The sequence below is a fragment of the Peribacillus suis genome, assembly GCF_059384845.1.
In genome coordinates, this window is the sequence record NZ_CM182019.1 from 3,747,377 (window position 1) to 3,862,719 (window position 115,343).

Below are 115,343 nucleotides of genomic sequence, written 5' to 3' on the forward strand. Positions count from 1 at the left end.
GTCCTATATATGAAAACCCGGACGCTAACGCCCTTTACTATTATATTCACGTTTGTCGACACTGCGGTTTTTCCTATTCTGAAGATTTCTCACGATATTTCCCACCTACCACAAAAGAAGTCATCGAAGAGAAAATCTGTTCTAAATGGAATCCCCATCATTTCAGTGATGTACGTTCCGTTGAAGATGCAATCAAAACCTATAAACTGGCCAGTTATTGCGGTTCCTTGAAAAAGGAGAAACATATCATCCTGGCCGGTATTCATTTACGGATTGCCTGGCTGTATAGATTTCAAAATAAACAGGAGCAGGAAAATAGGTTCCTACGACTTGCTCTTCAGGAATATGAAGCATCTTATTCATCAGGGGACTTCAGCGGCACGCAAGTATCGGAAGTCAGGATTTTATACCTTGCCGGCGATATATCCAAAAGAATCGGAAATACACAGGCAGCCATTAAATTTCTTTTCATGGTACTTGAAAGGCAAAAACACGCCAGGGAATCGTCCATTATCCAAATGGCCAGAGACCGGTGGCATGAAATCAAGGAAGAATCGGAAATGGGTGGTATCGCGGCAAATGCCTGAGGAAATGTATCCTCCACCAAAAAGGAGGCGGCCCAACATGTTATTCGGCTGCCTCCTTTATTTATGTCGATTAAAACATTTGATATTCATCAATAAATTTATATATATTTTTCACAAGTTCATCCGTTGTATCCCCAGAAACTACTTCACCATTAACAAGGGCATACAAAGAACTGGAACATTTCCCACAATATCCTAGGCAACCATATTCAATAATATCTAAATTAGGATCCTTCTCTAATCTTTCGAAAGCTTCCTGTGCCCCACTGGCCAGATTGCTTACACAGAACTCAATGATTGGATACATCGTTTCACCTCGCTGTCATTAACAGTTTATCCTAAACCTTTTCACATTAACAGTCAATAAATACGCACAAAAATACGCCGTTTTTAAGATATCGGTTGTGATTTACAGTTATATTCGTTATACTTTTGTCGGGGTATGTAAACAAGAAATCATATAATATTTTTATTATTCTACAAATTAGGCATATATTTATTCACATAATTCCATAGGATACAAATGGGGAATCCTATAGTAGGATAATTTATTTTCACAAGTGAAATACTTAACATTATTTCTAGAGATCAAACAAAGGGGAAAAAACATATGAAGAATTTAGTCATACTTGGTGGTGGGTATGGTGGTATGCGCATGTTACAAAGATTGCTGCCTAATCAGCTTCCTGAAAACGTGAGCATCACACTAATCGACCGCAATCCTTATCACTGCTTAAAAACCGAATATTATGCACTAGCAGCAGGTACTATTCCTGATCAGCACATCCGTGTTGCATTTCCAGAACACCCTCGCTTAAAGAACGTATACGGAGAAGTACTTTCCATTGATATGGAGAACAAACAAGTCATTATCGAGAACCAAGAGCCCGTTGCTTACGACGATTTAGTTATCGGCCTTGGATGTGAAGATAAATATCACAATATTCCTGGTGCTGATACACACACATATAGCATCCAAACCATCGATAAATCACGTCGCACTTATTCAGCTTTGAATAATTTGGGCGCTGGTGCAACCGTATCAATCGTTGGCGGAGGCCTTAGCGGTGTCGAGTTAGCCAGTGAATTAATTGAAAGTCGTTCTGATTTGAACGTAAAGCTTTTCGACCGTGGACCACATATTCTATCTGCTTTCCCAGAAAGACTAAGTACGTTTGTCGAATCATGGTTTGATAAACATACCATCGAAATCGTTCATCATTCTAATATCACTAAAGTTGAACCTAACCTGCTTTATAATGGGGATGAAGCGGTTCATAGTGATGTTATTGTCTGGACAGCCGGCATACAACCAAGCAAGATCATTCGTGACATGGATATCGAAAAAGACCGTCAAGGAAGAGCCGTTCTTACACCACAGCATTTCCTTCCTACCAATGACAGCATTTTTGTAGTCGGCGACTGCGCTAGTTTGCCACATGCACCGAGTGCTCAATTAGCGGAATCTCAAGCCGAACAGATTGTTCAAGTTCTCTTGAAAAAATGGGCCAATGAACCACTTCCTGAAAGTTTCCCTCCCGTAAAATTAAAAGGGACATTAGGTTCTCTTGGGAAGAAACAAGGTTTTGGACTTGTCGCTAACCGTCCTATCACAGGAAGAGTGGCACGCCTAATGAAATCCGGGATACTTTGGATGTATAAATACCATAACGGTTAATCTAAAATTTCATGAACCTATTCTTGAACTGACTCAAAAAGCTGCTATAAAGCTTCCTCCTGGGTCAGTTTTTTCATTTCCCTTTATATCCGTAGTTCTCCATTAATTGCACAATTTTTTTCAGGTGAACGTTCCCTTCGGCCACAATCTCATCTTCAATGAGGACAAGTGGATAAAATAAATCTTCTTCGACCATCTTCGCCGCCATGTTTTTTTGCCTATTAACATCAGGCGGATTCAACATATCAATATAAGTAATAGAAAATGGTTGCTCTGGAAACTTTCGTGTCAATGCGGCTTGAAGCCATTCATATGTATCCTTCGAAGAGGGAAGATTAACACAACTCGCACATATTTGCGTCGCCCCATATACCTCTATTTCAATTTTTTTCTTTATCATCTGTTACCTCCACCATGTATTTTCTCTGTGCTTTTTGGAATCTTTTCCCTATTAATGACAGATTCGAAAAGAATAGATTTAATTTCCGCAAAGTTACAGTTGGATTTTTTACTATGTTCGCATTATAATATGATTAGGAAAGGAGTCGATTGCAATGTCTGACCAACAAATGGAAACACAAGTTCAAGATGTTCTAGATAAACTTCGTCCGTTTCTACTTCGTGATGGCGGTGACTGTGAACTAGTTGACGTAGAAGATGGAATTGTAAAATTACGATTACTAGGAGCATGCGGAAGCTGCCCAAGTTCGACCATTACTCTAAAAGCTGGGATTGAGCGCGCACTTCTTGAAGAAGTTCCCGGGGTAGTGGAAGTTGAGCAAGTTTTCTAATTAGCCTTTAATAACGGGTTGAGCATTCAACCATATTAGATACAACACATACAGACTAAATATATTTAGTCTGCTATAGAAATAAAGCTGACTCCGCTTTATCAGTCCTATCAATCCTTGATTGATACGGCTTAAAGGGAATCAGCTTTTTTACTGTTGCAATGAACATCTATGATTTATTAAAGCTCCATTCCTTCTTCTCTTCCTCTGATAGGATCGCCGTCTGGCTTCCATCATTGTCGACCCTCAGCTCTTTCACCTGAAAGTCAGGAAATGCTTCCTTCAAACTTCTTAGCAGTTGTGCTGTTTTTTCTCCAGACACTAGGCTGAGGACGGTCGGACCTGCTCCACTTAGAGAGGCACCATAGCCGCCTTCCCGACGTACAATTTCTTCGATTTCCGCTAAATGCGGCACTAAGCCAGCGCGAAAGGGTTGGTGAAACCGATCGTTCTGCATCATTTGACCGACAAGATCCCAGTTATTCGTCAAGATTCCCGCAAGTAGCACATTAGCTGCCGCACTTCCGCTTATTGCTTCTTTATACGGAAGTGTTTCGGGAAGGACATTCCTTGAATCCTCTGTAAGCAATTCAAAGTTAGGAATCACGGCAATGACATTTACCCCTTCTATCGGAAATGAAAGAACATCCGTTTTTTCATCCGTATGCATACCGACGACCAAACCACCATGAACAGATGCCCCTGCATTGTCCGGGTGTCCCTCAAAAGTAGAGGCATGTCTGTTTTTTTCCTCAGCGGATAAGTTCAGTTTAGCGACTAGATTCGCTAATTCAATCCCGGCTACGATGGCTGAAGCACTGCTTCCAAGTCCCCTGGCAAGCGGGATTTCACTAGAAACGGAAATCCGGCACGGTGACAGGTCTTTCCCATAATATGCCGCCGTTTTCTTTGCGATTTGAATGATGTAATTCGTGTCATCTTTCGGGAAAACGGACATTTCCTCAGAAAGCGGAATGACTTCCCAATGATTCGATAGGGATCCGTGTATCTCCAAGTACAATCCAAGGGCAAGACCGATTGAATCGAACCCGGGCCCAAGATTAGCCGTACTTGCTGGCACACGGATCAAAAACATCTCCGATTCCGCACTCATGCCTGGTTCACACCTTGTAAATGTTCTAAAATGATTTTTTCATCCATTGGTAGTAATGTCGGATGAATCGTGCTTGTATCGACAGCCACGTTCGGATCCTTCAATCCATTTCCAGTAAGGACAGCCACAACTTTGCTTCCTTTTTTGATTTCGCCGCTTTTTAATTGTTTATACACGCCGGCAATGGAAGCACATGATGCCGGTTCAGCAAATACGCCTTCCTTTTTAGCCAGGAAGTGATAGGCTTCAAGGATTTCCTCATCCGTTACCTCATCAATTTTACCATTTGATTCGCTTGCCGCTTCCACAGCAAACTTCCAGCTGGCAGGATTACCAATTCGTATCGCGGTTGCGATCGTTTCAGGGTTTTCAATGACCGCATCACGGACAATCGCTGCTGCCCCTTCGGCTTCGAACCCTCTCATTTCAGGTAGCCCTGTCTGTTTTCCTTCATTGTACTCCTTAAACCCTTTCCAGTACGCGGTGATATTCCCCGCATTCCCGACTGGCAATGCCAAAATATCAGGCGCAGATCCAAGCGCATCACAAATTTCGAACGCAGCCGTCTTCTGGCCTTCAATCCGATATGGGTTAACTGAGTTTACTAGAGTGATAGGTGAATGTTCGCTAAGGGACCGGACGATCTTTAAAGCTTGGTCGAAATTGCCTTCAATCGAAATGATCTCTGCTCCATACATAACCGCTTGAGCCAATTTACCCATGGCAATCTTTCCTTCTGGAATGACAACAATGCAACGGATATTGGCACGCGCCGCATAAGCAGCAGCCGCAGCTGATGTATTCCCCGTGGATGCACAGATGATCGTATCACTTCCAGCCTCGATCGCTTTGGCAACGGCCATGACCATTCCACGGTCCTTAAATGATCCCGTTGGATTGGCTCCTTCGTATTTTACATGGAGCTCAATTTCCCACTCTTCTGATAAACGGTCCAATTTAATCAAAGGTGTATTTCCTTCTAAAAGGGATAATGCCGGTGTATCTTCATTTACAGGTAAAAATTCTCTATATTCGCTAATTAGTCCTTGCCAACTCATTTGTTGTCCTCTCCTTCTACACGGTATGTGCTTTTCACTTCTTTTACCATATTGTAATCATTCAATTCGTATTTAATTTGATCGAAAGCCGCCATTGGGGCTTTATGGGTAACCAATACAATTTCCGAGGACTCTTTTTCATCCAGCGGCAATTGTAGGATCTTATCGAAACCGACCCCATGCTCCGCGAATAAATTCGTGATCCTAGCTAGGACACCCACTTCATCCTGTACATGGAGTCGAATGAAGAACTTAGCCAGAATCTCCGTATGATCTTTTAATTGTTTCGGGTATTGAGGAGAAACGGCACTTCTCCCGTTCACGCCCAATCTCATATTCTTGATGACCGTTACCATATCCGAAACGACAGCCGTTGCTGTTGGCAGGCTACCTGCCCCAGGGCCGTAAAACATCGTTTCCCCCACTGCTTCACCATAAACGTACACTGCATTATACTCATTGTTTACAGAAGCTAGTGGATGTTCCTCCGGAAGCAAAGTCGGCTGCACGCTAACTTCGACCCTATCCCCCGTTCTAGTCGCTACGCCAATCAGCTTCATGGTATAGCCAAGCTTTTGGCTGTATCTCAGATCCTCTTCGGTTATTTCTGTGATCCCCTGCACTTCGACATCATGCAAGCCGATATTCATGGAAAAACCGAGAGTCGATAGGATGGCCATTTTCCGTGCGGCATCCAGTCCACCTACATCCGCGGTCGGATCGGACTCGGCAAAACCCAGTTCCTGAGCTTCTTTCAGCACGTCTTCATAAGCCCTTCCTTCTTTGCTCATCTTCGTTAGGATGAAATTTGTCGTTCCATTAACGATCCCCATCATTTTTGTGATCCGGTCCGAAGATAGCCCATCAACTAAACCGCGCAATATCGGGATGCCCCCGGCCACGCTTGCTTCATAGAATAAATCACATTGGTTTTCCGTGGCTAACTCCAAAAGTTCCGGACCATACAGGGCCATCAGGTCCTTATTGGCCGTTACGATATTTTTTTTATTTTTCAAGGCTTTGATTAAGTATTCACGCGTTTCTTCAATTCCGCCCATCACTTCAATAACTAAATCGATTTCAGGGTTTGAAAGAATATCCTCCGGATTGGAAGTTAGCATACTGTTATCCACCGATACGAGTCGTTCCTTTGACGTATCTTTGACCAGTATCTTCTTAATGGTGATTGAGCAACCTACTTGGTGCATGAGCTTGTCTTGATGTCTCTCAATGATTTGTACGACTCCGGACCCGACAGTGCCCAGCCCCAATAATCCGATCGAGATGGCTTTCATTTTGGTTCCCCCTTAAAGTATCTGTTTTCCCCAAGAAAACATTTGTATTTGTATAGTAGACATTATATGTTTTATTCGTTCAATTATCAATAGTTAGAATATACAGTTTTCAATTCTTTTTCGAAGTCCTTGCTAGGTATGACAGGAAAAACCGACGTTTAAGGGCGAACCTCGTATTTATTTCACAGAGTTCAACGAATCATACGTCCCCATGATTATGTGCGGATTCTTCTCGGGATCCATCCACTTCAGCAAGCTAAGGACATTCTTCTCGGAAGTAGCTGTACAACCCGCTGTTGGCTTGTTTTCCCCTCTCTATATATGAAGGAAGATTGCACTGCCCTTTCCCTTGATGATCGGATTCCTATTATAATTGATGACGGCTCCATATTTATAAAGTTCATGGTTCATCCTTTCGAAAGATTTCCATTTCTCATACGGATTCTTTCCTTTATACGTGACCCACTTGTTATAGTCCTTGGACGCCGGATCATCGATCCAATAATCATACTTGGTTGTTTTCCGGTAATCCATCTTCACTTTATCTGGCTTGGATGTGCTTCCAAAGGCCGTTCCGAATGAATACATCCCGACAGGTGCTTTCCCGTCGCCCTCTTTCTTATTCTTCGTGAATCCATTCTTTCCGGTAACGCCCTTCATATCGCCTAAGGCTCGCCGCCATTCACCCTTCTTCTTCTCATAGGTTCGGATTGTCACCTTCATCCCACCCATGGTTTCGCCTGTGGCGGCTATGAGTTGGCTGATATCTTTCCGCTTATCCAATTTCTTGAGGATGGTCTTCTCGCCTGAGCTAAATACTTCCCTGGCATTTTTCATGGCAATATAACCAGTATGGTTGGAATGGCAAACCTTATACCAATTACCCGTCTTCCCAATGACCGATAACTCTTTATTTTTCCGATATGTCTCTAGTGTTTTACTGTCCGTCGATGCCGACTCTTTCAAATCCGTTGTCGTTTTAAGTACAATTTTGAACTGCGTCGCATCACAGCTGGTTTTGATTGTTGTCTTGGCAGAAACCGTAGCTGGAAAAACGAATAGGACAATCAATAAAGCCAGCATTGTACGTTTCATTGCATGCATCCTTTCTCCACTTGAACAAGTTTCGAAAACACTTATCGAACTATTCTAAAAAATCATATTATTATCATAACATAGTAAATGAGGTGGTATCATATTTCTTCCAGTTTTTTTTAAATCCAATCAATCTTCGGAAGGTTAAAATGGTTAACTGGAATTTCGGCCAAATCGTAAAACTGCTTGAGAAACGTCTCATACTTCTCCGATGTATTCGTGATGGAGGACAGCTTATCTTCCAATTCATTCGATCTTGCTTCTGATACTTTTGAGAAATACTCTTCAACTGCCTCAAAGTAATGAATGGGAAACAGCATTCTTGAATACAGTAAGCGTGCCGAGAAACTGGAGAATGGTTCAATGCCTTGATATTCACGAAAAAAGGTGTTGATGCCCCGTTGATGCGTATGCACATTTTGAAAATAATGCTCCCTCACCCATTCCGCGGCATCCCGTGTCCCATGGTCAAATACCCAATCAAACGGATTCTTCATCCACTTATTGTTCTTCCAGGTATCATTTAAAAACCGCTCATAACACACCGTACCGCTGTCTATAGGTTGTGGTGTATCATCGATTTCCGTGTCGACTAAATATTGAATCGCATTCTCACCTAGTACCATATAATAGGGAAAGGTTTCTACAAACATTTTTTCGAATGGGTTATCCGGATGGGCTTTTAATTTGTCCCTCCAAATGTTCTCCAGCTGATCGATTCTTTGCTCCCAAAGTTCTTTCCATTGGCCAATCCGTGAACAGGATCGAATCGTCTCCGTTATGGCTCTTCCACGTTGGTGGAACCTTGCTATGTGACGTCCCGGATTGAAATTTTTCGGCCCTTCCAAGTCCTCATTGGCAAGGAGGATAAATAATTGGTCCTCCGCTTCCGAAACAAAACTGCCGTGATTGGCAAGGACGAACGCTGAAACATGACGATCTCCTAGGGCAATCATGTGCTCAGCCATTCTATGGCGCTCTGCCAATTCCTCTTGTTCCCTGTCTTCTAATGGCACGATGCTGTAAATGAAAGGCCCGGAACGAAAGCTAGGAAACCGGCTATTGGCTTCCTCCCGCTCCACCTCGATTCCGTAATTATTAAAAATGATTTCTTCTATCATAGCGTTTTCCTCCCTTATCAAATGGATACAAACAAATTGGGCATCATATACTTATATATATGAGGAATACGCTCTTTTCTGAATAACTATCGATACCGAAAATTCACGCATGAAAAATTTATCCTATAACTATGGAGATTGGATGATGAAATGACTAATATAAAACAATCAATGTCTGAACAAACAGCTCGAAAATGGCTTGGTGAACGAGGAGTGAAAGTGGAGGATATCGCAGAGCTGGTCATGTATCTACAATCAAGCTACCATGAAGACTTACAAATGGCAGACTGCCTCCACAATGTTGAACGGGTCATTTCGAAACGCGAAGTGCAGAATGCGATCCTTACCGGCATCCAACTGGATATGTTAGCCGAAAAAAAACTGCTTGAAGAACCCCTTCAAAGCATCATTGAGATCGATGAAGGACTATATGGTGTGGATGAAATATTGGCTTTATCCATAGTCAATGTATACGGGTCGATTGGCTTCACCAATTATGGATTTATCGACAAGCAAAAACCGGGTATCCTAAAATATTTAAACGATAAAAGCACCGGCAAGGTCCATACCTTCTTGGATGATATCGTCGGTGCCATAGCCGCTGCTGCATCCAGCCGGCTCGCACATAGGGTCGAAAACGTGGAATGACGCCATAATGGTAAGCGGGGAGGAGCACGTAGGTTAAAACAAAAAAGATCCAGGTCTGCATCTGCAAACCTGGATCATTTTTTATTCAAACTGCCATAAATCAAGGGTATCCACCACATAAGTCGGTTGTTTTTCGTATTCCTTTAACCGTTCCTTTGTCGTGACGCCCGTATGTACAAGTAAGGTATCAATCCCTGCATTAAGCCCTGCCAAAATATCCGTATCGTAATTATCGCCGACCATGATTGTCTGTTCTTTAGGCACACCTAATACCCTAAGGGCCTGCTCAACGATGACAGATTCCGGTTTACCGATGAAAATCGGCTGAACTTGCGTAGAAACGGAAACGACAGAAGTCAACGCCCCGTTCCCTGGTAAAAGACCCTGTTCGGTAGGAATGGCGATGTCGCCATTCGTCGAAATGAAAACGGCTCCATTTCTGACAGCAAGGCATGCTTTAGATAACTTTTCATAATTCACGCCACGATCAATGCCCATGACCAGGAAATCAGGATGTTCATCAACAAGTTTCATACCCTTTTCTCTCAACGCCTCGGTAATGCCTTCTTCACCCACGACATAGACGGACGCATTTTCCTTTTGTTCAGCAATGTAGTTTGCCGTCGCCATGCTTGTCGTGAATACCTGGGCATCGTCAGTCGCAATTCCGATACTGCGCAGCTTTTGGGCCACTTGCTCAGGTGTCCTGGATGAATTATTGGTCACGAATAAATAAGGGATGTCCCTTTTTCTTAACTCATTTATAAAACCGGCCGCTTCCGCTATTTGCTCGGTGCCACGGTACATTGTGCCATCTAAGTCAATTAAATATCCTTTATACGCCTTCATGCACATTCCCCCTATTTAACCAAATTAGTTTTTGAATGCTGAAACTGGGCCCAATTCGTTTAATAAATAGTTCCTTATTAACTCAGGGAATTGCTTGAATGCTTCAATGTTTTCCTTGAAAACGGTTAGGAGCACTGTATGATCCACTTCAATGAAGTCCTGAACGAGCATCTTTCTTAATGGCAATGCCTTTTTAAATTGTAAGGAAATCGGTTCGGTAATGACCTTTTCGTCTAGCAGGATATCGACAATATCTTCATAGCTACCTGGGTCACGCATAATGAAACCATCGATCATGGCATTCCCCGCATCCAATACGGAATCAATGGAGGTTTGAATGATTCTCTCGACACTATGTTCCATAAGTTTCCCGTTCCAGCTTTCCTGTCCTTCAAAAAGCTCCAATTGTTTTTCCAGATACTCTAAAATCCGTCCGATTTTTTGTCGGTCTACAAAGTACATACTCCCAGATCCTTTCTGATTCTTAAGATGATATAGAAATTTTATCTACAGTTGAAGGTCTAGCGTAGTAATACCCCTGCGCCAAATCAACCCTATTCCTTGATAATACCATAGCTTCTCCTATACTCTCAATTCCTTCTGCCACGACAACGGATCCTGTCTCCTTGGCAATCAGTAAAAGTCCTTTTAACATCGTTTCTTTCACGGCATTATGATCGATATTCTCGATGACCGATCGATCGATTTTAATGATCTCCGGCATGATTTCTATGATCGCGTAGAGACTTGAGTATCCTACTCCCGTATCATCCACCGCTAGACGGAACCCCAATTCACGTAACCCTCTAATGCTTTCAATGAATTCTTCTATATTTAGAATCGGGTCTCTTTCGGTAATTTCCATGACGATCTGATTAGCATGCACACCTTTGTATTTCTTGAGCATATCCTTTACTTCATTTACGAACCGGGGATCACTGAGCGTTACCGGGGTGAAATTGATAAACACATTCTGGGGGGACTCATTCTCGGAAATCTGTCTGAAGGACTTTTCCAAAACGATTTTCTCCAAATCATATAACCGTCCCGTCTGCCTGGCCACTGCGAAAAGCGCCAATGGGTTCTCGAGCTCTGTACCACGCGGGCCACGGGTCAGCACTTCATATGCCTTGATTTGATTGGTCGCCACATCAAAAATGGGTTGTGCCAGTAAGTTAATATTCCCATTCTCGATAATTTGATTAATCGATTCCCGCATTTCATTCATCGGTGATTCAGCTTCTGCCATGGTGACCGCTTGCCTATGCGCTTTATCAAGGGCTCCCTCAATCGAATAATGCTTATGCTCCACGAACATGTATCCTGTGTTTAAAGTGACCGCTTGTTCAGGGTTAACACTAAGCAACCTTTCTTTCACTTCCCTGGAAATGGAACGGATCAATTCATCCATATAGATCAATGATTTCGACGACCCTTTTATGTTCATTAGGAGAGTAATGCCGTCTGAATAATAGTCATGTATCGTCAATAGGTTTTCTTCCCGTACTTGATCTATTACAACCTTTTTAAATGCCTGTTTCAAACTGGTAATGAACTGGGGAAGTTCTTCGTGCTGGCCCTTTTCTTTAAGTTCGAGTAATTCTTTTACGTTAAAAACTATGACTGCCACTTCATAATCATGGGAAATAGCCGCTTCCACCGCGCGAACCACTGGCTTTCTTAGGGCGAACTGTGGCGGGTAGAACCGAAGTTTGGCTGATGAGGAAAATACCTTGAACCATTTTCCTAGTAATATATACCCTTTACCCTTTAACGATGTCATAGAATCTTCCTCTATTCCGGGTTATTTTTCCTATATTCTAACATAAATAGGGATTTTTTTAGCTTAAAACAGAAAAATTTTGTCGTTTTATCAGAAACTTCATACTAAATACTCATTTCTTGAAGAAACGGCAACTTGGCAGGCGACAAAAATGTCTGTTTCCCTATGGCAGCCGTTTTGTTATGATGATGGTACTACCAATTGCAGGCAAGGGGAAAGGTGTGATACTGTGGAAGATCGTTTTTATTTATACAATGATTTAGTTGATACGAAAACCAGGTTCATTAGTTTTATGGGAGAGGAATCCAGATATGATTTTGCCATTACGATGACCGACCGTTTTTATGGAAAAAAACTTGTGCTGAATATGCAGAGCAATCGTTTTGCCATTATCGGGCCGGATGATTTGGAAGAGGAAGGCTATCTTGAACATGCATTTTCACTGACAGAAGCGGAAGCGGAGGAACTTACCCACTTTTTAATGGAAATCATCTAAGTGCGCCGTTTTTTCTTAAAAGAGGGTAACCTACTGAATGTATGGAGTACATGAGGAGGGATTGCCTTGGATAAAAAAGAGGAAACATACCACGATTTTTCAACCGTGCAAAAACAACAGGACTTTCTAATTCCAGAAGAGTTTCCAGAGGGACCGTTCGGATCGCCCATTAATCAGGATGCTCCCGTTGAAAATAAAACCACGCCGTGGCTAGAAGGACAACGTTATCAGAGTGCATTCAATTATGAAAATAAATCGCTTCATGAAAACCTACAGCGGAAGTATCCCGGTGCTCATCCAACCCATGATGACCCGGAAAAACATATTCAACCTCCATATAAAGGGTACGGAAACTCATGATCGAGAGAAATGAAAAAGGCCAGAATCCATTCTGGCTCTTTTTACTTTTTAATTTTCTTTACGACGAAATACGGGCAACCAAAATTACAGTATTCATATAGATATTCACTGAGCGTGCTAATTTTCGTGTCAAAGGTGGCTTTCTGATTAGTGTCGTCGAAAAAACCGCGGAGTCTCAATTGACCGTAACCCCAATCCCCGACAATATAATCATACTTCGTTAATATCTCACTGTATCTTGCTTTAAATGCTTCTTCATTATAGCCTTCTCTTTCGTCTTCAATGATTTCATACGTCAGGTTATTGATGTTGATCATACGTTTCACCTCTTTAAAATGCATTCCTTCTTTAAATTATAACTGATTCCCCATTAATTACTAAGCGAAAAATCAAGAAATATGTTCACCCTATTAGACAAGGGGGTGTTTCCGTTGAAAAAAATGATCCTAACGGTAGGTTTAAGCTCAATTATTGCTCTAACGGGCTGCTCGGGCAATCAAGATCAAAGCAACGGTTTGATGAATAATGACAGGGGTGCAGGTGACCCACAAAATGTAAATAACCCGTCGAAGTATTATGACGAGGATAATCGTAATCAAGACACCAATCGTGACGATTTCGGCTTTACCCGTACGAATAAAACGACCGTTGATGGAAGAAACATCGACAATAAAACGGCCTCCATCGATCGCGAACAGCTAGCTGATATGATTTCAACACTAAGCGTTCAGCTACCAAATGTCAATGACGTCGCTACACTCGTCACGGATGAGGAAGTACTAGTCGTTTATGATACGGATTCAAAAAACCGGACTGAAACGGCTGACCAGGTGAAACGTACTGCCATGGGCGTCGTACCCCGTTACTATCATGTATATGTAAGTGACGACCAAACACACGCACAGGATATCGAGAATTTCGCCACACTGGGTTCTGGCAGTCAAGGAATGGATTATACAATTGAACAAACCATCAAAAATATGCTCAAGTCCCCTCAAGGCTACAAGATGAGTAATGTAGAAAATGAAAATGGCGAAATGATGAATGACAAAAGAGATCGTCATGATAACATTCGTCAAAAGACCATGGATTAACTAGCATGAACCTAAGAAAGGACCGAATAAGAATCGGTCCTTTCCTTTTTATTTCAGTAACTCTTCACCTTTACTATGTTTATGCTTGGCCGCAGCATTCACCTGTTCATCTGCATGGTAGGAAGAACGGACGAGCGGACCGGATTCACAATGGCTGAACCCCTTTTCCAATGCCCTTTCCTTTAATTCCGCAAACTCTTCCGGTGTATAGTATTTCAACACCCTTAAATGCTTTTTCGTCGGTTGTAAATATTGGCCGATCGTCATGATATCCACATGATGTGCTCTAAGGTCATCCATGGTTTCAAGGATTTCTTCACGCGTCTCCCCTAGCCCTACCATTAAACTGGATTTTGTCGGTATTTCCGGCTGTAATTCTTTTGCCCTTTTTAATAGCTCCAATGATCGCTCATATTTCGCTTTAGCCCGTACTTTATCGGAAAGGCTTCTTACCGTCTCGATATTATGGTTCAGGATATCAGGCTTAGCATCCATCAACATCTTAATATTGTCGTATTCGCCACCCATGTCAGAAGGTAGGACTTCAATGGATGTAAACGGATTCTTACGCCGGATCGCCCGGACTGTTTCAGCAAAAACAGCGGCGCCCCCATCCTTTAAATCATCACGGGCCACGGCCGTAATCACCACATGCTTTAGATTCATTAACACGACGGAATCCGCTACACGTTCAGGTTCGGCCCAATCCAATTCATTGGGAAGGCCTGTCTGGACTGCACAAAACCGGCAAGCCCTCGTGCAAATTTCACCTAAAATCATGAATGTGGCTGTCCGTCTAACCGCCCAGCATTCATGTATATTCGGACATTTTGCCTCTTCACAAACGGTATGAAGATTTTTTTCCCTCATCATATTTTTCAGACCCATATAATTTTCATTTGTATTTAATTTAATTTTCAGCCAGTCTGGTTTACGAAGAATTTCTTTATTAGTAGTAGACAAGAAAGTCACTCCATTCTGAGAAATTATGACACCCTACTTTAACAATAATAACGCAAATATACAAGTTATAGGAGGTTTACCATTATTTATTTTTCATGTTTAAAGCTAAATCAGTAAAACTATAGAAGAAGCAGAAAGAAAAGCATTTAGCTCGATGTCCAGCTACACGAAAGGATGAATACGAATTGTCTACGAAAGGAGCTGCCTCTTTGAAAAAGGGATTACTTTTCTTCATCGCCTGTTTGTTTTGTTTGAATACCCATATTCCATCAGTATCGGCAGCCGAAACCCCGGATCCCTATCAAGGGAGGATGGAACTATATAAAAACATGGAGGCCACCTTGCAGATTCCTTGGTATTACCTTGCAGGAGCCGACCAATACGAACATAGCCTGCGACTTTCCCGGAACGATTTGGAACCGGCCAAGGGCCTGATAGGGATCCACATGGAGCCTTCGAGGTGGAGAGGGGCCCTTAATCCTAACCTCACCGACTCAAACCCGCTTTCCATCTCTTTCTTCGATGGATTGGGGCAGGATGGCAACGGGGACGGAAAAGCGGAACTGGAAAACGACACCGACCGTTTATATGCCTTTGCCAAGCATCTCCTGTATTACGGCACAGATGAAGATAATATCCGGATTGGACTATTTGATTATTATAAAAGGGACAAGACAGTCAGCATCATCATTGGCCACGCCCATATCTATAAAAAGTATGGCAGGCTAGATTTACAGGAAAAAGCCTTCCCTGTACCCGTACGGACTCATTATACGTATTTAAATACATGGGGGAGTGCTCGAGGATGGGGAGGCCGAAGGATTCATGAAGGAACGGATATATTCGCGGACTATAGCCTTCCCGTCCGTTCTACGTGTTATGGGATCATTGAAATGAAGGGGTGGAATAAATATGGAGGGTGGCGGATTGGCATACGTGACCTAAACAATACGTACCATTACTTCGCCCATTTAAGCGGTTTTTCTGAAGGTTTGAAGGTGGGACAAATCGTCGAGCCTGGTCAGGTCATCGGCGGTGTGGGCAGTACGGGTTACGGACCGCCCGGGACATCCGGAAAATTCCCGCCTCATCTCCATTATGGGATGTATAAAGATAATGGAATCACCGAGTGGAGTTTTGATCCCTATCCTTATTTGAAAATGTGGGAACGAAAGGATTTAGCAAAAAAAACAAGATGAGCGGCGTTGGGTTCCTTCGCTGCTTTTTGTTATATAACGAACATAAACCCCCGAACTTTATGCATAAGTATTAGTAAAGGGGGCTAAAGTGTGTTTCGAAAAAGATTCCGCCCAAAAAAGTTCCGCAAAAAAGGACCTCTTCCTACCAGAAAGGTTTTTCTTTATTCATTCATCCTTTTTATCCTATCAAGCATCCTGACGCTTCGTTACGTTGATAAGGAAATTGAACCGGTCATCATGAAAGTGGCAGAAAATGAAATCAAGCGGATTGCAACCGAGACCATTCACGAAGCTGTTGATGACAATATCTCTAAAGTCGATATGGAAAAGATCATCGTCACCAACAAAAATGACGATGCCAACCCCTCCTACAGCTTTAACCCTGGGATCTATAATGAATTACGTTCCAACATCACAAAGGACATTCAAAATAATCTCGGAATTAAAAAGGGAAATCCCTTCAACAAAAAGGAACCAGCCAAACTTAATGATGAACAATATAAAACGGTGGTGTATTATGTCCCCTTAGGGGTGGTAACCGGAAATAGCCTTCTTTCCAATTATGGACCCAAGATTCCCGTGAAAATGTCCGTCATCGGGAATGTCCAGTCGGATTTAAAAACCAAACTCACAAACGCCGGCATCAATAATGTGTATTACGAAATGGCCGTCGATTTCAATGTCAATATCCAGATTGTCATCCCCTCATTCACAAAAGAAACCAAAGTCAGCCAGGAAGTGAAGGTTGGCAGCATTTTGATGCAGGGGGATGTCCCAAGTTATTATAGCAACGGAAGCGGCACGGTCGCTCCTGCCATCATGAAGGACGAGAAGGAAGATAAGAAGTAAAAAACAGCTTGCCCTTTATAAGGTTAAGCTGTTTTCTTGTATATTCAGGCACTCCTTTATCAGCAAATGGAGGTCTGTCCGTAAATCCACCTCATATGGATGCACTACTTTATGGTTAGGTTCCTCAAGGATACGTACAACGGGTCGATCCCCTATTCCCTCGTTTTGGGAAGAGACGATTCCTTTTCTCCCATCATTCAGTTCCACAGTTAATCCGTTAGGATAAATGGCCACCGCCCGGCGAAAAGCCTCGATTATCTGTTTGTCGAACTTTTTCCCTGCACCTGCATATAAGATTTCCAAGCCCTCATGGGGAAGCATCGCCTTGCGGTAAACGCGATTAGATGTAACCGCATCGAATACATCGGCGACCGCAATGATTTTACCGTAATAATGAATTTCGTCCCCCCTGACCCCACGGGGATATCCAGACCCATCCAGCCTTTCATGGTGTTGATAGGCGCAATTCGCGACGATGAGTGAAACCGTATATACGTTTTTAATTAAATGAAATCCATACTCGGGATGCTTTTGAATTTGCTCAAACTCTTCCTCGGTTAGCTTACCCGGCTTTCTCAAGATATCCACTGGTACAAGCATCTTGCCGACATCGTGTAGAATGGCGCCCAGCCCAAGAACTTCTAACTGTTTTTTTTCTAGCTTCAATTCCATACCTAAAGCAAGTGTGTATAGCGTCACATTAAAGGAATGAGTAAAAATATAATCATCATATGTATAGACGTCAGCCAGTAAAGTCAGCAATTCGTTGCTGTTTTTCAACTCTTCCATGATACTTCGTACGAGATGGGTGAATTTCAACGCGGCCTTCTCGATGGTAAATGCACTATTCACCTTGACGCCATTTTTGATTTCCAGAAAAGTGGCTTCTATCGTTTGAAGGGCCTCTCGCCTTAGTTCCCCAGAAATCGGTGGCTTTGGCATGATGTCATCCGTTCTAGAATCTTGAATATAAACAAAGGGAATATTAAGGGCAACCAATCGATTGATCATTTTTTGTGTCAATGTTAGCCCCTCGCTCAAAAGGATGGTGCCCTGCTCATTATAGATGTTCATACCGAGCCGCTCTCCCGGATTAAGCGACGCTGTAATGGATAGCCTCATACTAATACTCCGTTTCAGATTCAAAATTTTAAATAGTTCCTTATAGAAAATATCGGCTATATTTGTGGAAATTCAACCTGAAACCTATTTATTTTTTTCAATTAAAAATAAGGCCCCCTCTATTTAAAGGAAAGCCTTTATAATTAAATCATTTTCATTAATGCCTTCCTTCCAATCATTCCCCGGTAAATGCCCTTTTCTTCAGCCTCCCACGTAACGGTTTCGAGAGGTGCATCCAGTAACTCTTCTATCGTTTTAACGCCTATAGCCCTTCCTGCAAGGATTTTCCGGTCCTTTAACGTTTCATTCAAAAGACCGACGTCTAATGCTCCGCACATGATATATCCCTTTTCGGATGCTACGGCAAGCAGATTGGTTTTGGGCAGTTGGACGGAGATGGCTAAGAATGTTTTGCTATCGATCATTATTGGCATCATGTTAATCAATTGGTTTCGCCCCCTCTTTCTCATATATTATGAAAAGGAGGGAGGAACCGTGATATATACCTAGTTGTCGGGATACATTTTTTTCAACTTCCATAAAAGGATATCACGTAAAAATTCTGGCATTAAGTACTCCTTTTGTTTGGAGCGCTGAATGCTTGGGAAGAAGTGCCCGAACGTAAACATATCTGGTAGGGCCAGTTTATAGGTTTGATCCGGTTGAATCTTTGTACCTTTCACGCTGATTTCTTTAACGATTCCGTTTTTCGTCCGTTTAAATTCTATTTGATCATAGTGCATGACTCCCATGATCTTTCCTCGGAATCCGAAGCCCTTCACCTGGATATGGGGCCACTCCTCATTTCGGGAAAGCATGAGGATTTCCTTCAATTCCCGGCCATTCACTTCAACGATGCACGGATTGATCGGATGGGGACAGATCTGGTGAATATCCCCTTTGGAGACGGGACCTTGTGGCAAGCCTTCCAATAACAGCCCAGCATTCACAAAGGAACAGTCCGCTTCGCTCCACTCTCGTAACGCTTCACCTAGAATCTTCGTAAGCGGCGACACTTTAAACCAATCATTCTCCAAAGGTTCAGGTAAGGATAGGACAACTTGTTTGAGAGCATCCCTCCCGACTTGGTTCATATCTTCAATCCAGCTCCGCTCGCCCTCCAATTCGGGAAGGTCGTTGGTATCGTAGAGCATGGCCGTCTTCTTGATTACTTCTTTTTTGTCATTAAGGGTCAATTCCACTTGACCAATATAAAACCCATATTTTCCCGCACCACAAAGTAATGCTTGGTTGACGAGTTTTCCTTGATGAAGAATATGATGGGTGTGAGCACCAAGAATGATATCTATTTCCGGAAAGTCTTCTGCCATTCTTTCGTCATCATGTATGCCCAGATGAGAAAGAACGATCACTACATCTGCCATTTCCTTGATCTTTTCTATCTGTTTTTGTAATTCCGCAAATGGATCGGCAATATGCCAATCCAATGCACGATAAAACTTTTGGAAAAAGGCGGTCAGCCCGATCATGCCAAGCTTTGTACCTTTTTTCGTGGTATGTATCCAGTAAGGAAGCGCCCATTGGGGCCTAGTATCGTTCAGGTAATAGATATTCGCTGCCAATACCTTGAAATGAGCTTTATTATACAAAGTATCCAACGCTTCATGAGGCAATGTAATGCCTTCGTTATTGCCGATTGTTACATATTGATAACCCGCTTCGTTCAGAAGGTCAATATTCCCCTTACCCATCGTACCTTCTGAGAATGGGTGCCAGCGGTCGACATGGTCTCCTATATCTAGTATGACCGCTTCCTCTCCCGTTTCTTGATGAAGTTGTCTTCTTTCTTTAAGAAACTTATCAATACGAGGCCAATTTTCAAAATGACTGTGAAAATCATTGGTGTGATATAGATGTATGATTTCTGACATCATTTTTCCCCCTCGTTATCCTGTTATACCTTGGTAAATAAGACGTAGCCCAATAATGATCAGAACCAATTTCAGCATGTTCTCAAGTGCTGAGCTGTTCAGGCGTGTATTCACAAAAGCTCCAAGTTTCGCACCAAGCCAAGCCCCTGGAATCAAGGCAATCACATATGGCCAATGAACATTCCCCAGAGAGATATGCGTGATGGAATTCGTAATGGAAGATAAAAATACCATGAACATCGATGTCGCCACAGCCACATGGGGCGGGAAGAAAAATACCAGCATCATGACCGGGACCATGAGCGATCCTCCGCCAATGCCAAATAACCCGGAACTGATCCCCACGACAAATGAGATGGATATGGCCACCAAGGGCTGATATCCATAAGTGGATGCCTGTCCATTTTTGTTTATATAAGTCTTGGTGATTTTTCCGGTCCCCGGTTTGAAGGTGATCGGTCGCAATCTATCTTTCACCAATAAGACGATGGCCATCACTATCATAAAAAGGCCGAAGTACAGCGAAAATGCATCCACATTGAGAACTTTGTTCACATAAGCTCCGATGATCCCCCCTGGGGCGCTTCCAGCAAAGAAAATGAGACCGGCCTTATAATCCACTACTTTATGCTTCATATAAGATAAAGTGGAAGCCAATCCAGTGAAAATCATGATGACTGTTGAAACACCAACCGCTACTTGTGGCGTCAAGGCGCCCATCACCTCTGTGGAGCTACCTAGAAATAAGAGCGAAGGCACTATGATGATTCCGCCCCCTAATCCTACAAGGGCCCCGATTGTACCCGCCAATAAACCCACACTAATTAATAATACCCATATCATGAAGAAATCCGCCTTTATCGATTTGTGAGCTAAAGCTCTTCTTCTAGTTTGCCCACCCAGTCTTTATTCATTATATAGTCCAAATTAAAACAAACCAAGTTGCTTAGGAGCCAATCCTTCATATGTAAGGCCTAGCAAATCGATAAATTGTTTGGCATTATCCGCCGCGTCCCCACCAGAGTTATTGTTGAACAATACATATACATCCTTACTCTGCTTTTCTAATAGGCGAAGTTTTCCCACCCAGTCGGTTAATTCCTGTTGGTTATAGCGATATAAATAGCGCACTTCCCGCCAGTTTGCTCCAGAAGCTGGTTTCTGCCAACCGTGGATATTGCGTCCATGAAAGCGTACTAACGTTTTATCTGGATGCGTAGCCTTGAGGACAAGGGGGATGGAACCTTCTCCTGCCTTTGGTTCGTCACATACCGTGTGAATCCACCCTTCTTGCTCGATGAACTCGAGTGTCTGCTGGACCCTATTCGGTCGGTACCAACTTTGGTTCCTGAACTCAATGGCCACAGGAATATCCCCCATCTCCGCCCTACACCATCGGAGATACTGAACATTCTCCCGTTTGCAATCAAACCATGGCGGAAACTGAAAAAGGACCATCGCGAGTTTACCCGACTTTTGAAAAGCTTCAAGAGATTCCCGGAATGCAGTGAACATCTCTTTTTTACTTTCAAAAGGAATCTCACCTCTTTGGTGACCAGTCATTCCCTGATAGGCTTTTACAACAAATTGAAAGGAATCTGGTGTCTCGGCTATCCACTTTTCTATATTCCGCCTCGGCTGAATGGCATAAAAAGATGCATCCACCTCAACCGTTGGAAAATGCGCTCCATATACCTTCAGCTTGTCACGAGTGGGAACTTTATCGAATGATAATGAATCATGGTCCCCCCAACCTGTTAAGCCAATGTATATCACTCTTCACCCCTCCTAAACCACTTATACTATACTTTTTTTACCCTTTCACTACTGACTTCAAAACGTATAAGCACTGTCACTCGATTCACTCTTCCTGCTTCTCATACGACTGGTTTCCTATTCCTTTATCATATCAAAATCTACCGGTTGTTACACATACATCCAGCAAGAATTCTTCCCTTTTAACCTATCATTTCGTGCAGATAATGAGTAAATGAAAAAGGCCCTTGGATAAGGACCTTTTTCAGACTTAATATTTTAGAACCATTCAGCCAAAACGGTTCAGTTTATTCATCATGATGCCTAATCGCACCACTATGATCCCTTCCATGACTCTTAGAACGATTTCCGGAAACCGGCTGGGAGTTCGGTTCCCCCTTTTTCAGGAATATCCCAGTCAGCCCTAAAACAAGGCTAACACCGATTCCTACGAAAACCCATTCTTTATTCTGAATCAGCCAATCCACAATATCCACCTCTACCTATATGTACTTTCTTTTAAAGACAAAAAAAGTACCTGCTTGATTGGTACTTTCCCTTCAATCGTCTAAACCCTTTAAGATGATCAACAGAAAAAAATAGAAGAAGACGAACTAAGTTCGCCTTCTTCCGGCAAAGGAAAACCGAAATGGCATGTGCACACCCGGTTTCCTTCACTTTATTCCATCTACAACGTTTGTTTAAAACATATATAGATGATTAACCAATAGAACCTTCCATTTCGAACTTGATTAAGCGGTTCATTTCTACCGCATATTCCATCGGAAGCTCTTTTGTGAATGGCTCAATGAAGCCCATGACGATCATTTCTGTTGCTTCTTGCTCAGAGATTCCACGGCTCATCAAGTAGAACAATTGCTCTTCTGATACTTTGGAAACCTTCGCTTCATGCTCAAGAGAAATATTGTCATTTAAAATTTCATTGTATGGGATTGTATCAGATGTTGACTGATTATCCATGATTAATGTATCACATTCGATATTTGAGCGGGCTCCCTCGGCTTTACGTCCGAAATGGACCATACCACGGTAAGTTACTTTCCCGCCTTGTTTAGAAATCGATTTTGATACGATTGTTGAAGAAGTGTTAGGAGCAAGGTGAATCATTTTCGCTCCTGCATCTTGATGTTGACCCTTACCAGCAATGGCAATGGATAATGTCATACCACGAGCGCCTTCACCTTTTAAGATGACGGCTGGGTATTTCATCGTCAATTTAGAACCGATGTTTCCATCAATCCATTCCATCGTTGCATTCGCATCACAAACCGCACGTTTCGTAACCAAGTTAAACACATTGTTAGCCCAGTTTTGAATTGTCGTATAACGGCAATATGCGTCTTTTTTGATGACAATTTCCACGACCGCACTATGAAGGGAATTGGTTGTATAAACTGGTGCTGTACAACCTTCAACATAATGAACGGATGCTCCTTCATCGACGATGATCAGCGTACGTTCGAATTGACCCATGTTTTCTGAGTTAATACGGAAGTATGCTTGAAGCGGTGTATCCACTTTCACGCCTTTTGGTACATAGATGAATGATCCACCGGACCATACAGCTGAATTCAAGGCAGCGAATTTATTATCCGTTGGCGGAATCGTTTTACCGAAATGCTCGCGGAAGATATCTTCATTTTCACGAAGAGCGGAATCCGTATCTTTAAATACGATACCCATGTCTTCTAATTCTACCTTCATGTTGTGGTAAACCACTTCGGATTCATATTGAGCAGAAACCCCTGCTAAATATTTTTGCTCCGCTTCAGGAATTCCTAATTTATCAAACGTTTGCTTGATTTCATCAGGCACTTCATCCCATGATTTCTCGGACTTCTCAGATGGTTTCACATAGTAAGTGATTTCGTCGAAGTTCAAGCTTTTTAGGTCTCCGCCCCACTGAGGCATCGGCATATTGTAAAAATGCTCCAATGATTTCAAACGGAAATCTAGCATCCATTGTGGTTCACTTTTCATGCGTGAAATTTCTTCCACGATTTCTTTTGTCAGGCCGCGCTTTGAACGGAAGATGGAAATATCTTTATCCGCAAAGCCATATTTATAATCGCCAATTTCAGGCATCTTTTTAGCCATAGCTTGTATTCCTCCATTTCAAATGGCTGAATCTACAACAGCTCATTTAAATTTAATTATTCCTTTAAACCTTTTTCCATGGCCTTCCAGGCTAGAGTCGCGCACTTGATTCGTGCAGGGAACTTAGAGACCCCTTGAAGTGCTTCAATGTCACCAAGGTCGATTTCATCATCATACTCTTTTCCTTGTATCATTTCTGAAAAAGTCTTGGACATCGCTAAAGCCGTATCTATATCTTTTCCTTTGATGGCTTGAGTCATCATGGAAGCCGAGCTCATTGAAATCGAACAGCCATCGCCATCGAATTTAACATCACTGACCTTATTGTTTTCGATTTTCATCGTTAAACGAATACGATCGCCGCATGTGGGATTATTCATATCGATGGTCAAACTTCCATCTTCAAGCATACCCTTGTTACGGGGTTTCTTATAGTGATCCATGATGACCTGACGGTAAAGTGTATCTAAGTTATCAAAAGACATTACTGAAATACTCCTTCGTTTTGACAAGCCCGGACACTAGCTTATCGATCTCTTCTTCCGTGTTATATAGATAGAAACTTGCTCTTGCTGTCGATGATACGTCCAGCCATTTCATTAAAGGCTGAGCGCAATGATGACCGGCACGGACAGCGATTCCATCTGCATCTAGGACGGTAGCGACGTCATGTGGATGGACGTCATCTATATTAAAGGTTACTACACCGGCACGTTTTTTCGGATCTTTTGTGCCATAAATCGTAAGGCCTTCCACTTCAGACAACTTATCGATCGCATAGGCAGCAAGTTTGTGTTCATGCTGTTCGATTTGATCCATGCCGATTTCTTCCAAGAAATCAATGGCAGCACCAAGACCGATGGCACCTGCGATGATTGGAGTTCCGGCTTCGAATTTCCAAGGGAGTTCTTTCCAAGTAGATTCATACAAACCTACGAAGTCGATCATCTCTCCACCAAATTCAATCGGCTCCATTTTTTCGAGAAGTTCCTTTTTACCATATAATACGCCGATTCCAGTCGGACCGACCATTTTATGGCCTGAAAGAGCAAAGAAATCACAATCTAAATCACGGACATCCACTTTCATATGCGGTGTACTTTGCGCTCCGTCCACCACCATGATTGCATGATGTTCATGCGCGATCTTTGCGATTTCCTTAACAGGATTAATCACACCAAGCACATTGGAAACCTGCATGACAGACACGATTTTCGTGGCATCCGTAATGGTAGCCCGCACATCATCAAGCGAAATCGTTCCATCCTCTTGTAGCGGAATATATTTCAGTACAGCACCCTTTTCTTTAGCGAGCTGCTGCCATGGAATGATATTACTATGATGTTCCATATAGGAGATGACAATTTCGTCACCTTCTTTAATATTTGCACCACCGTAACTCTTCGCTACGGTATTTAAGGATGTAGTCGTTCCTCTAGTGAATATGATTTCTTCAGTAGAGGATGCATTGATGAATTTACGAACTTTTTCACGTGCACCTTCATACGCATCCGTAGCTTTTGTTCCAAGTGTATGCACACCACGGTGAACATTAGAGTTGAAACCGCGGTAATAATTTTCAATCGTTTCAATGACAGCAGCCGGTTTTTGAGATGTTGCAGCGCTGTCTAAATAAACTAATGGCTGACCATTGACTTCTTGATCTAATATCGGAAAAAGCTTACGAATTTCGTATGGGTTCATTACTGTACTTTCCTTTCAATGACCTCGACTAGTTGTTTTCTAACTCCTTCGATTGGAAGTTGATTTACAACAGGGGCCAAGAATCCGTGAATGACAAGTCTTTCTGCTTCTTTTTTCGCGATACCACGACTCATCAAGTAATAAAGTTGAAGGGGATCAACACGGCCGACAGACGCAGCATGTCCTGCCGTAACATCATCCTCATCGATTAACAGGATTGGGTTAGCGTCTCCACGTGCCTTTTCACTTAACATCAATACACGTGATTCCTGTTCCGCATTGGCCTTTGTTGCACCATACTCTATTTTACCAATACCATTAAAGATGGTTGATGCACTGTCTTTCATAACACCATGCTTAAGGATGAAGCCTTCAGAGCGTTTTCCGAAATGAACAACGGCTGTCGTGAAGTTTTGTTTTTGTTCCCCGCGTCCAACCACTACGGATTTTGTATCTCCGTAAGAGCCATCACCTATTAGATTGGTTGTATTATCTGAAATCGTATTACCATCGTTCATCAATCCAAGTGCCCACTCAAGACGAGCATCGCGTGCAACTACCCCACGACGGTTCACATATGTTGTGAATCCTTTGGATAGAGTGTCAACAGCACCATATTCCACTTTCGCATTTGCATTCGCAAACACTTCCGTTACGATATTAGCGATGCCTTCATTAGACTCAACGGCCGAGAAGTAGTTCTCCACGTATGTTACAGAACTATTATCTTCCGCTACGATCAATACGTGATTGAACAGTGTAGTTTCAGGATTATCCACCAAGAATACTGCTTGGATTGGTTCTTTGATTTCTACATTTTTCGGAACATATAGGAATGCTCCCCCGTTAAGCAATGCAGCATGTAGAGCCGTTAAACGGTGTTCATTCACTTTCACGCCATCTTTCATGAAATACTTCTGTACTAACTCAGCATGATCTCGAGCCGCTGTGAAAATATCCGTGAAGATAACGCCTTGTTCTTTTATAGCTGCTGACAAATTAATATGTGCCGGCGTATTATTGCGTTGAATGTATAGATTTTCATTTTCTTCAATGATCGATTTAATCTCTTTTGGAAGTTCTTCTAAAGAAGCAAATGCTTCACTTTCAACCGTATGGGTTTTGAATGAAGTGAAATTCCATTTATCTATCTTCGTTTTATCCGGTCTAGGCATCGGAAGCTCTTCTAAATCTGAAAAAGCTTTGATTCGAAGGTCTGATAGCCAAGATGGCTCATTATTTTTTGTTGAATAAGAGCTTATGTCCTCTTTTTCAAGCGATAATTTCATTTCTGTAGTCATTGCAAATCCTCCTACTTACGCTTCTTCGCCAACAGTTTCGTCTTCAATGCCCAATTCTTGTTTAATCCAGTCATAACCTTCTGCTTCTAGTCGTGCAGCTAATTCAGGACCGCCTGATTTAACGACGCGACCTTGCATCATAACGTGTACGAAATCAGGTGTGATGTAGTTTAGTAGACGTTGGTAGTGAGTGATGATCAAGCAACCGAAGTCTTCTCCACGCATTTCATTGATTCCTTTAGAAACGACTTTAAGTGCATCGATATCAAGACCTGAGTCAATTTCATCCAAAATGGCGATTTTTGGTTGAATCATCATTAATTGAAGGATTTCATTACGTTTTTTCTCTCCGCCAGAGAATCCTTCATTCAAATAACGTTGAGCCATATCTTCATCCATTTCAAGGAATTCCATGTTTTTATCCATTTGACGGATGAATTTCATAAGTGAAACTTCGTCGCCTTCTTCACGGCGTGCATTGACAGCCGAACGCAAGAAGTCTGCATTTGTAACACCACTGATTTCACTTGGATATTGCATAGCAAGGAAAAGACCAACACGAGCACGTTCGTCAACTTCCATTTCCAATACGTCTTCACCATCAAAACTGATGCTTCCGCTTGTTACTTCATATTTAGGGTGACCCATGATTGCTGAAGATAAAGTGGATTTACCTGTTCCGTTCGGCCCCATGATTGCATGGATTTCTCCGCCTTTTACTTCCAGGTTAACCCCTTTTAAAATTTCTTTGCCTTCTATTGATACATGAAGATCTTTTACCGTTAATGTTGAACCTGACATAATAATACCTCCGTGAACTTAATTCCTATTTTATTACAGAAAGTGAAAATCACTTTCTTGTCTATAGTTTTCAAAAAATCATTCTCACTTTATTCTCATTACAATTTTATAACAAATCCAATTTAGAATCAACTAATATAGATGGAGGTTTTTACTCGCTAGGGAGTGGAAACCTGCCCTATTGTTATAAAACGACCGTATAAAGGCTTTTCACTGCAAATATGCCCTTATTTTAGTTTTCGTTAATGTTAGCTAATTATTCGGGATTCCATTCATAATAAGATATTCCCGAAAAGTTCAAGGGGAAGACGGTTGGCCCTTATCATGAAAAAAATCGATCTGCAGGAGTAATGAGCAGGATCCGGTACGTACAACAGATCACTTTTCATTTTACCTCTACAGACCGATTTTTGAAAGACTCTAATATATGCTTATCCGTGGATTTTACGTTGTAATTCCAGAACCATTTTATTGCATTGCTCATGTTCCCTATCTCTTACTTTTTCAACCTCGATACGAAGGTCTAAATTTCTGCTGTATTCACTGTACCCAACCCCATGTGATAACTGCATAGCTTTTTCCATTTCGCTCGTTACGTTTAAATCTAAAGTATTGATAGTGAACCATCCTTTCAAATTTGTGAATCATTTTGTTTCTTCGTCTATTCTATACCCTTTGCTTTCAACTTTAAACCCCAACTTAAAAACGACCTGGAAATCCAGGTCGTCTTTCGTTGCTTTATTCCTTTGCAGGTACGACTGCACCCTCATATTCCTCAAGAATGAAATCTTGAATTTCTTTGGAATGTAATACTTCCACAAGCGTCTTGATTTCTTCTTTGTCTTCGTCACCTTTATTAACAGCGATCACGTTCACATATGGTGATTCAGAATCTTCTATTGCAATGGAATCTTTAAGTGGATTCAAGCCAGCGTCGATTGCATAGTTAGAGTTGATTAGGACCGCATCTCCTTCGCCGCTTTCATAGATCTTCGGAAGTAATGCCGCTTCATAATCTGCATCGAATTTAATGTTCTTCTTATTCTCGACAATATCTTTTACTGTAGCTGTCGTTTTATCAATGCCTTCTTTAAGAGTAATCAGGCCATTCTTTTCTAAAAGTGATAAGGCACGTCCATGGTCTGCAACAGAGCTGCTTAAAATGATTGTTGCTCCTTCTGGAAGCTTATCAATGCTTTTATATTTTTGTGAATACAAAGCAATTGGTTCAATATGGATGCCGCCTGCATTAACAAAATCATATCCATTTTCCTTAATTTGAGATTCTAAATAAGGAATGTGCTGGAAGTAGTTCGCGTCCAGTTCTTTATTGTTCAAAGCCTTGTTTGGCAAGATATAGTCTTGGAATGTTTCCACTTCCAATTCAATGCCTTTTTCTTTAAGAAGAGGAATCGCTTTTTCAAGAATCTCTGCATGTGGTACATTCGATGCACCCACCACTAACTTCTTCGTATCATCGCCACTACCTGTATCTTTCTCTTTATCCGTTCCGCAAGCCGCCAATGCAATTGATAAAACTAGAACGAATGCAATCCCTAAAAACTTTTTCATCCTTTTCATCTCCCCTTATCTTTTATCCAATTTAGAAGTAATCACATCACCGATAATCTGTATGATGAAGACAATAATTAATATGACAATCGTCGCTACCAGGGTAACGTCGTTGTGATTCCGTTGATAACCGTCCAGATAGGCTAAGTTACCCAATCCACCAGCCCCGATGACACCTGCCATTGCCGTGTATCCAACCAATGCAATCGATGTTACCGTGATGCCTGATATAAGGGCCGGCATCGATTCTGGAAGGAGGACCTTATAAATGATGGTGCTGGTTTTGGCTCCCATTGATTTAGCCGCTTCAATCACGCCTTTATCAATCTCACGAAGGCCGATTTCGACCATCCGCGCATAAAATGGTGCTGCACCGATAATGAGTGCTGGTAATGCCGCATTCTCACCAATCATGCTACCGACAAGTAATTTGGTGAACGGAATTAATAATACAATCAAGATAAGGAATGGAATCGAACGGAAAATATTAACGAAAGCACTTAACACACCGTTAACGCCCCGATTCTCCCACATATTCCCCTTGCCTGTTAAAAACAGAAGCAACCCCAATAGTATCCCTATAAAAAAGGTCGCTACAACTGAAATACTTGTCATATACAGCGTTTCTTTCGTCGCTTCTATGATGTCTTCCCAATCTACATTCGGCAATAATTCTTCAAGCATGAGTAATCACCTCCACGCCTACCTGCTGTGCTTTTATGAATTCGATTGCGCGGAGCATTTCATCTTCACTGCCATCAAGGTGGATGAACAATGTTCCATATGAGCCGCTTCTCGTTTGTGATATTTTCCCCTGGACAATGTTCACATCCAACTCAAAATTACGTACCAATTTTGTGATCAACGGGCTTTCTGCATGATCCCCCACGAATGTCAGTTGAATCACTTTTCCTGCTGGATACCGTTCAAACAAATGCTCCATCGTTTCTTTTGTCTCTTCTGGTTCTGTCACCTGCTGAACAAAACGCTTAGTCATCTGTTCTTTAGGGTTTCTGAATACTTCCAGGACAGCTCCCTGTTCGACTACCCGTCCACTTTCCATCACAGCCACTCGATTGCAAATCTTCCGAATGACATGCATCTCATGTGTAATCAAGACAATGGTTAAACCAAGGCGTTGATTTATATCCACAAGCAATTCCAGGATGGAATCGGTTGTCTGGGGATCTAGAGCGGACGTGGCCTCATCACACAAAAGCACTTTCGGGTTATTGGCAAGAGCCCTCGCTATTCCCACCCTTTGCTTCTGTCCACCACTTAGCTGCGATGGATACGCTTTTTCTCTTCCTTCCAATCCAACTAACTTAATGAGTTCATTGACGCGCTTGATGCGTTCTTGCTTGGAGATGCCCGCAATTTCCAGAGGAAAGGATATATTTTCTTGAACGGTCCTTGACCACAAGAGATTAAAATGCTGAAAAATCATGCTAATCTCTTGACGGGCTTTACGAAGCTTAGACCCTTTAATTGTTGAAACTTCATTTCCCGCAACGTTCACGGAGCCCTCAGTAGGCCGTTCCAACCCATTCAGCATACGTATGAGCGTACTCTTGCCAGCCCCACTGTATCCGATGACTCCGAAAATCTCGCCTTTATTTATTTCTAAATTCACACTATTCACGGCATGAATCGTTTCGCTATTTCCTTTTCCTGTTCGAAAAAGTTTACTGACGTTTGACAATGTAATCATGTATGCTCACCTCTTTATCCAATTAAGCCTATGAATTTAGTCGATTTATTTTTATGGCCTCCTGATGAATCTATCCTCTATGATTCAAAGAAAATAGAAAAAGCCCTTCTGCATGAGCAGAAAGGCAGGGAAAAGCAGGCCTTCCTCTCATCTCCCAAAGCCTCTACGCTTTGTGTGAATTGGCACCTTTCCAAGGAAAATCCTTGTCGGTTGCCGGGTTTCAACGGGCACATCCCTCCACCTCTCTTGATAAGAGCTATATATGGACTATTCTTTTTTGTCTTAACATTCACTTTACTATGTCTGAAATTTTAACACAGATAAAAAAGGAGTGCAATGTAAAATCCTAGGGTGTACCTGTTTCTCCATTAAACTCTTTGAGAATTCACTGACACGATATTCGTCGCTTTTTCAATCGCTTGCTCTAGATCTTCAAGTAAATCGTCTACATTTTCAATACCGATTGAAAGGCGAACCTGGTCGGCGCTGACACCGGCCTTGACCAGTCCTGCATCATTCAATTGCTGGTGAGTTGTACTTGCTGGGTGGATGATTAGGCTTTTAGCATCCCCGACATTGGCGACATGCGACCATAACTCTACCGAATTGATGAGTGTGGAACCTGCTTCACGTCCACCCTTAATTCCAAACGTCACCACAGATCCGGCTCCCTTAGGCAAATATTTATCCACAAGGGCTTTATCGGGATGATCATCGTTACCCGGATAAGAAACCCATGAGACTGCCGGATGGTTCTCCAAGTATTGAATGACTGTCCTCGTATTCAACAGGTGTTCCTTCATCCTGACATGGAGCGTTTCCAGGCCAAGCGTGAACTGGAATGCACTTTGAGCACTTAACGTCGGTCCCAAATCCCGAAGCAATTGCACACGCGCTTTCGTGATAAAGGCAGCAGGCCCTACCGCTTCGGAATAGACAAGTCCATGATAACTAGGGTCAGGTTCCGTAAAGCCTGGATAATTAGGCGAATTCCAATCGAATTTACCACCGTCGATGATGACTCCCCCTAATGTCGTACCGTTACCCAATAGCCACTTTGTAGCTGAATGGATGACAATATCCGCCCCAAAGTCTATTGGTCGGCACAGATACGGCGTTGCGAAAGTGTTATCGATGATAAGAGGTATCCCTGCTTCGTGGGCTATTTCCGCCACTTTTTCGATATCAAGAACCCTTAAGCTTGGGTTGCCGATTGTTTCGGCAAATATGGCCTTCGTTCGTGGAGTGATTGCCCGTTTGAAATTTTCCGGATCATCAGGTGAGACGAATTTCACTTTGATTCCGTATTTAGGGAGTGTATTTTCAAATAAATTATAGGTCCCGCCGTACAGTGTTGAAGCAGAAACGATTTCATCCCCCATACCAGCGATATTAAGGATGGAAAGGGATATAGCGGCCATGCCGCTTGCAACTGCCAATCCACCGATTCCCCCTTCTAACAGGGCCATTCTTTCTTCAAAGACACTGACAGTGGGATTGTGAAGCCTCGTATAGATATAGCCATTCTCTTTTAATCCAAACAGATTCGCTGCATGATCTGTATCTTTGAACAAATAAGCATTACTTTGATAAATGGGCACGGCGCGGGCACCCGTTTCGTCGACTTTTAAACCGCCATGCACACTCAACGTCTCAAAGCGGTAATTTTTTTCTGTCATTATATTCTCCCCTTCTTCCATTGTTTTAGTAGGGATTAAAGCGATATTGCCTCTTCTCTTGTTATATGCAAGGAACCTTATAATATGAAGAAGTCGGAACTTCCCGCCACCGTCCATAGAAATTTCCCTATTGAACGATGTCGCCTGGATAAGCGCGTTTTGTAAATGGCAGACATTCCATCCTCGTGTATGATGCGTCTATAACGTATGTACTTCATACAAAATATAGCACTTTAGTAGCAGGTAGTCAATTAGTTATTAGAATATTCAATCATTAATACGAATGCTATTTCCCCCCCATGACTTTAACAAAAAAACCAATCCATGTAGGATCGGCTTTTAGCTTATCTCTTTCAGCAATCCATACAAATAAGGAACAGACTGAAAGGCATATATTTTTTTTGTCATCTTTCCTTTTTCAAAAAGCAAAAGACAAGGTACGCTCTCAATTTCATATCGTTCAGCCAATGTCTGGACATAATTCATGTTCATTTTTCCAGCCTTCATTTCCGGGAACAGCTCTAGTGTTATGGAAAGCATTCTTGAAGCCACCTGGCAGGTTCCACACAAAGGTGTGTATAGATATAAGCTAAAAGTGTTCCCTTGATCAACAGCTTGCTTAAAGTCTTCTTCTTTCCATTCCTCCATCAGTTACTCTTCCATCCTTTTACTTGTAAATTTAGTTTTCACTTTCATATTTGCAGTTAGTAGCACGGAAGCGATGTGATGTTCTGGGGTATCCTCGACTTCCTTGTACATCCTATCTATGTACAAATGCCTTGCTTCCGGCAGTTCCCGACGAAATTGTTTCCTTAGCTTTTCCCCTGACTCATCTGCGTCAAAAAGGATGTAAACGTCCCTGCCTATCAATTCATCCACCATTTCATCCAACTTCGTTAAAGAAATGGTGCCATTGGTACATCTGATTTCCACTTCTTCGTCCAGAACGGATGCCACTTTGCGCTTGTCTGAAAGGCCTTCAACCATAATCACTTTATCGGGTACATCCCATTCCATCTCATCACCCCGTCTCCACTCAAATTGAAAAAGAGCAGGCTTAATTAAAGCCTCCCCCCTCACCTTACTTACCCGTTTATCAGGCTATCATATTCGTTTGCACTCATCAGTTTTTCAACTTCACTGCTGTCTGATGGTTCAAGGACGATCATCCATGCTTTTTCAAACGGAGATTCATTAACGAATTCAGGATTGTCATTTAACTCTTCATTGATTTCAACGACCTTGCCGCTAATCGGAGCATAAAGTTCAGATACCGTTTTAACGGATTCTACACTGCCAAAGGGCTCGTTCGCTTTCAGTTCAGATCCAATCTCTGGAAGTTCAACAAAAACGATGTCCCCAAGTTCCGACTGAGCGAATTCAGTAATCCCTATTCGTACTGTACCCTCTTCCGTTTTGACCCATTCATGTTCTTTTGTATAACGAAGTTCTTTTGGCGTTGACATATTAATTCCCTCCATATTACAGCTTATATTTTATCTATTACATTATAAGGTAGATTCTTTGTCATGATAAGGAATTATCCAAATGTTTTGTAAAGTCTTAGCTCCAGGTCTCATCGAATTGTTCTTCTTTGAAACCTACTGTCACCTTTGAACCGTCCGTAACAATCGGCCTTTTCAAAAGCATGCCATCCGTAGCCAATATATCGAGCATCTCGTTCTCTGAAGCTTCTTTCAGTTTGTCTTTTAAACCAAGCTCGCGGTATTTTTGCCCGCTCGTATTGAAAAACTTCTTCAACTCTAATCCACTATTTTTATATAACTGTTCAATTTCTGCCCGAGAAGGGGGATTTTCCACGAGATGAATCGCTTCATATTGCAATTCATGACGGTCCAGCCACTTCTTTGCATTACGGCATGTGCCGCATTTTGGGTACCAGTATAAAGTTAAGCCCATCGTTTCACCACCTACCCTTAGAATACCCGTTTTTTTGGGGCAATACAACGAAAGACTCTCTTTGCATCTCTATGAAAATCCCACAAAAAAATAAAGGAAATACCCAAGACGGGCATTCCCTTTATTGTGGACTTTAATGCTTAAAGTGCGTATTTTTCATTTTCGATTACTTTGACGGAAGCTTCGCGTTTTTTCGCAATGACATTGATTGGGTTATGTCTAGTCAACTTGCGTAGTGAAGAAAGCATGATGCGAAGTGTATCGCCAGTTTCAACAGCAATCAACGTTTCTTTCGCATGTTGTTCGATTTCATTGAAAGCTTCTTGAACGAAGATTTCAGTGTAAAGCACTTTTTGTTGGTTCTTTTCTAGACCCGTAGTCGCGATTGCTTTTTCCGTACGTAAGACCACGGATTCAGCAGCATAGGCAAGAGATACGATATCCGCAATATTTGAAAGGATTTCTTGTTCTTGATCAAGTTTTTTACCGAATTTTTGTGCAGCAAGACCTGCAGCCAGAATGCCAATTTTCTTAGCATTTCTAACTAGCATTTTTTCTTGTGCCAATGGCTCGTCGCCTGGTTCTTCCGGCATCATCATCATTAACTCTTCTTGTAGGCCTTGAGCTTTTTGAAGAAGTGGAAGTTCACCTTTAAGGGCTTTTTTCAGGAATGTGCCTGGAACGAGCAAACGGTTAATTTCATTTGTTCCTTCAAAGATACGGTTAATACGAGAGTCACGGTACGCTTTCTCGATTTCATATTCTTGCATGAAGCCGTAACCGCCATGAAGCTGTACCCCTTCATCCGTTACATAATCCAACACTTCCGAAGCGAAGAATTTATTCAATGAACACTCGATTGCATATTCAGCAACGGCTGCTGCCATGGACTTGCCATCTTTTACTTGCTCATCAGTCAGTTTGCTTTGTCTTTGGTCATAAAGGCCGACCGTACGGTATACAGAGCTTTCTGCCGCATAAATCTTAGAAGCCATCGTCGCTAATTTTTCTTTCGTTAAGTTAAAGTCGGAAATTTTCGTTTTGAATTGTTGACGCTGATTTGTATAAGCAGCTGTCAGTTCAAGGGCGCGTTTTGAACCACCTACTGCACCGACTCCCAATTTATAACGTCCAATGTTCAAGATATTGAAGGCAATGACATGACCTTTACCAGCGACACCTAGAAGGTTCTCAACCGGAACGGCTACATCTTCAAGGATCAAAGTACGTGTAGAAGAACTCTTAATGCCCATTTTCTTTTCTTCGGCACCTGTAGAGACACCAGGATATTCACGTTCTACGATGAAAGCGGAAAACTGTTCGCCATCGATCTTAGCGTAAACACAGAATACATCTGCAAATCCTGCATTCGTGATCCATTGTTTTTCTCCATTTAAAATATAATGAGTGCCTTCTGCATTTAATTTCGCCGTCGTTTTCGCACCCAGTGCATCAGATCCCGAGCTCGGTTCAGTTAAAGCGTATGCCGCAATTTTTTCACCTGTTGCAAGTAGTGGAAGGTACTTTTGTTTTTGCTCTTCATTACCGAATAATACGATAGGTAATGAACCGATCCCTACGTGTGCACCGTGCGTAATTCCGAATCCGCCAGCTAGTGCCATTTTTTCCGTAATTAAAGCGGAGCTGATTTTATCAAGGCCAAGACCGCTATACTCTTCTGGTACGTCAGCACCTAGTAAGCCAATTTCCCCAGCATGCTTCAGCAATTTTACAGAACGGTCAAATTCATGGTTTTCAAGATGTTCAACTTGTGGAAGGACCTCATTCATTACGAAATCTTCAGAAGTTTTGGCAATCATTTTGTGCTCATCAGAATAATCCTCTGGTGTAAACACTTGATCATACGTAATATCTTCGACTAAAAATGCTCCACCTTTAATCAAGTTATCTGTTGTTTGATTGGACATGAAAATTCCTCCTATATGGTAAGTTTCATTATGGTAAGTTTCATTGAAGGCCCGGATACATGACGCACCTGCATCCGGGCAAAAGGTTCTATGCTAATAATTCGAATACTCCGGCAGCACCCATGCCGCCGCCGATACACATTGTGACGACTCCGAATTGTTGGTTCCTGCGTTTCATTTCATGAAGCAGGCTTAGGGTCAATTTGGCACCCGAACAACCAAGTGGATGACCAAGGGCAATCGCCCCTCCATTGACGTTGACAATCTCTTCGTTCAAACCAAGCTCCCGGATGATTTGAATGGATTGAGAAGCGAACGCCTCATTCAATTCGAACAAACCGATATCAGATAGCTCAAGCCCTGCAAGTTTTAATGCTTTAGGAATCGCAGCGATTGGGCCGATCCCCATGATTTCTGGCGGAACTCCCGCTACAGCAAAGGAACGGAACTTACCGATTGGCTTCATGCCTAAAGAGGAAGCTTTCTCTCCCTCCATGACCATGACGGCAGCAGCTCCATCACTTGTTTGCGATGAATTTCCTGCGGTAACGGATCCAGTTACGGAAAAGGCCGGTCTTAGCTTTTTAAGGACTTCGACCGTCGTTCCCTCACGGACACCTTCATCTTGAGTGAATTGAAATTTCTTTTCCTGTAATTTCAAATCCGGGCCTACAGAACGGAGCGTTACGTCTACCGGAACGATCTCATCAGAAAATTTTCCTTCTGCAATGGCCTTCGCCGCTCTTTGATGGCTACGTACAGCAAACGCATCTTGGTCTTCACGGGAAATCCCATATTTATTCGCTACAGCTTCTGCTGTGTGGCCCATGCCCATGTAATACTCAGGCGCCGTTTCAGCAAGATTTGCATTCGGACGGGTAACATGGCCCATCATTGGCACTAGACTCATAGATTCTGCACCACCCGCGATGACCGTATCGCTTTGGCCGAGCATGATTCTTTCCGCTCCATATGCAATGCTTTGCAAACCACTCGAACAGTAACGATTGATGGTAATGGCCGGCACCGTGTATGGCAAGCCCGCCAATGCCCCGATATTCCTTGCCATATTCAGGCCTTGCTCTGCCTCTGGCATCGCACAGCCGATGATCAAATCATCGATATTGCCTTCATAATTTCCAGCACGCTTTAACGTTTCCTTCACCACAAGAGCCCCTAAATCATCTGGACGAACGTTAGCAAGAGAACCTTTTTTTGCTCTTCCTACCGGAGTCCTTGCTCCAGCTACTATTACTGCTTCTTTCATGAGGATCCCCCTTACTTCATTTTTAAGCTATCAACCTATTGAACTTTGATTACTTGACTCTATCTTTGGACGATCAATTAGTTACGAAGTGGTTTTCCCTTAACAAGCATGTGTTGCATCCTTTGTTGTGATTTCGGTGTTGAAATCAATTTTAAGAAAGCTTGTTTTTCTAGGTCCAGGATATACTGTTCATCTACTTCTGTACCGAATGGAAGTTTCCCACCAGCCAGGACATACGCAAGCTCTTTAGCGATGACAAGGTCATGCTCGGATAGGAAGCCTGAAAGACGCATCGATTCTGCACCTAAAAGAAGTGCTGCATAACCTGTCTCACCAACCACAGGGATTTTCGTGCGGGTTGGTGCTGTGTAACCTTGGTCATACATTGAAATGACTGACTGCTTCGCATCATATAACTGATGGTCGGAATTCACACTGATTCGATCGGAAGCACCAAGGAAATTATTTTCGCGCGCCTCTTCCGCAGAAGTAGAAACCTTCGCCATGGCAACCGTTTCAAATACCCGATTCGCTACCTTCTGCAAATCAAAGTCGACGCCTTTTGGCATGCTCTTCAATGTTTTCACATAAAGCTCTTTTGTTCCGCCGCCACCAGGTATCAAGCCAACGCCAGCTTCCACTAGGCCCATATACGTTTCGGTAGTCGCCTGAATGCGCGCGGCAGGAAGGGAAACTTCTGCACCTCCGCCTAACGTCATATTGAATGGCGCTACGACGACAGGGACCGCACTATATTTAATTTTCAACATTGCTTTTTGGAATTGGCTGATTACCATATCCAATTCGAATATATTGTCATCCTGGGCTTCCATCAACATCATGGCGATATTGGCGCCTACACAGAAGTTTTTGCCTTGGTTTCCAATGACCAGGCCTTTATAATTTGCTTCGGCCTCGTCAACGGCTGCATTGATCATCTGCATGATATCAAGACCAATGGCATTGTTCGGTGACGTGAACTCCAGAAGTAAGACTCCGTCGCCAATATCAATCAAACTTGCCCCACTGTTTTTCTTGATTACGCCTTTTTGCTTCTTGATCGCTTTCAGGTTGATCACCTTTGGATTCTCAAGAAGTTCCTTGTATTCACCATTGTGGTAGTAGGAAACTACACCATTTTCTTCTTTATAGAATGAAGTGATGCCTTTATCCAGCATTTCCTTCACCCATTGAGGAACAGTGACACCTTCTTGTTCTAGGCGAGCCACTGATTTTTCGACACCAATTGCATCCCATGTTTCGAAAGGTCCAGTAGACCAACCGAAGCCCCATTTCATTGCCTGGTCAATTGCCACAATATCGTCAGCAATGTCCCCTAGCAGTTGTGCGGAATACACAAGGGCTGGATTCAACACATTCCAAAGCAGGTGGCCAGCACGGTCATCACTATAAACAAGCGCTTTCATTTTATTAGAAAGACCTTTTGCCTGTTTGGCCATTTCCATAGAAGGCGTTTTCAGTTTTTTCCGTGGTTCGTATTCAAGTGTCTCAGGATTCAGTTCAAGGATTTCCTTGCCTTTTTTCAGGAAAAATCCTTGTCCGGATTTGCTTCCAAGCCAACCGTTTTCAAGCATTTTATTCATGAAGTCAGGAATGCGGAAAACTTCCCTTTCCTCTCCTTCAACCTGGTCAAATACGTTCTTCGCAACATGTGCAAAAGTATCAAGACCCACTACATCAAGCGTACGGAATGTTGCGCTCGTCGCCCTGCCAATCAATGGACCTGTTACAGAATCCACTTCACCCACGCTGTAGCCGCCTTTTTGCATTTCACGAAGGGTAACAAGCAGCCCATACGTACCGATGCGGTTGGCGATGAAATTCGGTGTATCTTTGGCTTCGACCACGCCTTTACCAAGAACGTCTTCACCAAATTCCTTCATATATTCAAGCACTTCAGGAGCAGTGGCTTTCGTAGGAATGACTTCTAAAAGTTTCAAATAGCGTGGCGGATTGAAAAAGTGGGTTCCCAAGAAATGCTTTTGGAAATCTTCGGAACGTCCCTCGGCCATCGCCTCAATTGATATACCTGATGTATTGGAAGAAATGATGCTGCCCGGTTTACGGTATTTATCAACCTGAGCAAATACACTCTGCTTCACATCAAGTCTCTCCACGACCACTTCAATTACCCAATCCACTTCATTTAAACGGCTTATATCATCTTCCAGGTTCCCCGCTTCAATCAAGGCCAGATTGCCTTTTGCCGATAACGGAGCTGGTTTTTGTTTTAGAAGTTTAGTAATCGCAGTCTGACTTATGCGGTTACGTACTTGTTTATTTTCTAAAGTAAGACCTTTTTTCTTCTCGTCCTCCGTAAGTTCACGAGGTACAATATCCAATAATAAAGTCGGAATGCCGATGTTAGCAAGGTGTGCAGCAATCCCTGATCCCATAACTCCTGACCCTAGAACAGCAGCCTTTCGTATTTGTCGAACCAAGTTCATATCCCCCTTACACAATGTATTGAATGAATGCTCATTCATTTTTGTCTCAAAAAATTTTTGAATATTTATTCTTATTACTAATATAGAATAAAATTGGAAATTCTGCAATGATTAAACAGGAAAAATTAAATATTTTTATCGTAAAACCCCTGGTTAGTTTTCACTCTTTAGAAGAAAATAACGAACAGGAGGTGACGTATACTCATGAAGCATAAAGATAATCCTTCCAAAGGAGCCGTAAGTGCCGCAAGCGTGAAAGGGAACGCCGGTCCTGGCGGTGAACGTAACAACGGAAAGAATAAGGTGAACAGCCAGAACAATCAATATAAAAAATAGATCCCAAAGTAGGGTAGCCGTCCCTTATCCGGGCCGGCTCTTACTTCTGCTACCTTTTCCATATCCCCTTTAAGACGAATGCAACATTGGCTGGCCTCTCCGCTAGGCGGCGCATGAAGTATCCGTACCAATCCGTTCCATATGGAACATACACCCTAACCTTATACCCCTCTTTTGCTAATTCCAATTGCTTTTCATTACGGATGCCGAATAACATTTGAAATTCGAACTGATCCGTGCGGATGCCATGTTCCTTGGCGAGGTTTTTCGTATAATCAATGATTTTATCATCATGGGTCGCGACAGCCGTATAATTCCCATTCAGCAAATGCTTTTTAATGATTTTCTTGAAGTTTGCATCCACCTTCTCTTTTTCTGGAAAGGCTACTTCCCTTGGCTCTTTATAAGCTCCCTTAACCAGTCGGAGATTCGGTTGGAATGGATTCAACTCGTCAAGATCTTTCTCCGTTCGATAAAGATATGCTTGTATAACCGTTCCAAGATCATTATATTCAGCTTTTAGTTTTTTGAACACTTCTAATGTTGGCTGACAGCGCGGAAAATCTTCCATGTCCAGCGTAACGAATACCCGAGCGGCTTTCGCTTCTTCTAATATCCTTTTCATATTCTTCATGACAACATGCTCCGAGATATCCAAACCCATGGACGTCAGCTTCAAGGATAACTGGGAATCGAGACCATGCTCGGCAATGGCTCGAATCGCATCGATGCACTGGTTTGCCATCTCTTCTGCTTCCTGCTCATGATCTATGAATTCACCTAGGTAATCTATCGTCACAGATAACCCTTTTCGATTTAGTTCCGCAATGACCTTAGTCGCTTCATCCAAAGTTTCTCCGGCAACAAAGCGGGCTGCCCCAAAACGCAATCCATATCTCCGCGCAGCCTTAATTAATGGTTTATTCTTCGATAGGTAGAGAAAGAAAGTCCTCATTAGTTCCATCTGCGTTCCCTCCAAATCCGTTTGGCAAAATAGACGTCAGGGTAGGCCCTTATATCCTTCATGTATATTCAGTGTCTTGCCCTTCTCGAATATAAAATGAAAAACAGGGGAAATTAATCTCGTTCAGACCACAATGAAGGAGGTAAGATGATGGAACAACAAAACTCGATGAACAACCAGCAACAAACGACCGGCTTCATGAAACAGCCACCCGAAATGGTATCCGTAAAAGATAGCATGTACCTTACCGATATGCTTTCCTGGAACTTGATTGCGATTAAAAAGGCACACTTTTACGCGAAACAATGTAAAGATCCTCAAATCATAGATGCTTTAACCCGCTGTGGACAGATGCATCAACGTCATTACGACACCATCTTGTCCCACTTAAATCCAAGCCAACAGCAAAACCAACAACAATTCCAGTAAAGGAGGTTTCTTGATGCCTAATCAAAACAAGGTTCAAAATCCCGAATCAACCATTGCCAAGACGCCAGAAATGAATGACCGTGATTTTACAAATGACATGTTGGCAACAGAGAAGTATTTCTGTAACTCTTATTCAGTTGCCCTCCATGAGATGAGTAACCAAGCTTTATTTCAAGATATTTTCTCGGTCTCAAAAGAAACCCAGGAAATGCAACGGGAGCTTTATAACCTGATGTTCGAAAAAGGATGGTATGGCTTGGAAAAGGCACAAGCTGATAGTTTAGGCCAGTCCTACCAACAGTTCTCTGGCTATAAAGATCAATTTCCCTCTGGTTCAAAGCTTCAATAACTATAAAAAAACGCCGACCATGGTGAATGGCCGGCGTTTTTTATATATCCGTCGAAAACATGTACTTTTTATAGTGATACCTTATGCTGAATATCAAGCCCATGGCCATCATATTCCCCATGAGCGAGCTTCCCCCATAGCTGATGAACGGAAGCGGAATCCCGGTGATCGGTAATACGCCGACCGTCATTCCGATATTTTGGAACACGTGAAACGTTAACATGCTGATGATGCCCACGCAAATATATGTATAGAAATTATTTCGCGTTTCCATGCCGGTTTTTGTAATATGGTACACCAATAAGAAGAACAAGGAGATAATGATACTGGAACCGATGAAGCCGAATTCTTCCCCGATGATACTAAAGATGAAATCCGAATGACTTTCCGGTAAATATACTTCCCTTGACCCTATGCCCTTGCCCGTGGTCTGCCCCGACCCTATGGCTAGCAAGGATTTCGTCAAATGATACCCTTCCGAACTTGCATAGTTATAAGGATCCAGCCATGAATAAATACGGCCGAACTGATACGTTTTCACACCTATTTTCTCAAGCAATTCCGGATGCCAGAGTACGAAATACATGACGGTGGAAATGGCAACGATACCGGCTGTCACGATTGGAAGCAGGATCTTCCATGAAATCCCAGAAATGAAGATCATTCCGATCATGATTGACATTAAAACAAGCGATGTACCTAAATCCGGCTGTTGCATGATTAACAGCAACGGAGCTCCCGTAACAAGACCAATTTTAACAAGGAGCCAGAGATCGGTTTGAATCGTTTTCAACGTATTCTTAAGATGATGATTCGAAATGACATTCGCCAAGGCCAAAATGAGAAAAACCTTCATGAATTCCGAGGGCTGTATCGATCCAAGTGGTTTAATGATGAACCAACTTTTCGCACCATTACGGACGGGCGCGATGGAATCCGGCATGACAAGCAATAATAACAATAGCAATAATCCGAACCCATATGCATACCAAGATATCTTCTTCAACTGATCTGAATCCAGCGTAATGATTCCGAGAACAATCCCGACTCCTACCGCATACCAAAATATTTGTTTTATTAAGAAGTTTTCTTCATATTGTCCAGTAGTCTGCGCACTGTATATGGCCAAACAACTACCAATACATAACAACAATAATATCGTGACCAAAGAAAAATCTATTCGCGATGAAAATTTATTTTGTTCTTCCATAATGAACTCTCCCTTAAAAAGGTTCCTGCTTCTTTAAATTACACTTACTCATTATACTTTAAACAAAGAAAATCACAACTATATCTAAGGATAGTTTGATGGCAAAAAGGCCACATGAAGTGAAAATCATGCAGCCTCTAAGTGGAATGTACTATAAATGGGTTTCCCTTGCCCTTCTTCGTTTTATAAACCTAGTGGCCACCCCGTTGATCGGTGAAAAAAGGAAAGCCAAGCCGAATAAGAAAGCGGCTGAACCAACCATGCACCCTGAGATGGAAGCATCAAGAAAAGTTGCTGAATAATACCCAATGACCGAGCTCAAGATCCCGACCCCGATGCTGACGACAATCATCCAACTTAATCGGTCCGAAAGCAAATAGGCCGTTGCAGCAGGTATAATGAGCATCCCCACCACCAAAATCGAACCGACACTATCAAACGACGCCACAGTTGTCATCGAAACGAGACCCATCAGTAAATAGTGAAAAAATATAACCGGTATGCCCATCGCTGCAGCAAGTGCGGGATCGAAGGAAACCAGCTTAAATTGCTTGAAGAATAGGAAAAGTAAGAGAAGATTGATCATGAAACAACTTCCTACAATCCAAACGGCCCTTGGCCCTGCCTCAACCCCACCGATTGACATCATATTCCATGGGGTATATGCAATTTCGCCATACAGGACATGATCCAGATCAAAATCGATTTGCTGTGTATACAAACTGACCAATACAATCCCTACTGCGAATAGGGAAGTGAACACGATGCCTATCGCTGCGTCGGATTGAACCCCGGATGTTTGGAATAGCTGGATCAAGAATACAGTAAGTAAACCGAGTGCTGCAGCCCCAATCAGCATGGGAATCGAATCACGTGACCCCGTTATTAAAAACGCCAATACGATGCCGGGTAAAACCGAGTGACTGATGGCATCGCCAATCAAGGTCATCTTCCTTACTATTAAAAAACACCCCAGTACACTGCAGGAACTCGCTACAAGCGCCCCGACTAAGATAATCCAAAAATCGTTCATGCTGAATGGCTTCCTTTCCTTTTTTCCTGTTCATGTACATAAATCTTTTTTGCCGAAATCCTTCTCCACGTCTTGGAGATGACTCCACGTTTAGGGGCAAAAAGCATGGAGAGGAAAAACCAGACCGTGGCCGATAAAACAATCAAGGGGCCTGTTGGCAGGTTATTGACCGACGTGCTGATGACTGTTCCGGACACCCCGCTCAGCAACCCGAAAATTCCAGAGAGGATGACCATGATATGCAGGCGCTCCGTCCAGTACCTGGCAGAAACGGCGGGCGTAATCAGCAAGGATGCCATCAATACGACCCCTACCGCCTGAATGCCGATGACGACAGCCGCCACTATCAGCATCATGATGAAATAGTCGAGGAATACGACCGGTAAACCCATCCCTTTGGCAAATCCAGAATCGAAGGACAATAGCTTAAATTCCTTGAAAAATAACGTACAAGTGAAAATGAGTATAAAGGAAACGGCCATCATCATATACACATCCGACATCACCATCGATGCCGTTTGCCCGAACAGAAAAGTGTCCAGTCCACTTTGGTTTCCATATTCACTCTGCTGGATTTGGGTGAGCAATACGATTCCCAATCCAAAGAATGATGTCAATATGATGCCTAGTGCCGCATCCTGTTTGATTTTACTGTATCTCGTCAGTATGCTAATCAGGAAAACCGCCACTAAACCTGCAATGGCCGCTCCGATGAGGAAGAAGGAGGTCGATTTCACACCTGTTAGTATGAAAGCGACGCAAATCCCAGGCAATGCCGCATGAGCGAGCGTGTCACCCAGTAAGGATTGTTTTCTCAAGTAAGCAAAACTTCCAATGACACCACTGCTAAGGCCGAGGAACATGGTGCCTAGCAATATCCATCTTGTATTGGGGTCCGCCAGTATATCCAGTACGTTCATCGTGTACACCTCATTTTAATAGCAGACCTGACTCTGAATCCGATATGATCGCTAACCGTCCCCCATATGTCTCCTGCAAAAACTCAGGAATGAAGACCTCTTCTGTCGGGCCAATTTTCATCACCTTTTTATTCAGCAACATCGTCCAGTCGAAATATTCCTTCACAGTCGACAAGTCGTGATGCACAACCAGAACGGTCTTCCCTTTTTCTTTCAACTCCATCAAAAGCTGGATGATAGCCTTTTCCGTTGCGGCATCAACACCCACAAATGGTTCATCCATGAAATAGATGTCCGCTTCCTGCGCCAATGCCCGTGCCAGGAAGATCCGTTGCTGCTGTCCGCCGGAAAGCTGACTAATCTGACGGTCTGCATACTCAACCATCCCTACTTTCCCCAGGCATTCCATCGCCTTCATTCGTTCAGCCTTCCCGGGACGCTTCAACCAGCCTAGGTGCCCATACCGGCCCATCATCACGACATCGAGTGCATTTGTCGGGAAATCCCAATCTACCGATTCTCGCTGTGGTACATAACCGATACTTTTCCTCATGGACTTATAAGAAGCACCATGGATCGTGACTTTTCCGGCTAGTCTTGGAACCAATTCAAGAATCCCTTTGATCAGGGTGGATTTCCCCGCCCCATTCGGACCGATGATACCAATCAGATTCCCTTCCGGAACCTCGAATGTTACATCTTCAACCACCGGCTTTTTATGATAAGCTATCGTCAGATTCTCGACTTTCAACGCATAATTCATCCCATTTCCTCCTATTTTAATGCCTTCACGATCGTATCGGTATTATGCCGGACCATTCCGATATAGGTTCCTTCTTCCGTGCCTTTTTCCCCCATTGCATCCGAGAACAGCTCGCCGCCTATTTCCACGCTATGGCCTTGCTTTTCAGCTCCCTGAATGACCGCTTCGATAGCCTTTTTCGGTACGCTTGATTCCACGAAAATGGCTTTGATTTCATTTTCCACAAGATATTCACGCATATCCGTTACATCCTTCGAACCATATTCCGATAGAGTATTCATCCCCTGAAGCCCTCTCACTTCCAATCCATATGATTTGCCGTAATACCCAAAAGCATCATGTGCCGTGACGAGGACCCGCTGATTCTCCGGAATCTTATTTATCTCCTCATGGACATATTCATCAAGTTCCTTCAACTGGATAACATAGGCTTCATAATTTTCTAGATAACTAGCTTCATGGTCCGGGTCATTTGCAATCAGCTCTTCCTTCACGGCTTCCGCTGCCACCATCCAAAGCTTTACATCAAACCAGACATGCGGGTCATGTTCCGTTTCACTGACCTTATGAAGCTGATCCCCCGTAAAGTCTTTCGTCACCGCAATCGTCGGTTTCTCCTTACTCATCATTTCAAAGATATCCGTCATTTTCCCTTCAAGGTGCACACCGTTATAAAAAATCATGTCAGCTGAATCAAGTGTTTTCACGTCCCCCTGCGTTGCCTTATATAGGTGGGGGTCGACTCCCGGCCCCATTAAACTTGTGACCTTCACATGTTCACCGCCGATATTCTCGACTAAGTCCCCAATCATCCCCGTCGTAGCTACTACATTCAGCTTTCCTTGAACGTGATTCGATGGTTCATTGCTACATCCTGATATCATGACCACTGCCATAAGCAAGCTTCCAACCCATTTCAAAAACTTCATGTATCCCCCTCCAATTTATAGCCCTATATAAAAAAGTTTACCAAGGGCAATATTTAGGCCAAAAAAAATCCGTTATATTTTGTCCTACGCGCTAGAATGTTTCCTCTATACAACTTATTTTATACTATACACAATTATTCGTAAAAAGTGCAAATTTTTAAATGTTGGACTGAAGAAATTTAATGCAGGAAAATATATACAAAACAACTTTTGTAAAGTATACTTTACGTATAGTGAGCTTTACATTAAAGAAAGGAGCCGGAGGGGTTGAAAAACAAATTACGGGATTTGCGCAAGTCTCATCAACTTACACAAGAAAAGCTATCCGAACTAACGGGCGTATCCCGGCAGACGATTATTTCTATAGAATCCGGAAGATTCGATCCATCCATCAAGCTTGCTTACAAACTGGCAAAAGTGTTCGATTTGACCATTGAGGATATATTTCTATTTGAGGAGGAGGAAATGTAATGGATTTTAACTGGTGGGCTTTTTTAGGAAGTACCCTTGGCATCATCGGAGGGCTGGCTGGATTAAGGGGAGGTCGCCGTGCCGCTGCCAAGCGACGGGGATTGGATGAACGATTTGACCTCATCCGAACTAAAGCACGGGCAACCAGCTGGTTTTTCACCCTTTTTGGGATCTATATCTTTTTCTTCTTATTATTTTTTGGCGTAAAACTCTCTGTTGCCCCTGTTCTAGGTATTCTCTTACTTCTTCATCTCGGGTCATGGGCGATTTCCGTTTTTTATTATGAAGCAAAGCTTTAAATCATTTTTGTAATTTTACTGCTAGGTAAGCTAACCCCAACTCAATCCCACAAAGCATGATCAAACAAAGCAAAGTCGTTAACATCTTCATCCCTCCTTCAAGACTTTTATTAATCTTAAAGGATGAAACCCATACCAGAACAAGTCCCTTCATGAAGGAATTTTCCCGTTATGCTTTCGTTCTCTTGCTCTGAAATGGGTTTCATAGGGTAGACTGTAAAAAACGAAAAATGGTGATCTAATGACGAACATAAAAAAAATCGCTGAATATGCAGGTGTATCGATTACGACCGTATCTCGCGTGATGAATAACCATCCTTATGTAAGTGAGGAAAAGAGAAAGAGTGTACTAAAGGCCATCGAGCAATTGAACTATACGAGAAATATCAATGCCGTACATCTTTCGAAAGGCAAGACTCATCTGATTGGCGTCATCATTCCATACACCAACCACCCCTATTACGGAGCAATCATCCAGGGAATTAATAAACAAGCAAATGTCCTTGGGTACCATATTGTCATCTTCCAAACACAATATGAAAGAGAGAAAGAAATCCAAGCACTGAAAATGTTACAAATGAAGCAACTCGATGGTATCATCGTCTGTTCTAGAATCTCAGAAATGAAAGTGCTCTTGGAGTATCATGTCTACGGTCCGATTATCTTATGTGAAGATACAACTCAGTCTGAATTTTCTTCGATCAGCATCGACCATTATGCCGCCTTTTCCTCAGCCCTCGACTACTTGGTAAACAAGGGATATAAGAAAATAGGCTACAGTCTTGGGCGAAAAAAGAGCAGGAATAGTTCACTTCGGATAAAAGCGTTTCAAGATAGCATGAAAAAACATCATTTTATCAGTAAAGAGGAATGGCTGTTTGAAGGCAGTTACTATATCAAAGACGGAGAAAGAGCCTTTCAAGAATGGGTCGCCATGCAGGATAAGCCGGAGGCCATCATTATAACGAACGATGATACGGCAGCCGGCTTCATCATTTCCGCTCAAAAAGCGGGAGTTAAGATACCTGAAGACGTCGCCATCCTTGGTTTCAATAACGATAGTATTAGCGAAATGCTGGATATCTCGACTATATCCCTACCCTTGGATTCGATTGGGAGAATGGCTGTTGACCTTTTTGAGGATCCTGCCACGATCAAACATGTAAAGCTAGGTTTCAGCCTTATAACGCGAAAAAGTGTCTAATAATCAGAATTATTTGATTTTATTATTCACCTATATTATCCAGTTGAGCGCGAAATGGTTTGATTCATGTCTAATTAGGGAAAAAGATACTTGAAAAATAAACATTGCGCTCTCTAGAGGAATATTTTATAATTTTAATATAGCAAATTTCATTCAGTGACTCACAAACTGTATGTCACCATTTAAAATTCGCGTTATTAACAGTACGAATTGAATACTTCCTCATTTACCGATGAGTTAGAGGCTGCGACTTATAAAAGTAACACGGACGAGATTCAGGAAAGTTGACGACTCCGTTTGAAAGGATAAGTTGCCGAAGTGTAGAAATATTCCTTGTATTTCTAGGCTGGCGATGTTTTCGAAAAGGAACATCACTGTCACGTTTTCATAAAACGTGGGGAGCTATCTTCGGAAGGATTAAACGGGTATCTATATACAGCCGTCGATCTTTTTCGACTGCTGTTTTTTTTATATTCCGTCCCCTTCCCATAAAAAGGAGTGTAACATCAATTGAAAAATCAACAACAAAATTCAAATCCTACTGAACTGAAAAGGAGTCTGAAAGCTAGGCACCTTATGATGATATCTCTAGGTGGAACAATCGGCACCGGGCTATTTTTAGCGAGTGGTGGTGCCATTCATACGGCTGGCCCCGGTGGTGCATTAGTTGCTTATGCGGTAATTGGCGCCATGGTTTTTTATTTAATGACAAGCCTTGCCGAGATGGCTGCTTATATGCCAGTTGCCGGTTCGTTCCGCGTTTATGCATCCAAATTCGTCGATCCCTCTTTCGGTTTTGCGATTGGGTGGAATTATTGGTATAACTGGGCCATCACGATAGCAGCTGAATTGGCGGCCGTTGTCCTGATCATGAAATTTTGGTTCCCGGATACTCCATCATTCATTTGGAGTGCCGTTGCATTACTCATCATGTTCTTAATTAACTATATGTCCGTTAAGGGCTTTGGCGAAGCCGAATATTGGTTTGCAATGATTAAAATCGTGACCGTCATTATCTTCTTAATTACTGGTTTTTTAATCATTTTTGGTATCATGGGCGGAAATGATCCAATTGGTTTTTCTAATTTCACCATGGGTGATGGGCCATTTAATGGAGGCTTCTTTACCATTCTAGGAGTCTTCATGGCAGCTGGCTTCTCCTTCCAAGGAACGGAATTGCTTGGAGTAACCGCTGGAGAAAGTGAAGATCCTGAGAAAAACATCCCTAGGGCGATAAAATCCGTTTTTTGGCGCATTATCTTATTCTATATCCTAGCAATCTTTGTCATAGGAATGATCATTCCTTTCACGGATGCACGTTTACTAAGTGAAGATGTTGCCGTCAGTCCATTTACGCTGGTTTTTGAACGCGCAGGCCTTGCCTTTGCCGCTGCTGTCATGAACGCAGTCATTTTAACATCCGTACTTTCAGCTGGTAACTCTGGCATGTATGCATCAACCCGTATGCTATGGGATTTAGCACGTGACGGAAAAGCACCGAAGTTCCTTGGCAAGCTTGATAAAAGAGGCGTACCTGTAAATGCCCTTATCGTGACTTCTTTAGTCGGATGTCTTGCTTTCTTGGCTTCCTTCTTCGGGGATGGAGTCGTGTATATTTGGTTACTGAACGCTTCCGGTATGGCTGGTTTCGTCACATGGGTCGGGATTGCCCTTGCCCACTATCGATTCCGAAAAGCTTATATCGCTCAAGGTCTGGATTTAAATGACCTCCCATACCGTTCAAGAACCTTTCCGTTCGGTCCGGTTTTTGCGCTTGTCCTTTGCCTCTTCATCATCCTTGGACAAGGCTATCAAGCTTTCAGCACGGACGGAATTGATTGGAACTCCATGTTTGTTTCCTACATTGGTCTTCTTTTGTTCTTCGTTCTCTGGCTCGGATATAAAATTAAACATAAATCCAAAATCATTCCCCTTGAGGAATGTGATCTAAAAGTGAAATAAAAAAAAGGACCTGAATCTCTCTTCAACAGAGAAGTTCAGGTCCTTACTTATTTCAAAAGGTAGACACGGCATTCATATGGACGCAACGGTTCACTGGAGACCGTGTCGCTTTCCTCCTGCTCATAATTGCCGATCAACAGGGTAGCCTTTAATGAATGTAACGCCGTCGGTATCGTCAAAGTCGCTTCTTGTCCCTTAAAGTTGCATAGCACAAGCACCTTTTCCTCACCTAGCGTCCTCGTATAGGCAAAAATCTGTTCATCATCCGGACAAAGTAAATCAAAACGACCATATACGATAATGTCATGTTGTTTACGTAATTGAATGAGCTTTTTATAAAAATGAAAAATGGATTGATGATCATTATAGGCCTTCTCTGCATTGATTTCCGGGTAGTTGGCATTCACGCCGATCCATGGAGTTCCTGTCGTGAATCCCGCATTCCGTCCATCATTCCACTGCATGGGTGTTCGCGCATTATCTCGACTACGTGCATGAATGGCAGCCATCATCTTTTCTTTTGACCATCCATACGTATTCACTAATTCTTCATAGGAATTCATCGTTTCTATATCACGATACTCTTCTATGCTTTCAAAAGCGATATTGGTCATTCCCAGCTCTTCCCCCTGGTAGATATAGGGTGTCCCCTTTAACATATGAAGACAAGCAGCAAGCATCTTCGCACTTTCCACCCGATACTCCCCATCATCTCCGAATCTTGATACAACTCTTGGCTGGTCATGGTTATTCCAGTACAAACTGTTCCAACCTACCTCTTCCAACCCATATTGCCATTTTGAGAGAATCCCTTTTAAATCGCTCAGATCCCATTTTTCATTATTCCATTTTCCTTCCGGTCCTCCCCCTATATCCATATGTTCAAATTGGAAGACCATATGTAATTCCCCACGATCCTCCCCTGTGTAGAGTACCGCGTCATCTGGTGAAACACCGGGCATTTCTCCAACTGTCATCACATCATAATCAGAAAGGACGCGTTGATTGACTTCCTGCAAGAACTCATGGATTCTGGGTCCATTCAGGAAATAGGGACTTCCATCGCCGTGCTGTTTTCCATCCAAAATGTTTCCATCCATGTATCGCTGGTCCTTCGATAGAAAGTTAATGACATCCATCCGGAATCCATCAACCCCTTTATCCAGCCACCACTTCATCATGCTATAGATTTCCTCACGAAGTTGAGGGTTCTCCCAATTCAAATCGGGCTGTTTTTGGCTAAATAAGTGTAGATAATATTCATCCGTTCCCTCATCATATTTCCATGCCGAACCTTTGAAGACAGACTCCCAATTATTCGGTTCCTTTCCATCCTTACCAGGTCTCCAAATATAGTAATCTCGCTTCGGGTCATCCACGGAGGAACGGGAAGCCAGGAACCATGGGTGTTCATCTGACGTATGATTCACTACGAGATCCATCATGATTTTCATTCCCCGTTCATGGACCGCACTTAAAAGCCGATTAAAATCATCCATCGTCCCGAATTCCGTCATGATTGACTGATAATCACTAATATCATACCCGTTATCATCATTCGGTGATTTGTATACGGGAGAAAGCCAGATTACATCCACACCAAGCTCCTGTAAGTAATCAAGCTTGAGTAAGATTCCTCTCAAGTCACCTATTCCATCTCCATTGCTATCCATAAAACTACGAGGGTACACTTGATAAACAACCGACTCTTTCCACCACGTCTTTTCCATACCTACCACTCCCTCCTTAACCTTTACATAATTATACAATAATCTTTCTATTATAAAGAGTGAAACTTCAGAATATTACCAATAACATATTTTCTTCACCTAAAAAAAGGCTCACCCGCTTTATCTTCAAGCTCTTCAGCTGAAAATCAATCGGACAAGCCTTGATGATCATGAATGGATATATGCTAGTTTAACTAGGGAAAACCCTGTGTACAAGATTCTGAAACTCATCTGTAAACCCTTCAACCGGTTTTCCACTTTTAACATCTTTCACGTATTGATCCATCCTCTTTACAAAATCGGGGTTGGTCGATACATGAACATCATGGATGGAAGTATCACTGTTTCTTACAGCACCTTCAATTTTGTTTTTCACTTCCGTGGTAATGGAGTCTTCCCCTTTTCTGAGTACGGCACCCACATATGCATCATTATCGATCACGATAACTCTTGCTCTTTTTACTTGCTTCAATTCCTCGACCCGGTCAGCAATATTCTCAGTTACCCTCATCTGATTGTTACCTTGACCAGTGTTGTTGTTGTTGTTGTTGTCGTTGTTATTATTATTATTGTTAGTTTTAGTATCCGTTCTATCGTTCACCGTCGTAGGATTATAACCAGTTTGACTCAAATCTCTATCCTGATTGGTCCGATTCAGCCCGAGGTTTTCGTTTGCTCCTTCATTTTCATTCGCGGAACATCCTGTAATGAATAAAGCCACCATTACGCTTGTCACTATCGCTTTGTATTTTTTCATCTTTTCCCTCCTCACATATGGTTTCCCTTACTATTTGCAAGGAGGGAAGGAGTTATTCAGAAGAAGTGATTTTCAACCCGAGAATCCCCACGACAATACAACCAACGAAGACCAGGCGCATGGCATCCCTCGGTTCGTTAAACGCAATGATGCCCACCAATACGGCGCCGACTGCTCCAATTCCCGTCCATATCGCATACGCCGTTCCCATCGGTAGCGTCTTTATTGCTGAGGACAGAAAGTAAAAACTGATAATCATGCCTACAATCGTGATGACCGAAGGAAATAATTTCGTGAATCCTTCCGTATATTTCAAACTTGTAGCCCAAACCACTTCAAATAACCCAGCAATAACGAGTTGAATCCAAGCCATCTTATTTTCCTCCAATACAGAATAAGCCCGGGAGGTCACAAACATAACCTCCCGGGCTTTTATCCCTCCGTGTACGCAGAGTTTTCCCTGCGCGTCTCTCTCGGACCAGTCCGGCCTTGCACCGCGGAACCCTAGAAACATTTCAATTACCTGTACTATATCATTTCGATTTAATGGGGGTCAAACGTTTCTTACCCATTTCTTCTGCTTGTCATTGTCCCTTTATCGCCTTTAATGGTATGCCAGATATTCTTAAATGGTTGGGGTGTTTCCTTCGCGGCATCCACCGTATACTGAACCGCTTCTTTTTTATATTGAACATCCTCTGTGATTTCCTGCTGTGTCTCCGCAAGATGATCCGTCTCCGACTTAATCTGATCTGTTTTCGCCTGCATGCGCGCAACAGTTTCATTTACATTATCAATGGTTGGTTTAGAATCCTTAAATGTCTTAAAAGCAAAAAATGCTAAATAAATAATCGAACCAATAAAGAGGGCCAGACTAATATATACAATGATCACGTATCGTTTCCTCCTCCTTCTTCTTCTCTTCTTTCCACTACTATACCCATTATACCCGCTAGAAAACAGTACACATGTAATTTCTCATAAGCCTGGGATTAACAAAGCGAGGCAGAAACACCGAATGATGCAATCCCCGGTAGACCCGCTTCGTCTATTGGTCTCTTTTCAGAAAAGACTATGGGCCTCGCTTCATCCATTTATCGACCAACTCATGCTATAGATTTGATGTAAAACATGCTACTATAAGAGTAGATACCATCGGAAAGGGGCCCCATTATGGATACTCGATCACTTATTTTACTTGGATTACTTATGGCCCAGAGTCAACATGGCTACCAAATTAATGAATTCATAGAAAGAAACTTAAGTACCATTACAGATATGAAGAAGCCAACCGCTTATGCAACATTAGATAAATTAAGTAAACAAGGCTACATTGAGGTACACACTGAGCAAGAAGGCAACAGACCACCTCGTAAAGTGTATTCCATTAATGAAAAGGGAAAACAATATTTCTACGAGCTGCTCATTCAAAACCTCTCCTCTGCGGAAAGTGTAAAGTTCAGCGGGGATATCGGCCTGATGTTCATTGATCACCTCCCCTTGGAAAATGTCATTCCAGCTCTTGAAAACAAGCTCACAGAGAATGCGAAACTGATTACCGTGTTAAAAAAGACTCCCGTACACGGTTCAGGACATGGCGTCGATTTTGCCGTAGCTCATAAGATTGCCATGCTTGAAGCAGAAACGGAATTCATCAAGAACACCGTACTCACCCTTAAGGATCAGCTGAAAGAACTGAAAAGTACATGATAGTCTAAACCCTTGCCAAGTAGCCTGCACTTCCTACTCGGTGGGGTTTTTTGTTTGCATGGAATTTCTATTTGACTATTAATACAGACGGTACTATACTTTAGGAGTAATAGTCATAACTGACTAATCACTATAAAACTAAAGAGGTGTTACGATGTATCTTGCACTAAAGGAACTCAAGCACGGAAAATTCCGATTCATGATGATAGGTATCATCCTAGTGCTCATATCTTGGCTAGTCTTCATCCTTTCAGGACTTGGCAATGGACTTTCTACATTAAGTGCCGCATCCTTCAAGAATATGGATGCCGATTATGTAGTCTTTGAAGAAGGATCCCGAAACTCGATGACACGGTCCATGTTTAGTGGAGATCTTGCAGATGAACTGAAGGAATTCCCGGAAGTCAAAGCTGTATCTCCCATGGGACATTCAATGGCAACTGTTTTAAAAGGGGATACTGACGCAACGGAGGAAAAAACGGATATCGCCTTGCTTGCGATAGAACCCGGTAGCTTCCTGGAGCCTGAAATCATCGAAGGACATGCTCTATCTAAAGATCGTCCCAAAGATGTTGTCGTAAATGATTCATTCAAGGAAGAAGGCTTTAAGCTTGGCGATACCTTGGAATTGGAAGGAACGACAGAGAAAGTTACGATTGTTGGATTTACAGAAAATCAAACATACAACCATGTGACATCCGTCTTTACAACACTTGATAAGTGGCGGAGCATTCACTATGCGGCTCCTGGTTCCGATAATGGAGTCAATGAACCTGTTAACGCCATTATGCTTCAAGGCAAAGATATTGACGTTGATTCCATAAATAAAGAATTCAAGGGTTATGATATCGTTACTAAATCCCAAGCGGTTCAAGGTATGCCAGGTTACGTGGAAGAAAATGGGACAATCGTTATGATGCTTGTCTTCCTTCTTGCGATTTCAGCTTTCGTCCTAGGTGTATTCTTCTATGTACTAACGCTACAAAAATCCAACCAATTTGGCATCATGAAAGCGATTGGAGCAAGCAATGGGTTCCTTGGTAAAGCGATTGTTTCCCAAGTGTTCCTATTATCACTTATCAGTATAATCGTAGGTATCCTCTTAACATATGGTACGGCACTTATCTTACCAGCAGGCATGCCATTTGAACTGGATACGAAGTTAGTGATTATCTACAGCATAATTTTACTTATCATATCCGTTGTAAGTTCATGGATTTCAGTTCGTAAAATCACGAAAATCGATCCATTGCAAGCTATTGGGAGGGCAGAATAATGACTGGATTACAACTTGAACATGTATCGAAATTTTACGAAGAGGGTGGCCATAAGATAGCGGCCCTTCAAGATGTTTCTTTATCCGTCGAACAAGGGGAATTTGTGGCCGTCATTGGCCCATCCGGTTCTGGTAAAAGTACCTTCCTTTCCATAGCAGGAGCCCTCCTTCAAGCTTCTGCAGGTGCAGTCAGCCTGAATGGTAAGGATCTAGGTGGCCTCAATGCGAAAGAACTGGCCAATGTCCGTTTGAACGATATCGGTTTTATCTTACAAACATCGAACCTCATACCGTATTTAACGGTACTTGACCAATTGCTTGTCGTGAAAAAAATGGCAGGCAAGATCACAAAGCAAGATAAAGCATTTGCTAAAAGTCTACTCACTGACTTAGGTCTAGGAAGTAAAATGAGTAAGTTTCCAAACGAGTTATCAGGTGGAGAACGCCAGCGGACAGCCATCGCCAGAGCCTTCATGAACCAACCCAATATCATACTTGCAGATGAACCAACTGCAAGCCTTGATTCCAAACGAGGACATGAAGTCGTCCAACTTATCGCCAAAGAAGTTAAGTCACGGAAGAAAGCAGCCATCATGGTAACCCATGATGAACGCATGCTACAATATTGCGATAAAGTGTATAAGATGGAAGACGGTCAATTATCACTCGTCTCCAACTGATATATAAAGCCCATCCTTGTATAAGGATGGGCTTTACTAATGGAATAATGTGAGCAGGTCGACTAGCGAAATCCTCTGGGACCTAGCCGGATTTAGTTATCAGAAAATTAAAATAACATGTATAATGAAGGTGTCTTTTTAAAATGAGGAGGATGAAGAATATGGATCATTTAATTCAACAATTCAAAGAGATTCCTACCACGGCCATTTCAGATGCAATGGAGGGCATGAACAACGTAGATTCAGGCATTAAGCCCTTAAAGGAAGGGTATAGGTTTGCCGGCCGGGCATATACGGTTCAATTACCCGTTGGTGATAACTCAGCCGTGTTAAAAGCAATCGGCGAGGCACGTCCAGGGGATATATTGGTGGTCGACAGTAAAGGAGATACATACCGGGCCATTGCTGGTGACTTCGTCATTGGCATGATGAAGACGATGCAAATTGGGGCACTCGTGGTTGATGGAGTGATACGTGATCTCGGTGCTATTAAGGAACTTGATTTCCCTGTATTCAGCAAAGGCACCACCGTTGCCTCAAGTGGAAAATATGGAGTGGGAGAGACCAATTTGCCCATTTCCTGTGGTGGAGTCACCGTAAACCCAGGGGACTTGGTTATTGGGGACATGGATGGAGTAGTCGTCGTCCCTCAGTCAAAAGGTGAGGAAATTTTAAAAAAGGCAAAAGATAAACTACTTAAAGATGAACAGCGTGCCGAAAAATACGCCGGAAATCCCGAAGAAATCAAAAAGTACATTGCCATGATGACTTCAAAGTCTTAACGTACCTACAAAAAAAAGCAGGGTGGGAAGCATTTGCTTCCCACCCTGCTTTCTTTCATTATTATTTCTTATCAGGATCAACCTGGTTTGATTCATCTTCTTTGTACGTATAATCGTAATCTGCTGGATCGATTGGTTCAAAGCCCTTCGGTGAATAGAAACGAAGCAAGTCACCATTCACGACTTTGTCGGATAAATTGAGCATGGTCTCCACTCTCGATTTAGAGTTGAGGATGTCTTCATTTTCCTCGACCAATTCCCCAGTTTTCGAATCATAGTATTTTCCTTTGATAGAAGTAACTTCTGGCGATACGAAGTCTCCATTCCGGAAAGGTACAATTTCATTATGATCTTTTGACAATAGATCTGAACCGAATTGTACATAATCATTGGATTCTATTCCGAGTAAATGAAGCATGGTTGGAAGAAGATCGATTTGACCTCCGTATTGGTGCATTTCCCCACCTTCAACACCTGGAACGTGAATTAATAATGGTACACGTTGTAGCTGTGCATTTTCAAACGTGCCCACTTCTTTATCAAGCACTTTTGACATGGCATCTGTATGGTTTTCCGAGATACCGTAATGATCGCCATACATGATGATGACAGAGTTATCATACAAACCTGATTCCTTCAGATAATCGAAGAATTCTTTAAGGGCTTCGTCAGCATAACGAGCTGTTTGGAAATAACTATCAACTGATGCATCCCCTGTTGTATGTTTTTCGATGGTTGTTTTCTCTTGGTCCATGGCATAAGGGAAATGATGGGATACAGTTATGAACTTTGTATAGAAAGGCTGTTGAAGCGTTTCTAACATAGGGATCGATTCTTTAAAGAAAGGCTTATCCATTAATCCATAACTCAACACTTCATCTTTGTTGTCCATATTGTAATGTGCGGCATCAAAGAAATTATCGAATCCAAGTGACTTATACATCTTATCCCGGTTCCAGAAGGATTTATAGTTACCATGGAACACGGCGGAAGTGTATCCATTTTGTCCTAGGATAGCCGGTGCTGCTTGATACGTATTTTGCGATTGAGTAGTGAATGCTGCTCCCTGTGGTAAACCGAACAATGAATTCTCAAGCATGAATTCAGCATCCGCTGTCTTTCCTTGACCAACCTGATGGAAGAAATTATCAAAGTACATGAAGTCCGACTCGTTATGTGCAAGTGAATTTAGGAAAGGAGTAACCTCTTCTCCATTCAACTTATAGTCGATCAAGAAATTCTGCATTGATTCCAAATGCAAGTAAATAACGTTCTTGCCTTTTGCTTTACCGAAGTATTCCGGATTCGGCTCTGCACTTGTCGCTTTTGTGTAGTTGACGACTTCTGCAATATCCGTGCTGTTGGCCGTTGCACGCTGAGCATACGTTTTAGTGTTTTGAACGGCATCGTATACAGTATAGTTGAACATGCCAAGATACTTAACAATGTAGTTCCGATCAAATGTTCTTGATAATAATTGTGGGCGGTCTTTTTCAGCCAGTCCCAAATTGATAGCGAAAATCACAAGTCCAGTAAGGTAAACCAATGCTATTGTACGACGTTTAACTTTAACGTTTTCCAATTTAACGTCTTTGAATTTATATAGAACCATTAAAAGAACCGTATCTAGGAAATAAAATACGTCATAAGATTTAAATAATGCTAAAACACTCGGTCCCAAATCTCCGGCATTTTGCACTTGCGTCAAGGTTGGTAGTGTAATGAAATCCGTAAAGGAACGGTAATACACGATATTAAAGAATAACCATAAGGACATCAATAGGTTTAACCTGATCACCCATTTGAACGACTTTTTACCCCTCACCAATAATGCCAAGCCGAAAATCAAGATAGCCGAGCTAATTGGGTTAATGAAAAGTAAGAATTGTTGTAATCCATTCTCTAGGCCTAAATTGAATTCCACTCGATAACCAATGTAGGTCTTTATCCAAAACAAGACTATAGCAACAACAAAAAAGCCTAGTATGTTATTTACAAATAAATGCTGGCCTTTTTTCAAGAAATTTTTCATGCTTTCACCTCTATTAAACTAGTGGTATATAGTAAACTTTTACTTTCTTACAGAAGACGGAAATTCGCAAACCTTATGATAGCACTCTTTTGCTTCTATAGTCAAGAATGCACAAAACTTTCAAATGTCACGTGTTTTTTCTCGTCTGTCATTATTCCCCATCTAAAAAAGTTCGAATACCTATACCTTTAAATATATAGGAAGCTCCTGTTACATTCCAATAAATATAACCCATGTTTCCTGGCAATGACGAATGATATTTCCATCCCGTTTTCAAATTCCTAAGCCTTTACCATTATAAACGACTCCTTACGAAAAGACCACAACTTTACAAAATATGTAAATGGAATTTCGGAAGGTCTTGGAAAACACATCATATTATTTTGCCGTCCCTTTACTATAATTCCTTTTTTTCTTGTCCGATCATTCGACATCATTAAATCGACTGCAGTTTTCACCCGATGAAATTCTAAACCCATTCTCCTCCCCCCACTTCGTAACGGTTTGAGATGGCTCATACGATTATGAGCGGGCTAATGTCATCCACAAGATATCTTCTTCTATCGACACCATTCTCCTTCTTTCCTGGTTCTTCAATTTCCCTTAAGACATTCCTTAATATATACGGATTGTCCTCGAAAATGATTCATTCTCCATAAAAAAATAATTTTGTAACCTGCATGAGATTTTTTTCATTTCGATTTATTGTAAGATACACACCATCTTACTCGTTTTCATGAGCACTCCGTGAGGAGCATTATAATAGGAAGAAAAATAATTTTACGCACTCTGTTTCGTTGATCTCTTAAAGGTATGTTTCCACCTCTGCGATTGTGTCAGCCAATAAAAAAATGCCTGTTCTCACATAAAGTGGGAACAGGCATTTCGGGATTCATGAATTACTTAAGGCCTTCAGAGATCTCATTAACCATTTCATTAACGGATTCTAATCCGCCACCTGATAAGTACCAGTAGTTAGGGTCAAGATAAACGATGTGGCCATCTTTATAAGCGTTTGTGTTCTTCACAATGTCATTTTCCACAGTTTCTTTCGCAGCAGTACCATCACCTACTACAGCATCTCTATCGATAACGAAAAGGTAGTCCGGATTTTTTTCAGCAATGTATTCGAAAGAAATGCTTTGACCGTGTGTTGATACTTCTAATTTATCGTCTACAGCAGGAACGCCGAATACATCATGGATGATACCGAATCTTGAGTTAAGACCGTATGCACTTACTTTTCCACCGTTAGCAAGAACGATTAAACCTTTTTTATCAGCAGGAACTTTTTCCTTCAAAGCGTCAATATTTTCTTCAACGCTTGCAAGTTCTTTAGCTGCTTGGTCTTCTTTACCAAAGATTTTACCTAGAAGTGTAACGTTTTCTTCAAATGATTCCATATATTTTGTAGTATCCACACCAACGAATACAGTTGGGGCGATTTCACTTAATTCTTCATATGCTTCTGATTGACGACCTGAGATCAGAATTAGGTCAGGAGCCATTTCGTTGATCTTTTCGAAGTCAGGTTCTTTCAAGCCACCTACATTTTCAGTGTTTTCCTTGTAGTCAGAAAGGTATTTAGGAAGGCCATCTTGAGGAACACCAGCTACCTCTACGTCTAATTTATCAAGAGTATCAAGGGCACCCATATCGAATACGACAACTTTTTCAGGGTTCGTTTTAACTTTTGTTTCACCTAATTGGTGTTTAACGGTGATTTCTTCACTTTTGGCTGTTTCACTTGATGTTGTATCTTTTTTTGTACTTGATTCTTCTTTTTCATCGTTCGATCCACATGCTGCAGCTACGACAGCCAACATTGCCAATAAAAGCAATAAAGATAATTTTTTCATCATTATTTAGTCACCTCGAAAGTTATTTTATATTTGAAATCACCTTAGAAACAAGTAGCCTTCTGTAACCATATCTTCTATAAACCCTTTCAGCCAGCCATATCTTGGGCGCCTGCCAACTGAAACGGCTTGAAAAGTAGTGAGATTGAAGTTTGCCAAAAGCTGAATCCTGGGTGATTTTAAACCAATATGAACGGATTAACTCAAGTAAAGTACACACAAATCTTATTATCATTGATGTTTTGGATTTCAATGTCCATATCATATATTTCTTTTAAGACATTGGAATTGATGACCTGTTCGGTCGGTCCATTATGAACAACCTTTCCATCCTTCAGTGCAACGATGTAATCGGAGTAACAAGAAGCAAAATTAATATCATGGATGACGATGATGACCGTTTTTCCCAATTCATCGGTCAGTCTTCTTAAAACCTTCATGATTTGAACGGAATGCTTCATGTCCAAGTTGTTCAATGGTTCGTCAAGAAGCACATATTCAGTGTTTTGGGCAATGACCATGGCAATGAATGCCCGCTGTTGCTGTCCACCACTAAGTTGGTCTAGAAACTTGTCCTGCATATCGGCAAGTTCCATATATTCAATCGCTTCATCAACATATATCCAATCCTCTTTCGTCAGTTTCCCTTGTGAATAAGGAAAACGGCCAAAAGCGACGAGTTCACGAATGGTTAAACGAATGTTAATGTGGTTGGCCTGCTTTAAAATGGCAATCTTTTTCGCAAGCTCATTGCTTTTGAAACTGTTCATATCTTTTCCATCAATCAGGACGTCCCCTGAATCTTTGGCAATGAGCCGGCTTATCATGGAGAGGACCGTACTTTTTCCTGCACCATTGGGTCCAATGAAAGAAGTGATCTTTCCTTTTTGGATTTTCAAAGAGACATCCTCAACGACCGTTTTATTATTGTACCGTTTGAATAATTTTTTAACTTCTACCATGATTTATTCTCCTTTAATAGAAGATAGATGAAATATACACCGCCGATAAAGTTGATAATGACACTTAATGTAGTCGAGAAGGTAAAGATCCTCTCAACAATGAACTGACCGCCGACCAAGGCGATGACACTGATCAGCATCGCACCCGGAAGGATGATTTTATGCTGATAGGAATTGATGAATTGATACGCGACATTGGCAACCAGCAAACCGAGGAAGGTGATGGGACCGATCAGGGCCGTTGAAATCGAGATGAGTATCGTGACAACGATCAATACTCGTTTGGTGACGTAATCATAATCCACACCCAAGTTGACGGCCTGATCCCTACCAAGGGACATGACATCTAAATATTTCATGAATCTAAAGAAGTAAGCGATAGCCGCGATCATGAGCACAATGGCCAAGATTAAAAGATCTGTATTGACATTATTGAAACTCGCGAACATTTTATTCTGTATGATTTGGAACTCATTCGGGTCAATCAACACCTGCATGAAGGATGACATACTACCGAATAATGTTCCAAAGATGATTCCAATCAGCAGTAGGAAATAAATGTTCCGGTTCTGCTTGAACATGAATTTGAAAAGCAAACTGGCAAAGATGAGCATGATGGCCAACGTTACCAGGAAGTTAAGGTTTTTATTCGTGATCAAGATATGCGTCGAGCCAAGCAAGAAAATGACCGCTGTTTGGATGAGCATATACATGGAATCTAATCCCAAGATGCTTGGTGTCAGTATTTTGTTATTGGTGACCGTCTGGAATATCACTGTAGCAAAGGCTATCGCACACCCCACTACGATGATGGCGATAATTTTCCAGACCCGCCTCGGAAGGGAATAATCCCAATTCGGGCCAAGGTCCCAAAAGATGTAAAAGGCTGTTAAAACGGCGGCAAGAACCGCCAATATTATGATCTTACTCTTATTATTCATATGCCTTTCTCCTCATTATCAAATAGATAAATATGGCGCTTCCTATTACTCCCACCACAAGGCCAATCGGAATCTCGAATGGATAAATGATGATCCGGCCCAAAATATCGCAGATTAATAGGAAAACAGCCCCTAGCAATGCTGTATGAGAAAGACTCTTCTTCAAGTTATCACCAAGGTAAAGGGAAACAATATTAGGTACGATCAATCCGATGAAAGGGATTGTTCCTACCGTTAATAAAACGAGTGTGGAGGCAAGCGCCACGATAACCAATCCAAGATTGACGACAAATTTGTAATTGAGGCCCAGATTGATGGCAAACTCTTCCCCCATCCCTGCCACCGTGAATTTATTGGCAAAGATATATGCGACGATGACTAACGGGATACTAGCATATATCAGTTCATACCTACCCGACATGATCATCGAGAAGTCCCCATTCATCCATGTGTTGAGGCTTTGGATTAAATCATACTTATAGGCAAAGAAAGTTGAAATGGATCCAACGATATTACCAAACATCAATCCGACTAATGGTATGAAAATAGTATCCTTATATTTTACTTGGTCCAATATTTTCATGAATAGAAAAGTACCAGCCAAGGCGAAGATGAAGGCAAATGCCATTTTCTCGATAAGGGCTGCCGATGGGAAGATGATCAGAGCAAGAAGAAGACCTAGTCTTGCTGAATCCATCGTACCGGCAGTTGTAGGTGATACAAATTTGTTTCTGCTCAATTGCTGCATGATAAGACCACTGATGCTCATGACGACACCAGCTATAATAATGGTTACCATTCTAGGAAAACGGCTTTGCAACATAATTTGGACTTTATCATCACTTAAGTCCAGTAAATCCAAGGGCGTAATATCCTTAACACCTATAAATAGAGAAGTAAAGGATAAAACGATTAACATAAGAACTAAATATCTAATCTTCATCTACGTTTCCTACTCTTCCTATCTCAGTAAATATACAGTGATATATGATTGATTTGAAACTATGTATTAAAGCTTGAATGAAAATTCGTTTATTTAAAATGAACAATAGAATGATGTTTGCTACATAAATATGATAATGAGATTCATTATCATTGTTACCTTTTCATTCTACCATGTCTCCGCTATGTGTCAACTTAATAAATCTAATTACTTGGGTATAATAAAATTGTATAGATTACACTTCACAGAGAATTCCTTCATTCTTTAAGACCGTTCGTCCAGCTCTACCTATGCACCCCCCTTCCTACATGATAAAATGGTAATAACATCTATTTACTCTTCAACGAAAGTAGCGATATGATGAAAACCTTTCTAACTAAACTTTTCACAAAAAAAGAACATGTCAAAATAGAATTTTGCCAAAATAATCTTGATCGTTTCCTCAATGAACAAACTTCGGAGGTCTATGGAAAATTCTTAAAGAATCCCCGGATACAGTTCAAAGAATATGAATGTTTAAGTGAATGTGCGCTTTGCAAGAAATCGCCTTACGCCAAGGTTAATGGAGAATTGGTTATTGGGGCCGACCCAGACGACCTTTTAAACCAGTTACAAAACACATTAAAATAATATATGGGCATAAACACTTAGGTTCTATTAATCATTTTTACCATATTGTTAGCTTTGACTACTTTTCTTGTCCACATTATGTTAATTTATGGTAAATGACTTTTCCCAGGAGGACTATCTGTGAAAAAAATTGCACCTACCTTAGTTTCTGTCATCTCTCTTAGCCTTGCCACTGGATTGCCGAGCCATAGCAACGTCGCTCAAGCAGAAGAATTCACTCCTTATTATGGGAGTGGGCCAAGTTATATTCAACCTGATAATCTCTCCTACCTCTTCCCTGTACCTGACACTTCATTCAAGACGCCTGCCTTTCAACAAGATCGACTTGCTTTTACAAGTCAAGAAGAAATGAACACATTCATCGAAGGTCTCACCCATAAAAATAAGCATATTCAAATGAAGACCATTGGTCAATCCACAGAAGGTCGCGATATTCCCATGCTTCTTTTCAGTAAGGACTCAAAAAAACTGCAAAAGAATTCAAAGAAACCATTGATCTGGATTCAGGGACAAATTCATGGCAATGAACCCGCAGCCGGGGAATCCACCTTAGTCATTGCCCAATGGTTAGCAGAAGGGAAGCTTGGCAATGTCCTCGATAAAGTGAATATCGCCATCGTCCCACGCGTGAATCCGGATGGGTCCTATTACTTTAAACGAACGACGGCCACTAACTTGGATGCCAATCGGGACTATTTAAAAGTGGAGCATCCTGAAGTCCAGACAATCCACCGGGCAATAAATGCATACGAACCAGAGGTCATTCTTGACGTACATGAGTACACGGTCAACCCTGCCCCGCTTAAAAAAGTCGGCAAGAATGGCTCAATCGCTTCATATGATTTGCTCATCTCTTCAGCAAAGAATCTAAATATCCCGCAGCAGCTGCGAAAAGCATCCGATGAATTGCTTTTGCCGAAGGTTTTTAAGACATTGGAAAAAGAAAAGCTATCCTATAAGGACTACTATACTCTCGCTACCTCTGAAGATGGGGTGCTGACGGCCACCGAAGGAAGCACGGAGGCACGGATTGGACGTAACGCTTTAGGCTTGAAGAATACGATGTCTTATTTAATAGAAACTCGCGGAATCAATATTGGTCGGACGGATTTCACGCGACGTGTGCATGCACAAGCTACAGCACAGGCTGCCTTCATAAAAGCAACGGCTGATCAGGCAACCAAAGTGAAAAAAGTGGTTCGCCAATCAGAAAGTGAAGTCGTCAAAAAAGGCGCAAAAGCAAATGACAATGATAAGGTTGTCATAAAAAGTGAAAATAAACGAATCAAGAACCAAAAACTAACGGTCATCGATCTGGAAAAAGCCAAAAAGGTGGATACGTCCATCGATTGGTTTGATTCGACCGACGCTTACCCTACACTGGTCAGAAATCGTCCAACGGCTTATATCCTCCCTGCCGAGTACAAAGAGGTAGCAAAAAAACTGGAGCGATTGGGTGTTCAAGTGAATACACTTAAAAAGTCCATCACTATACCGGTTGAAAGCTACAAAGTAACAGATTTGAAAGTTTCCGACGAACTGGAAAATGGACATGCAACGAAAGAAGTGACGACCTCCGTCCATACGAAGAAACAAAGCTTCCCAAAAGGTAGCTATGTATTCAATATGTCCCAGCCTGATGCCAACTTCATTGCCCTAACCCTTGAGCCCGAAGGCATCGACAGTTACGTGACCTTCAATTTCATCCCTGCGGCCAAAGGCGATGAACTTCCGATTTACCGTTACATGAAACAACCACCCTTACCGGTAAAATAGACTGAGAATCCGAAACGAAAACACGCCTGAGCAATAGTGCTCAGGCGTGTTTTCGTTTCTTTTGGAATGGAACAGGGGTGGGTGAATATATTTAAAAGGATGACTAGAAAGGGGGAAAGTCTTTGAGCGAGCATGTATATACGGAAATCAACCGCCTTGTTAACCGGTTAAAGCAAGATCAGTCTTCGGATGGATCGTGGAATTATCCGTTTGACACCGGGATTACGGCGGATGCCTATATGATTATCTTACTGAAAATACTGCAAATAGAGGACGAACCGCTTATAGAGGCATTGGTGAACAGGATTGAAAGCAGACAGACGGAAAATGGTTCGTGGAAACTCTTCCATGATGAAAAAGACGGAAACCTATCCGTTACCATCGAGGCTTACTATGGGCTTCTCTATAGTGGCCTCCGGAAAAAACAAGATTCCCATATCAAAAAGGCGAAGCAATTCATCCTTGCCCATGGCGGAATCAAAAAGGCCAAAATGTTAACTAAAATGATGCTGACCGTCACCGGCCAATACAAATGGCCCCTCATCTTCCCGTTGCCTCTAGAAGTTATATTATTGCCGCCCGTCTCTCCCGTTAATATGTATGACCTCTCCGTATTCGGACGGGTCAACATGATTCCGCTACTTCTTCTAGGTCATAAAAAATTCCAGATCAAATCTCCCATCACTCCTAATCTAAAAGATTTATATCACACCCGGGAGGAACGATCAAAGGAACACGTATGGGAAGAATATCGAACTGATGAGTACCGGTCCTTCTTCTCTACCGTACAGAATGCCGTTAAGTCCTTGATTGGATTTCCCGATTACCTTCATTCGCTAGCCCTTGAAACAACAAAGCGCTTTATGATTGACCGCCTTGAGCCTGATGGAACGCTCTATAATTATTTTGGTTCCACCTTCTTCATGATTTTTGCCTTGCTATCAGTCGGCTATTCAAAAGATGACCCCGTCATCCTGAAAGCTGTTGAAGGCTTGAAGGGCATGGCCTGTTCAATCGATGGCCATACCCATATCCAGTTCACTACGCCTCATGTATGGAATACCTCATTGATTAGCTATGCTTTACAGGAAGCTGGCGTGCCTTCAAAAGACCAAATGGTGAAGACTGCTAATCAATATTTGCTTAGCCGTCAGCATCATATCTTTGGCGATTGGCGGATCCATAACCCAAAAGCTGTTCCTGGCGGTTGGGGATTTTCCGATTTGAATACCATGAACCCCGATGTCGATGATACGAGTGCCTCCTTGCGCGCATTGGCATATGAATTAAAGCACAATCCAACGAATCAGGACAGCTGGCAACGCGGAGTCGCGTTCATGATTTCCATGCAAAATGATGATGGGGGATTCCCTTCATTCGAACGGAATAATGATCATCAATGGCTCCACCTTGTTCCTTTCGAAGGATCGAAATACCTGTTAACGGACCCCTCCACCCCCGATCTAACAGGGAGGGCACTCGAATTCTTAGGTAACTATACAAATATGAAGAAACCTGAAAAAGTCAGCAAAAAAGCCGTCAATTGGCTCTTGGATAATCAAGAACCGGATGGATCATGGTATGGACGCTGGGGAATTTGCTACCTTTATGGGACTTGGTCTGCTTTGACAGGATTAAAAGCAGCCGGACATTCTTCAGACCACCCAGCCATCAAGCAATCTGTGGGCTGGTTAAAGAAAATCCAAAATAAAGATGGCGGTTGGGGGGAATCTTGCTATAGCGATATAAAAGAAAAATATGTTCCACTCGGTACCAGTACTCTGACCCATACGGCCTGGGCAGTGGACGCCCTGATATCCACTTCAGAAGAGCCAACACCTGAAATCAAGAAGGGAATAACCTATCTCATTCGCGAAGGGTCAAAAGAGTGCTGGACTAATGAGTATCCAGCAGGCCAGGCAATGGCCAACTTTTTGTATATTCATTATCACAGTTATCGTTATATTTATCCCTTATTAACATTAAGTCACTACAAAAATAAGTTCATGAATGAATTAAAGACTGGTTATCCACCATTCAATTAAGGGATGGTGTTAGGATGTGGATGAATTGTGGAAAACAATCCTGGATACCGGTTAAGTTATCCACATTCCTTGGTTATCCACATCAAATAACGACGGATATTTTTCAAAACAAGGGACTTATCCACAATTCTCAATATTTGTATCACATTTCAAGAATTTATAGGATAAAAATTGTGCACATCCCCATCTAATATTAGCCCACCCTGTACGTTTTGTGGATAGATTGGGGATGACTCTTTCATTGGATACCTTTCAAAGGTTAAAAATGGGGAAACCCATGCCCTTTTACCTTACCGCGCAACACCCATATGAGTAGTCATTAATATGCTGGTAGCGGAGGTGAAAAAATGGCTATCTCGATTAGCCTTTGCATGATAGTAAAGAATGAAGAAGACACGCTTGCTGCCTGTCTTACTTCCGTAGGTGAAGTGGCAGATGAAATAATCATCATCGATACAGGGTCTGCAGACCAGACGAAACAAATCGCTACCACTTTCACAGATCATGTGTATGATTTTGAATGGATTGATGATTTTGCCGCAGCGAGGAATTTTGCTTTTTCGAAAGCGACAAAGGACTATATTCTATGGCTCGACGCAGATGACATTTTAACAATGGAAAATAAGCAAAAGTTATTAACGCTCAAAGAAACGCTTCCTAGTTATGTTGACTCCGTCATGATGTTCTATCATCTCTCATTTGATGAGCATGGCAATCCTAGCTTCAGCTCGCGTCGAAACCGGCTCGTAAAACGAGAAAAGAACTTCCGGTGGATTGGATTCGTTCATGAATACCTCGATGTGAAGGGGAATATTTTTCAATCGGATATTGCGATTGTTCATAAAAAGGAAAAAGTCCATAGCGACCGGAATTGGAAGATCTATGAAAAAGCACTCGAAGCAGGCCATCCTTTCACACCACGTGACAAATATTATTTTGCAAATGAGTGCAAGGACCACGGCCACTACGAAAGAGCCATTGAATGGTATCAAAAGTTCCTCGATGAGGGCAAGGGCTGGAGCGAGGATAATATTCAAGCATGTGGAAAGATTTCCGATTGCCTTCTCCAGACCAAAGATTGGCTTCCAGCCATCCAAAGTTGCTTAAAATCGTTTGAATACGATACCCCAAGAGGAGAAAACTGCTGCCGGCTCGGCTCTATTTATCTGCAGCAAAATGATTATGAACGCGCCATATTCTGGTACAATTTGGCGACACAAGTTGCCATTCCAGAAAATAAAAGCCCCTTCATTGACCGAAGTTGCTATACATGGCTGCCTCATATCCAGCTCTGCTTGTGCTATGACCGTCTTGGAAAGTACGATGAAGCTAACAAGCATAATGAGTTAGCATCTGAATTCGTGCCTAATCACCCTGCCGTGCTCTATAATCGGAAATACTTCCAAGACATGAACGAGACATGAAAACACCCCCGTTTATCTTAAACGGGGGTGAACCTATCTCAGTCATTAAGCTAATAGGTGCTTCTTCTTGTTGAAAGGCAGCCCGGTCTTTTAATCGTCCAAATCCACTTTTAACACTTTGCCTGTATTCGCATCAACTTCTAGATCGTATTCCTTCTGGTCTTGCTTGATTTCCAATTCATAAACAAGGATGCCATTTTCCATATCCGCTTCTAGATCCGTTATTTGACCCTCCACCTGTTTCAGGGCGATCTTTTCAGCTTCTTCCATGCTGACTTTTGCCGTTTTCAAAGCTTCCTGGATCAATGCGTCCTCATCCTGATCATCGTCCATCTCTTGAGATAGGACCGTCCCCTCTTTCGCATCGACTTCCACGTCCTGATAACCTTCTTCCGTTTTAACGGTCATGTCATACGTGATCGGATATTCGTCCCACTCTTTTTCGACTTGGACAACCTCGCCACCAAGTTCTCCAGATATCATGTTGATAGCATCCTTTTCAGATAACGTTCCCTGGTTGACCGCATACACTGCCGTTCCTGCAACACCACCGAATAGTAAAACCGCTGCCCCTGATATCGTTATGATCGCTTTTTTCCTTTTGTTGATATTTTCTTTTATTTTGCTCCATGTCTTTTTCATGAATGAATTCCTCCTTTAAGTTGTACCTTAAGAATAACCATTCTCTATGAGGCCAACATGAATGCTAGATTAGAATTTGATGAGAAAGACTAATCGTGACGGTTGTACCCGTTCCCTTTTCACTTTGAATCTCCAATCTTCCACCAAGAGACTCAACCAGGGAGCGAGCAATCGATAGACCGAGGCCATTCCCCCCCGTTTTCCTTGCCCGTGAGGAATCTACCCGGTAAAAACGCTCGAACACGTGCGGCAGATGCTCTTCAGAAATGCCTACACCCTGATCCTGTACCTCTATCCACAGTCTTCCGTCCTTCATATGAATGAAAATGTGAATCGCTGAATCACTATATTTCATCGCATTGTCCAATAAGATTATAAGAATCTGTTCGAGCTTACTTGAAACCGTCTCCGTATGGATGGAAGAAAGCTCTGAACTGACAGTCACTTCCCGTTCCGTAGTCCGTCTGAACGTTTGGGCAATTTGCTCACAAAATGAAATCAGTTCGATCTCTTCCTTCATATCGGAAGACGTTTCCGTTTGAGAAGCTGCCTTCAGTAGATGTCCCGTCAGCTGCTTCATCCTGAGCGCTTCATGATGAATCGCCTCAACTCCCTCTTCTAGAATCGCCTCATCCTTCATGCCCCAACGTTTTAATAAGGAAGCGTAGCTTTCTATCACGGTTATCGGCGTTTTCAGTTCATGCGAGGCATCCGAAAGAAATTGCTGTTGCTGATTAAAGTTCCGTTCAAGTCTTCCAATCATCCTGTTAAACGCAACCCCCATTACCTGAAGTTCATCCTTTGATTTCTCCGGCAATGGGATCTCTTTGAATTCTCCGCTTTCCTCAATATCCAACATGGTCCGGCTCATGATGGAAATCGGTTTTAGGATAAGGTTTGCCAACCACTTCCCGGCGATAACCGATAAGAGAATGACAAATAAGGATGAACCAACGAGCACAAGCGCCAGCATGGATAACTGTTCAAGGAGGGCATCCTGTATTTGGGTGACCTCTATCATCCCCGACGGAGCGCCTTCCTCCGGATAGGGCGATCGGTAAGTCAATACGTATTCACCATCCACTTTTGCGAAGTTATACCCCTTATCGTCAAATGATTTCACCGCTAGCTCCTCAAGTCCATCTTCATCAACAAAGCGATTTACCAAGGAACCGTTCGAATTGAAAATCCGCACCATCCCATCGTCCGGCGTATAGGGCTCAATCGCCTTTGAATCTCCGGAAAAGAGAGCTCCCACCTTTACGTTTTCTTCTAGTAGCTTTGCCTGATTTTCGAGTATATCCTGTTCCCGCTCGATAGAAATCCAAAGAAAAGCAACGAGGACGAAGACACTTAACAAGACCAGCATGATGGTCAAAAACAAACTCGAGTACCATTGGATTTTTGTCCGGATCTTCATAGCGGCTCCTTCAGGCTATACCCCACACCGCGATAAGTATGAATGAGAGGCACATCATAAGGATAGTCGATTTTTTTACGCAAATACCGGATATACACATCCACCACATTCGTATCTCCAGAAAAATCATATCCCCATACATGGGAGATGATCTGATCTCGTGACAGAACCTGATTTTTATTTTGCAAAAGATAGACCAGCAAATCAAATTCACGGGAAGTCAGCTCAATCCGCTTACCGGCACGTAGGATATCTCTTGTGCCCAGTTCCAATTGTAAATCGTGAATCGTTAGACTATCCTCTTTTACATCTTTAATGCCGCCGCCAGTTTGGCTCCTAAAGCACGCACGGATCCTGGCCAGCAATTCCTCTATTTCAAAAGGCTTGGTTACATAATCATTCGCTCCATGATCAAGCCCATTCACCTTATCCGGTACCGCATCCCTTGCCGTCAGAAGGATGACCGGCGTATGAACATTCTTTTTCCTGAATCGTCTTAATACTTCGATCCCATTTAACTCAGGGAGCATCACATCCAGTAAAATCAAATCCCAGTCTTGCGCTTCCGCCCTCTCGAGTCCTGTTTTTCCGGTAAAAGCCGATTCGGTTTGATACCCTTCATGGTTGAGCTCCAACGTCAGCACCCTTGCGATTTTCTCTTCATCTTCTATGATCAAAATTCGTTTATCCATCATTCAACACCGCCTAAATCTTAGTGTACTGAAGAAATATGAAAATATCATGAGAAATGGACGATTCCCATTGAAAAGATTAAAAAGAAAACAGCCATCTTTCTAGAAGAGGGCTGCTTTCATATTGAAACAAGAGGTTTGGGAATCGAGATGAATTATTTACCCGTCCAATTCTGACTGATAAATTCGTCACGGCCAGATTTCTCACGGTCCTCTTTATAATGTTTTTCGTTTTTCTTGTGATAATCCTGATGATATTCCTCAGCAGGATAAAAAGTTTGGGCCGGAAGGATTTCCGTAACGATCGGTTTCTTGAATTTTCCGCTTGCACTTAGTCGCTCTTTGGATTCAAGAGCTAATTGGTGCTGTGTCTCATTATGATAGAAAATGGCCGTCCGATATTGGCTTCCTCTGTCATGGAATTGTCCTCCATCATCGGTTGGGTCAATTTGCTGCCAATATAATTCAAGCAATCTCTCATAAGCAAAAACTTGAGGGTCGAACGTAATTTCAACAACTTCATAATGCCCCGTCGTCCCCGTTTTCAACTCCTCATAGGTAGGGTTTTCAACCTGTCCACCTGAATAACCAGAGATGATGCCTTCTATGCCTGGCAGTTCATCGAATGGTGTAACCATGCACCAAAAACAACCACCAGCAAATATTGCCTTTTCCATACCAATCGTCCCCCTTTACTCATCTAATGTAATAAAAACCAATATACCATAACCATTTGTTTTATGTAGTGGTTGCTGATTTCATAAGAAATAGGATAAGCCATATGGCCCATCCTATTTAATCTTTAGACCAGCCTTTTTCCTTGAACCGAACAATCGCTTCCACACGATTACTGACATCGAGTTTATCGAGAATGACCGAAATATAGTTCCGGACCGTCCCATTGGTAAGAAAAAGCTGGTTGGCAATTTCCTTTGTATTCTTTCCGTCCGCTATCAGCCCAAGCACTTGCGTTTCTCGTTCAGTCAATGGGTTCTCTTCTTCAAAGGCCATATCCACAAGCTCTGGGGCGTAGATGCGCCTTCCATCCATGATGACACGGATGGAATTGGCCAGTTCTTCACTTGGACTATCTTTAAGTAAATAGCCGCCCACTTCAGCTTTTCTGGCTCTTTCAAAATAACCGGGACGGGCAAATGTCGTCAAAATGATGACCTTACATTGGATTCCTTTATTCTTAATCTCTTCCGCAACATCCAGTCCGGTTTTCACTGGCATCTCTATATCCGTGACACAGATATCTGGTTGCAATCGATTTATGAGATTCATGGCTTCTTCTCCATCGCTGGCCTTTCCGACAACCTCCATATCCTCTTCCAAGTCGAGGATGGACCCAAGCGCTCCGAGTAACATCCGCTGGTCTTCAGCGATCACGATTCGAATCAAATTAATCCCACCTATTCATTTTTAATTGCATTCGGAACCTTTATATAAACGATGGTCCCGTTGTTTGATTCTATGTCCAGGCTTCCATTCACAAACTCCAGCCTTTCTTTCATACCTTGAAGTCCATTTCCTTTATAGAAATCCGAAGTTTGAGTAAGACCCACCCCATTATCTTCGACTTTAATCATTACGCCCGTCTTCAATTCTTCAATGGAAATTTTACATAGCGTGGCCTTACTATGCTTAACGATATTGGTCACGGCTTCTTTTATGCACATGCTCAAAACCGTTTCGACAAATAAGGGTGTTGCTCGTAAATCCGTAGAACCATCCAACTCAAAGCCTATTTGGGCAGCTTTCAAAATCTGCTTGACCCGAATGACTTCGTCGCTAAGCTTAGCCCCACGCATTTCCGACACCATTTCCCTCACTTCTTTTAACGCTGTCCTCGCCGTTTGACGTATATCCTTGATCTCTTTCTTAGCCGACTCAGGATTCAAATCAATCAACTTTCCAGCAAGGTCACTTTTCAATCCGATCAGTGAAAGCTTCTGCCCCAATGTATCATGCAAATCACGCGCGATACGCTGACGTTCCTCCATCTTCCCGAGTTCCGAAATTTGCTTATGGGCATCTTCGAGCTGTTCTTCTAGCTTATCCCGCTTATTTCGATTATACGTATTGAACGGGAGTAGAATCACACCCACTATACAAATGAGCATAAAGGGAAACTGTGAAAAGAATATGGGGTCTTTCATGATGAACCCAATATTGACGGACACGATGGTAGCCAATAGTTGAACCGAATATAAGACAAAAAAGCCTACCTTATTTTGAACATTGCCTACGAAGAACGCTAGAAAAAGAGAAAAGTAAATAAAACCGAAAAAGATGGTCATCGATATGGAAATGGCAATTTGTATCCCTGTCCAAACATATACGGCCCATCCCTTGGAGGCGAACGAAAATCCGTAGGAGATGAAAAATAAAATGATCATAATTATACCGAAGATGATTTCGGACATCGAGGATGATCTAAAAATGAAGTAAAAAGGAAGAATACAGAAAATGATCCAGACATACGGGCTTAATCCAGTATTCTTCGGAAAAATATGATACCAACTTTGCATAGCGTCCCTCTGTTCCTTTTCCTTCTAGTATATACTACGAAGTTTTGTCAAAAAACCATTCAATCGAAACTGAATGGTTTTTTGACGGGATATTTATTTTTCTTGTAAACTTGGTCGTTTAGAAGTCATTTCAACTTTAGTTTTCGTTGCATTCAAACGTTCCTTAATTTCTTTAAAGCTTACAAACGTTTTATTTTCTCCATCATATAAGCGGAAACGGAGAGATTTCAAACTTGAGCCGAGCGTGATCGTCGTAGCCTGTTGTAAGGGCAGCGTCGAATCATGGACTTTCTCCAGATTATAGTTCGGCACTCTAGGGCTTAAATGATGCACATGATGGAAACCGATGTTACCCGTTACCCATTGTAAAACCTTTGGAAGCTTATAATAAGAGCTTCCATCTATAGCTGCCTTCACATAATCCCAATCAGATTCTTCTTCAAAATAAGAATCTTCGAACTGATGTTGAACATAGAACAACCAGATGCCCAGTGAACCCGATACAAAAAGGATCGGTAATTGAATCATAAGGAATGCCTGCCAACCGATTGCCAAACATAATAGGCCGTATATCAACACGATAGCCGCGTTTGTAAGATACGTATTCATCCGTTCTTTTTTTCTTGCTCCCTTAACATTCAAACGATTGGTCACGAGGAATAGATAAAAAGGTCCTAATCCAAACATGACAATCGGATTCCGGTATAAACGGTAAGCAAGACGTCCCCAGAATGAAGCCGCAACATACTCATCAACCGTCATGACCCAAATGTCGCCTGTGCCACGTTTGTTCAGATTACTACTTGTTGCATGGTGAATCGAGTGACTGTGCTTCCATTGTTCATAAGGAAATAAAGTGACAATCCCACTAATCGTACCTAGGATATTATTCGCTTTCTTGCTTTTGAAAAAAGAGGAATGACAGCAATCATGGAAAATGATGAAAATCCTGATGACGAACCCTGAAGAAAGAATGGCGAATGCCAGTGTCAGCCAATAGGAAATGCTCAAACTCTGGTAAGCCAAGAACCAGAGTAGAAAAAATGGTGGAAATGTATTGATGATCTGCTTCACGCTTGATTTCGTATTCGACTTTTCAAAAGGCGCAACTTCTTTTCTTAACTGCTTTTGATCGTGTTTACTCATAGTTTCCTCCTTAAAATGTAAAAAATATGGAGTGTTTCAATAACGTCTATTCAATGGCATGAATCAACTTCTATATAGTAGTGATGAATGTTTTCTTTTCTATATTTCAATTATAGTTACATTCTTCAACCTACTGTAGTCATAAACGTCAATGAACTCATATGACATCTGTCATATACCCGTCTTACAGTCGCATTTAACCACCCTATTATTTCCTTTTTTTCTTGTTTTACGCATGAAATGGTGGAAATGACAAGAACCTACCTGATATTCCAGAAAAAAGCAGATTCACCTCGAACGGCCGAAACACATACTGGGAATCATCAATTTACTGACTTTGGATCATGAGCATTTCATCATAAACCAAGTTTTGTCTAAGCTCCGTTGCTGTTTTAGTGGATATTTGATCCTCTTCAACCATTTGCTGAATGATATCACGTTCGATCTGCATCGCATTCAATTGAAAACGACTGACCATCTCTTCGAAACGATTTACTTCTTTTTCACTTAGTGTTCCGAATGGATTCAAATAATGATTATATCTTTGAATGACCAGCATGACTTCATGACGGTTTTCTGGAGTAGTTTGTTGTTTGATTACCATCATCGCTTCTTTTTGTGCCTCTTTTTGTGCTTTACGGAACTCCCGGATCAGGTCCGCATTTTTATTAATAGAGTTCTCTAATTTGTTTTCCCACTTTTTATCCCATTTGACATTGATCTTGTTTTTGATAAAGAGGGTCTTCCAATTAATCCACGCTCTTTTCAGAGGTGATTTTTGCATATAGTTTAACGTTCTTGAAACATACACCTTATAAAGCTCAAAAGTTGTTTCGGAGATAGCCCCTTTTTGAACTAACCCAAAAACGACTTCCATTTCCTTGCTGGTCCCTAGCTTCATCAAATCCTGTATGGTCTTATTATCCGGCCTTTTCGTTATTCCACGTTCCAAATCTATCAATTGTTCATTTAAATCTTCCATTACTTGATGAATCGCTTTCTGATTATCCATGGTTGCCTCTTTACTCAGCAGTTGGATTGTCTTATTTAACACAATTTTATAAGCTTCTTCAGTAGTAAGACGCTCATCCTCAGATTCAGTCGGTTTCCTTATTAATATCGGTAAAAGAAATGTAGCCAAAAAGACGCTTAGCAAAATTACACAGGCCGCGATAAATAAGACTGTATTACGCATCGGGAACGCCGTGTCATCCGGCATTAAAGTTGGTATGGATAAAGCGGTAGCTAAAGTTATGGTACCATGTATGCCACAAACTGATGCCAAAAGGGCATATCGCGATTTTGACACATTCTTATCATCCACAACGTTATTATCTTCAGGATGAACCCTGGACATAATAAATTGTTCCAATGGATTCACTCTGTTTTTCGTGAAAGTATCATGAAGAATGTATACCCAAATAAAACGGATCACCAATAATAAAAGTACAATCAAGACGCTAATTCCAAAAAGAGTTCCCCTATTTAAGTTGGACTCAATTTCCTGATAAACACTCGGTATCATGAATCCTAATAAAGTAAATACAAGACCATTCAAAAGATAACCTAATACAGACCATGTATTCGTAGATATAATTTGCAACTTGGTTGTGGAACTCTGAAGGCGATCCCGCTCAATGCCATGTATGACTCCTGCGGTAACCACTGCTAAGATTCCAGAAACATGGAACTCTTCAGCAACCATATAAATCACAAATGGTGTAATCAGCTCAATAACAATGGACATAGGAATTTCCTCTAGTCCATGAACCCGTAGGAACAATCGCAATTTAACGATTAAATAGCCCAGAAGGAGACCTATAATAATCCCACCTAAAGACACAAATAAAAAATTAAGCGAAGCATCTTTTATAGAAAAGACGCCCGTCAATGCAGCTGCCAAAGCCACTTTAAAAGCAACGATTCCGGCTGCATCATTGAAAAGCGATTCTCCTTCAAGGATGGGCATCATGTTTCCGGGCAATTTCAAGCCTTTTGTAATGGATTGTACCGCTACTGCATCCGTTGGGGTAATGGTCGCTGCTAAGGCAAAAGCCACAGCCAAAGGCATATCTGGAATTAACCAGTGGATAAAAAAGCCACCTGCAAAAACAGTCACGAATACTAACCCAAATGCCAATAACAGAATCGGCTTACGCAACTCAAGCATTTCTTTCCGAGATGTGTTTTTTCCTTCTGTAAATAGGAGGGGAGCAATAATACAAATCATAAATAATTCAGAATGAAAGTCTAATGATAAGTGGAGCGGTAAAAATGAAATGACTGCCCCCATGGCTATCTGATATATAGGGAGCGGAATACGAGGCCATTTAGCATTTAAGATTGTAGCGACTATTGTGGAAACTAATAAGCCGAGCAAAGTGATTAAAAATGACATAGAATCCTCCTATCTTCTAATATTTTGTACGGTTGCCTCTAAAAAGGTAAAAAAGCAGAGATATTTTAAAGCGATATCACCACTTTTAAAAATCGTCCCTACTTATAATGTGTATATCTTTTAAAAGAAACTCTCGCATTAATCATGCATATTTTGTTGTATTAACGATAATTGATATACCCCTTAGTTATTCATTACAAACAGGTATGACAACTTTCAAGTTTCATTTTATTATCAACTGATTTTTCATTTGCAGCTAAAAGACGTCAAAATAAAACCCGAGTGGATCAGCAATCCACTCGGGTCTAATAACTTCTATTCATTTAGTTGAATCCGGTCAGGACAAGTATAAATATTCATCGAATCATTACGGATAAATCCGACGGTAGTGATTCCCAACCCTTCCGCTAGCTCCAACGCCAATTCAGTTGGTGCGGATTTAGAAAGGATCAACTCGCATCCGATCTTCGCCACTTTCAACAGTATCTCCGATGAAATGCGCCCACTGAATACAATCGCTTTTCCTTCTAAAGATATACCATTCTTCAAGCAATACCCATAGATCTTATCCAATGCATTATGGCGCCCGATATCCATTCGGCTTAATACAAGCCCATTCACATCACACAATGCCGCATTATGGACACCACCGGTTTGTTGGAACGTCACCGCGGACTGTTGCAGGTCCTTCATTAAGCGGAAGCAATCTTCCGGTGTTAGCCTTACCGTCATATTCTCCATCTTCTTGGCGGTCAGAGCATCGTTTACGAAGACGAAACCTTGTCTACTTCCTCCACAGCATGAAGTAATATAACGTTTATTCTGAAACTCTTGGTAATAAGGATTCAGCTTATCCGTTTTGACGTGGACATATCCTTCTTTTTCCTGAAACCAAATTTCTTTGATTTCTTCATATTTACGGATAATCCCTTCCGAGGCTAAATAACCGATGACCATATCTTCAATGTATTCCGGTGTACATACCATCGTCACGAACTCTTGCCCATTTATCTTCACTGTAACGGGAAATTCCGTCACAACCGTGTCTTCCGTCTGCTGGACTTCCCCTTTGCTAATGCGGATGATCTCCCGTTTTTTCTCTATCTCCTTCATGCCTTCACTCCTCATTATCTACACGAACTTCATGCCCCTTATATAAAACAGTAAAATGATATCAGTTCGATTTTAGTTTTCCTGCTATGTCCTGGTCAAATACAAACACAGAGATGGCTATATTTTCCTTCACTTTAATATCAGAAAACAAATGAACCAGGTTCGCACCGACCAACTCTTCCATTCCCTCTGGAGGAGCAACCGAATAAAGATCCTGAATCATTTTTGTCCTAGCTGAATGAACCATGTCTTTGCCCTCTTCCGTACTCGAAATGAATATTTCCGTCGGAGTCAAATTCCCATATAGCGTGGAAACAGCCATATTATCTACAAAAACCGTATGAATACGCTCTGGCCCTTTTCCGAATAGTTCTTTTCGGAGCTTTCGAATCATATCATTGAATTCATGGATTACTTTTGACATCTTGATTTCGCTCCTAACATATGATATTTCATCTAGTATTTCCTTATCATAAAGCAATAAGATTAAAAAAAAAAGTTTATTGAAAATAACTACTTTTCTCATACTGATTGTTTCTTTTTATAATTAAAGGTATAATACCTTTGTGAAAGTTGGTCACATAATAAGATTTGTTATGTTTCTATCTTTTATCCATCATTTATATAATGGTTTGGATTGGTATATTGGCAAGATTTGCTTTTAAACTTTTCCACCATGACTTACATCACTGTTCAGAGACAGAGGTGTAATCATGGTGGTTTTTTTCGTGTTTTTTGGTAATAAGAGGGGGAAAAATTATGAGCGATTCAATTACTATTAAAATCAATGGCTTGGATTATAAAGCAAAAACTGGATCGACAATCTTGGAAGTTATCAATGAAAATAAGATAGCCCATCCACAGGTTTGTTATGTTCCTGAAGTAGACCCGATTCAAACATGCGATACGTGTATCGTGGAAGTGAATGGGAAACTTGTTAGATCATGCTCGACAAAAGTCAATAGCAGCATGGATATCTCATTGGATTCAACAAGTGCAAAAGCAGCACAAAATGAAGCAATGGATCGTCTTCTTGAGAATCACCTATTATATTGCACAGTTTGTGACAATAATAACGGCAACTGTAAACTGCACAACACTGTAGAATTAATGGAAATCCCGCACCAAGACTTTACGCCTAAAACTACACCGGATTTGGCTGTGGACATGTCCCATCCATTCTACCGCTATGATGCGAACCAATGTATCGCTTGCGGACAATGCGTAGAGGTTTGTCAAAATCTACAGGTTAATGAAACGCTATCCATCGATTGGGAAGCAGAACGTCCACGTGTTATTTGGGATGAAGGAACTGAAATCAATAATTCATCATGTGTGGGTTGCGGACAATGTGTAACTATCTGTCCATGTAATGCGTTAATGGAGAAATCCATGCTTGGAGAGGCTGGCTTCATGACAGCCATGAAAGAAGATATTATGGAACCAATGATCGACCTAGTTAAAGATGTCGAGCCTGATTTCAGCGTAATTTTCCCTGTTTCTGATATAGAAGCAGCTATGCGTGATACACGTACGAAGAAAACGAAAACGGTTTGTACGTTCTGTGGTGTCGGCTGTTCATTCGAAGTTTGGACAAAAGGGCGCAAAATCCTTAAAGTTCAACCTACGCATGAAGGACCAGTTAATGCGATTTCCACTTGCGTTAAAGGGAAATTTGGTTGGGATTTCGTAAACTCTGAAAAACGTATCACTAAACCATTGATCCGTAAAAATGGTAGATTCGTTGAATCAAGCTGGGATGAAGCCCTTGACTTGGTTGCATCAAGACTTGGTTCAATCAAACAACAATACGGTGGCAATTCCGTAGGATTCATTTCTTCATCTAAAATCACGAATGAAGAAAACTATGTGATTCAGAAATTAGCACGTCAAATGTTCGAAACAAATAACGTCGACAACTGTTCTCGTTATTGTCAATCTCCTGCGACAGACGGATTATTCCGCACAGTCGGTATGGGTGGAGATGCTGGTACGATTAAAGATATCGCTGCAGCAGGACTTGTCATCATCGTCGGTGCAAATCCAGCCGAAGGACATCCTGTTCTAGCCACACGCGTAAAACGTGCACATAAGCTACACGGACAAAAACTGATTGTTGCCGATGTACGTAAAAACGAAATGGCTGAGCGTTCTGACATCCATATCAGTCCAAAACAAGGTACTGACCAAGTTTGGTTGATGGCCGTTACTAAATATATGATCGACCAAGGCTGGCATGATCAAGAATTCATCGATGAAAATGTTCACTTCTTTGACGATTATAAAGAGATACTAGAAAAATATACCCTTGATTATGCAGAGTTAAACACAGGAATTTCAAAAGAAACATTGATCCAAATTGCAGAAGCGATTCGCGATGCAGATGGTACTTGTATTCTTTGGGGAATGGGTGTTACACAAAACACTGGTGCTTCCGATACGTCGGCTGCCATCTCTAACCTTCTATTGGCTACAGGTAACTACCGTCGTCCAGGGGCTGGAGCTTATCCGCTTCGTGGCCATAATAACGTTCAAGGTGCTTGTGATATGGGAACTCTACCGAACTTCCTACCAGGATACCAACGTGTTACGGATGATGCTGCCCGTGCTAAATTCGAAGAAGCATATGGTGTCAAAATTGACAACAAACCAGGTATGCACAATATTGAAATGCTGGAAGCCATTGAAAAAGGCGACATGAAAGCGATGTACCTTGTCGGTGAAGATATGGCACTTGTTGATTCTGATGCAAACCATGTGGATAAAGTATTATCAAGCCTAGACTTCTTTGTTGTTCAAGATATCTTCCTTTCTAGAACAGCCCAATATGCAGACGTAGTATTACCGGGAGCTCCTTCTCTTGAAAAGGATGGAACATTCACGAATACAGAGCGCCGTGTCCAACGTCTATATAAAGCACTTCCTACTTTGGGAGATTCTAGAGCGGACTGGGAAATCACCCAAGAAATCGCTAACCGCTTAGGTGCAAATTGGAATTACACTCATCCTAGTGACATCTATGATGAAATGGCAAGCCTGTCACCTATTTTCAGCCAAGCCAATTACGAAGTACTTGAAGGCTGGAACAGCTTCCTATGGGGAAGTCATGATGGATCAAGCACACCGCTTCTTTATACGGATGGCTTCAACTTCCCTGATAAAAAAGCTCGCTTTGCCATAGCTGATTGGGTAGAACCACATAAATTCCCTGAAGAATTCGATCTTCATATCAATAATGGACGTATGCTTGAACATTTCCATGAAGGAAATATGACGAATAAATCTAACGGAATTCAATCTAAGGTTCCTGACATTTTCGTTGAAGTTTCTCCGGAGTTAGCCAAGGAACGTCAAGTGAGTGATGGCGGATTAGTTCGATTGGTATCACCATATGGTGCCGTCAAATTGAGAGTGCTGATTACAGACCGAGTGAAGAAAAATGAACTATTCCTACCGATGAACTCAGTCGACAAGGATTCAGCCATCAACTTCCTGACTGGTCCTATATATGATCAACGTACAAGTACACCTGCTTATAAACAAACGAAGGTACGTATGGAAGTGCTTAAAGAAAGCGGAGAAATTCCATTGCCGGGATCTAACCCACGTAATAAAAAACGTCACCCTCAAAATGGTGTTGAGGTTCAACGTAAGTGGGCACGCCCAGGTTATGTACACTTAACAGATAAATAATAAGGAGGGTGAAGATCATGGCAGCTCCTATCACGGAAATCCATAATCCTATAACAGAGGAAGAAATCAAGTTACAGAAAATCGAAGAACTAAAAATGCTCGTCACCGATAATGAAGAGATGTTAAACAGTGTGTTTAACATCCTCGGTGAGCTGAACGACTGCGGCGTGCTTGATGCCGCCACTTCGATGCTTAGAGGAAAAGAACAAATAGCAAAAGTCGCTCTTGGACAAGTAACCAGAGAACCCGTAACCAACTTAATCAACACGCTTATGGGTGCAACTGGAGCCTTGATGAAGGCTGATACTGACCAAGTGACAAAGCTCCTTAGCAGCGCACTTGCAGGCATCGATGAAGGTAGCAAATTCATTGAGACCGATAAAAAAATCGGTGTCATGAATTTAGTAAAAGTATTGAACGACCCCGACATTAATCGTGCAATTGGTTTCGGCATCCATTTCCTAAAAGGAATGGGTAAAGAACTAAAATAGTAACAAAAATTTAAACAGACTATCCCCAAGTCGAATGTAAACAATAAATAGTATGAAGGCTTAAAAGAGGCATCAGCCTCTTTTGAGTCTTTTTTAAAATTATAACTATAAAGGACGGATGAAATGATAACAAAAGAAAACGTCATAGATGCCTTAAAACACGTTCAAGATCCGGAGTTGAATAGAAGTATCGTTGAACTGAATATGGTTCGAAACATCAATATCATGGAGGGACATGTTTCATTAGAAGTTGTCCTTACCATTCAAGGATGTCCACTAAAAGCTAAGATTCAAGAAGATATCGAAAGCTCTTTAAGAAAAATCGGTGCATTAAGTGTGTCCTTGAAATTTGGTTCAATGACCAAAGAAGAACGGGAAACCTTGACGAAAGTATTAAAAGGCAACGCGACAACCGAGACTGGTATGCCAAAAATGCTTGCTCCTGATTCAGGTGTGAAGTTCATTGCCATCACAAGTGGTAAAGGCGGCGTCGGCAAATCTACCGTGACAATCAATCTTGCAGTAGCACTAGCACGATTGGGCAAACGTGTCGGTATTCTGGATGCTGACATTTACGGTTTCAGTGTTCCGGCCATGATGGGCATCACCCAAAAACCGACGATGATCGACCAAACTGTCATTCCTGTGGAAAGCCACGGTGTAAAGGTCATGTCGATGGGCTTCTTTGCAGCCGATGATAACCCTGTTATGTGGCGCGGACCAATGCTGAACAAGTGGATCAAAAACTTCCTTGTGAACACGCATTGGGGAGAATTAGATTACATGTTGCTTGACTTACCTCCAGGTACAGGTGACGTAGCGATCGATGTTGCTGCCATGATTCCACAAGGTAAAGAAATCATCGTAACTACACCACATAATGTCGCCTCTTTTGTTGCGTCAAGAGCAGGTGCAATGGCCAAGCATACGAAACACGAAATCGTCGGTATAATCGAAAACATGGCTTACTTTGAAGAACAAGATGGATCGAAGAACTACCTGTTCGGAAAAGGCGGCGGAGAAATGCTTGCGAAACGTCTTGGAACAGAAGTGATCGCGACCATCCCATTCTCGAACCGTAAAGAAAACAACGACGCCAACGTTTTTGATGAAGAATCCTACATTGGTGAAACTTTCGCATCATTAGCGGAAGACTTAGTTAATCAATCCTAATAGGTAGAGGCTGGCTCAATTGGAGTCAGCCTCTTTTTCATATTCGAAAGGCAACCTATACACTTTCCCCTTATTCACCCCTTCACTGACAAGGTCCATGGAACGCAAAATCCTTGTCGCACTAGCAGAAGATGAAACACGTAAAAACTCCCTTAATTGTCGATTCGTTATCGTGGGACCAAGTAGGAAATAATAATCTTTTAATGCTCGAATATGTCCATCTTTACTCTCGTGCTCACACCTGGAGCATCTCCATTCCCTACGCTGCTTCAATAATGGAGACATCAAACACTTCTCACAGATGACTCCTTTTATAAGGTCCTCCATGGAAAGATTGAACCGTTCGAGAACGGAAGCATCCGCTTCAGTATGATGCTTATTGATGATTTTGATGATTTTTTTCAATTCTTTATCACTGAGACTTGGTTGGTTGATGGATTTTTCGATTTGGTGGATTTTAAAAGGTAGGGTATCACGATGGATGACTTTGTAATGAAGATTTCGGTTTTCAGGATTCGCGCGGATAATTGTTTGAGGATTACTAATTACGACCAGAGAGTAAATTGGGGGTTCTGTCAGCCCATGTTGCAAAAACCAACTCTTCAATTGTGATTCATGACGCTCAATTTGAATCAGGGGATCTGGAAACCCCATCTCTTTTCCGTCTTTCGTCCGTATGAGCTGATTAAAAGTGGAATCGAAATAGAGGGAACCTGCTATATTCTTCACTTCGATGATGAGGATGAATTTTCTGGATAGTAATAACGTATCAATTTGGAAAAAACGAGTTTGATCCTGTAACCTGATATCATGGAATATGAAATACTCCTTCGTTTCAAGAAAACTCAAAGGAAAATCGATAGCGCACTCTCCCCTATAGCCAGCTTCCTTTTTACTAAGTTCACTCATAATAAAGGGGATTTTCGGATGGGCTGGTGGAAGCCTGCGCAACAAAGCCTGTAATTTCAGGATAGAAAGCGGGATTTTACGTTCCTTTATAATCATTTGATCACTCCAATCTTGTTATTCTCTCCATAAATTCTATGGCAGAACGTGATATTCCTTTAAATTTCCGAATTATATCCTCCGACTGAGTTTTATCTTCGCTTTCCGAATATTTATCTTCACAAACAGGATCTTATCTTCGGAAAATGCTCTTTTATCTTCCCATTAATCTGATATATCGATTTTTCGACAATATCAGATAAATTTCATTAAAGACTTGCTGATATTACAGTCCGTCCTTTGACGTTTTATCTTCAAACTTTGGATTCTAATTGTGAAATGTTATATCAACCAAATTAAGGACTTTATCTTCACTTACCGAATATTTATCTTCACAAACAGGATTTTATCTTCGCAATTGCATATTATATCGATTTTTCGACAAAAAAGGACCAGCACCAGGCAAGTCCATCAATCTATATTATCTGCAATCGCACGTCCAGCCTGTCTCCCCGAGAATAGGCACCCACCCAGAAATGTCCCTTCCATGGAGCGGTAACCGTGGACACCGCCACCTCCGAATCCGGATACTTCGCCTGCTGCATAAAGTCCTGGCACTGGCTTTCCTATTGCGTTAAGAACTCGACCAGATAAATCCGTCTGCAATCCTCCCAGCGTCTTTCTACTGACTATATGTAACCGCACAGCAATCAGCGGGCCCTTTTTGGGGTCCAGGATTTTATGGGGAGAAGCCACTCTCACAAATCGGTCACCGATATAATTTCGTGCCCCCCGCATGGCCGTGATTTGCAGGTCTTTCGTGAATCTGTTGTCAATCTCCCGGTCCCTCGCTAAAATTTGCCTTTCAATCTCTTCAGCACTCAGTAAGTTCTCCCCAATAATCTTATTCATCCCGTCTACTAGTTCCGATACTGTACCTGCAATGACAAAGTCCTCTCCCTTATCCATAAAAGCTTGTACGGGAGCTGAAGCACCTGGCAGTACACGGGATAGAACCTTTCGAATGCTCTTCCCCGTCAAATCGGGGTTTTGTTCAGAACCTGACAATGCAAACTCTTTTTCAATGATTTTCTGCGTCAAGATGAACCAGGAATAATCATTTCCGGTCTTCTGGATCGCCTCAAGCGTCCCCAGCGTATCAAACCCAGGAAAATTCGGGGCTGGAAATCGTCGTCCTTTTGCATCCAGCCAAAGCGACGACGGACCTGGGAGAATGCGAATCCCATGCTTATTCCAAACCGGGTCCCAGTTTTTGATTCCTTCCGTATAGTGCCACATCCGGTCGCGGTTTACAATCCTCCCACCCGCTTTTTCCGTGATGGCCAGCATCCTTCCGTCCACATGCTCCGGTACACCGGAAATCATCGTCTTCGGCGCTTTCCCAAGTCGGGCAGGCCAGTTTCTTCTAATCAAATCATGATTGGCACCAATTCCACCGCTTGTGACAAGAACAGCCTTCGAATGAAATGTAAAATCCCCGACCACTTCCCGGGAACTCGCCTCACCTCGGCCTGCCAAGCTTGGAACGAGTATCGATCCTCCCACCCCGATTACCGCGTCATTTTCCGTCATCAATTCATTGACCCGATGGCGGGGTCGATAGTCGACAAGCCCCTTTTCCATTGCCCTGCGAACTCTCTCTTCAAACGGTTTAACGATGCCAGGCCCTGTCCCCCATACGATATGAAACCGCGGAACCGAATTGCCATGGCCTTCAGCCAGATAGCCACCACGCTCAGCCCAGCCGACTACCGGAAAAAAGCGTATACCTTGGGAGGATAGCCATTCCCTTTTTTCCCCGGCAGCGAACTCGACATACGCCTCCGCCCATTTCTTGCCCCAATAATCTTCGTCCTCTTCCCTATCAAAACCAGCGGTCCCCAGCCAGTCCTGCCAAGCAAGTTCCTTAGAGTCCCTGATTCCAAGCCTACGCTGCTCAGGTGAATCCACAAGGAATAAACCACCAAAGGACCACCATGCCTGCCCACCCATAGATGCTTCAGGTTCTTGATCCAAAAGTAGAACCCGCTTCCCGGCATCAGCTAGCTCCGCCGTGGCCACTAACCCTGCAAGACCAGCTCCGACAACGATCACGTCCATTTCCATTTATATTCCCCCGATTTTTAAAATGTGCCCGCCTTCGATTCTATGCTTTAGTCCTTATTCCCTGCAAGATCATGATTTCCTTCTTAAATAAAAAAATGCCTAAACTGTCTACGACAATTTAAGCATTGGTTTTCAACCGATATATGATTTAAAATATATGTTTACAAGACTTCTTCATAATGAAAATGCGCGTGGTTCAATACTTAAATAATATAGCAATCAATTCAAATCCTGCACCAACAGTCCAGAACAAGACATAGTCACCGCGTTGAATCTGGTCCGTTTCTATTGCTTCATGAAACGCAATGAAAGGACTACTTGTACCTGTGTATCCAAAGCGATCTCCCACGTAGGTAATTTGCTTATCCTCGATTTTCAGATTTTCTTGAATCTTAAGGATGTTCCCTAAAGCGAATTGAGAGAAACAATAGGATTTAATATCGCTTACCTTCAAGTTATTTCTTTCTAGAATCTGATTGATCATATTATATGTAGGCGGTAGAGAATCTGAAGCATCAAAAGGAAGCCATTTTATATATCTTCCGTTGCCCGTGCCTTTTAGTGTCTTTGACAATCCGTTTACCGGATAGTTAATGAATTCTTGATGCATCGGATCCGTATAATAAATGGAATCAATAAAACCAGTATTTTCTTCTGTTTTTTCTAGAATCACTGCCGCAGCCGCATCTCCATAATTAGCATATGTAATTTCATCATCCGGGCTACTCAATAATGAATTGTAATCTGAACCCACGATTAATGCTTTTTTAACATAAGGATTGGATAACATATATCGACTGGCTTGATCTACTGCCACTAACATACCAGCACAGTTTGCATTGGAATCTAGAACAATCGTATGATTATTTGCCTCTATGGCTTGATGGACAAGCACTGCATTAGTTGGATAAGTGGTTTCAGGAATCTGGGTGCTAAATACAATCATATCCATATCTTTTCCTGACAAGTTAGCTTTTTGAAGCACCCGTCTAGCTGCTTCAATTCCCATCGTTAAACCATTTTCTTCATCATTATCAATCAAATACCGTTCTTTTCTTCCCATAACATTTAAAAAGTTTTGAATGTTTTTTCCTTTTTTCTCTTGGAAATGTTTTAGGTAAAAATCATTACTTACGGATTTTTCCGGGTGATAGATTGCGACGTTCTTAATTCTGATGTAAGACATATCGTGTTGTGTTTCCCCTTTATATTTTATGACATTTAGAACCTGTGAAGTTTCTTATCTCTTTTAAAAGCAAAGATTTTTTTAGGACGAGCATCTTTTATATTTTCACTACTTCTACTTGTGAAAGACCCGTATTTCGCGCTAAACGTGCCAATTGCATTTTCAAGATTGTACTATCTTTAATTTTGAAGATGATTTTTTTGAATCCGGACTGTTTATATAGTTTATAAGAACCTTCTAATTCAGGAATCATTTGCGATGTAACGACATTCATTGTCGTACAATCAATTTCCAATGTGTAAACAGATGCGTCGATTGACCCTACCATTTTGTGATAATCGTTCGTGAATGCCTGTGCGTCGGCTGGTGTAAATGAACCACCTACAAACATCTCTATTACCTTTTTGCTTGAATTGATGTTAATATCGTACTTCTTAGTCATGATGAACCCCACCTTTTAAGTAGATGAAATATAAATCCGTCCTGAAATGAGTATAATGTTCCATTTCCTTTTGCCTGTATATATTTTATCGGCCACTCTATATTTTTTTTAACATCAAAAGTCATTTAATATTCTCTCGGTGAAGGAAAGATCAAAAGCGTATGTCCCCTGTTTGCGCACTCAATTGACGTTTTAACACTTTTATTTTTTTGTAAGATTTATCCTCAGAAAAACTGCACCCCATTTGTTAGATACAATTGGGGTGCAGGTAAGTTCATTATAACTTGATGCTTTTTTTTATATTTACACTTTGAATTGATCCACTAGTTCTTGAAGGTTGCCTGCCATAGTGGTAAGTGCATTGGCTGATGAAGTGATTTCTTGCATAAAGGCTAATTGTTCCTCTGTCGCTGAAGCAACATTTTGAGAATGCATAGATGTTTCTTTTGAAATGTTCGTGATATCAGCAACTGTTAAGGAAACCTCATGGGCGCCTGCAGAAATGATTTCAGATATGAATGCCATTTGTTGGACAAGTTTACCCGATTTATCCAATGCGAGACGAATATCACTAAAGCTTTCTTCAGTCTGTCTAACAATTTCAAGTCCTTCATTTACATCTGTTTTTACTTGATTAATAGAAAAATTAGACCGTTCCATATCTCCTTGAATTTCAATAATTAATTCCGAAATTTGGATAGCTGATTTCTGTGATTGTTCCGCTAACTTACGCACTTCGTCTGCCACTACTGCAAACCCCTTACCTTGTTCACCCGCTCTTGCCGCTTCAATTGCTGCGTTTAATGCAAGTAAATTCGTTTGATTCGCAATCTCTGTAATTGCCTTTGTGATGTCACCGATTTCTTTAGACCTCTTGCCTAGCAATTTAATTACCTCGCCGCTTTCATGAACAGAAGTATGAATAGCTTTCATTTGATTCACAGTTTTATTAACAAACCCTTCACCATCATAAGCCTTTTCAGAGGCATGAGAGCCTGCAAGGGCAATTTCGGCAGAATTATTGGCCATGGTCTGAATACCCTGTGAAACTTCTTCCATCGCCTCGCCAGTCTCTTCTATTGAAATCGTTTGACTTTCTGCTCCACTAGCTACTTCTTGTATTGACTCCGTAATCTGTTCAGTAGCCTTACTTGTTTGTTCCGTACCAGCTGTTAGTTGTTCTGATGAGGAGGCAACTAGCTCGGAAGTCCGCAAAACTTTTTGAATCATGATTTTAAGATTATTACTCATGAGATTAAAATGATTTGATAATACACTGATTTCATCTGTTCCATTGTCTTTTAACACAGATCTGAAATCTCCCTTGCCTGCTAATTCTAATACATGTGAAACATTCGTTAATCTTTTCTTAAGTCTCTGTGTAAACCAGATTGTAAGTATTCCAGATAATACAATGATTCCGGTTAAGACTATGATGAAGATCTTGAAGAAGGATGACAGTGTTGAGTCAACAATTTCTTGTGATACTCCTACATACAATACTCCGATTGCTTGTCCATTTCCATCTAATAGTGGCATATAAGCAGTCTGTAATATACTACCAACCACTTTAGCTTCACCTCTATAATTTTTACCTTGTATTAAAACGACATCTTTCACTTCTTCTGAAATTTTCGTTCCAATAGCCCGTTCTCCATTATTCAGCACATTCGTAGCAACTCGGGTGTCTTCTTGGAATAATGTAACTGTGTCACCAGTATCTTTTCCAATAGTATCAACGAGGTCGAAATTCCCGTTCATTGCCACAGTACCCTTATATAATTTTCCTCCGTCTATTTTCCAATCTCCAGGATACTTCGTATCTATGAATCTGTAAGCTGAAGCTAAATCTCCTTTTGCTTTCTCGACTGATACTGTTTTGACTCCTTTTGATACTTGTTGCACTACCACAGCACCTACGATTACGGAAAAAAGCAATATGATTCCTAATACAATGAAATTTATTTTTGCGCCTAAGGTAAGCTTGAATTGCATTTTTCTTAGCTTCCGCCTCTTATTCCTTGGCTCATTCTTACTTTCCGATTTGTCTATCGAGTTATCCATTTCTAACTCTCCCTTATATCTAGTAATATTGACCACTCTCTTGTACGTTGAACGGATAAGAGTTTTCTCTAAATAGTTATCGGCAGATATTTTAAATTATAAAATCCACTATCTGGTAACCATAAGAAATGAAGCGTATATCTCGTTAGAAAAATGGATTTTTCCTATGATATAAAGGAATTATTTTAATTGTTAGGAATCAAAATTATTATGATAGTTCTATTGGGAGAGGATATTCATTAGTAAGGTGCTTATTCTTTAGTAGTTGACGCATTTGGCTCTATAGGAGTATTAGGAGAATAAAAAGAGGGAATTTATTTTATTATTCTTGTTGGACATTATGTCCCAAAACACAAAAAACCACCAATATATGTATTGGTGGAGACGGTGGGAGTCGAACCCACGTCCAGACATAACGGCACTTAAGCTTCTACGAGTGTAGTCGATATATTCGCGTTTCGCGAACTCATTAGCCTATCGACAGGCGGCAGAGCAGCTAGTCTGATTGGTCTCTTCCTTCATCCTCAGACGGTGGATTCCGGCGTATCCCACTTAGAGTGAGTCCCTTACCCTACCACGTGGGCCATGGAGGGAGGAACAGCTTAACGTCTGTTGTTACGCAGCGAAAGCTAGGTTGTTGTTTTGTTTGCCAGTTATAGGCGTTGACGTTTTAACGAGGCCGATCCCCTCGACTCGCAACTTAAGCTCGAACTATCCCTGTCGAATCCGTAACGTCCCCATGATAAGAATGGAGCGTACGAGAAAAGAATAGTCAGCAAGTTGGCTGATATTCAGTTGTCATCGGTACAGGTTTAATTATAACAGATTGAATCAAAAAATCAATTGTAAGGTCTTGGTAACCCTACATCTTTTGACGATCGCGGAAAGCACGTTCGATATCACGTTTTGCTTCTTTCTTCTTCAGGTCATCACGCTTGTCATATTGTTTCTTCCCTTTACCCAACCCGATTAAAACCTTGGCGAAGCCATTTTTCAAATACATTTTCAATGGGACGATGGTGTAACCCGTTTCCTTCGTCTCACCGATCAGTTTATTGATTTCCTTCTTGTGTAAAAGAAGCTTCCTTGTCCGCAAAGGATCATGGTTAAACTGGTTCCCCTGCTCATAAGGGCTGATATGCATATTGTAAAGGTAGATTTCGCCGTTTTCTATCTTGGCAAAGGCATCCTTCAAATTCAGCCGTGCTGCACGGATGGCCTTGATTTCGGTCCCTTTTAATACGATACCCGCTTCAAATGTTTGTTCGATAAAAAAATCATGGTACGCTTTTTTATTTTGCGCTAATTGCTTTCCTGAGCCTTTTGGCATCTAACTCTCCCCTTTTATCCAATCGGAGAGAGGATGACTGGATCATCCTCTCTTCCGTTTTATCTCTTTTTAGGTTTTCTTTTACGCTTCGCTGCCGGCGCATTTTCAAAGAACTTTTTCTTCTTTTTCGGCTTTTTGTCAGAAGAAGCTCCACCGTTTCGGGTGTCACCACTACGGCCGCCTTTGCGTTCCGATCCTCTTGAATCTCCGCCTTTGCGCTTTCGGCCGCCTGGACCTGAATTGGCCTTGAAGATTTTCTTCTCGCCTGAAGGACGCGGACGGCTTACTTTCATGCCGATGATTTCAAAATCAATCGCCCGTTCTTCTTTATTGACGTTGGATACCCGAATGTCGATTTCGTCGCCAATCCGGAACACTTTTCCTGTCCGTTCCCCGATCATTGCAAGCTGACGCTCATCAAAGCGGTAGTAATCGTCTGTCATGAAGCTGACATGGACAAGCCCTTCGATGGTATTCGGCAACTCGACAAACATTCCGAAATTCGTAACGGAGCCGATGATCCCTGTATATTCTTCTCCGATTTTATCAAGCATATATTCTGCTTTCTTTAAATCATCCGTTTCCCGTTCCGCGTCAACGGAGCGACGTTCGCGTTTCGATGTATGGTCCGCGATATCCGGTAAAATGGCATTCCACTTCTCTTTAGTCGCTTCATCGAGTTTCCCTTCGATCAAATACGTCCGAATTAAGCGGTGGACGATTAAATCTGGGTAACGGCGGATCGGTGATGTGAAATGAGTGTAAAACTCGGCCGATAGACCAAAGTGACCCAGGCTTTCCGGATCATATTTTGCTTGTTGCATGGAACGGAGCATGACGGTCGAGATGACCGTTTCTTCAGGCTTACCAGCAACGGCTTCGATGATGTCCTGCAAAGCCTTTGGATGTACATCATTGGCAGATCCACGGACGATATATCCGAAGTTCGTGATGAATTCAAAGAAACGTTGTAACTTTTCCGGTTTCGGATCTTCATGAATACGGTAAATGAATGGCACATCAAGACGGTTGAAGTGTTCTGCAACAGTTTCATTAGCAGCAAGCATGAATTCTTCAATCAGCTTCTCTGCGACTGATCTTTCACGTAAAACTACATCCGTTGGGTGGCCTTCTTCATCAACAATTACTCTGGCCTCATTGAAATCAAAGTCGATTGCCCCGCGATTCATCCGTTTCTTACGAAGGATGGCAGCCAATTGCTCCATATTCTGAAACATTGGAACAAGGGATTCATAGCGTTCCATTTGTTCTTCGTCTTTATCGACAAGAATCTTGTTCACATTGCCATATGTCATCCGTTCCGTCGTTTTAATGACACTATCGAAAATATCATGAGAAACGACTTCCCCATCCGGTGTGATTTCCATTTCACACGATAACGTGAAGCGATCGACCTGCGGATTCAATGAACAAATCCCATTCGATAGACGATGCGGGATCATAGGAATGACCCGGTCAACCAAATACACGCTCGTCCCTCTTTCAAGTGCTTCCTTATCAATCGGTGAACCTTCTGTCACATAATGGCTGACATCGGCAATATGTACGCCAAGCTTATAGTTGCCGTTTTCGAGTTTAGTAACCCCAACAGCATCATCCAAGTCCTTCGCGTCCGCTCCATCTATCGTAACCAATACTTCATTGCGTAAATCCCGGCGGTTTCCAATTTCGGATTCTTTGATGGTATCTGAAACAGCATTAGCTTGCTCCATCACATCTTCAGGGAATTCCATCGGAAGGCCATATTTATGGATGACGGATAGAATGTCTACACCTGGATCATTTTTATGACCGAGGATTTCAATGACTTCTCCCTCTGCGCTGACGCGTCCTTCCGGATAAGAGGTAAGCTTAACGACAACTTTATGCCCTTCCACCGCTCCATGGGAAGCATGCTGGGGGATGAAAATATCATTGGCGATTTTCTTATCATCTGGGATGACAAATCCGAAACTTTTGCTTTCAGAATATGTACCGACCACTTGTTTGATCCCACGTTCAAGGATCCTGATGACTGTACCTTCCTGTCTTGAACCAGATGTTTCCGATGAAACCCGGACCATGACAATATCTCCATGCATCGCTGTTCCTGTTTCATTCGGCGGGATGAAAATATCATCCATTCCCGGGTTATCTTCCGGCGTCACAAAGGCAAATCCCTTTGCATGTCCGGTTAATTTACCACGGAATAGATTCATTTTTTGAGGCAGGCCATAACGATTGCTTCTCGTCCTGACAACCAACCCCTTTTCTTCCATCTTAACTAGCGCCTTCACGAAATTCTTGAAGTCCGCCGAGTCTTCGATTTTAAGGGCCTCTTCCAATTCTTGTACCGTAAGTGGCTTATATGCTTCATCTTTCATGTATGTCAGAAGCTTATTTATATGTTCTTGAATATTATCTTCCATAAAAACCCTCCTATTCAGGGTATGATTAATTTATTATTCGGACCAATCCAGGCTTTCTAAAAATTCTAATACATCTTCATGCAGCTGTTCACGCTCTTTATCAAGGGTGATGACATGGCCGGATTCTTCATACCATTTGAATTGCTTAACGGGCGACTCGACAGCTTCATAAATAATATCGGCACTTTTTGAATTGATAACATCATCATGTCGACCCTGGACGACAAAAGTCGGTGCGTAGATATGATCTACGTGCTCACGTACATCCGTTATCAATTCTTGAAGAGCTTTTAATGTACGCATGGGTTTATCAGCAAAGCGGCCCATTTCCTCTTCGATTTGATCTTGCTCTTTTCCCTCGTACTTTTTAAATTCTCTAGCGTAGTCCAATACTCCTTTATACATCGCTTCTTCACTTTTGATATACATAGGCGCACACATTGATACGATACCCTTTATAGGTACAGTGTAACCTAATTTGAGAGAAAATACGCCTCCTAATGACAGTCCGGCAACAGCAATTTCCGTATGGCCTTTTTCTTTTAGAAAATCATAGGCCATCATCACATCTTTCCACCAGTCAGAAGGACCCGTTTCCACCAATTCTTCAGGTGGGACACCATGTCCTTTATAGTGCGGCGCATGGCAGGTATATCCTCTCTTTTCGAGATATCGTCCAAGCATTCGTACATCGGCGGAATTACCCGTAAATCCATGTAAAAGTAAGACCGCCCTTTTTCCACCTTCAAAGGTAAAGGGCTTTTGCAGCTTCATTTTCATATGTAATAGGCTCCTTTAACTGTAACTGTCATCATCACTTGTTTTTATAATTTCTAAATTAACTATAGCTATTCCTGCAACTATTGTGCAAAGAAAAAAGCCTAGCTATTTAGCTAGACTCATTTTTTGATCCATTACACATCAAAGTACGCAACAAGTAAAGTTAAAGCAAAGAATAAAACAGCTAATACGATAGTTGCCCGATGAAGAACAAGGTCTAAGCCGCGTGCTTTTTGCTTTCCGAATAACTGCTCAGCACCGCCAGCAATCGCACCTGATAAACCTGCACTTTTTCCTGATTGAAGCAATACCGTCACGATAAGCGCGATACTGACAATCACCAAAAGCGTTATGAGTAATGCATGCATGCAATTACACCTCCTGAAGAACCAATAAACAATTACCTTAACTTTACCACACCCATAAGGTATCCACAATCATTGTTATGGAATAATGGAAAGAATTCCTAGACTTCATAGTCATTGTTTTCTTTTTGAATCAAAATTTGAGATAATTCACTTAAAAGAGAAGAAAGAGGTGTTCCTATGTTTAAGCCCATACTCCGGATTCTTGATATACTGACCATCCTATTCTCCGCGGTAGCCGGTTACTCCCTTTGGGCAAACGGCAGTAATTTAATAAGTGTCCTGTTAATCATTCTCTCACCACTTCTACTGCTGCTAGCCAAGTATCATGGAAACCGATATTTATTATTTGCTGCATATATCACGACAACCATTTATTTTACTGCTATTATTTATAATGGACTTTCAGATAGCAGCATCGACTTTTTCCAATCGGGCATCAGCGTCTTATTACTAGGATTAGCGGCCTTTTTATTGAGTATCATAGCCGCCGTCATAGGGTTTGGTACGAATACGCTTACCATTCTCTGGCTCGCCTTACATGCGCTTGTCAGCTTTGAAACAGTTACGATGAACAGTGCTTCCGGGTTCCTTTCCCACTTTTGGACAACCCCCGTGGTCGAAGCCGCCATCCGTAATGATTTTCCTTTCTTATTGATGATCATCTGGATTGGCTTGTTTCTAGATAAATACCAGCGGGAGTTAACAAGGGACTATTTATCCCGATAATATTCTTAGAACCTTATTTTTTTGGAAATCTTATTTATACCAAGGAGCTTTTCGTATGTTAAAACCTATATTCACCGCAACCGCTCTTTCTTCCTTCATCTTACTAGCTGGATGTTCGTTCGATTTTTCATCGGATGAGAAGATAGAACAAAACGAAGAACAATCATCCCAGAATGCCTCAGAAGAAACGCAGAAGGATGATTCTGCAGGGCAAGTCAAACATCAAGTTGCCGTCGATACAACGGCAAAACCTGCCCAGGAAGGCCTTCAGACATTAGCCGAGCCTGAAAGTATACCAGTCCTGGTCAATAAACAATACAGCCTTCCCGAAAGTTACAAACCGGCTGACCTGATCTACCCTAAAGTCGATTTCATCTTCGAAGATAAAATCGAGAAACGGATGATGAGAAAAGAAGCCGGTAAAGCGCTAGAGAAAATGTTCCAAGCGGCTGAAAAAGACAATATGCATCTAGCCGGCGTTTCCGCTTACCGTTCACACCAAACTCAGATCGCCATCTTTAGTAACTACGTCGCACAGGACGGCGAAGAAAAGGCTAAAACATATAGTGCCCTGCCTGGAACAAGCGAACATGAGACAGGGTTATCCATTGACGTCACAACACATGACGGGGCCTGTGCTGCCCAAGACTGCTTTGGTGACTCAGAAGAATCTGCATGGCTTGCAAAGAACGCCCACGAGTATGGATTCATCATCCGGTATCCTGAGGGGAAAGAGGATATCACGGGCTACAAGTATGAACCATGGCACATCCGCTACGTCGGTGTCGATGTCGCTACAGAGATATTTGAGGCCAACAGCACATTGGAAGAATATTATAACGCTGTACCGGTAGAAGCCAGTACTAAGAAATAACAATAATGAGGGGGTCCGAGGGTGGACGCCCCTTTTTTTGAGTTTAATCAAACGTTTGATTAAACCCATTACTTGCTGGTATCTCTAGCTTTAGACGTTTATGGAACAAAAGAAAGTGCCTCTAGTTTCAATGGTAATTCACTGCTCTCCCTTGAACAATACAGGGGGATATTAATGAACCTGTAACAATTGGATTAACTCTATGATTTCTTCATCCTCACCCGGATCGACGTACAAGTGCTTTGCATGGGTAATCAGGTCGGTATAGAACTTCTCACCAGCGGGATACCTGCCGTCCCACCGTAAAGGGACATTATATATATGAATCGTACCGTCCCCATTGCTAGAATACGTAACGGATCCATCCACCAAGCGAGAACCTGCTAACTGAACAACATCTTTTGGATAGGCAGCACTGGTGTCATCATTAGGATTGAGCGGGGTGCCTGCCGGAAAATGCCTCACATTCAATTCATCAATATCCTGATTCGCGCCAAGCTGCAACCAAATTCTAGCATACTCAATCTGTTCAGTAGAGTACATGGATAGTGTTTCTTTCCCTTTCTTATCACCTGTTTGTTTCCCATCACTTTCCGGTGAGGGAGCGATGTCATTCGCCGCTTCGTCATCTGCCCCCCCTAGCTCATCTGTAGCTTCACTCTCATCTATGCCGGATACCTCTTCTGAATCTGTCATTTCATCTTTTCCTGAAGAATCAACTGCGGATTCTTTGCCAGCACATCCTACAAGCATTCCGGATAACAACATTGAAGCCCCACTAAAGAAAAGCTTCCTAGTTAGCTTTTTCATCGTCACTCAGTCCTTTCTAATCGCACCCGTCGTATTTATCCTTTCTAAATTGTAGTATATTGGAAATTTATGCTAAAATCATTATAAAATATATGAGGAGTGGGTTTGATGATGATTGTTGGACCTTTAGGGGTTGCCCTTATACCTGGCATACTCATAGTATCGCTTGCGTGGTGGTTCAGTAAAAAAGACTATCCCCGTCTACTCAAGATGTTACCAGGAGGCTTAGGCATCATTTCGGCACTTATTCTATTTTATATTGGTTTCGTTCACATCAGAGGATTTGAAGGGGCCGCATATGGTTTACTTTCCTTTTTTCTCATACTATTTGCTTGTATTTCCTTCTAAATGGGTCAAAAAAGGAACCATACACGATAAGGAAAACCCTGAAAAAGGGGAAAGGCATGTAGATTATGTGACAGCAAAAAAAATAAGGCACCGCTTCTCGTCAGAAGCGGCGCCTTTTTTCATTATTTCTTCAAGTTATAGAAAGATTTCAAGCCACCATAGACAGCCAAGTCACCAAGTTGGTCTTCGATGCGAAGAAGTTGGTTGTACTTAGCAATACGATCCGTACGGGACATGGAACCTGTTTTGATTTGCCCTGCATTTGTCGCAACAGCGATGTCAGCGATCGTTGCATCCTCTGTTTCACCTGAACGGTGAGAAACGACTGCTGTATAACCAGCGCGTTTAGCCATTTCGATGGCATCGAACGTTTCAGTCAATGTACCGATTTGGTTTACTTTGATTAAGATGGAGTTGCCGATACCTTTTTCGATACCTTCAGCCAATTTTTTCGTGTTCGTAACGAATAAATCGTCACCAACCAATTGAACCTTTGTTCCAAGGCGTTCCGTTAGAAGCTTGTGACCCTCCCAGTCATTTTCGTCCAAGCCATCTTCGATAGAAAGGATTGGGAACTCATTCACTAGCTCTTCATAGAAAGCGACCATTTCTTCAGAAGTCACGCCATTGCGTCCTTCGCCAGCAAGGTCGTATTTGCCTGTTTCTTTGTTATAGAACTCAGAAGAAGCAACGTCCATACCAAGATAGATGTCTTCGCCAGCTTTGTAACCAGCTTTATCGATTGCTTCGATGATAACTTGAAGGGCTTCACGGTTTGAACCAAGGTTTGGCGCAAATCCACCTTCATCACCAACAGCTGTATTTAAGCCTTTAGATGAAAGAACCGATTTCAATGCATGGAATACTTCTGCACCCATACGGACGGCTTCTTTAAAGCTAGGAGCACCGACAGGAAGAATCATGAATTCTTGGAAGTCCACATTGTTGTCCGCATGTGATCCACCGTTAATGATGTTCATCATTGGAGTCGGAAGTTGTTTAGCATTGAATCCTCCAAGGTAGCGATACAATGGTAGTCCTGAGAATTCTGCTGCAGCATGGGCAGCGGCCATGGAAACACCAAGAATCGCATTAGCGCCCAGGTTCCCTTTGTTTTCTGTTCCATCTAATTCAATCATCGTTAAATCAAGACCAGCTTGATTGGTTACATCCAAGCCGATGACTGCTTCAGCAATGATATTATTTACGTTATCAACTGCTTTTTGTACCCCTTTGCCAAGGTAACGAGATTTATCTCCGTCACGAAGTTCAACCGCTTCGTGTTCTCCTGTTGATGCACCAGATGGCACGATCGCACGGCCAAAGTATCCTGACTCTGTTTGAATTTCTACTTCTACTGTTGGATTACCACGTGAATCTAGTACTTCGCGTGCATATACATGTTCGATATACGGCATTTAAATCTCTCCTTTTTTATTGCTGTTTTATTTAGATAATAGGGATTTACCCGTCATTTCGACAGGTTTTTCAACTCCAAGCAAATCAAGCATCGTTGGAGCCAAATCACCTAGAATTCCACCTGTTCTTAATGTTACCTGATTTTTTGTGACAATGACAGGTACAGGGTTTGTTGTATGTGCTGTCATTGGGTTCCCTTCAAGCGTCACGACTTCATCGGCATTTCCGTGATCGGCCGTGATGATGGCTGTACCGCCCTTTGCAACGATTAGGTCGACAATCTTACCAAGGCATTCATCGACGGTTTCAATCGCTTTAATAGTAGGCTCTAGCATCCCTGAGTGACCAACCATATCCGGATTGGCAAAATTCAAGAGAATCGCATCAAAGCGGTCCGCCTCAATTTGCTCCAGCAAAGCATCCGTCACTTCATAGGCACTCATTTCAGGTTGAAGATCGTATGTAGCAACCTTTGGAGAATTAATTAGGATTCTCTCTTCGCCAGGAAACTTCTCTTCACGGCCACCGCTCATGAAAAATGTCACGTGTGGATATTTTTCCGTTTCTGCGATACGAAGCTGTGTAAGATTGTTTTGAGAAAGTACTTCTCCTATTGTATTATCAAGATTTGTCGGCTTAAAAGCAACATATCCGTCAACAGTTTCCGAGAAATGTGTCAAACAGACAAAATGAAGGTGCTCAGGATGTCCCGGACCACGATCGAATGAACGGAAGTCCTTGTTCGTGAACGTATTGGATATTTGAATGGCACGGTCTGGACGGAAGTTATAGAAAATAACGGCGTCTTCGTCCTGTATTGTCGCTACAGGCTTACCATCTTCAGCGGTAATGACAGAAGGAATCACGAACTCATCGAAAATACCATGTTCATACGAATCATCCACACACTCCATTGCCGAACCGTATGCTGGTCCATCTCCGTATACCATGGAACGGTATGATTTCTCCACGCGCTCCCATCGTTTATCTCGGTCCATCGAGTAATAACGTCCGGAAATGGTAGCGAATTGTCCTACACCAATTTCCTTCATTTTGGCTTCGGCATCTTTAATATACCCTTTTGCCGTTTTCGGTCCGACATCTCGGCCATCCAAAAATGCATGAACAAATACATCTTTGACGCCTTCTTTTGCTGCCAGCTTCAGAAGGGCATATAAATGCTCAATATGACTGTGTACGCCACCATCTGAAAGTAAACCGAACAAGTGAAGGGCCGTACCCTTTTCCTTGGCATGGGTCATGGCATCAAGTAATGTTGGGTTTTCCGCGAATTCGCCTTCACGAATGGCAAGATTGACACGCGTCAAGCTTTGATAGACGATCCGCCCTGCCCCGATATTCAAGTGTCCTACTTCAGAATTCCCCATTTGACCCGCAGGTAGACCAACCGCTTCCCCACTTGCAGTTAAATGCGAGTGAGGATATTGTTCCCAAAATCGATCGAAATTAGGCTTTTTTGCATGATAAACTGCATTTCCCTCTTCTTCTTTCCGGCATCCAAAGCCGTCTAAGATGATAAGAGCGACAGGCGATTTACTCATATTGACCAGCCTCCAACAATTGTAAAAATGAATCGGGTTTCAAGCTTGCGCCACCAACCAAAGCACCATCGATATCTGGTTGAGCCATATATTCCTTGATGTTTTCAGGTTTCACACTACCACCATATTGAATGCGGACCGCTTCTGCCGCTTCTTTAGAAAACTTGTCAGCCACAACTGAACGGATATGGGCACACACTTCATTGGCATCCTCAGCAGATGATGACTTGCCAGTTCCGATGGCCCAAATTGGTTCATAGGCGATGACCGTTTGTTTCAATTGATCTTCAGTTAGACCGGCAAGGCCTTTTTCAATCTGCCCTCCAACGAAATCATTGGTTTCCCCAGCTTCCCTTTGCTCAAGTGTTTCCCCACAGCAAACGATAGGTGTCAGGTTATGTTTAAAAGCGGCATGCACTTTCTTATTCACGGCTTCATCCGTTTCATTAAACATTTCACGGCGTTCAGAATGACCAAGGATGACATAGGAAACGCCGATATCAGCAAGGGAAATCGGGCTGATTTCTCCAGTGAATGCGCCATTTTCTTCATAGTGCATATTTTGTGCACCAATCTTCACATCTGTTCCTTGTGCTGATTGAACAAGTTGATTCAAAAATAATGCCGGAGCACAGACTACCGAATCAATCTTATCCGCTTTTGGAATTAGTGTATTGACTTCTTCTAAAAACCCGGTCGCTTCTGATAATGTTTTATTCATTTTCCAGTTACCTGCAATAATCGGTTTTCTCATTCGTTCTCCATCCCTTCTAGAGTTGTTATTTTCTCGGATTGTCATTCTTACTTATCGTTCAAAGCCACGACGCCTGGTAATTCCTTACCTTCCATGAACTCAAGAGAGGCACCGCCACCCGTTGAAATATGGGACATCTTCTCGGCAAGACCGAACTTCTCCGCTGCTGCCGCTGAATCGCCGCCGCCCACGATGCTGTATGTATCTTTTGCATCCGCTAAGGCTTTTGCAACTGCTTTCGTTCCATTCGCAAATTTATCAAATTCAAAGACACCCATCGGTCCGTTCCAAATGACCAACTTAGATCCTTTAATGACATCTGCAAAAAGTTCACTTGTTTTAGGTCCAATATCAAGACTCATTTTATCACTTGGGATTGAATCGATATCGACAATTTCCGTTTCCGCATCAGGAGAAAATTCCGCTGTAACGACCGCATCGATCGGCAAGTGCATTTTGACGCCTTTTTCCTTCGCACTTTCAATGAATGACTTGGCCAGTTCGATTTTATCTTCTTCCAATAACGACGTGCCAACTTCATGGCCTTGGGCTTTAATAAAGGTATAACCCAATCCACCGCCAATTATCAAGTGATCCACTTTTTCTAAAAGATTTTCGATGACGCCGATTTTATCTTTCACTTTAGCTCCACCGATGATTGCGGTAAATGGACGATCAGGTTCGGATAATGCTTTTCCTAAAACGGAAAGTTCCTTTTCCATCAACAATCCGGCAACGGCTGGAAGATGGTGGGCAATTCCTTCTGTTGACGCATGGGCACGGTGAGCTGCCCCGAAAGCATCATTGACATAGACATCCGCAAGTTTCGCAAATTCCTTCGCCAATTCAGGATCATTCTTCTCTTCCCCAGGATAAAAGCGTACGTTTTCCAGCAATAGAAGCTCGCCATCCTTTAACCCTTCGATGATTGATTGTACGGCCTCTCCATATGCTTCATCAGCTCTCTGTACGTCTTTGCCGATCAGCTGGCTCAATCTTTCTGCAACAGGAGCTAAGCGTAATTCTTCTACAACTTGTCCCTTAGGACGACCAAGGTGACTGGCTAATATAACTTTTGCCCCTTGTTCGATTAAGTACGTGATAGTCGGTAATGCAGCCTTGATTCTCGTATCATCCGAAATCTTACCATCCTGCATCGGAACGTTGAAGTCCACTCGACAAAATACGCGTTTTCCTTTTAATTCAATATCTTTAATCGACTTTTTATTCATAATCCAAGAACCTCCTTAGATATGGTTACTATATTTTCCACTCTATTAGTAAAAAGGGAGTCAACGACTTTCCAACTCCCTTTTTCTCTTTTCCATTATAATCTGTAAACGGATAATTATCCAAAAACAAGCGTTTTTTATGCTGTTATAAAAAAAACCTCACCTTCGTGAGGTTTTTTACTATTTATAATTTAAGCGAATTACAGACCTTTTTTAGCAAGATATCCAATTAAGTCTACAACACGGTTAGAGTATCCTGTTTCATTATCATACCAAGATAATACTTTTACCATGTTACCTTCCATGACCATTGTAGAAAGCGCATCAATTGTAGAAGAAGATGGGTTTCCGTTATAGTCACCAGATACTAATGGAAGTTCACTGTATTCAAGAATACCTTTAAGTTCGCCTTCAGACGCTTTTTTGAACGCTGCATTTACTTCTTCAGCTGTCACGTCTTTTTCAAGCTCAGCCACTAAGTCCACTACAGACACGTTTGGTGTAGGTACACGCATTGCCATACCATTTAATTTTCCTTTTAACTCAGGAAGGACAAGCGCTACAGCTTTAGCTGCACCTGTTGTTGTCGGAATGATATTTTCAGCAGCTGCACGTGCACGGCGATAATCTTTATGAGGTAAATCTAGAATTTGTTGGTCATTTGTATATGAGTGAACAGTTGTCATCATTCCACGTTTAATACCAAATTGTTCTTGAAGGACTTTAGCAAAAGGAGCTAAGCAGTTTGTCGTACAAGATGCATTTGAAATAACGTGATGGTTTGCTGCGTCATATTTTTCTTCATTTACACCCATGACAATTGTAATATCTTCATCAGAGGCAGGAGCAGAGATGATGACTTTCTTCGCACCAGCTTCTAAATGTTTAGCTGCATCGGCACGTTTTGTAAAACGTCCTGTTGATTCAACAACAACTTCTACGCCAAGTTCGCCCCAACCTAATTGTGCTGGATCACGTTCAGCCAATACTTTGACTTTATGTCCATCAACTACCAGGTAATCCCCGTCCACTGTTACTTTCTCTTGTAGAGAACCATGAATGGAGTCATATTGTAGAAGGTGTGCCAACATATTAGCATCCGTTAAGTCGTTAATAGCGACGATGTCCACCTCTGGATTTTTTAATGCTGCGCGGAATACGTTACGTCCAATACGTCCAAAACCATTAATACCAACTTTTACTGTCATGAAAAATTCCTCCTCTTAAGTTCGAAAATATTTTATTAAAGGGTATGATATCCCTGAATTAACTCCATTGCTGCCGCCTCATCCGTAATCAAAACCGTGGATGAAGGAGCACCTTTCATATAGGAACGGATTGCCTTCGCTTTAGTCTTTCCACCAGCGACAGTTATCACTCGCTTTTCTGGGCTAAGATCCTCTAATTGAATGCCGACGGTCAAGACTTTGTGGACAACAGTTCCATCTTCATCGTAATAATAACCAAACGCTTCACCTACAGCATTTCCATCATGTAGCTTTTTTAACATATCAGGTGTTGTATTTCTTCGCTTAGCCATCGCTAAAGCATCACCGATACCATGGATAATCATATCTGCAGATTTAATTTTGGTGATGACCTCTTTCATGGCAGGCTCCTTCATGAAGGAAGCATACGACTCATCGCTCAGTTGATCGGGTACATACAATACCCGGTATGATGCGCGAGCTTTATGTGCCATTTTTTCTACAATCGTGTTTGCTTGGTTCTGCGTTGCTTCACCAAGACCCCCTCGGGCTGGAACAAATGTCAATTGCATCGATGCTTCATCTGGTGATAAAGAATTGGCTACTTCGGCCATTGTCGACCCGCCAGTAACCGCTATGGTGTTTTTCATGCTCCATTCCCGCTTCATACGGTTTGCACAGGCTTTACCTAAATCTTTTTTTACCCAAGGCGATTCATCACAGTTTCCTGAGACGATAATGACCTCGTCAACCTGTAGCATTTCCTGCAATTGCCGCTCCATAATGTCTATACCCATTACTTCTCGCATTATTCCTTCCAATTTTTCCAGGATTTCAATCCCTTCTTCAGAAAGCAACATGCCAGAACTAAATATATTTATGAGGTTCTGACCTTTTAGAAAATCAATTTCACTTCGAAGGGTCCGCTCCGTCAAATTAAGGCTAACAGCCAGACTTCGCCTTCCCACTGGTTGCAACATTTTGATATAACGCAGGATATCATACCTTTTTTGCATAACCGAAAGGAAATCGGGCAATAATTTTCTTTGTACTTCGAGTAATGTATGCATGTTAAAACTCCTAATAAATCTTTATGGACATATTATGTCCCACATAGTCATTTTTTGTCCCACTTAAAATAAAAAAATATTCCTGCTACATACTTTATTCTAGCAGGAACGGAATGTTTCTTCAAATCATTTGATAGTTTATTTTTCCAAAAAGCTGCGAATCGTTGATATATCAACATTTCCGTACTGAATGATTCTTCCATCCTTCTCAATGACTGGAATCATTAACCCGTACTTTTCTAGTAGCGCATCATCAGAATGAATATCGATTTCTGAATAATGCAGGTCGGATTCCCGTTTTAATTCATCCAGGACCCGTTTTGCCTTTACACATAGCGGGCATTGTTCCCTGCTATACAAAATGAATGTCTTCTTTTCCACCGTTACTCATCCTTTTCAATCATATCTTTTTCGTTTAGACGAAGAGGGAATGCCCAGTTGCTCCCGGTACTTCGCTACGGTTCGCCGTGCCAGGATGATTCCCTTCTCTTCTTTTAACCAAGTCACCAAATCTTGATCGGAAAGCGGCTTTTGCTTATTTTCGTTTTGAATGGCTGCCTGCAGATACTTTTTCGCCTGCATGCCTGACATATCTTCCACATGGCCGACCGACTGCAAGGACGTAGTGAAAAATATCCTCATTTCTAATGTACCAAAAGGTGTTTGAACATATTTCCCTTTGACAGCCCGACTTACGGTGGACTCATGAATACCGATTTCGTCCGCGATCTCCTTCATCGTCATTGGCTTTAAATAATTCAGCCCATGAAGAAAGCAGGCAGGCTGCTTTTCGACGATCGTTTGCATGACCTTTAGAATGGTTTCCTTACGCTGTTGGATTCCTTTTGAAATCCATTGAAACTCCTGCCACTTGTCCTGAATGAAACGCTGTATACCTTGATCTTTGTAACTCTTCATTTGGTTCAGATACCCTTTATCTACATGTAGATTCGGCGAATTCCCATCTGAATTTCCGACTAGCAGGATACCATCGATCGCTTCCACGACTACATCCGGTACAATATAGGAGGGCTTTTCCTGAAAAAAGAGTGACCCGGGCCTTGGGTTCAATGTCTGGACATAATCAAGCACTTGTTGTATTTCCTTCAAAGAGACACAAATCTTCTTACTTAAGTCTTTCCAGCGCTTTTCCACGAACTCAAGGAAATAGTTTTCAAGGATGGACTCCGCCAGTGGATTCACCCCTTCTGCTTTTGCCTGAAGAAGGAGGCACTCCTGCAGATTCCTTGCCCCTAGACCATGTGGCTCAAGCTCTTGTAACATTCCTAAGCTTTCTTCCAAAACGGCAGAAGACATACCGGGTTCACATATATCATCCAAATGAATCCGCAAATAACCATTTTCATCAAGGTTACGGATCAAGAACAATATAGCCTTTTGGTGTTCACCGGTTAGCTTTTGGTGATTTAATTGTGACATGACATGCTGTTCAAGTGAAAATGTGTCTTCACTCAATTGTTCAATCCAATAGTTCGAGTCATACGTGTTTTTTATATGTTGTTTTCCTTTTTTACGATCATAGGTAGGTTGAAATAAAGCGGAAACTGGTTGTTCCAGGGATATTAGAGGATTTTCCTCCACTTTGTTTTCTAAAAAGGATGTAAGCTCTTGTGTGGAATACTGCAACAATGTAATAGATTGCATTAATTCCTGGGTCATAGCCATTTTTAATGTTTGCTGTTGAAAAAGACCTGCCTTCATGTTCATACTCATCGATTCATCCCTCCCCCATTCCATTTTACATGATTAGGAGATAATTCTACACAAAAATTTGGAAACGCTTACTTTTTTCTGGAATGGTATAGTCGTATTTTATATAGCTTATGCTGAGGCAAAGCCCATCACGACTACTTTCCTGGAAATGACAAAGTTTCCTTGGAACAGATAAAAAATCGAGGATTTCAAACAAGAATCGAGTCTTTTTTCCATAAAAAAATCCCCTGCTTAATACATAAGCAGAAGATTTAGTAATGCCCTCGGCAGGAATCGAACCTGCATTTCAAGCTTCGGAGGCTTGCGTTCTATCCGTTGCACTACGAGGGCAGAATGGGAAGTTGGTTAACAACAGACTTAATTATATGATATAAACCGTTTGTTTGCAAGAGGCATTCAGGTTTAAAACCTTAATATATGGGTAGTATGGATAAAGTGGAAATTCATCCCTGAACGGCATAATTCAAATTAAATATAATTTGAAAGGAGCATTCATAGGAAATTGTCGAACGAATAATCAAATATCGGGTTTGTTTTGTTTGACCTTAATTGACCAAAAAGTGTATCATACATACATAAAGAATTTAAATGATTCTCTTAATCGAAGGAGGAAATGAACATGAATTTAATTCCTACAGTAATCGAACAAACAAGTCGTGGGGAGCGTGCCTACGATATTTATTCCCGTTTATTAAAGGACCGGATCATCATGCTTGGAAGTGCTATCGACGACAATGTATCCAATTCAATTGTCGCTCAATTACTATTCTTAGAAGCTGAAAATCCTGAAAAAGATATCACATTATACATCAACAGCCCAGGTGGAAGCATCACTTCCGGTATGGCTATCTATGATACGATGCAATATATCAAGCCTAATGTCTCTACTGTATGTATCGGTATGGCGGCTTCAATGGGTGCATTCCTATTGGCTGCTGGGGAAAAAGGAAAACGTTTTGCCCTTCCTAACAGTGAAGTCATGATTCACCAACCACTTGGAGGCGCACAAGGACAAGCAACGGAAATCGAGATTGCTGCCCGCCGTATCCTTCACTTGAAAGATAAATTGAACCAAATCTTAGCCGACCGTACTGGTCAACCTCTTGAAGTTCTTCAAAGAGATACAGAACGTGATAACTTCATGACTTCTGAGAGAGCTCTTGAATATGGCTTGATTGACAAAGTCATCACTCGTAGCCACCTTGATGAAAAGAAAGAATCTTAATACGAAATTGAACGGACTCCATTCGAGTCCGTTTTTTCTATAAAAAAAGGGATGCCGTGTAAGCATCCCATTTTTCTTATCCTTCTTGCTGTACGAATTCTACCAACGCTTCCATCGCATCTTGTTCGTCGCGACCGTCTACAATAAGCTTGATGGATACACCAGAACTAATGGCAAGGCTCATTAAACCCATGATGCTTTTTGCATTCACCTTTTTTCCTTCTTTTTCAAGGAAAACATCTGAATGAAAGCGGTTAGCCTCTTGAACGAAAAGAGCCGCCGGGCGGGCTTGTAAACCTGTCTTCAGTTTTACTTCTATTTGTTTTTCCACCATCTTGATCTCTCCATTTACACCTTATTATTTTTTCGCAGAAAAAGCTTCTCCCCCACGGAGTCTATCAGCTATTTCATCAATTTTTCGCAGTCTGTGATTAATGCCGGATTTGCTGATCGACCCACCAGAAACCATTTCACCCAGTTCCTTTAGGGTAATATCCTGAAAGGCGATCCGTAGCTCCGCGATTTCCCGTAACTTATCCGGCAAAATGCTTAGTCCCACCGTGTCTTCGATATAATGGATATTTTCAACTTGCCGCAGTGAAGCCCCAATCGTCTTATTCAAATTAGCAGTTTCACAATTTACGAGCCTATTGACGGAATTACGCATATCCCGGACAATTCGTACATCTTCAAATCTTAATAACGCTGAGTGCGCTCCAACAATGCTTAAGAACTCGGCAATTTTCTCGGCTTCTTTTAAATAAATGATATATCCCTTTTTTCGTTCAAGCGTCTTTGCCTTTAAATCAAACTTATTCATTAATTCACATAAGGCATCATTATGTTCTTTATAAAGAGAGAAAATTTCCAGGTGATAAGATGACGTTTCTGGATTATTGACCGAACCTCCAGCAAGGAAAGCACCTCTTATATACGAACGCTTACAGCATTTCTTCCCAACTATATTATCGGATATGTCATGGAGAATTTCAAATCCTTCTCCTAATATTTCTAAATCAGTCAAGATCCGCTGTCCTCCCGCTGACATCCTGACAATATACACGTTATTCTTTTTGAGTTTCATCTTCTTACGAACGAGCAATTCGACCTGGACCTCATAACTCTTTTTCAAAAGTGTATAGATCCTTCTGGCAATCGCCGCATTTTCCGTTTGTATATCCACGACAAGCTTACGATTCGAAAAGGAAAGGGATCCGTTCATCCGGATGAGCGCACACAACTCGGCTTTCACGCAACAATCCTTACTTTCCAACGTAGTCAGTTCTTTTTTTGTTTCCGAAGCAAAAGACATTCATTTCACCCCCAATTGAACATAGGTCATCTATTTTTTAGTCAAAAGACAGTCTCCACCTATATTTAAGGAGCTATATGACTTTCATGTATCAGCATATTATATAGTAAATCCGCCACCTTTTTGGTGTCATGGCGAATGACGTCCCCCTCAAAGCTGAAAATGTGCCCCTGTATGATTTCAAGGCCCATTCTTTTTAAACTCTCGACATCATACACAACCGGTTTTGCATACTCCGCATGATACCGTTGCTGAATTTCGGATGGTATTTCTTCAGCATTGACAAGAATGCGATCTATGTAGGCATTTCCCATGTGATCATATATCGCTTTTATATGGTCGCTCGCGCTATAATCCAGTGTCTCCCCTGCTTGGGTCATTAGATTGCAGATGTACACTTTCTTAGCTTTGGAGCGGGCGATTTCTTCTCCGATACCTGGAACAAGTAAATTAGGAAGGATGCTCGTGTATAAACTACCTGGACCAATCACAATCAGGTCGGCCTGCTTGATTGCCTGAATCGTTTCACTGAGCGGCTTTATGTGTTGAGGAGATAGAAATACTCTTTTTATCTTCTTGCCTGATAAGGGGATTTTCGACTCTCCCGTTACAATCGTTCCATCTTCCATTTCAGCATGAAGGACCACACTTTGGTTAGCAGCAGGAAGGACTTTGCCACGGACATTCAGGAACTTACTCATTTCCTGGATTGCATGGACAAAGTCCCCCGTCAATGAAGTCATGGCAGCAAGGATTAGATTCCCTAATGAATGACCGGACAATTCATTTTTACTTTGAAAACGGTGTTGAAACATCTGCTCGACAAGTGGCTCTACATCCGAGAGTGCCGCCAAGACATTACGGATATCACCTGGAGCAGGGATGTGCATATCTTCGCGGATACGACCGGAGCTTCCACCATCGTCAGCAACCGTCACGATTGCCGTTATATCTACTGGGTATTTCTTCAACCCCCTAAGTAGGACTGGAAGGCCCGTTCCCCCTCCAATGATCACTACTCTAGGCTGTTTCTCTTTATCTGGCATCTACTTTCCCCTTACTCTTTTCGATATCACGATGGGACACATGAACCGTATAGCTCTTTTGAAAAAAATTAGAAATGTATTCGGTCAAAGCTACAGAACGGTGCTGACCACCTGTACATCCAATCGCAATAACAAGCTGGGCTTTTCCTTCACGTTTATAATACGGAAGCATGAACGCAAGCAAATCCGTCAGCTTTTCTAGAAACTTTTGAGTCTCGCCCCATTTTAAAACGTAACTGGACACTTCCTTATCAAGGCCAGTCTTTGGTCTCATTTGATCGATATAGTATGGGTTAGGCAGAAAACGCACGTCAAACACAAGGTCCGCATCAATTGGCAAGCCATGTTTGAAACCGAAAGACATGACATTAACAGAAAATCCAACCTGTTTATCCTTTGAAAACTCAGACGCAATCTTTTCCCTTAATTCGCGTGGCTTCAGCTGGGACGTATTGAAAATTAACTGCGCCCGACCTTTTAATTCATCCAAAAGGTCCCGTTCCAATTTAATGCCCTCTAACGGCCGGTCCATCGGAGCTAATGGATGAGTCCTTCTCGTTTCTTTATATCGACGGACCAAAGCTTCATCATCCGCCTCAAGAAAGAGGATCCTAGGGGAGACCCATGATGTTTCCGTCAATTGATCCAAGGCAAGGAACAAGGAATCGAAAAATTCCCTCCCCCGTAAATCCATGACAAGGGCTACTTTATTCATCTTATTTCCAGAGTCTTTCATCAACTCCAAAAACTTTGGCAATAAAGCGGGCGGCAAATTATCGACGCAAAAAAAACCGAGGTCTTCAAAACTTTGAATAGCCACCGTCTTTCCTGCTCCTGACATTCCTGTTATGACGACCAACTGCGTATCATTCATCTGCCCATCACTCATTCTTTTCGCCCCCTGGAGTAGTAATTGCTTTTATAAATAATCATTAACCTGGATCAAGTCGATAGGAAAGTAACTTAAACTCGGGTGTATAGGTAAAGGTACCGTAGATTACTCCGCTTCCCTGAACCATATAATCTAGAATATGATAATCCCCTTCGGCCATGTCCAGTTTTTTAACATCTTCAATAGGGTGCCAAAATAGCTCGCCTTCTTCACACACATCCACATTGATGCCATCGGAATCAGTAGCAAAGAAAGTAAACATCATCCATTCGGATAATACTTTGTCTCCATCCTTCATAATAAAAGTGAAGATTCCTTTAATGGTGGGGTTTTTCAAGTAAACGCCCGTCTCTTCACGGTATTCCCTAATACAGGCATCCCGGATTGATTCACCAGGCTCCATCTTGCCGCCTGGGGCTACCCACCATCCACGTCTTGGTTTCTTTAATAAAAGGATCTTATTGTCCTTAACTAATACACAGTTTGTGACACGTTGCACGTTCTTCACCTCAAATTGGCCTATGCTCGACTATAGAAACTTCTCCTCTGACTTCCTTAGAGTATCCGTTCAATTCTTAAATCACCGCTAGACATCCATCTGGCGATTTACAAATGCTTATAGTACAAACAAGCTGTATTTTACATCTTACCTTATGATTAAACTATGTGTAGTATATCTTATCATTATACTATTTTTGAAATAAGCTAACAATAAAGGAAACTTCCTGGTTTGGTTGATTATTCATGACCACACAATCACTTTGTACCCATAACCCTCGTCCCCCATACAAAAAAAGACACAGATTCCTCTGTGCCCAACACGTTATATAATAAAGGGGGTCAATACTACCCTTACTATACCCAATCTTTATTGCATGGATGTTACAGCCTCGTTAAAACACAATGACGAAGTGTAAATTTTTGTATAAGCGGTTACGCTTTAATTTGCAACTTTTCTTTTAATTCTTCCACATAGTGCTGAACCGATTGTGCAGCGATACTACCGTCCCCAGTAGCCGTTACGATTTGGCGCAATGTTTTTTCACGAACGTCTCCAGCTGCAAAGATGCCTGGAACCCGTGTTTCCATTACATCGTTCGTCTCGATATAGCCTGTAGCATTCAAGATGCCCAGATTTTCAAAAGGCTTGGTTAAAGGAAGCATGCCGATATAGATGAATACTCCGTCTGCCTTTAGCTCTTTTTCTTCTCCGTTAGCCGTTGAAACAAGTGTGACACTACCGACTTTTCCGCTCTCTTCATTGATTTGCTTCAATGTATGATTCCAGATGAAGTCGATTTTTTCATTAGCGAACGCACGATCTTGAAGGATTTTCTGTGCACGAAGTTCGTCACGTCTATGAACGATCGTCACCTTAGAAGCGAAGCGAGTCAAGTAGACGCCCTCTTCAACAGCAGAGTCTCCTCCACCGATGACGAACAGTTCTTTCTCTTTAAAGAAAGCCCCATCACAGACAGCACAATAAGAAACACCGCGGCCACCCAACTCTTTTTCACCCGGGAC

Annotated in this window: 115 protein-coding genes, 1 tRNA gene, 1 other RNA gene and 3 riboswitches (2 of these 120 running past the window's edge); of the genes, 31 read left to right on the top strand and 86 right to left on the bottom strand. The window is 42.0% G+C overall.

Going from position 1 to position 115,343, the window contains the following annotated elements:
• On the top strand, nucleotides 1-587 hold the 3' portion of the coding sequence (locus tag AC503W_RS18430; protein ID WP_494915357.1) for a DUF2225 domain-containing protein. The gene continues 139 nt to the left of window position 1, outside the view; 587 of the gene's 726 nt are visible here — the last part of the coding sequence; the start codon falls outside the window, past its left edge; its stop codon occupies nucleotides 585-587.
• A gap of 70 nt (nucleotides 588-657) precedes the next feature.
• Here AC503W_RS18430 and AC503W_RS18435 read toward each other — a convergent pair whose 3' ends face one another.
• Nucleotides 658-894, bottom strand: coding sequence for a YuzB family protein (locus AC503W_RS18435; protein WP_402871015.1), 237 nt, complete (start codon nucleotides 892-894; stop codon nucleotides 658-660).
• A gap of 303 nt (nucleotides 895-1,197) precedes the next feature.
• On the opposite strand from AC503W_RS18435, the gene AC503W_RS18440 reads away from it, so the two are divergent.
• The gene (locus AC503W_RS18440) at nucleotides 1,198-2,265 is read left to right on the top strand and encodes an NAD(P)/FAD-dependent oxidoreductase (protein WP_402871012.1); all 1,068 of its coding nucleotides are present in this window, start codon (nucleotides 1,198-1,200) and stop codon (nucleotides 2,263-2,265) included.
• Nucleotides 2,266-2,338: 73 nt separating this feature from the next.
• On the opposite strand, the gene AC503W_RS18445 is transcribed toward AC503W_RS18440, so the two are convergent.
• Nucleotides 2,339-2,665 (bottom strand): YuzD family protein, encoded by a 327-nt coding sequence (locus AC503W_RS18445; RefSeq protein WP_494915359.1) that lies wholly within the window; start codon nucleotides 2,663-2,665, stop codon nucleotides 2,339-2,341.
• A gap of 154 nt (nucleotides 2,666-2,819) precedes the next feature.
• Between AC503W_RS18445 and AC503W_RS18450 the strand changes: the two genes are divergently transcribed.
• Nucleotides 2,820-3,056: a NifU family protein gene (locus AC503W_RS18450; RefSeq protein ID WP_402871006.1), complete on the top strand. Its 237-nt coding sequence runs from the start codon at nucleotides 2,820-2,822 to the stop codon at nucleotides 3,054-3,056.
• 169 nt (nucleotides 3,057-3,225) lie between these two features.
• Here the strand turns inward: AC503W_RS18450 and thrB are convergent, their stop codons facing one another.
• From thrB to yutH, 5 genes are all read right to left on the bottom strand, one after another.
• Entirely contained in the window at nucleotides 3,226-4,170 is a 945-nt protein-coding gene (thrB, locus tag AC503W_RS18455) for a homoserine kinase (RefSeq protein WP_494915361.1), read from the bottom strand.
• Nucleotides 4,167-5,228 carry a threonine synthase gene (gene thrC, locus AC503W_RS18460; protein WP_494915363.1) on the bottom strand — a complete coding sequence of 354 codons (1,062 nt, stop codon included), beginning with the start codon at nucleotides 5,226-5,228 and terminating at the stop codon, nucleotides 4,167-4,169. The genes thrB and thrC overlap by 4 nt, the downstream gene beginning before the upstream one ends.
• Nucleotides 5,225-6,523 (bottom strand): homoserine dehydrogenase, encoded by a 1,299-nt coding sequence (locus AC503W_RS18465; protein WP_402871000.1) that lies wholly within the window; start codon nucleotides 6,521-6,523, stop codon nucleotides 5,225-5,227. Before AC503W_RS18465 ends, thrC begins: the two co-directional genes overlap by 4 nt.
• A 315-nt stretch (nucleotides 6,524-6,838) precedes the next feature.
• A complete protein-coding gene (locus tag AC503W_RS18470; protein WP_494915365.1) occupies nucleotides 6,839-7,618 on the bottom strand; it encodes an SH3 domain-containing protein in 780 nt (259 codons plus the stop codon).
• A 119-nt stretch (nucleotides 7,619-7,737) separates the two neighbouring features.
• Entirely contained in the window at nucleotides 7,738-8,739 is a 1,002-nt protein-coding gene (gene yutH / locus AC503W_RS18475; protein ID WP_402954346.1) for a spore coat putative kinase YutH, read from the bottom strand.
• A 150-nt stretch (nucleotides 8,740-8,889) separates the two neighbouring features.
• Here yutH and AC503W_RS18480 point away from each other — a divergent pair, with 150 nt between their 5' ends.
• Nucleotides 8,890-9,387 carry a phosphatidylglycerophosphatase A family protein gene (locus AC503W_RS18480; RefSeq protein ID WP_402870991.1) on the top strand — a complete coding sequence of 166 codons (498 nt, stop codon included), beginning with the start codon at nucleotides 8,890-8,892 and terminating at the stop codon, nucleotides 9,385-9,387.
• An 81-nt stretch (nucleotides 9,388-9,468) separates the two neighbouring features.
• Here AC503W_RS18480 and AC503W_RS18485 read toward each other — a convergent pair whose 3' ends face one another.
• From AC503W_RS18485 to AC503W_RS18495, 3 genes are read right to left on the bottom strand one after another with little or no spacing between them, the layout of a single operon-like run.
• On the bottom strand, nucleotides 9,469-10,236 hold the full coding sequence (locus tag AC503W_RS18485) for a TIGR01457 family HAD-type hydrolase (protein ID WP_402954349.1): 768 nt from the start codon (nucleotides 10,234-10,236) through the stop codon (nucleotides 9,469-9,471).
• A 24-nt stretch (nucleotides 10,237-10,260) separates the two neighbouring features.
• Nucleotides 10,261-10,698 carry a DUF86 domain-containing protein gene (locus tag AC503W_RS18490; RefSeq protein WP_402870987.1) on the bottom strand — a complete coding sequence of 146 codons (438 nt, stop codon included), beginning with the start codon at nucleotides 10,696-10,698 and terminating at the stop codon, nucleotides 10,261-10,263.
• A gap of 22 nt (nucleotides 10,699-10,720) precedes the next feature.
• Nucleotides 10,721-12,019 carry an EAL domain-containing protein gene (locus AC503W_RS18495; RefSeq protein ID WP_402954352.1) on the bottom strand — a complete coding sequence of 433 codons (1,299 nt, stop codon included), beginning with the start codon at nucleotides 12,017-12,019 and terminating at the stop codon, nucleotides 10,721-10,723.
• 229 nt (nucleotides 12,020-12,248) lie between these two features.
• Here AC503W_RS18495 and AC503W_RS18500 point away from each other — a divergent pair, with 229 nt between their 5' ends.
• Together AC503W_RS18500 and AC503W_RS18505 are read left to right on the top strand one after the other, a co-directional pair.
• The gene (locus tag AC503W_RS18500) at nucleotides 12,249-12,515 is read left to right on the top strand and encodes a DUF3055 domain-containing protein (protein WP_402871339.1); all 267 of its coding nucleotides are present in this window, start codon (nucleotides 12,249-12,251) and stop codon (nucleotides 12,513-12,515) included.
• Between the two features lie 66 nt (nucleotides 12,516-12,581).
• Nucleotides 12,582-12,875, top strand: coding sequence for a cytosolic protein (locus AC503W_RS18505; protein WP_402870984.1), 294 nt, complete (start codon nucleotides 12,582-12,584; stop codon nucleotides 12,873-12,875).
• 41 nt (nucleotides 12,876-12,916) lie between these two features.
• On the opposite strand, the gene AC503W_RS18510 is transcribed toward AC503W_RS18505, so the two are convergent.
• Nucleotides 12,917-13,192, bottom strand: a complete 276-nt coding sequence (locus AC503W_RS18510; protein ID WP_230159383.1) for a YutD family protein — start codon at nucleotides 13,190-13,192, stop codon at nucleotides 12,917-12,919.
• Between the two features lie 123 nt (nucleotides 13,193-13,315).
• Here AC503W_RS18510 and AC503W_RS18515 point away from each other — a divergent pair, with 123 nt between their 5' ends.
• The gene (locus AC503W_RS18515) at nucleotides 13,316-13,969 is read left to right on the top strand and encodes a YhcN/YlaJ family sporulation lipoprotein (protein WP_402871337.1); all 654 of its coding nucleotides are present in this window, start codon (nucleotides 13,316-13,318) and stop codon (nucleotides 13,967-13,969) included.
• A 48-nt stretch (nucleotides 13,970-14,017) separates the two neighbouring features.
• Here AC503W_RS18515 and lipA read toward each other — a convergent pair whose 3' ends face one another.
• A complete protein-coding gene (gene lipA / locus AC503W_RS18520; protein ID WP_402870983.1) occupies nucleotides 14,018-14,932 on the bottom strand; it encodes a lipoyl synthase in 915 nt (304 codons plus the stop codon).
• Between the two features lie 233 nt (nucleotides 14,933-15,165).
• Here lipA and AC503W_RS18525 point away from each other — a divergent pair, with 233 nt between their 5' ends.
• On the top strand, nucleotides 15,166-16,131 hold the full coding sequence (locus AC503W_RS18525) for a M23 family metallopeptidase (protein ID WP_402955114.1): 966 nt from the start codon (nucleotides 15,166-15,168) through the stop codon (nucleotides 16,129-16,131).
• 90 nt (nucleotides 16,132-16,221) lie between these two features.
• Nucleotides 16,222-16,980, top strand: coding sequence for a sporulation protein YunB (gene yunB / locus AC503W_RS18530; protein ID WP_402954355.1), 759 nt, complete (start codon nucleotides 16,222-16,224; stop codon nucleotides 16,978-16,980).
• 15 nt (nucleotides 16,981-16,995) lie between these two features.
• On the opposite strand, the gene AC503W_RS18535 is transcribed toward yunB, so the two are convergent.
• From AC503W_RS18535 to AC503W_RS18645, 23 genes are all read right to left on the bottom strand, one after another.
• Complete coding sequence (locus AC503W_RS18535) at nucleotides 16,996-18,102, bottom strand: HD-GYP domain-containing protein (protein WP_402954358.1); 1,107 nt, start codon at nucleotides 18,100-18,102, stop codon at nucleotides 16,996-16,998.
• A gap of 143 nt (nucleotides 18,103-18,245) precedes the next feature.
• Complete coding sequence (locus AC503W_RS18540) at nucleotides 18,246-18,548, bottom strand: YunC family protein (RefSeq protein WP_402870974.1); 303 nt, start codon at nucleotides 18,546-18,548, stop codon at nucleotides 18,246-18,248.
• Nucleotides 18,549-18,608: 60 nt separating this feature from the next.
• Nucleotides 18,609-19,997, bottom strand: a complete 1,389-nt coding sequence (locus AC503W_RS18545) for a bifunctional metallophosphatase/5'-nucleotidase (RefSeq protein WP_494915372.1) — start codon at nucleotides 19,995-19,997, stop codon at nucleotides 18,609-18,611.
• Between the two features lie 12 nt (nucleotides 19,998-20,009).
• Nucleotides 20,010-20,837, bottom strand: coding sequence for a sulfite exporter TauE/SafE family protein (locus AC503W_RS18550; protein ID WP_402954364.1), 828 nt, complete (start codon nucleotides 20,835-20,837; stop codon nucleotides 20,010-20,012).
• Nucleotides 20,838-20,921: 84 nt separating this feature from the next.
• Nucleotides 20,922-21,770 (bottom strand): DUF72 domain-containing protein, encoded by an 849-nt coding sequence (locus tag AC503W_RS18555; RefSeq protein WP_427685708.1) that lies wholly within the window; start codon nucleotides 21,768-21,770, stop codon nucleotides 20,922-20,924.
• A 287-nt stretch (nucleotides 21,771-22,057) separates the two neighbouring features.
• A complete protein-coding gene (locus AC503W_RS18560) occupies nucleotides 22,058-22,237 on the bottom strand; it encodes a hypothetical protein (RefSeq protein WP_427685709.1) in 180 nt (59 codons plus the stop codon).
• Nucleotides 22,238-22,469: 232 nt separating this feature from the next.
• Nucleotides 22,470-23,867, bottom strand: coding sequence for a Fe-S cluster assembly protein SufB (gene sufB / locus AC503W_RS18565; protein WP_402870963.1), 1,398 nt, complete (start codon nucleotides 23,865-23,867; stop codon nucleotides 22,470-22,472).
• Nucleotides 23,868-23,923: 56 nt separating this feature from the next.
• The gene (sufU, locus tag AC503W_RS18570) at nucleotides 23,924-24,352 is read right to left on the bottom strand and encodes a Fe-S cluster assembly sulfur transfer protein SufU (RefSeq protein ID WP_427685711.1); all 429 of its coding nucleotides are present in this window, start codon (nucleotides 24,350-24,352) and stop codon (nucleotides 23,924-23,926) included.
• Complete coding sequence (locus tag AC503W_RS18575) at nucleotides 24,342-25,571, bottom strand: cysteine desulfurase (RefSeq protein ID WP_402954373.1); 1,230 nt, start codon at nucleotides 25,569-25,571, stop codon at nucleotides 24,342-24,344. The genes sufU and AC503W_RS18575 overlap by 11 nt, the downstream gene beginning before the upstream one ends.
• Nucleotides 25,571-26,872, bottom strand: a complete 1,302-nt coding sequence (gene sufD / locus AC503W_RS18580) for a Fe-S cluster assembly protein SufD (protein WP_402870955.1) — start codon at nucleotides 26,870-26,872, stop codon at nucleotides 25,571-25,573. Before sufD ends, AC503W_RS18575 begins: the two co-directional genes overlap by 1 nt.
• A gap of 15 nt (nucleotides 26,873-26,887) precedes the next feature.
• Nucleotides 26,888-27,673, bottom strand: a complete 786-nt coding sequence (gene sufC / locus AC503W_RS18585) for a Fe-S cluster assembly ATPase SufC (protein WP_402870953.1) — start codon at nucleotides 27,671-27,673, stop codon at nucleotides 26,888-26,890.
• A gap of 431 nt (nucleotides 27,674-28,104) precedes the next feature.
• Entirely contained in the window at nucleotides 28,105-28,257 is a 153-nt protein-coding gene (locus AC503W_RS18590) for a YuzK family famiily protein (protein ID WP_483878323.1), read from the bottom strand.
• 154 nt (nucleotides 28,258-28,411) lie between these two features.
• Complete coding sequence (locus AC503W_RS18595; protein ID WP_427685713.1) at nucleotides 28,412-29,245, bottom strand: MetQ/NlpA family ABC transporter substrate-binding protein; 834 nt, start codon at nucleotides 29,243-29,245, stop codon at nucleotides 28,412-28,414.
• A gap of 15 nt (nucleotides 29,246-29,260) precedes the next feature.
• Nucleotides 29,261-29,929: a methionine ABC transporter permease gene (locus AC503W_RS18600; protein WP_402870946.1), complete on the bottom strand. Its 669-nt coding sequence runs from the start codon at nucleotides 29,927-29,929 to the stop codon at nucleotides 29,261-29,263.
• Nucleotides 29,922-30,956 carry a methionine ABC transporter ATP-binding protein gene (locus tag AC503W_RS18605; protein WP_402870943.1) on the bottom strand — a complete coding sequence of 345 codons (1,035 nt, stop codon included), beginning with the start codon at nucleotides 30,954-30,956 and terminating at the stop codon, nucleotides 29,922-29,924. The genes AC503W_RS18600 and AC503W_RS18605 overlap by 8 nt, the downstream gene beginning before the upstream one ends.
• Nucleotides 30,957-31,100: 144 nt before the next feature.
• Nucleotides 31,101-31,212, bottom strand: a riboswitch (SAM riboswitch).
• A gap of 112 nt (nucleotides 31,213-31,324) precedes the next feature.
• Complete coding sequence (locus AC503W_RS18610; RefSeq protein ID WP_427685715.1) at nucleotides 31,325-32,635, bottom strand: O-acetylhomoserine aminocarboxypropyltransferase/cysteine synthase family protein; 1,311 nt, start codon at nucleotides 32,633-32,635, stop codon at nucleotides 31,325-31,327.
• A gap of 339 nt (nucleotides 32,636-32,974) precedes the next feature.
• Nucleotides 32,975-33,283: a thioredoxin family protein gene (locus tag AC503W_RS18615; protein ID WP_402870937.1), complete on the bottom strand. Its 309-nt coding sequence runs from the start codon at nucleotides 33,281-33,283 to the stop codon at nucleotides 32,975-32,977.
• 3 nt (nucleotides 33,284-33,286) lie between these two features.
• Entirely contained in the window at nucleotides 33,287-33,652 is a 366-nt protein-coding gene (locus AC503W_RS18620; RefSeq protein ID WP_402990022.1) for a toprim domain-containing protein, read from the bottom strand.
• Between the two features lie 68 nt (nucleotides 33,653-33,720).
• Nucleotides 33,721-34,101, bottom strand: coding sequence for a glycine cleavage system protein GcvH (gene gcvH, locus AC503W_RS18625; RefSeq protein ID WP_427685718.1), 381 nt, complete (start codon nucleotides 34,099-34,101; stop codon nucleotides 33,721-33,723).
• A 97-nt stretch (nucleotides 34,102-34,198) separates the two neighbouring features.
• Nucleotides 34,199-34,555 carry an arsenate reductase family protein gene (locus AC503W_RS18630; protein ID WP_427685720.1) on the bottom strand — a complete coding sequence of 119 codons (357 nt, stop codon included), beginning with the start codon at nucleotides 34,553-34,555 and terminating at the stop codon, nucleotides 34,199-34,201.
• A gap of 140 nt (nucleotides 34,556-34,695) precedes the next feature.
• Nucleotides 34,696-36,483, bottom strand: coding sequence for an acyl-CoA dehydrogenase FadE (locus AC503W_RS18635; RefSeq protein WP_427685722.1), 1,788 nt, complete (start codon nucleotides 36,481-36,483; stop codon nucleotides 34,696-34,698).
• 88 nt (nucleotides 36,484-36,571) lie between these two features.
• Complete coding sequence (locus tag AC503W_RS18640) at nucleotides 36,572-37,750, bottom strand: acetyl-CoA C-acetyltransferase (protein ID WP_427685723.1); 1,179 nt, start codon at nucleotides 37,748-37,750, stop codon at nucleotides 36,572-36,574.
• A 77-nt stretch (nucleotides 37,751-37,827) separates the two neighbouring features.
• Nucleotides 37,828-40,212: a 3-hydroxyacyl-CoA dehydrogenase/enoyl-CoA hydratase family protein gene (locus tag AC503W_RS18645; RefSeq protein ID WP_427685725.1), complete on the bottom strand. Its 2,385-nt coding sequence runs from the start codon at nucleotides 40,210-40,212 to the stop codon at nucleotides 37,828-37,830.
• 210 nt (nucleotides 40,213-40,422) lie between these two features.
• Between AC503W_RS18645 and AC503W_RS18650 the strand changes: the two genes are divergently transcribed.
• Nucleotides 40,423-40,554 (top strand): YuzL family protein, encoded by a 132-nt coding sequence (locus AC503W_RS18650; RefSeq protein ID WP_427685727.1) that lies wholly within the window; start codon nucleotides 40,423-40,425, stop codon nucleotides 40,552-40,554.
• Nucleotides 40,555-40,603: 49 nt separating this feature from the next.
• On the opposite strand, the gene AC503W_RS18655 is transcribed toward AC503W_RS18650, so the two are convergent.
• Nucleotides 40,604-41,518: a proline dehydrogenase family protein gene (locus AC503W_RS18655; protein ID WP_427685729.1), complete on the bottom strand. Its 915-nt coding sequence runs from the start codon at nucleotides 41,516-41,518 to the stop codon at nucleotides 40,604-40,606.
• A 150-nt stretch (nucleotides 41,519-41,668) separates the two neighbouring features.
• Here AC503W_RS18655 and AC503W_RS18660 point away from each other — a divergent pair, with 150 nt between their 5' ends.
• Together AC503W_RS18660 and AC503W_RS18665 are read left to right on the top strand one after the other, a co-directional pair.
• Nucleotides 41,669-41,947 carry a hypothetical protein gene (locus AC503W_RS18660; RefSeq protein WP_427685731.1) on the top strand — a complete coding sequence of 93 codons (279 nt, stop codon included), beginning with the start codon at nucleotides 41,669-41,671 and terminating at the stop codon, nucleotides 41,945-41,947.
• Between the two features lie 13 nt (nucleotides 41,948-41,960).
• Nucleotides 41,961-42,296: a spore coat protein gene (locus AC503W_RS18665; protein ID WP_427685733.1), complete on the top strand. Its 336-nt coding sequence runs from the start codon at nucleotides 41,961-41,963 to the stop codon at nucleotides 42,294-42,296.
• A 40-nt stretch (nucleotides 42,297-42,336) separates the two neighbouring features.
• Here the strand turns inward: AC503W_RS18665 and rodA are convergent, their stop codons facing one another.
• The 5 genes from rodA to AC503W_RS18690 form a co-directional block, all read right to left on the bottom strand.
• A complete protein-coding gene (gene rodA, locus AC503W_RS18670; RefSeq protein ID WP_427685735.1) occupies nucleotides 42,337-43,506 on the bottom strand; it encodes a rod shape-determining protein RodA in 1,170 nt (389 codons plus the stop codon).
• 151 nt (nucleotides 43,507-43,657) lie between these two features.
• Nucleotides 43,658-44,539, bottom strand: a complete 882-nt coding sequence (locus tag AC503W_RS18675) for a metal ABC transporter permease (protein ID WP_427685737.1) — start codon at nucleotides 44,537-44,539, stop codon at nucleotides 43,658-43,660.
• Nucleotides 44,536-45,459: a metal ABC transporter permease gene (locus AC503W_RS18680; RefSeq protein ID WP_427685739.1), complete on the bottom strand. Its 924-nt coding sequence runs from the start codon at nucleotides 45,457-45,459 to the stop codon at nucleotides 44,536-44,538. Before AC503W_RS18680 ends, AC503W_RS18675 begins: the two co-directional genes overlap by 4 nt.
• 10 nt (nucleotides 45,460-45,469) lie before the next feature.
• On the bottom strand, nucleotides 45,470-46,222 hold the full coding sequence (locus tag AC503W_RS18685) for a metal ABC transporter ATP-binding protein (protein WP_427685741.1): 753 nt from the start codon (nucleotides 46,220-46,222) through the stop codon (nucleotides 45,470-45,472).
• A gap of 11 nt (nucleotides 46,223-46,233) precedes the next feature.
• Nucleotides 46,234-47,151, bottom strand: a complete 918-nt coding sequence (locus AC503W_RS18690; RefSeq protein ID WP_402870902.1) for a metal ABC transporter solute-binding protein, Zn/Mn family — start codon at nucleotides 47,149-47,151, stop codon at nucleotides 46,234-46,236.
• Nucleotides 47,152-47,418: 267 nt separating this feature from the next.
• On the opposite strand from AC503W_RS18690, the gene AC503W_RS18695 reads away from it, so the two are divergent.
• From AC503W_RS18695 to AC503W_RS18710, 4 genes are all read left to right on the top strand, one after another.
• A complete protein-coding gene (locus AC503W_RS18695) occupies nucleotides 47,419-47,622 on the top strand; it encodes a helix-turn-helix transcriptional regulator (RefSeq protein WP_402870900.1) in 204 nt (67 codons plus the stop codon).
• On the top strand, nucleotides 47,622-47,921 hold the full coding sequence (locus AC503W_RS18700; protein WP_402870897.1) for a hypothetical protein: 300 nt from the start codon (nucleotides 47,622-47,624) through the stop codon (nucleotides 47,919-47,921). The genes AC503W_RS18695 and AC503W_RS18700 overlap by 1 nt, the downstream gene beginning before the upstream one ends.
• A gap of 241 nt (nucleotides 47,922-48,162) precedes the next feature.
• On the top strand, nucleotides 48,163-49,125 hold the full coding sequence (locus AC503W_RS18705; RefSeq protein WP_427685743.1) for a LacI family DNA-binding transcriptional regulator: 963 nt from the start codon (nucleotides 48,163-48,165) through the stop codon (nucleotides 49,123-49,125).
• Nucleotides 49,126-49,355: 230 nt separating this feature from the next.
• A riboswitch (Lysine riboswitch) is annotated at nucleotides 49,356-49,538 on the top strand.
• A gap of 97 nt (nucleotides 49,539-49,635) precedes the next feature.
• On the top strand, nucleotides 49,636-51,087 hold the full coding sequence (locus AC503W_RS18710) for an amino acid permease (protein WP_402870890.1): 1,452 nt from the start codon (nucleotides 49,636-49,638) through the stop codon (nucleotides 51,085-51,087).
• 47 nt (nucleotides 51,088-51,134) lie between these two features.
• Here the strand turns inward: AC503W_RS18710 and AC503W_RS18715 are convergent, their stop codons facing one another.
• From AC503W_RS18715 to AC503W_RS18730, 4 genes are all read right to left on the bottom strand, one after another.
• Nucleotides 51,135-52,817, bottom strand: coding sequence for a glycoside hydrolase family 13 protein (locus tag AC503W_RS18715; protein ID WP_427591405.1), 1,683 nt, complete (start codon nucleotides 52,815-52,817; stop codon nucleotides 51,135-51,137).
• Nucleotides 52,818-53,007: 190 nt separating this feature from the next.
• Complete coding sequence (locus AC503W_RS18720; protein WP_427685745.1) at nucleotides 53,008-53,574, bottom strand: YhcN/YlaJ family sporulation lipoprotein; 567 nt, start codon at nucleotides 53,572-53,574, stop codon at nucleotides 53,008-53,010.
• 52 nt (nucleotides 53,575-53,626) lie between these two features.
• Nucleotides 53,627-53,947: a quaternary ammonium compound efflux SMR transporter SugE gene (gene sugE / locus AC503W_RS18725; RefSeq protein ID WP_407407593.1), complete on the bottom strand. Its 321-nt coding sequence runs from the start codon at nucleotides 53,945-53,947 to the stop codon at nucleotides 53,627-53,629.
• A gap of 46 nt (nucleotides 53,948-53,993) precedes the next feature.
• Nucleotides 53,994-54,093: riboswitch (guanidine-I (ykkC/yxkD leader) on the bottom strand.
• 45 nt (nucleotides 54,094-54,138) lie between these two features.
• Entirely contained in the window at nucleotides 54,139-54,468 is a 330-nt protein-coding gene (locus tag AC503W_RS18730; protein ID WP_403123874.1) for a DUF948 domain-containing protein, read from the bottom strand.
• Between the two features lie 279 nt (nucleotides 54,469-54,747).
• On the opposite strand from AC503W_RS18730, the gene AC503W_RS18735 reads away from it, so the two are divergent.
• The 4 genes from AC503W_RS18735 to AC503W_RS18750 all read left to right on the top strand — a co-directional run bounded on the left by AC503W_RS18735 (nucleotide 54,748) and on the right by AC503W_RS18750 (nucleotide 58,022).
• Nucleotides 54,748-55,284, top strand: coding sequence for a PadR family transcriptional regulator (locus AC503W_RS18735; RefSeq protein ID WP_402870878.1), 537 nt, complete (start codon nucleotides 54,748-54,750; stop codon nucleotides 55,282-55,284).
• 154 nt (nucleotides 55,285-55,438) lie between these two features.
• Nucleotides 55,439-56,560, top strand: a complete 1,122-nt coding sequence (locus AC503W_RS18740; RefSeq protein ID WP_402870875.1) for an ABC transporter permease — start codon at nucleotides 55,439-55,441, stop codon at nucleotides 56,558-56,560.
• Nucleotides 56,560-57,240, top strand: coding sequence for an ABC transporter ATP-binding protein (locus AC503W_RS18745; protein WP_402870872.1), 681 nt, complete (start codon nucleotides 56,560-56,562; stop codon nucleotides 57,238-57,240). The genes AC503W_RS18740 and AC503W_RS18745 overlap by 1 nt, the downstream gene beginning before the upstream one ends.
• Nucleotides 57,241-57,401: 161 nt before the next feature.
• A complete protein-coding gene (locus AC503W_RS18750) occupies nucleotides 57,402-58,022 on the top strand; it encodes an RraA family protein (protein ID WP_402870869.1) in 621 nt (206 codons plus the stop codon).
• 61 nt (nucleotides 58,023-58,083) lie between these two features.
• Here AC503W_RS18750 and ltaS read toward each other — a convergent pair whose 3' ends face one another.
• The 5 genes from ltaS to AC503W_RS18775 form a co-directional block, all read right to left on the bottom strand.
• The gene (gene ltaS / locus AC503W_RS18755; RefSeq protein ID WP_407406285.1) at nucleotides 58,084-60,054 is read right to left on the bottom strand and encodes a lipoteichoic acid synthase; all 1,971 of its coding nucleotides are present in this window, start codon (nucleotides 60,052-60,054) and stop codon (nucleotides 58,084-58,086) included.
• A gap of 899 nt (nucleotides 60,055-60,953) precedes the next feature.
• Nucleotides 60,954-61,913: a siderophore ABC transporter substrate-binding protein gene (locus tag AC503W_RS18760; protein WP_427686035.1), complete on the bottom strand. Its 960-nt coding sequence runs from the start codon at nucleotides 61,911-61,913 to the stop codon at nucleotides 60,954-60,956.
• A gap of 203 nt (nucleotides 61,914-62,116) precedes the next feature.
• Nucleotides 62,117-62,875, bottom strand: a complete 759-nt coding sequence (locus AC503W_RS18765; protein ID WP_427685749.1) for an iron ABC transporter ATP-binding protein — start codon at nucleotides 62,873-62,875, stop codon at nucleotides 62,117-62,119.
• Complete coding sequence (locus AC503W_RS18770; RefSeq protein WP_402870861.1) at nucleotides 62,869-63,816, bottom strand: iron chelate uptake ABC transporter family permease subunit; 948 nt, start codon at nucleotides 63,814-63,816, stop codon at nucleotides 62,869-62,871. The genes AC503W_RS18765 and AC503W_RS18770 overlap by 7 nt, the downstream gene beginning before the upstream one ends.
• Nucleotides 63,809-64,759 carry an ABC transporter permease gene (locus AC503W_RS18775; protein ID WP_427685751.1) on the bottom strand — a complete coding sequence of 317 codons (951 nt, stop codon included), beginning with the start codon at nucleotides 64,757-64,759 and terminating at the stop codon, nucleotides 63,809-63,811. The genes AC503W_RS18770 and AC503W_RS18775 overlap by 8 nt, the downstream gene beginning before the upstream one ends.
• Before the next feature lie 360 nt (nucleotides 64,760-65,119).
• On the opposite strand from AC503W_RS18775, the gene AC503W_RS18780 reads away from it, so the two are divergent.
• The 4 genes from AC503W_RS18780 (at nucleotide 65,120) to AC503W_RS18795 (ending at nucleotide 70,634) form a co-directional block, all read left to right on the top strand.
• Nucleotides 65,120-65,389, top strand: a complete 270-nt coding sequence (locus AC503W_RS18780; protein ID WP_427685753.1) for a DUF1450 domain-containing protein — start codon at nucleotides 65,120-65,122, stop codon at nucleotides 65,387-65,389.
• A gap of 120 nt (nucleotides 65,390-65,509) precedes the next feature.
• The gene (locus AC503W_RS18785; RefSeq protein ID WP_427685755.1) at nucleotides 65,510-67,165 is read left to right on the top strand and encodes a M14 family metallopeptidase; all 1,656 of its coding nucleotides are present in this window, start codon (nucleotides 65,510-65,512) and stop codon (nucleotides 67,163-67,165) included.
• Nucleotides 67,166-67,287: 122 nt separating this feature from the next.
• Nucleotides 67,288-69,210, top strand: a complete 1,923-nt coding sequence (shc, locus tag AC503W_RS18790; RefSeq protein ID WP_427685757.1) for a squalene--hopene cyclase — start codon at nucleotides 67,288-67,290, stop codon at nucleotides 69,208-69,210.
• A gap of 347 nt (nucleotides 69,211-69,557) precedes the next feature.
• Nucleotides 69,558-70,634 carry a tetratricopeptide repeat-containing glycosyltransferase family 2 protein gene (locus tag AC503W_RS18795; RefSeq protein ID WP_427685759.1) on the top strand — a complete coding sequence of 359 codons (1,077 nt, stop codon included), beginning with the start codon at nucleotides 69,558-69,560 and terminating at the stop codon, nucleotides 70,632-70,634.
• Between the two features lie 90 nt (nucleotides 70,635-70,724).
• Here AC503W_RS18795 and AC503W_RS18800 read toward each other — a convergent pair whose 3' ends face one another.
• From AC503W_RS18800 to AC503W_RS18845, 10 genes are all read right to left on the bottom strand, one after another.
• Nucleotides 70,725-71,276 carry a PepSY domain-containing protein gene (locus AC503W_RS18800; protein ID WP_427685761.1) on the bottom strand — a complete coding sequence of 184 codons (552 nt, stop codon included), beginning with the start codon at nucleotides 71,274-71,276 and terminating at the stop codon, nucleotides 70,725-70,727.
• Between the two features lie 64 nt (nucleotides 71,277-71,340).
• The gene (locus AC503W_RS18805) at nucleotides 71,341-72,696 is read right to left on the bottom strand and encodes a sensor histidine kinase (RefSeq protein ID WP_427685763.1); all 1,356 of its coding nucleotides are present in this window, start codon (nucleotides 72,694-72,696) and stop codon (nucleotides 71,341-71,343) included.
• Complete coding sequence (locus tag AC503W_RS18810; RefSeq protein ID WP_402954447.1) at nucleotides 72,693-73,388, bottom strand: response regulator transcription factor; 696 nt, start codon at nucleotides 73,386-73,388, stop codon at nucleotides 72,693-72,695. Before AC503W_RS18810 ends, AC503W_RS18805 begins: the two co-directional genes overlap by 4 nt.
• Before the next feature lie 155 nt (nucleotides 73,389-73,543).
• A complete protein-coding gene (msrA, locus tag AC503W_RS18815) occupies nucleotides 73,544-74,065 on the bottom strand; it encodes a peptide-methionine (S)-S-oxide reductase MsrA (protein WP_402870838.1) in 522 nt (173 codons plus the stop codon).
• 118 nt (nucleotides 74,066-74,183) lie between these two features.
• A complete protein-coding gene (locus tag AC503W_RS18820) occupies nucleotides 74,184-74,792 on the bottom strand; it encodes a response regulator (protein ID WP_402870835.1) in 609 nt (202 codons plus the stop codon).
• An 11-nt stretch (nucleotides 74,793-74,803) separates the two neighbouring features.
• A complete protein-coding gene (locus tag AC503W_RS18825) occupies nucleotides 74,804-75,922 on the bottom strand; it encodes a sensor histidine kinase (RefSeq protein WP_402954453.1) in 1,119 nt (372 codons plus the stop codon).
• A gap of 93 nt (nucleotides 75,923-76,015) precedes the next feature.
• Nucleotides 76,016-77,068: a Delta(5) desaturase DesA gene (desA, locus tag AC503W_RS18830; protein WP_402870829.1), complete on the bottom strand. Its 1,053-nt coding sequence runs from the start codon at nucleotides 77,066-77,068 to the stop codon at nucleotides 76,016-76,018.
• A gap of 328 nt (nucleotides 77,069-77,396) precedes the next feature.
• Entirely contained in the window at nucleotides 77,397-79,466 is a 2,070-nt protein-coding gene (locus AC503W_RS18835) for a Na+/H+ antiporter (protein WP_402954456.1), read from the bottom strand.
• Nucleotides 79,467-79,781: 315 nt separating this feature from the next.
• Nucleotides 79,782-80,579, bottom strand: a complete 798-nt coding sequence (gene fdhD, locus AC503W_RS18840) for a formate dehydrogenase accessory sulfurtransferase FdhD (RefSeq protein ID WP_402870822.1) — start codon at nucleotides 80,577-80,579, stop codon at nucleotides 79,782-79,784.
• Between the two features lie 61 nt (nucleotides 80,580-80,640).
• Nucleotides 80,641-81,003, bottom strand: a complete 363-nt coding sequence (locus tag AC503W_RS18845) for a Na-translocating system protein MpsC family protein (protein WP_402870818.1) — start codon at nucleotides 81,001-81,003, stop codon at nucleotides 80,641-80,643.
• Between the two features lie 335 nt (nucleotides 81,004-81,338).
• Between AC503W_RS18845 and fdhF the strand changes: the two genes are divergently transcribed.
• From fdhF to AC503W_RS18860, 3 genes are all read left to right on the top strand, one after another.
• Nucleotides 81,339-84,272, top strand: coding sequence for a formate dehydrogenase subunit alpha (fdhF, locus tag AC503W_RS18850; RefSeq protein WP_427685768.1), 2,934 nt, complete (start codon nucleotides 81,339-81,341; stop codon nucleotides 84,270-84,272).
• A gap of 17 nt (nucleotides 84,273-84,289) precedes the next feature.
• The gene (locus AC503W_RS18855) at nucleotides 84,290-84,763 is read left to right on the top strand and encodes a helical membrane plugin domain-containing protein (RefSeq protein WP_427685770.1); all 474 of its coding nucleotides are present in this window, start codon (nucleotides 84,290-84,292) and stop codon (nucleotides 84,761-84,763) included.
• A 123-nt stretch (nucleotides 84,764-84,886) separates the two neighbouring features.
• Complete coding sequence (locus tag AC503W_RS18860; RefSeq protein WP_427685772.1) at nucleotides 84,887-85,936, top strand: Mrp/NBP35 family ATP-binding protein; 1,050 nt, start codon at nucleotides 84,887-84,889, stop codon at nucleotides 85,934-85,936.
• Between the two features lie 15 nt (nucleotides 85,937-85,951).
• Here the strand turns inward: AC503W_RS18860 and AC503W_RS18865 are convergent, their stop codons facing one another.
• From AC503W_RS18865 to secG, 10 genes are all read right to left on the bottom strand, one after another.
• Nucleotides 85,952-86,941: a nuclease-related domain-containing protein gene (locus AC503W_RS18865; protein ID WP_427685774.1), complete on the bottom strand. Its 990-nt coding sequence runs from the start codon at nucleotides 86,939-86,941 to the stop codon at nucleotides 85,952-85,954.
• Nucleotides 86,942-87,352: 411 nt separating this feature from the next.
• The gene (locus tag AC503W_RS18870; RefSeq protein ID WP_494915400.1) at nucleotides 87,353-89,008 is read right to left on the bottom strand and encodes an FAD-binding dehydrogenase; all 1,656 of its coding nucleotides are present in this window, start codon (nucleotides 89,006-89,008) and stop codon (nucleotides 87,353-87,355) included.
• A gap of 196 nt (nucleotides 89,009-89,204) precedes the next feature.
• On the bottom strand, nucleotides 89,205-90,194 hold the full coding sequence (locus tag AC503W_RS18875) for a ketoacyl-ACP synthase III (RefSeq protein ID WP_427685778.1): 990 nt from the start codon (nucleotides 90,192-90,194) through the stop codon (nucleotides 89,205-89,207).
• A 97-nt stretch (nucleotides 90,195-90,291) separates the two neighbouring features.
• The gene (locus tag AC503W_RS18880; RefSeq protein WP_427650392.1) at nucleotides 90,292-90,636 is read right to left on the bottom strand and encodes a hypothetical protein; all 345 of its coding nucleotides are present in this window, start codon (nucleotides 90,634-90,636) and stop codon (nucleotides 90,292-90,294) included.
• Between the two features lie 303 nt (nucleotides 90,637-90,939).
• Nucleotides 90,940-92,700, bottom strand: a complete 1,761-nt coding sequence (locus AC503W_RS18885) for a methyl-accepting chemotaxis protein (protein ID WP_427685780.1) — start codon at nucleotides 92,698-92,700, stop codon at nucleotides 90,940-90,942.
• 376 nt (nucleotides 92,701-93,076) lie between these two features.
• Nucleotides 93,077-93,439: a transfer-messenger RNA gene (gene ssrA, locus AC503W_RS18890) on the bottom strand.
• Between the two features lie 123 nt (nucleotides 93,440-93,562).
• Nucleotides 93,563-94,030 (bottom strand): SsrA-binding protein SmpB, encoded by a 468-nt coding sequence (gene smpB, locus AC503W_RS18895; RefSeq protein WP_402870780.1) that lies wholly within the window; start codon nucleotides 94,028-94,030, stop codon nucleotides 93,563-93,565.
• A 59-nt stretch (nucleotides 94,031-94,089) separates the two neighbouring features.
• Nucleotides 94,090-96,459, bottom strand: a complete 2,370-nt coding sequence (rnr, locus tag AC503W_RS18900) for a ribonuclease R (RefSeq protein WP_402991324.1) — start codon at nucleotides 96,457-96,459, stop codon at nucleotides 94,090-94,092.
• Between the two features lie 33 nt (nucleotides 96,460-96,492).
• The gene (locus tag AC503W_RS18905; RefSeq protein ID WP_427685782.1) at nucleotides 96,493-97,239 is read right to left on the bottom strand and encodes an alpha/beta hydrolase; all 747 of its coding nucleotides are present in this window, start codon (nucleotides 97,237-97,239) and stop codon (nucleotides 96,493-96,495) included.
• A 134-nt stretch (nucleotides 97,240-97,373) separates the two neighbouring features.
• Nucleotides 97,374-97,607: a preprotein translocase subunit SecG gene (gene secG / locus AC503W_RS18910; RefSeq protein WP_402870772.1), complete on the bottom strand. Its 234-nt coding sequence runs from the start codon at nucleotides 97,605-97,607 to the stop codon at nucleotides 97,374-97,376.
• 177 nt (nucleotides 97,608-97,784) lie between these two features.
• Here secG and AC503W_RS18915 point away from each other — a divergent pair, with 177 nt between their 5' ends.
• A complete protein-coding gene (locus AC503W_RS18915; RefSeq protein WP_402870769.1) occupies nucleotides 97,785-98,333 on the top strand; it encodes a hypothetical protein in 549 nt (182 codons plus the stop codon).
• Between the two features lie 55 nt (nucleotides 98,334-98,388).
• On the top strand, nucleotides 98,389-99,207 hold the full coding sequence (locus tag AC503W_RS18920) for a M15 family metallopeptidase (RefSeq protein ID WP_427685784.1): 819 nt from the start codon (nucleotides 98,389-98,391) through the stop codon (nucleotides 99,205-99,207).
• A 171-nt stretch (nucleotides 99,208-99,378) separates the two neighbouring features.
• Here AC503W_RS18920 and AC503W_RS18925 read toward each other — a convergent pair whose 3' ends face one another.
• On the bottom strand, nucleotides 99,379-100,017 hold the full coding sequence (locus AC503W_RS18925) for a YdeJ family lipoprotein (RefSeq protein ID WP_427685785.1): 639 nt from the start codon (nucleotides 100,015-100,017) through the stop codon (nucleotides 99,379-99,381).
• A gap of 108 nt (nucleotides 100,018-100,125) precedes the next feature.
• Here AC503W_RS18925 and AC503W_RS18930 point away from each other — a divergent pair, with 108 nt between their 5' ends.
• Nucleotides 100,126-100,365 carry a YesK family protein gene (locus AC503W_RS18930; RefSeq protein ID WP_427685787.1) on the top strand — a complete coding sequence of 80 codons (240 nt, stop codon included), beginning with the start codon at nucleotides 100,126-100,128 and terminating at the stop codon, nucleotides 100,363-100,365.
• Nucleotides 100,366-100,487: 122 nt separating this feature from the next.
• Here AC503W_RS18930 and eno read toward each other — a convergent pair whose 3' ends face one another.
• From eno to AC503W_RS18975, 9 genes are all read right to left on the bottom strand, one after another.
• Nucleotides 100,488-101,783, bottom strand: a complete 1,296-nt coding sequence (gene eno / locus AC503W_RS18935) for a phosphopyruvate hydratase (RefSeq protein WP_427685789.1) — start codon at nucleotides 101,781-101,783, stop codon at nucleotides 100,488-100,490.
• A gap of 27 nt (nucleotides 101,784-101,810) precedes the next feature.
• Complete coding sequence (gene gpmI, locus AC503W_RS18940; RefSeq protein WP_402954490.1) at nucleotides 101,811-103,346, bottom strand: 2,3-bisphosphoglycerate-independent phosphoglycerate mutase; 1,536 nt, start codon at nucleotides 103,344-103,346, stop codon at nucleotides 101,811-101,813.
• Complete coding sequence (gene tpiA / locus AC503W_RS18945; protein ID WP_402954493.1) at nucleotides 103,339-104,100, bottom strand: triose-phosphate isomerase; 762 nt, start codon at nucleotides 104,098-104,100, stop codon at nucleotides 103,339-103,341. The genes gpmI and tpiA overlap by 8 nt, the downstream gene beginning before the upstream one ends.
• Before the next feature lie 47 nt (nucleotides 104,101-104,147).
• Nucleotides 104,148-105,332: a phosphoglycerate kinase gene (locus tag AC503W_RS18950; protein WP_494915411.1), complete on the bottom strand. Its 1,185-nt coding sequence runs from the start codon at nucleotides 105,330-105,332 to the stop codon at nucleotides 104,148-104,150.
• 200 nt (nucleotides 105,333-105,532) lie between these two features.
• Nucleotides 105,533-106,540, bottom strand: coding sequence for a type I glyceraldehyde-3-phosphate dehydrogenase (gap, locus tag AC503W_RS18955; protein ID WP_402870751.1), 1,008 nt, complete (start codon nucleotides 106,538-106,540; stop codon nucleotides 105,533-105,535).
• A 35-nt stretch (nucleotides 106,541-106,575) separates the two neighbouring features.
• On the bottom strand, nucleotides 106,576-107,610 hold the full coding sequence (locus AC503W_RS18960) for a sugar-binding transcriptional regulator (RefSeq protein WP_402870748.1): 1,035 nt from the start codon (nucleotides 107,608-107,610) through the stop codon (nucleotides 106,576-106,578).
• Between the two features lie 138 nt (nucleotides 107,611-107,748).
• The gene (locus AC503W_RS18965) at nucleotides 107,749-107,991 is read right to left on the bottom strand and encodes a glutaredoxin family protein (RefSeq protein ID WP_402870745.1); all 243 of its coding nucleotides are present in this window, start codon (nucleotides 107,989-107,991) and stop codon (nucleotides 107,749-107,751) included.
• A gap of 15 nt (nucleotides 107,992-108,006) precedes the next feature.
• A complete protein-coding gene (gene rpoN, locus AC503W_RS18970) occupies nucleotides 108,007-109,344 on the bottom strand; it encodes an RNA polymerase factor sigma-54 (RefSeq protein ID WP_494915413.1) in 1,338 nt (445 codons plus the stop codon).
• 258 nt (nucleotides 109,345-109,602) lie between these two features.
• Nucleotides 109,603-109,674, bottom strand: a tRNA-Arg gene (locus tag AC503W_RS18975).
• A 289-nt stretch (nucleotides 109,675-109,963) separates the two neighbouring features.
• Between AC503W_RS18975 and clpP the strand changes: the two genes are divergently transcribed.
• Nucleotides 109,964-110,569 carry an ATP-dependent Clp endopeptidase proteolytic subunit ClpP gene (gene clpP, locus AC503W_RS18980; RefSeq protein ID WP_402870740.1) on the top strand — a complete coding sequence of 202 codons (606 nt, stop codon included), beginning with the start codon at nucleotides 109,964-109,966 and terminating at the stop codon, nucleotides 110,567-110,569.
• Between the two features lie 76 nt (nucleotides 110,570-110,645).
• On the opposite strand, the gene AC503W_RS18985 is transcribed toward clpP, so the two are convergent.
• The 6 genes from AC503W_RS18985 to trxB all read right to left on the bottom strand — a co-directional run.
• Entirely contained in the window at nucleotides 110,646-110,903 is a 258-nt protein-coding gene (locus AC503W_RS18985) for an HPr family phosphocarrier protein (RefSeq protein WP_402870738.1), read from the bottom strand.
• Between the two features lie 24 nt (nucleotides 110,904-110,927).
• A complete protein-coding gene (gene whiA / locus AC503W_RS18990; RefSeq protein ID WP_402870734.1) occupies nucleotides 110,928-111,881 on the bottom strand; it encodes a DNA-binding protein WhiA in 954 nt (317 codons plus the stop codon).
• Nucleotides 111,882-111,946: 65 nt separating this feature from the next.
• Nucleotides 111,947-112,927: a gluconeogenesis factor YvcK family protein gene (locus AC503W_RS18995; RefSeq protein ID WP_402954508.1), complete on the bottom strand. Its 981-nt coding sequence runs from the start codon at nucleotides 112,925-112,927 to the stop codon at nucleotides 111,947-111,949.
• On the bottom strand, nucleotides 112,917-113,816 hold the full coding sequence (rapZ, locus tag AC503W_RS19000; protein WP_402954511.1) for an RNase adapter RapZ: 900 nt from the start codon (nucleotides 113,814-113,816) through the stop codon (nucleotides 112,917-112,919). Before rapZ ends, AC503W_RS18995 begins: the two co-directional genes overlap by 11 nt.
• Before the next feature lie 43 nt (nucleotides 113,817-113,859).
• Nucleotides 113,860-114,318 (bottom strand): 8-oxo-dGTP diphosphatase, encoded by a 459-nt coding sequence (locus tag AC503W_RS19005; protein WP_402871330.1) that lies wholly within the window; start codon nucleotides 114,316-114,318, stop codon nucleotides 113,860-113,862.
• Between the two features lie 434 nt (nucleotides 114,319-114,752).
• Nucleotides 114,753-115,343, bottom strand: the 3' portion of a protein-coding gene (trxB, locus tag AC503W_RS19010) for a thioredoxin-disulfide reductase (protein ID WP_403079749.1). 360 nt of this gene lie beyond the right edge of the window; only the last 591 of its 951 coding nucleotides appear in the window; its start codon lies beyond the right edge, outside the window; its stop codon occupies nucleotides 114,753-114,755.

Bases quoted from the DNA above. Each gene is read 5' to 3' on its own strand.
- AC503W_RS18435 (WP_402871015.1), bottom strand. From the start codon at position 894: ATGTATCCAATCATTGAGTTCTGTGTAAGCAATCTGGCCAGTGGGGCA.
- AC503W_RS18440 (WP_402871012.1), top strand. From the start codon at position 1,198: ATGAAGAATTTAGTCATACTTGGTGGTGGGTATGGTGGTATGCGCATG.
- AC503W_RS18445 (WP_494915359.1), bottom strand. From the start codon at position 2,665: ATGATAAAGAAAAAAATTGAAATAGAGGTATATGGGGCGACGCAAATA.
- AC503W_RS18450 (WP_402871006.1), top strand. From the start codon at position 2,820: ATGTCTGACCAACAAATGGAAACACAAGTTCAAGATGTTCTAGATAAA.
- thrB (WP_494915361.1), bottom strand. From the start codon at position 4,170: ATGAGTGCGGAATCGGAGATGTTTTTGATCCGTGTGCCAGCAAGTACG.
- thrC (WP_494915363.1), bottom strand. From the start codon at position 5,228: ATGAGTTGGCAAGGACTAATTAGCGAATATAGAGAATTTTTACCTGTA.
- AC503W_RS18465 (WP_402871000.1), bottom strand. From the start codon at position 6,523: ATGAAAGCCATCTCGATCGGATTATTGGGGCTGGGCACTGTCGGGTCC.
- AC503W_RS18470 (WP_494915365.1), bottom strand. From the start codon at position 7,618: ATGAAACGTACAATGCTGGCTTTATTGATTGTCCTATTCGTTTTTCCA.
- yutH (WP_402954346.1), bottom strand. From the start codon at position 8,739: ATGATAGAAGAAATCATTTTTAATAATTACGGAATCGAGGTGGAGCGG.
- AC503W_RS18480 (WP_402870991.1), top strand. From the start codon at position 8,890: ATGACTAATATAAAACAATCAATGTCTGAACAAACAGCTCGAAAATGG.
- AC503W_RS18485 (WP_402954349.1), bottom strand. From the start codon at position 10,236: ATGAAGGCGTATAAAGGATATTTAATTGACTTAGATGGCACAATGTAC.
- AC503W_RS18490 (WP_402870987.1), bottom strand. From the start codon at position 10,698: ATGTACTTTGTAGACCGACAAAAAATCGGACGGATTTTAGAGTATCTG.
- AC503W_RS18495 (WP_402954352.1), bottom strand. From the start codon at position 12,019: ATGACATCGTTAAAGGGTAAAGGGTATATATTACTAGGAAAATGGTTC.
- AC503W_RS18510 (WP_230159383.1), bottom strand. From the start codon at position 13,192: ATGATCAACATCAATAACCTGACGTATGAAATCATTGAAGACGAAAGA.
- AC503W_RS18515 (WP_402871337.1), top strand. From the start codon at position 13,316: ATGATCCTAACGGTAGGTTTAAGCTCAATTATTGCTCTAACGGGCTGC.
- AC503W_RS18535 (WP_402954358.1), bottom strand. From the start codon at position 18,102: ATGAGGCTATCCATTACAGCGTCGCTTAATCCGGGAGAGCGGCTCGGT.
- AC503W_RS18545 (WP_494915372.1), bottom strand. From the start codon at position 19,997: ATGATGTCAGAAATCATACATCTATATCACACCAATGATTTTCACAGT.
- AC503W_RS18550 (WP_402954364.1), bottom strand. From the start codon at position 20,837: ATGATATGGGTATTATTAATTAGTGTGGGTTTATTGGCGGGTACAATC.
- sufB (WP_402870963.1), bottom strand. From the start codon at position 23,867: ATGGCTAAAAAGATGCCTGAAATTGGCGATTATAAATATGGCTTTGCG.
- sufU (WP_427685711.1), bottom strand. From the start codon at position 24,352: ATGTCTTTTGATAACTTAGATACACTTTACCGTCAGGTCATCATGGAT.
- AC503W_RS18575 (WP_402954373.1), bottom strand. From the start codon at position 25,571: ATGAACCCATACGAAATTCGTAAGCTTTTTCCGATATTAGATCAAGAA.
- sufD (WP_402870955.1), bottom strand. From the start codon at position 26,872: ATGACTACAGAAATGAAATTATCGCTTGAAAAAGAGGACATAAGCTCT.
- sufC (WP_402870953.1), bottom strand. From the start codon at position 27,673: ATGTCAGGTTCAACATTAACGGTAAAAGATCTTCATGTATCAATAGAA.
- AC503W_RS18590 (WP_483878323.1), bottom strand. From the start codon at position 28,257: ATGGAAAAAGCTATGCAGTTATCACATGGGGTTGGGTACAGTGAATAC.
- AC503W_RS18595 (WP_427685713.1), bottom strand. From the start codon at position 29,245: ATGAAAAAGTTTTTAGGGATTGCATTCGTTCTAGTTTTATCAATTGCA.
- AC503W_RS18600 (WP_402870946.1), bottom strand. From the start codon at position 29,929: ATGCTTGAAGAATTATTGCCGAATGTAGATTGGGAAGACATCATAGAA.
- AC503W_RS18605 (WP_402870943.1), bottom strand. From the start codon at position 30,956: ATGATTACATTGTCAAACGTCAGTAAACTTTTTCGAACAGGAAAAGGA.
- AC503W_RS18610 (WP_427685715.1), bottom strand. From the start codon at position 32,635: ATGACAGAAAAAAATTACCGCTTTGAGACGTTGAGTGTGCATGGCGGT.
- AC503W_RS18615 (WP_402870937.1), bottom strand. From the start codon at position 33,283: ATGGAGGAATGGAAAGAAGAAGACTTTAAGCAAGCTGTTGATCAAGGG.
- AC503W_RS18620 (WP_402990022.1), bottom strand. From the start codon at position 33,652: ATGGAATGGGATGTACCCGATAAAGTGATTATGGTTGAAGGCCTTTCA.
- gcvH (WP_427685718.1), bottom strand. From the start codon at position 34,101: ATGTCAACGCCAAAAGAACTTCGTTATACAAAAGAACATGAATGGGTC.
- AC503W_RS18630 (WP_427685720.1), bottom strand. From the start codon at position 34,555: ATGGGCTTAACTTTATACTGGTACCCAAAATGCGGCACATGCCGTAAT.
- AC503W_RS18635 (WP_427685722.1), bottom strand. From the start codon at position 36,483: ATGTCCAATCAAACAACAGATAACTTGATTAAAGGTGGAGCATTTTTA.
- AC503W_RS18640 (WP_427685723.1), bottom strand. From the start codon at position 37,750: ATGAAAGAAGCAGTAATAGTAGCTGGAGCAAGGACTCCGGTAGGAAGA.
- AC503W_RS18650 (WP_427685727.1), top strand. From the start codon at position 40,423: ATGAAGCATAAAGATAATCCTTCCAAAGGAGCCGTAAGTGCCGCAAGC.
- AC503W_RS18655 (WP_427685729.1), bottom strand. From the start codon at position 41,518: ATGGAACTAATGAGGACTTTCTTTCTCTACCTATCGAAGAATAAACCA.
- AC503W_RS18660 (WP_427685731.1), top strand. From the start codon at position 41,669: ATGGAACAACAAAACTCGATGAACAACCAGCAACAAACGACCGGCTTC.
- AC503W_RS18665 (WP_427685733.1), top strand. From the start codon at position 41,961: ATGCCTAATCAAAACAAGGTTCAAAATCCCGAATCAACCATTGCCAAG.
- rodA (WP_427685735.1), bottom strand. From the start codon at position 43,506: ATGGAAGAACAAAATAAATTTTCATCGCGAATAGATTTTTCTTTGGTC.
- AC503W_RS18675 (WP_427685737.1), bottom strand. From the start codon at position 44,539: ATGAACGATTTTTGGATTATCTTAGTCGGGGCGCTTGTAGCGAGTTCC.
- AC503W_RS18680 (WP_427685739.1), bottom strand. From the start codon at position 45,459: ATGAACGTACTGGATATACTGGCGGACCCCAATACAAGATGGATATTG.
- AC503W_RS18685 (WP_427685741.1), bottom strand. From the start codon at position 46,222: ATGAATTATGCGTTGAAAGTCGAGAATCTGACGATAGCTTATCATAAA.
- AC503W_RS18690 (WP_402870902.1), bottom strand. From the start codon at position 47,151: ATGAAGTTTTTGAAATGGGTTGGAAGCTTGCTTATGGCAGTGGTCATG.
- AC503W_RS18700 (WP_402870897.1), top strand. From the start codon at position 47,622: ATGGATTTTAACTGGTGGGCTTTTTTAGGAAGTACCCTTGGCATCATC.
- AC503W_RS18705 (WP_427685743.1), top strand. From the start codon at position 48,163: ATGACGAACATAAAAAAAATCGCTGAATATGCAGGTGTATCGATTACG.
- AC503W_RS18715 (WP_427591405.1), bottom strand. From the start codon at position 52,817: ATGGAAAAGACGTGGTGGAAAGAGTCGGTTGTTTATCAAGTGTACCCT.
- AC503W_RS18720 (WP_427685745.1), bottom strand. From the start codon at position 53,574: ATGAAAAAATACAAAGCGATAGTGACAAGCGTAATGGTGGCTTTATTC.
- sugE (WP_407407593.1), bottom strand. From the start codon at position 53,947: ATGGCTTGGATTCAACTCGTTATTGCTGGGTTATTTGAAGTGGTTTGG.
- AC503W_RS18735 (WP_402870878.1), top strand. From the start codon at position 54,748: ATGGATACTCGATCACTTATTTTACTTGGATTACTTATGGCCCAGAGT.
- AC503W_RS18740 (WP_402870875.1), top strand. From the start codon at position 55,439: ATGTATCTTGCACTAAAGGAACTCAAGCACGGAAAATTCCGATTCATG.
- AC503W_RS18745 (WP_402870872.1), top strand. From the start codon at position 56,560: ATGACTGGATTACAACTTGAACATGTATCGAAATTTTACGAAGAGGGT.
- AC503W_RS18750 (WP_402870869.1), top strand. From the start codon at position 57,402: ATGGATCATTTAATTCAACAATTCAAAGAGATTCCTACCACGGCCATT.
- ltaS (WP_407406285.1), bottom strand. From the start codon at position 60,054: ATGAAAAATTTCTTGAAAAAAGGCCAGCATTTATTTGTAAATAACATA.
- AC503W_RS18760 (WP_427686035.1), bottom strand. From the start codon at position 61,913: ATGAAAAAATTATCTTTATTGCTTTTATTGGCAATGTTGGCTGTCGTA.
- AC503W_RS18765 (WP_427685749.1), bottom strand. From the start codon at position 62,875: ATGGTAGAAGTTAAAAAATTATTCAAACGGTACAATAATAAAACGGTC.
- AC503W_RS18770 (WP_402870861.1), bottom strand. From the start codon at position 63,816: ATGAATAATAAGAGTAAGATCATAATATTGGCGGTTCTTGCCGCCGTT.
- AC503W_RS18775 (WP_427685751.1), bottom strand. From the start codon at position 64,759: ATGAAGATTAGATATTTAGTTCTTATGTTAATCGTTTTATCCTTTACT.
- AC503W_RS18780 (WP_427685753.1), top strand. From the start codon at position 65,120: ATGAAAACCTTTCTAACTAAACTTTTCACAAAAAAAGAACATGTCAAA.
- AC503W_RS18795 (WP_427685759.1), top strand. From the start codon at position 69,558: ATGGCTATCTCGATTAGCCTTTGCATGATAGTAAAGAATGAAGAAGAC.
- AC503W_RS18800 (WP_427685761.1), bottom strand. From the start codon at position 71,276: ATGAAAAAGACATGGAGCAAAATAAAAGAAAATATCAACAAAAGGAAA.
- AC503W_RS18805 (WP_427685763.1), bottom strand. From the start codon at position 72,696: ATGAAGATCCGGACAAAAATCCAATGGTACTCGAGTTTGTTTTTGACC.
- AC503W_RS18810 (WP_402954447.1), bottom strand. From the start codon at position 73,388: ATGGATAAACGAATTTTGATCATAGAAGATGAAGAGAAAATCGCAAGG.
- msrA (WP_402870838.1), bottom strand. From the start codon at position 74,065: ATGGAAAAGGCAATATTTGCTGGTGGTTGTTTTTGGTGCATGGTTACA.
- AC503W_RS18825 (WP_402954453.1), bottom strand. From the start codon at position 75,922: ATGCAAAGTTGGTATCATATTTTTCCGAAGAATACTGGATTAAGCCCG.
- desA (WP_402870829.1), bottom strand. From the start codon at position 77,068: ATGAGTAAACACGATCAAAAGCAGTTAAGAAAAGAAGTTGCGCCTTTT.
- AC503W_RS18835 (WP_402954456.1), bottom strand. From the start codon at position 79,466: ATGTCATTTTTAATCACTTTGCTCGGCTTATTAGTTTCCACAATAGTC.
- fdhD (WP_402870822.1), bottom strand. From the start codon at position 80,579: ATGAAGGAGATAGAGAAAAAACGGGAGATCATCCGCATTAGCAAAGGG.
- AC503W_RS18845 (WP_402870818.1), bottom strand. From the start codon at position 81,003: ATGTCAAAAGTAATCCATGAATTCAATGATATGATTCGAAAGCTCCGA.
- fdhF (WP_427685768.1), top strand. From the start codon at position 81,339: ATGAGCGATTCAATTACTATTAAAATCAATGGCTTGGATTATAAAGCA.
- AC503W_RS18855 (WP_427685770.1), top strand. From the start codon at position 84,290: ATGGCAGCTCCTATCACGGAAATCCATAATCCTATAACAGAGGAAGAA.
- AC503W_RS18860 (WP_427685772.1), top strand. From the start codon at position 84,887: ATGATAACAAAAGAAAACGTCATAGATGCCTTAAAACACGTTCAAGAT.
- AC503W_RS18865 (WP_427685774.1), bottom strand. From the start codon at position 86,941: ATGATTATAAAGGAACGTAAAATCCCGCTTTCTATCCTGAAATTACAG.
- AC503W_RS18870 (WP_494915400.1), bottom strand. From the start codon at position 89,008: ATGGAAATGGACGTGATCGTTGTCGGAGCTGGTCTTGCAGGGTTAGTG.
- AC503W_RS18875 (WP_427685778.1), bottom strand. From the start codon at position 90,194: ATGTCTTACATCAGAATTAAGAACGTCGCAATCTATCACCCGGAAAAA.
- AC503W_RS18880 (WP_427650392.1), bottom strand. From the start codon at position 90,636: ATGACTAAGAAGTACGATATTAACATCAATTCAAGCAAAAAGGTAATA.
- AC503W_RS18885 (WP_427685780.1), bottom strand. From the start codon at position 92,700: ATGGATAACTCGATAGACAAATCGGAAAGTAAGAATGAGCCAAGGAAT.
- smpB (WP_402870780.1), bottom strand. From the start codon at position 94,030: ATGCCAAAAGGCTCAGGAAAGCAATTAGCGCAAAATAAAAAAGCGTAC.
- rnr (WP_402991324.1), bottom strand. From the start codon at position 96,459: ATGGAAGATAATATTCAAGAACATATAAATAAGCTTCTGACATACATG.
- AC503W_RS18905 (WP_427685782.1), bottom strand. From the start codon at position 97,239: ATGAAAATGAAGCTGCAAAAGCCCTTTACCTTTGAAGGTGGAAAAAGG.
- secG (WP_402870772.1), bottom strand. From the start codon at position 97,607: ATGCATGCATTACTCATAACGCTTTTGGTGATTGTCAGTATCGCGCTT.
- AC503W_RS18915 (WP_402870769.1), top strand. From the start codon at position 97,785: ATGTTTAAGCCCATACTCCGGATTCTTGATATACTGACCATCCTATTC.
- AC503W_RS18920 (WP_427685784.1), top strand. From the start codon at position 98,389: ATGTTAAAACCTATATTCACCGCAACCGCTCTTTCTTCCTTCATCTTA.
- AC503W_RS18925 (WP_427685785.1), bottom strand. From the start codon at position 100,017: ATGAAAAAGCTAACTAGGAAGCTTTTCTTTAGTGGGGCTTCAATGTTG.
- AC503W_RS18930 (WP_427685787.1), top strand. From the start codon at position 100,126: ATGATGATTGTTGGACCTTTAGGGGTTGCCCTTATACCTGGCATACTC.
- eno (WP_427685789.1), bottom strand. From the start codon at position 101,783: ATGCCGTATATCGAACATGTATATGCACGCGAAGTACTAGATTCACGT.
- gpmI (WP_402954490.1), bottom strand. From the start codon at position 103,346: ATGAGTAAATCGCCTGTCGCTCTTATCATCTTAGACGGCTTTGGATGC.
- tpiA (WP_402954493.1), bottom strand. From the start codon at position 104,100: ATGAGAAAACCGATTATTGCAGGTAACTGGAAAATGAATAAAACATTA.
- AC503W_RS18950 (WP_494915411.1), bottom strand. From the start codon at position 105,332: ATGAATAAAAAGTCGATTAAAGATATTGAATTAAAAGGAAAACGCGTA.
- gap (WP_402870751.1), bottom strand. From the start codon at position 106,540: ATGACAGTAAAAGTTGGTATTAATGGTTTTGGACGTATTGGACGTAAC.
- AC503W_RS18960 (WP_402870748.1), bottom strand. From the start codon at position 107,610: ATGCATACATTACTCGAAGTACAAAGAAAATTATTGCCCGATTTCCTT.
- rpoN (WP_494915413.1), bottom strand. From the start codon at position 109,344: ATGAGTATGAACATGAAGGCAGGTCTTTTTCAACAGCAAACATTAAAA.
- clpP (WP_402870740.1), top strand. From the start codon at position 109,964: ATGAATTTAATTCCTACAGTAATCGAACAAACAAGTCGTGGGGAGCGT.
- AC503W_RS18985 (WP_402870738.1), bottom strand. From the start codon at position 110,903: ATGGTGGAAAAACAAATAGAAGTAAAACTGAAGACAGGTTTACAAGCC.
- whiA (WP_402870734.1), bottom strand. From the start codon at position 111,881: ATGTCTTTTGCTTCGGAAACAAAAAAAGAACTGACTACGTTGGAAAGT.
- AC503W_RS18995 (WP_402954508.1), bottom strand. From the start codon at position 112,927: ATGCCAGATAAAGAGAAACAGCCTAGAGTAGTGATCATTGGAGGGGGA.
- rapZ (WP_402954511.1), bottom strand. From the start codon at position 113,816: ATGAGTGATGGGCAGATGAATGATACGCAGTTGGTCGTCATAACAGGA.